Origin of the sequence: Variovorax paradoxus EPS (assembly GCF_000184745.1) — a bacterium.
Taxonomy (GTDB): Bacteria; Pseudomonadota; Gammaproteobacteria; order Burkholderiales; family Burkholderiaceae_C; genus Variovorax; species Variovorax paradoxus_C.
In genome coordinates, this window is record NC_014931.1 from 4,673,221 (window position 1) to 4,788,563 (window position 115,343).

General features: G+C 66.1%; 89 protein-coding genes and 10 tRNA genes (2 of these 99 only partly in view). 36 read left to right on the plus strand and 63 right to left on the minus strand.

What is annotated here, in order from left to right:
• The 7 genes from VARPA_RS21560 to VARPA_RS21590 all read right to left on the minus strand — a co-directional run.
• On the minus strand, positions 1-10,257 hold the 5' portion of the coding sequence (locus VARPA_RS21560; RefSeq protein ID WP_013542705.1) for a non-ribosomal peptide synthase/polyketide synthase. It extends 2,685 nt beyond the left edge of the window; only the first 10,257 of its 12,942 coding nucleotides appear in the window; it begins with the start codon at positions 10,255-10,257; the stop codon falls past the left edge of the window.
• Between the two features lie 7 nt (positions 10,258-10,264).
• Positions 10,265-14,893 carry a type I polyketide synthase gene (locus VARPA_RS21565; protein WP_013542706.1) on the minus strand — a complete coding sequence of 1,543 codons (4,629 nt, stop codon included), beginning with the start codon at positions 14,891-14,893 and terminating at the stop codon, positions 10,265-10,267.
• A complete protein-coding gene (locus tag VARPA_RS21570; RefSeq protein ID WP_013542707.1) occupies positions 14,893-20,193 on the minus strand; it encodes a non-ribosomal peptide synthetase in 5,301 nt (1,766 codons plus the stop codon). Before VARPA_RS21570 ends, VARPA_RS21565 begins: the two co-directional genes overlap by 1 nt.
• Positions 20,190-20,939 carry a thioesterase II family protein gene (locus VARPA_RS21575; protein WP_013542708.1) on the minus strand — a complete coding sequence of 250 codons (750 nt, stop codon included), beginning with the start codon at positions 20,937-20,939 and terminating at the stop codon, positions 20,190-20,192. The genes VARPA_RS21570 and VARPA_RS21575 overlap by 4 nt, the downstream gene beginning before the upstream one ends.
• The gene (locus VARPA_RS21580) at positions 20,939-21,193 is read right to left on the minus strand and encodes an MbtH family protein (RefSeq protein WP_013542709.1); all 255 of its coding nucleotides are present in this window, start codon (positions 21,191-21,193) and stop codon (positions 20,939-20,941) included. The genes VARPA_RS21575 and VARPA_RS21580 overlap by 1 nt, the downstream gene beginning before the upstream one ends.
• A 197-nt stretch (positions 21,194-21,390) precedes the next feature.
• Complete coding sequence (locus tag VARPA_RS21585) at positions 21,391-21,639, minus strand: FecR/PupR family sigma factor regulator (RefSeq protein WP_013542710.1); 249 nt, start codon at positions 21,637-21,639, stop codon at positions 21,391-21,393.
• A gap of 127 nt (positions 21,640-21,766) precedes the next feature.
• Positions 21,767-22,306, minus strand: a complete 540-nt coding sequence (locus VARPA_RS21590) for a sigma-70 family RNA polymerase sigma factor (RefSeq protein WP_013542711.1) — start codon at positions 22,304-22,306, stop codon at positions 21,767-21,769.
• 161 nt (positions 22,307-22,467) lie between these two features.
• Here VARPA_RS21590 and VARPA_RS21595 point away from each other — a divergent pair, with 161 nt between their 5' ends.
• Complete coding sequence (locus tag VARPA_RS21595) at positions 22,468-23,433, plus strand: 4'-phosphopantetheinyl transferase family protein (protein WP_013542712.1); 966 nt, start codon at positions 22,468-22,470, stop codon at positions 23,431-23,433.
• Positions 23,430-24,275: a hypothetical protein gene (locus VARPA_RS21600; RefSeq protein WP_013542713.1), complete on the plus strand. Its 846-nt coding sequence runs from the start codon at positions 23,430-23,432 to the stop codon at positions 24,273-24,275. The genes VARPA_RS21595 and VARPA_RS21600 overlap by 4 nt, the downstream gene beginning before the upstream one ends.
• 31 nt (positions 24,276-24,306) lie before the next feature.
• On the opposite strand, the gene VARPA_RS21605 is transcribed toward VARPA_RS21600, so the two are convergent.
• Positions 24,307-24,891, minus strand: coding sequence for a YSC84-related protein (locus tag VARPA_RS21605; RefSeq protein ID WP_013542714.1), 585 nt, complete (start codon positions 24,889-24,891; stop codon positions 24,307-24,309).
• Positions 24,892-25,178: 287 nt separating this feature from the next.
• Positions 25,179-26,843 carry a bifunctional metallophosphatase/5'-nucleotidase gene (locus VARPA_RS21610; RefSeq protein ID WP_234974806.1) on the minus strand — a complete coding sequence of 555 codons (1,665 nt, stop codon included), beginning with the start codon at positions 26,841-26,843 and terminating at the stop codon, positions 25,179-25,181.
• Between VARPA_RS21610 and VARPA_RS31715 the strand changes: the two genes are divergently transcribed.
• The 3 genes from VARPA_RS31715 (at position 26,833) to VARPA_RS21615 (ending at position 28,346) form a co-directional block, all read left to right on the plus strand.
• The gene (locus VARPA_RS31715) at positions 26,833-27,252 is read left to right on the plus strand and encodes a hypothetical protein (protein WP_234974807.1); all 420 of its coding nucleotides are present in this window, start codon (positions 26,833-26,835) and stop codon (positions 27,250-27,252) included. The two genes, VARPA_RS21610 and VARPA_RS31715, sit on opposite strands and share 11 nt — an antisense overlap.
• Positions 27,253-27,327: 75 nt before the next feature.
• Positions 27,328-27,450, plus strand: coding sequence for a hypothetical protein (locus tag VARPA_RS31855; protein WP_013542716.1), 123 nt, complete (start codon positions 27,328-27,330; stop codon positions 27,448-27,450).
• An 8-nt stretch (positions 27,451-27,458) separates the two neighbouring features.
• A complete protein-coding gene (locus tag VARPA_RS21615; protein ID WP_013542717.1) occupies positions 27,459-28,346 on the plus strand; it encodes a LysR family transcriptional regulator in 888 nt (295 codons plus the stop codon).
• 17 nt (positions 28,347-28,363) lie between these two features.
• Here VARPA_RS21615 and VARPA_RS21620 read toward each other — a convergent pair whose 3' ends face one another.
• The 22 genes from VARPA_RS21620 to folC form a co-directional block, all read right to left on the minus strand.
• Positions 28,364-29,263, minus strand: coding sequence for an NAD(P)-dependent oxidoreductase (locus VARPA_RS21620; RefSeq protein WP_013542718.1), 900 nt, complete (start codon positions 29,261-29,263; stop codon positions 28,364-28,366).
• A gap of 4 nt (positions 29,264-29,267) precedes the next feature.
• Complete coding sequence (locus VARPA_RS21625; protein ID WP_013542719.1) at positions 29,268-30,716, minus strand: aldehyde dehydrogenase family protein; 1,449 nt, start codon at positions 30,714-30,716, stop codon at positions 29,268-29,270.
• A 25-nt stretch (positions 30,717-30,741) separates the two neighbouring features.
• Positions 30,742-32,142, minus strand: a complete 1,401-nt coding sequence (locus tag VARPA_RS21630; protein WP_013542720.1) for an amidase — start codon at positions 32,140-32,142, stop codon at positions 30,742-30,744.
• A gap of 4 nt (positions 32,143-32,146) precedes the next feature.
• Positions 32,147-33,640 (minus strand): ABC transporter substrate-binding protein, encoded by a 1,494-nt coding sequence (locus tag VARPA_RS21635; RefSeq protein ID WP_013542721.1) that lies wholly within the window; start codon positions 33,638-33,640, stop codon positions 32,147-32,149.
• 39 nt (positions 33,641-33,679) lie between these two features.
• Positions 33,680-34,492 (minus strand): ATP-binding cassette domain-containing protein, encoded by an 813-nt coding sequence (locus VARPA_RS21640; RefSeq protein ID WP_013542722.1) that lies wholly within the window; start codon positions 34,490-34,492, stop codon positions 33,680-33,682.
• Positions 34,489-35,478, minus strand: coding sequence for an ABC transporter ATP-binding protein (locus tag VARPA_RS21645; RefSeq protein WP_013542723.1), 990 nt, complete (start codon positions 35,476-35,478; stop codon positions 34,489-34,491). Before VARPA_RS21645 ends, VARPA_RS21640 begins: the two co-directional genes overlap by 4 nt.
• Before the next feature lie 3 nt (positions 35,479-35,481).
• Entirely contained in the window at positions 35,482-36,366 is an 885-nt protein-coding gene (locus VARPA_RS21650) for an ABC transporter permease (protein WP_013542724.1), read from the minus strand.
• Positions 36,363-37,313 (minus strand): ABC transporter permease, encoded by a 951-nt coding sequence (locus tag VARPA_RS21655; protein WP_013542725.1) that lies wholly within the window; start codon positions 37,311-37,313, stop codon positions 36,363-36,365. The genes VARPA_RS21650 and VARPA_RS21655 overlap by 4 nt, the downstream gene beginning before the upstream one ends.
• 35 nt (positions 37,314-37,348) lie before the next feature.
• Positions 37,349-38,431 (minus strand): tartrate dehydrogenase, encoded by a 1,083-nt coding sequence (locus tag VARPA_RS21660; RefSeq protein ID WP_013542726.1) that lies wholly within the window; start codon positions 38,429-38,431, stop codon positions 37,349-37,351.
• 200 nt (positions 38,432-38,631) lie between these two features.
• The gene (locus VARPA_RS21665) at positions 38,632-39,627 is read right to left on the minus strand and encodes a tripartite tricarboxylate transporter substrate binding protein (protein ID WP_013542727.1); all 996 of its coding nucleotides are present in this window, start codon (positions 39,625-39,627) and stop codon (positions 38,632-38,634) included.
• Positions 39,628-39,677: 50 nt separating this feature from the next.
• Complete coding sequence (locus tag VARPA_RS21670) at positions 39,678-40,874, minus strand: acyl-CoA dehydrogenase family protein (protein WP_013542728.1); 1,197 nt, start codon at positions 40,872-40,874, stop codon at positions 39,678-39,680.
• Between the two features lie 14 nt (positions 40,875-40,888).
• Complete coding sequence (locus VARPA_RS21675) at positions 40,889-42,460, minus strand: AMP-binding protein (RefSeq protein WP_013542729.1); 1,572 nt, start codon at positions 42,458-42,460, stop codon at positions 40,889-40,891.
• 100 nt (positions 42,461-42,560) lie between these two features.
• Positions 42,561-43,562 carry a LysR family transcriptional regulator gene (locus VARPA_RS21680; RefSeq protein WP_013542730.1) on the minus strand — a complete coding sequence of 334 codons (1,002 nt, stop codon included), beginning with the start codon at positions 43,560-43,562 and terminating at the stop codon, positions 42,561-42,563.
• Positions 43,563-43,636: 74 nt separating this feature from the next.
• Positions 43,637-43,713: transfer RNA gene (locus VARPA_RS21685), tRNA-Asp, on the minus strand.
• 69 nt (positions 43,714-43,782) lie between these two features.
• Positions 43,783-43,858: transfer RNA gene (locus VARPA_RS21690), tRNA-Glu, on the minus strand.
• Between the two features lie 55 nt (positions 43,859-43,913).
• A tRNA-Ala gene (locus VARPA_RS21695) sits at positions 43,914-43,989 on the minus strand.
• Positions 43,990-44,062: 73 nt separating this feature from the next.
• On the minus strand, positions 44,063-45,451 hold the full coding sequence (gltX, locus tag VARPA_RS21700; protein ID WP_013542731.1) for a glutamate--tRNA ligase: 1,389 nt from the start codon (positions 45,449-45,451) through the stop codon (positions 44,063-44,065).
• Between the two features lie 10 nt (positions 45,452-45,461).
• A complete protein-coding gene (locus VARPA_RS21705) occupies positions 45,462-46,682 on the minus strand; it encodes an O-succinylhomoserine sulfhydrylase (RefSeq protein WP_013542732.1) in 1,221 nt (406 codons plus the stop codon).
• 8 nt (positions 46,683-46,690) lie between these two features.
• The gene (gene purF / locus VARPA_RS21710; RefSeq protein ID WP_013542733.1) at positions 46,691-48,196 is read right to left on the minus strand and encodes an amidophosphoribosyltransferase; all 1,506 of its coding nucleotides are present in this window, start codon (positions 48,194-48,196) and stop codon (positions 46,691-46,693) included.
• Between the two features lie 11 nt (positions 48,197-48,207).
• Positions 48,208-48,693 carry a CvpA family protein gene (locus tag VARPA_RS21715; protein WP_013542734.1) on the minus strand — a complete coding sequence of 162 codons (486 nt, stop codon included), beginning with the start codon at positions 48,691-48,693 and terminating at the stop codon, positions 48,208-48,210.
• A gap of 18 nt (positions 48,694-48,711) precedes the next feature.
• Positions 48,712-49,593, minus strand: coding sequence for an SPOR domain-containing protein (locus VARPA_RS21720; protein ID WP_013542735.1), 882 nt, complete (start codon positions 49,591-49,593; stop codon positions 48,712-48,714).
• Positions 49,594-49,653: 60 nt separating this feature from the next.
• The gene (gene folC / locus VARPA_RS21725; RefSeq protein ID WP_013542736.1) at positions 49,654-50,961 is read right to left on the minus strand and encodes a bifunctional tetrahydrofolate synthase/dihydrofolate synthase; all 1,308 of its coding nucleotides are present in this window, start codon (positions 50,959-50,961) and stop codon (positions 49,654-49,656) included.
• Between the two features lie 36 nt (positions 50,962-50,997).
• On the opposite strand from folC, the gene VARPA_RS21730 reads away from it, so the two are divergent.
• The 4 genes from VARPA_RS21730 to argG all read left to right on the plus strand — a co-directional run bounded on the left by VARPA_RS21730 (position 50,998) and on the right by argG (position 53,885).
• Positions 50,998-51,351, plus strand: a complete 354-nt coding sequence (locus VARPA_RS21730) for an ArsC family reductase (protein ID WP_041942991.1) — start codon at positions 50,998-51,000, stop codon at positions 51,349-51,351.
• Between the two features lie 57 nt (positions 51,352-51,408).
• A complete protein-coding gene (locus VARPA_RS21735) occupies positions 51,409-52,077 on the plus strand; it encodes a hypothetical protein (protein ID WP_013542738.1) in 669 nt (222 codons plus the stop codon).
• A gap of 124 nt (positions 52,078-52,201) precedes the next feature.
• Positions 52,202-52,528 (plus strand): pyrimidine/purine nucleoside phosphorylase, encoded by a 327-nt coding sequence (locus VARPA_RS21740; RefSeq protein ID WP_013542739.1) that lies wholly within the window; start codon positions 52,202-52,204, stop codon positions 52,526-52,528.
• A gap of 13 nt (positions 52,529-52,541) precedes the next feature.
• A complete protein-coding gene (argG, locus tag VARPA_RS21745; RefSeq protein ID WP_013542740.1) occupies positions 52,542-53,885 on the plus strand; it encodes an argininosuccinate synthase in 1,344 nt (447 codons plus the stop codon).
• Positions 53,886-53,949: 64 nt separating this feature from the next.
• On the opposite strand, the gene VARPA_RS21750 is transcribed toward argG, so the two are convergent.
• Positions 53,950-54,783, minus strand: a complete 834-nt coding sequence (locus tag VARPA_RS21750; protein WP_013542741.1) for a glycine-rich domain-containing protein — start codon at positions 54,781-54,783, stop codon at positions 53,950-53,952.
• An 11-nt stretch (positions 54,784-54,794) separates the two neighbouring features.
• Positions 54,795-55,847 carry a UDP-N-acetylmuramate dehydrogenase gene (gene murB, locus VARPA_RS21755; protein WP_013542742.1) on the minus strand — a complete coding sequence of 351 codons (1,053 nt, stop codon included), beginning with the start codon at positions 55,845-55,847 and terminating at the stop codon, positions 54,795-54,797.
• Between the two features lie 45 nt (positions 55,848-55,892).
• On the opposite strand from murB, the gene VARPA_RS21760 reads away from it, so the two are divergent.
• Positions 55,893-56,378, plus strand: coding sequence for a YajQ family cyclic di-GMP-binding protein (locus VARPA_RS21760; protein ID WP_013542743.1), 486 nt, complete (start codon positions 55,893-55,895; stop codon positions 56,376-56,378).
• 7 nt (positions 56,379-56,385) lie between these two features.
• Positions 56,386-57,036: a retropepsin-like aspartic protease family protein gene (locus VARPA_RS21765; protein WP_013542744.1), complete on the plus strand. Its 651-nt coding sequence runs from the start codon at positions 56,386-56,388 to the stop codon at positions 57,034-57,036.
• Between the two features lie 6 nt (positions 57,037-57,042).
• Here VARPA_RS21765 and VARPA_RS21770 read toward each other — a convergent pair whose 3' ends face one another.
• The 4 genes from VARPA_RS21770 to VARPA_RS21785 form a co-directional block, all read right to left on the minus strand.
• Positions 57,043-57,396 carry a RidA family protein gene (locus VARPA_RS21770; RefSeq protein ID WP_013542745.1) on the minus strand — a complete coding sequence of 118 codons (354 nt, stop codon included), beginning with the start codon at positions 57,394-57,396 and terminating at the stop codon, positions 57,043-57,045.
• Positions 57,397-57,404: 8 nt separating this feature from the next.
• The gene (gene plsY, locus VARPA_RS21775; RefSeq protein ID WP_013542746.1) at positions 57,405-58,040 is read right to left on the minus strand and encodes a glycerol-3-phosphate 1-O-acyltransferase PlsY; all 636 of its coding nucleotides are present in this window, start codon (positions 58,038-58,040) and stop codon (positions 57,405-57,407) included.
• 73 nt (positions 58,041-58,113) lie between these two features.
• On the minus strand, positions 58,114-58,617 hold the full coding sequence (locus VARPA_RS21780; protein ID WP_013542747.1) for an aminoacyl-tRNA deacylase: 504 nt from the start codon (positions 58,615-58,617) through the stop codon (positions 58,114-58,116).
• A complete protein-coding gene (locus VARPA_RS21785; RefSeq protein ID WP_013542748.1) occupies positions 58,614-59,675 on the minus strand; it encodes an aldo/keto reductase in 1,062 nt (353 codons plus the stop codon). The genes VARPA_RS21780 and VARPA_RS21785 overlap by 4 nt, the downstream gene beginning before the upstream one ends.
• Positions 59,676-59,810: 135 nt before the next feature.
• Here VARPA_RS21785 and VARPA_RS21790 point away from each other — a divergent pair, with 135 nt between their 5' ends.
• Positions 59,811-60,737 carry an alpha/beta fold hydrolase gene (locus tag VARPA_RS21790; RefSeq protein ID WP_013542749.1) on the plus strand — a complete coding sequence of 309 codons (927 nt, stop codon included), beginning with the start codon at positions 59,811-59,813 and terminating at the stop codon, positions 60,735-60,737.
• Here the strand turns inward: VARPA_RS21790 and VARPA_RS21795 are convergent.
• Positions 60,734-61,432 carry an aspartate/glutamate racemase family protein gene (locus VARPA_RS21795; RefSeq protein ID WP_013542750.1) on the minus strand — a complete coding sequence of 233 codons (699 nt, stop codon included), beginning with the start codon at positions 61,430-61,432 and terminating at the stop codon, positions 60,734-60,736. The genes VARPA_RS21790 and VARPA_RS21795 overlap by 4 nt on opposite strands.
• A gap of 152 nt (positions 61,433-61,584) precedes the next feature.
• Between VARPA_RS21795 and VARPA_RS31720 the strand changes: the two genes are divergently transcribed.
• Both VARPA_RS31720 and VARPA_RS21805 read left to right on the plus strand, forming a co-directional pair.
• Positions 61,585-61,788 carry a hypothetical protein gene (locus VARPA_RS31720; protein WP_041942992.1) on the plus strand — a complete coding sequence of 68 codons (204 nt, stop codon included), beginning with the start codon at positions 61,585-61,587 and terminating at the stop codon, positions 61,786-61,788.
• A complete protein-coding gene (locus VARPA_RS21805; protein WP_013542751.1) occupies positions 61,785-63,140 on the plus strand; it encodes an LLM class flavin-dependent oxidoreductase in 1,356 nt (451 codons plus the stop codon). Before VARPA_RS31720 ends, VARPA_RS21805 begins: the two co-directional genes overlap by 4 nt.
• 226 nt (positions 63,141-63,366) lie before the next feature.
• On the opposite strand, the gene VARPA_RS21810 is transcribed toward VARPA_RS21805, so the two are convergent.
• Genes VARPA_RS21810 through VARPA_RS21825 form a run of 4 tightly spaced genes read right to left on the minus strand, consistent with a single transcriptional unit; the run spans position 63,367 to position 66,137 of the window.
• Positions 63,367-63,720: a hypothetical protein gene (locus VARPA_RS21810; RefSeq protein ID WP_013542752.1), complete on the minus strand. Its 354-nt coding sequence runs from the start codon at positions 63,718-63,720 to the stop codon at positions 63,367-63,369.
• Positions 63,721-63,744: 24 nt separating this feature from the next.
• Entirely contained in the window at positions 63,745-64,566 is an 822-nt protein-coding gene (locus tag VARPA_RS21815) for a MetQ/NlpA family ABC transporter substrate-binding protein (RefSeq protein ID WP_013542753.1), read from the minus strand.
• A gap of 43 nt (positions 64,567-64,609) precedes the next feature.
• Positions 64,610-65,272 (minus strand): methionine ABC transporter permease, encoded by a 663-nt coding sequence (locus VARPA_RS21820; protein WP_013542754.1) that lies wholly within the window; start codon positions 65,270-65,272, stop codon positions 64,610-64,612.
• Positions 65,265-66,137 (minus strand): methionine ABC transporter ATP-binding protein, encoded by an 873-nt coding sequence (locus VARPA_RS21825; protein WP_013542755.1) that lies wholly within the window; start codon positions 66,135-66,137, stop codon positions 65,265-65,267. Before VARPA_RS21825 ends, VARPA_RS21820 begins: the two co-directional genes overlap by 8 nt.
• A gap of 236 nt (positions 66,138-66,373) precedes the next feature.
• Here VARPA_RS21825 and VARPA_RS21830 point away from each other — a divergent pair, with 236 nt between their 5' ends.
• The 6 genes from VARPA_RS21830 to VARPA_RS21855 all read left to right on the plus strand — a co-directional run bounded on the left by VARPA_RS21830 (position 66,374) and on the right by VARPA_RS21855 (position 73,290).
• Positions 66,374-67,189 (plus strand): MetQ/NlpA family ABC transporter substrate-binding protein, encoded by an 816-nt coding sequence (locus VARPA_RS21830; RefSeq protein ID WP_013542756.1) that lies wholly within the window; start codon positions 66,374-66,376, stop codon positions 67,187-67,189.
• A gap of 437 nt (positions 67,190-67,626) precedes the next feature.
• Positions 67,627-68,731, plus strand: a protein-coding gene (prfB, locus tag VARPA_RS21835) for a peptide chain release factor 2 (RefSeq protein ID WP_013542757.1) whose coding sequence is annotated in 2 segments (ribosomal slippage) — positions 67,627-67,707 and positions 67,709-68,731 — 1,104 coding nt in all. Because the reading frame shifts where the segments join, the coding sequence is not laid out codon by codon here.
• A gap of 5 nt (positions 68,732-68,736) precedes the next feature.
• Complete coding sequence (locus VARPA_RS21840; RefSeq protein ID WP_013542758.1) at positions 68,737-69,423, plus strand: HAD family hydrolase; 687 nt, start codon at positions 68,737-68,739, stop codon at positions 69,421-69,423.
• The gene (gene pepN, locus VARPA_RS21845) at positions 69,410-72,115 is read left to right on the plus strand and encodes an aminopeptidase N (protein WP_013542759.1); all 2,706 of its coding nucleotides are present in this window, start codon (positions 69,410-69,412) and stop codon (positions 72,113-72,115) included. Before VARPA_RS21840 ends, pepN begins: the two co-directional genes overlap by 14 nt.
• Before the next feature lie 54 nt (positions 72,116-72,169).
• A complete protein-coding gene (locus VARPA_RS21850; protein ID WP_013542760.1) occupies positions 72,170-73,189 on the plus strand; it encodes a class 1 fructose-bisphosphatase in 1,020 nt (339 codons plus the stop codon).
• 25 nt (positions 73,190-73,214) lie between these two features.
• Positions 73,215-73,290 (plus strand) — tRNA-Thr (locus VARPA_RS21855).
• Between the two features lie 84 nt (positions 73,291-73,374).
• On the opposite strand, the gene VARPA_RS30735 is transcribed toward VARPA_RS21855, so the two are convergent.
• From VARPA_RS30735 to VARPA_RS21860, 3 genes are all read right to left on the minus strand, one after another.
• Complete coding sequence (locus VARPA_RS30735) at positions 73,375-74,223, minus strand: HNH endonuclease (RefSeq protein ID WP_013542761.1); 849 nt, start codon at positions 74,221-74,223, stop codon at positions 73,375-73,377.
• Between the two features lie 394 nt (positions 74,224-74,617).
• Positions 74,618-76,195 (minus strand): hypothetical protein, encoded by a 1,578-nt coding sequence (locus VARPA_RS31180; RefSeq protein WP_144299020.1) that lies wholly within the window; start codon positions 76,193-76,195, stop codon positions 74,618-74,620.
• Between the two features lie 100 nt (positions 76,196-76,295).
• Entirely contained in the window at positions 76,296-76,547 is a 252-nt protein-coding gene (locus VARPA_RS21860; RefSeq protein ID WP_013542763.1) for a hypothetical protein, read from the minus strand.
• A gap of 294 nt (positions 76,548-76,841) precedes the next feature.
• On the opposite strand from VARPA_RS21860, the gene VARPA_RS21865 reads away from it, so the two are divergent.
• From VARPA_RS21865 to VARPA_RS21875, 3 genes are all read left to right on the plus strand, one after another.
• Entirely contained in the window at positions 76,842-77,417 is a 576-nt protein-coding gene (locus VARPA_RS21865; RefSeq protein WP_013542764.1) for a helix-turn-helix domain-containing protein, read from the plus strand.
• Between the two features lie 55 nt (positions 77,418-77,472).
• A complete protein-coding gene (locus VARPA_RS21870; protein WP_144299021.1) occupies positions 77,473-78,942 on the plus strand; it encodes an MFS transporter in 1,470 nt (489 codons plus the stop codon).
• A 99-nt stretch (positions 78,943-79,041) separates the two neighbouring features.
• Positions 79,042-80,028 (plus strand): bifunctional enoyl-CoA hydratase/phosphate acetyltransferase, encoded by a 987-nt coding sequence (locus VARPA_RS21875; protein WP_013542766.1) that lies wholly within the window; start codon positions 79,042-79,044, stop codon positions 80,026-80,028.
• On the opposite strand, the gene VARPA_RS21880 is transcribed toward VARPA_RS21875, so the two are convergent.
• The gene (locus VARPA_RS21880) at positions 80,012-80,197 is read right to left on the minus strand and encodes a hypothetical protein (RefSeq protein ID WP_013542767.1); all 186 of its coding nucleotides are present in this window, start codon (positions 80,195-80,197) and stop codon (positions 80,012-80,014) included. The two genes, VARPA_RS21875 and VARPA_RS21880, sit on opposite strands and share 17 nt — an antisense overlap.
• 114 nt (positions 80,198-80,311) lie before the next feature.
• Between VARPA_RS21880 and VARPA_RS21885 the strand changes: the two genes are divergently transcribed.
• Together VARPA_RS21885 and VARPA_RS21890 are read left to right on the plus strand one after the other, a co-directional pair.
• Positions 80,312-80,893, plus strand: a complete 582-nt coding sequence (locus VARPA_RS21885; RefSeq protein ID WP_013542768.1) for an HD domain-containing protein — start codon at positions 80,312-80,314, stop codon at positions 80,891-80,893.
• 272 nt (positions 80,894-81,165) lie between these two features.
• Positions 81,166-83,034 (plus strand): Ig-like domain-containing protein, encoded by a 1,869-nt coding sequence (locus tag VARPA_RS21890; protein WP_013542769.1) that lies wholly within the window; start codon positions 81,166-81,168, stop codon positions 83,032-83,034.
• Between the two features lie 25 nt (positions 83,035-83,059).
• Here VARPA_RS21890 and VARPA_RS21895 read toward each other — a convergent pair whose 3' ends face one another.
• From VARPA_RS21895 to VARPA_RS21955, 12 genes are all read right to left on the minus strand, one after another.
• Positions 83,060-84,049: a DUF6708 domain-containing protein gene (locus VARPA_RS21895; RefSeq protein WP_013542770.1), complete on the minus strand. Its 990-nt coding sequence runs from the start codon at positions 84,047-84,049 to the stop codon at positions 83,060-83,062.
• 24 nt (positions 84,050-84,073) lie between these two features.
• Positions 84,074-87,010 (minus strand): T6SS effector BTH_I2691 family protein, encoded by a 2,937-nt coding sequence (locus VARPA_RS21900; protein ID WP_013542771.1) that lies wholly within the window; start codon positions 87,008-87,010, stop codon positions 84,074-84,076.
• 33 nt (positions 87,011-87,043) lie between these two features.
• Positions 87,044-87,967, minus strand: coding sequence for a DUF4123 domain-containing protein (locus VARPA_RS21910; protein WP_013542772.1), 924 nt, complete (start codon positions 87,965-87,967; stop codon positions 87,044-87,046).
• Positions 87,967-90,810, minus strand: coding sequence for a type VI secretion system Vgr family protein (locus VARPA_RS21915; RefSeq protein WP_013542773.1), 2,844 nt, complete (start codon positions 90,808-90,810; stop codon positions 87,967-87,969). The genes VARPA_RS21910 and VARPA_RS21915 overlap by 1 nt, the downstream gene beginning before the upstream one ends.
• Positions 90,811-91,130: 320 nt before the next feature.
• Positions 91,131-91,204, minus strand: a tRNA-Cys gene (locus VARPA_RS21920).
• Positions 91,205-91,328: 124 nt separating this feature from the next.
• A tRNA-Asp gene (locus tag VARPA_RS21925) sits at positions 91,329-91,404 on the minus strand.
• A 97-nt stretch (positions 91,405-91,501) separates the two neighbouring features.
• Positions 91,502-91,577: transfer RNA gene (locus VARPA_RS21935), tRNA-Glu, on the minus strand.
• A 15-nt stretch (positions 91,578-91,592) separates the two neighbouring features.
• Positions 91,593-91,668 (minus strand) — tRNA-Trp (locus VARPA_RS21940).
• 17 nt (positions 91,669-91,685) lie between these two features.
• Positions 91,686-91,763, minus strand: a tRNA-Pro gene (locus VARPA_RS21945).
• A gap of 24 nt (positions 91,764-91,787) precedes the next feature.
• A tRNA-Leu gene (locus tag VARPA_RS21950) sits at positions 91,788-91,864 on the minus strand.
• Positions 91,865-92,039: 175 nt separating this feature from the next.
• Positions 92,040-92,243 (minus strand): hypothetical protein, encoded by a 204-nt coding sequence (locus VARPA_RS31185; protein ID WP_013542774.1) that lies wholly within the window; start codon positions 92,241-92,243, stop codon positions 92,040-92,042.
• A gap of 128 nt (positions 92,244-92,371) precedes the next feature.
• Positions 92,372-93,829, minus strand: a complete 1,458-nt coding sequence (locus tag VARPA_RS21955) for an esterase-like activity of phytase family protein (protein ID WP_013542775.1) — start codon at positions 93,827-93,829, stop codon at positions 92,372-92,374.
• A gap of 144 nt (positions 93,830-93,973) precedes the next feature.
• On the opposite strand from VARPA_RS21955, the gene VARPA_RS21960 reads away from it, so the two are divergent.
• The gene (locus VARPA_RS21960; protein WP_013542776.1) at positions 93,974-94,903 is read left to right on the plus strand and encodes an SMP-30/gluconolactonase/LRE family protein; all 930 of its coding nucleotides are present in this window, start codon (positions 93,974-93,976) and stop codon (positions 94,901-94,903) included.
• Here VARPA_RS21960 and VARPA_RS21965 read toward each other — a convergent pair.
• Genes VARPA_RS21965 through VARPA_RS21975 form a run of 3 tightly spaced genes read right to left on the minus strand, consistent with a single transcriptional unit; the run spans position 94,900 to position 99,603 of the window.
• On the minus strand, positions 94,900-95,832 hold the full coding sequence (locus tag VARPA_RS21965) for a dimethyl sulfoxide reductase anchor subunit family protein (protein ID WP_013542777.1): 933 nt from the start codon (positions 95,830-95,832) through the stop codon (positions 94,900-94,902). The genes VARPA_RS21960 and VARPA_RS21965 overlap by 4 nt on opposite strands.
• A 4-nt stretch (positions 95,833-95,836) precedes the next feature.
• Positions 95,837-96,667, minus strand: a complete 831-nt coding sequence (locus VARPA_RS21970) for a 4Fe-4S dicluster domain-containing protein (protein ID WP_013542778.1) — start codon at positions 96,665-96,667, stop codon at positions 95,837-95,839.
• Positions 96,664-99,603, minus strand: a complete 2,940-nt coding sequence (locus tag VARPA_RS21975) for a molybdopterin oxidoreductase family protein (RefSeq protein ID WP_013542779.1) — start codon at positions 99,601-99,603, stop codon at positions 96,664-96,666. Before VARPA_RS21975 ends, VARPA_RS21970 begins: the two co-directional genes overlap by 4 nt.
• Positions 99,604-99,685: 82 nt before the next feature.
• Here VARPA_RS21975 and VARPA_RS21980 point away from each other — a divergent pair, with 82 nt between their 5' ends.
• Entirely contained in the window at positions 99,686-100,618 is a 933-nt protein-coding gene (locus VARPA_RS21980) for a LysR family transcriptional regulator (RefSeq protein ID WP_041942996.1), read from the plus strand.
• A gap of 544 nt (positions 100,619-101,162) precedes the next feature.
• Here VARPA_RS21980 and VARPA_RS21985 read toward each other — a convergent pair.
• A complete protein-coding gene (locus VARPA_RS21985) occupies positions 101,163-102,362 on the minus strand; it encodes an acetate/propionate family kinase (RefSeq protein ID WP_013542781.1) in 1,200 nt (399 codons plus the stop codon).
• On the minus strand, positions 102,359-104,182 hold the full coding sequence (gene xsc / locus VARPA_RS21990; RefSeq protein ID WP_013542782.1) for a sulfoacetaldehyde acetyltransferase: 1,824 nt from the start codon (positions 104,180-104,182) through the stop codon (positions 102,359-102,361). Before xsc ends, VARPA_RS21985 begins: the two co-directional genes overlap by 4 nt.
• 170 nt (positions 104,183-104,352) lie before the next feature.
• Here xsc and VARPA_RS21995 point away from each other — a divergent pair, with 170 nt between their 5' ends.
• The 9 genes from VARPA_RS21995 to VARPA_RS22035 all read left to right on the plus strand — a co-directional run.
• On the plus strand, positions 104,353-105,195 hold the full coding sequence (locus VARPA_RS21995) for an IclR family transcriptional regulator (RefSeq protein ID WP_041942997.1): 843 nt from the start codon (positions 104,353-104,355) through the stop codon (positions 105,193-105,195).
• Between the two features lie 27 nt (positions 105,196-105,222).
• On the plus strand, positions 105,223-106,200 hold the full coding sequence (locus tag VARPA_RS22000; RefSeq protein ID WP_013542784.1) for an AAA family ATPase: 978 nt from the start codon (positions 105,223-105,225) through the stop codon (positions 106,198-106,200).
• A gap of 119 nt (positions 106,201-106,319) precedes the next feature.
• On the plus strand, positions 106,320-108,038 hold the full coding sequence (locus VARPA_RS22005) for a cobaltochelatase CobT-related protein (protein WP_013542785.1): 1,719 nt from the start codon (positions 106,320-106,322) through the stop codon (positions 108,036-108,038).
• Positions 108,039-108,150: 112 nt separating this feature from the next.
• Positions 108,151-108,945 (plus strand): IclR family transcriptional regulator, encoded by a 795-nt coding sequence (locus VARPA_RS22010; RefSeq protein ID WP_013542786.1) that lies wholly within the window; start codon positions 108,151-108,153, stop codon positions 108,943-108,945.
• Entirely contained in the window at positions 108,942-109,940 is a 999-nt protein-coding gene (locus VARPA_RS22015) for a tripartite tricarboxylate transporter substrate binding protein (RefSeq protein ID WP_013542787.1), read from the plus strand. The genes VARPA_RS22010 and VARPA_RS22015 overlap by 4 nt, the downstream gene beginning before the upstream one ends.
• A gap of 25 nt (positions 109,941-109,965) precedes the next feature.
• The gene (sauS, locus tag VARPA_RS22020) at positions 109,966-111,405 is read left to right on the plus strand and encodes an acylating sulfoacetaldehyde dehydrogenase (protein WP_013542788.1); all 1,440 of its coding nucleotides are present in this window, start codon (positions 109,966-109,968) and stop codon (positions 111,403-111,405) included.
• Complete coding sequence (locus VARPA_RS22025; protein ID WP_013542789.1) at positions 111,402-112,922, plus strand: AMP-binding protein; 1,521 nt, start codon at positions 111,402-111,404, stop codon at positions 112,920-112,922. Before sauS ends, VARPA_RS22025 begins: the two co-directional genes overlap by 4 nt.
• A complete protein-coding gene (locus tag VARPA_RS22030) occupies positions 112,919-113,716 on the plus strand; it encodes a sulfite exporter TauE/SafE family protein (RefSeq protein ID WP_013542790.1) in 798 nt (265 codons plus the stop codon). Before VARPA_RS22025 ends, VARPA_RS22030 begins: the two co-directional genes overlap by 4 nt.
• Before the next feature lie 387 nt (positions 113,717-114,103).
• Positions 114,104-115,343, plus strand: partial view of a carboxypeptidase-like regulatory domain-containing protein gene (locus VARPA_RS22035; RefSeq protein WP_013542791.1) — the 5' portion only. Its footprint extends 365 nt past the window's final position; only the first 1,240 of its 1,605 coding nucleotides appear in the window; its start codon is at positions 114,104-114,106; its stop codon lies off the right edge, out of view.

Here is a 115,343-nt window from a genome sequence, read left to right on the forward strand (position 1 = left end):
CTGGCGGCCCTGCTGGATCAGCGCGATCTCCTCGACCAGCAGCTCCAGCGTGGTGTGGTCCAGCACCATGTGGTGGTTGGGCAACTGCAGCAGCCAGCGCTGGCCCACGGGGTCGTGCGCCGCGATGGCGCGCACCATGGGCGCCTGGCGCACGTCGATTCGGTAGTGCGCCGGGTTCACGTGCGCGTTCAGCCGCTCTTCGACGCTGCCGGCCTCGTTGCTCCCCGCTTCGCTGTCGCTGCCGGCCTGCAACCACTGCAGCGGCAGCTTCGCCTGCCGGTGCACCACCTGCACGGCCGCCGCAAGGCCTTCCCACAGCACGGCGGTGCGCAGGATGTCATGGCGCGCGATCACCTGGTCGAAGCTGTCGATGAACTGCTCCAGCCGCTCGCGGCTGTCGAAGCTCAGCAACTGCGGCGTGACGTAGGCGTCGCCCGCGCTTTGCAGCAGGTGATGGAACAGCATGCCCTCCTGCAGCGGGGCCAGCGGGTAGATGTCCTGGATGTTCGCTGCGCCGCCGGGCACATCCGCTTCGATGCGCGCGATCTGCGCCGCATCGAGCTCGACCAGGGTCAGCATGGCCGGCTGGATCGCCTCGCAGCCCTCGGGGATCAGATTGGGCGGCACGACCACCTCCCGGTGGCCCTGCGCCTGCGCCTGCAGCAGCGCCTGGGCGAAGGCGCCCAGCTGCGGGTGCTGGAACAAGGTGCGCACCTGCACCGGCCAGCCCTGGCCGCGCACGCGCTCCAGCAGGCGCAGTGCGAGCAGCGAGTGCCCGCCGAGCTCGAAGAAGTTGTCGCCTCGCCCCACACGCGCCACGCCCAGCACCTCGGCCCAGATGGCCGCCAGCGCTTCTTCCACCGCCCCTTCGGGCGCCTCGTAGACCTGCTCGCTCGCAACCTGCGCATCCGGCAGCGCCTTGCGGTCGACCTTGCCGTTGGCATTCAGCGGCAGCCCTTGGAGCACCACCAGCGCCGAGGGCACCATGTAGTCCGGCAAGGTCTGCGCCAGCCGCTCGCGCAGCGCGCCCGTCTCGATGGACTGGCCTCCATGCACCGACACGTAGCCCACCAGGCGCGTGCCGCCGGGGCCCTCCCGGGCCAGCACGATCGCCTCCCTGAGTTCGGGCTGCGCCAGCAACTGCGCCTCGATCTCCCCCAGCTCGATGCGGAAGCCCCGCACCTTCACCTGGTGGTCGATGCGGCCCAGGTACTCCAGCTGGCCTTCGCCGCTCCAGCGCACCAGGTCGCCCGTGCGGTACAGCCGCTGCCCATGGTCCGTCGCCACGAAGCGCTCGGCCGTCAGCCCCGCGCGGTTCAGATAGCCGCGCGCCAGGCCTTCGCCCGACACATGCAGCTCCCCGGCCACACCGATCGGCACCCGGTTCAACTGCGCATCGAGCACGCACAGGCCCAGGTCCGGAATGGCCAAGCCCACCGGGCTGCGCTGCTGGCCAAGGTCGGCCACAGTGATCCGGCGATAGGTCACATGCACCGTCGTCTCGGTGATGCCGTACATGTTGATCAGCTGCGGCTTGTCGTCGCCAAAGCGTTCCATCCAGGTGCGAAGGCTGTTGGGCTCCAGGGCTTCTCCGCCGAAGATCACATGACGCAGCGCCAGGTCCTCGGTATCCGCCAAACCCGGCGTGTGGATCAGCTGGCCGAAGGCCGAGGGCGTCTGGTTGAGTACGGTCACTTGCTGCGCGCGCAGCAGCCCCAGGAAGTCCTCGGGCGAGCGGCTCACCCAGAACGGCACCACCACCAGCTTGCCGCCTGTGCACAGCGCGCCGAACATCTCCCACACGGAGAAGTCGAAGGCGTAGGAGTGGAACATCGTCCACACGTCCTCGGGTCCGAAGTGGAACCACGGCTCTGTCGCATCGAGCAGCCGCGTCACGTTGCGATGGCACAGCTGCGCGCCCTTGGGGCGGCCGGTGGAGCCGGAGGTGTAGATGACGTAGGCCAGGTTCTCGCCGCTCAACGCAACCTGCGGGTCGGCGTCGGACTCATGGCCGGTGTCCAGCGCATCGAGCGCCAGCACCTGCAGCGCTTGGGTGCCGGGCACGCTCAGGTGGCTTTGCGTCAGCACCAGGGCAACGCCACTGTCGGCCACCATGTAGGCCAGGCGCTCGGCCGGGTACGCCGGGTCCAGCGGCACGTACGCACCGCCGGCCTTCAGGATCGCAAGGATCCCCACCACCATCGCAATCGAACGCTCCACCGCGATCCCCACCTTGGCCTCGGGCTTCACGCCCAGCGCGATCAGGTGGTGCGCCAGCCGGTTGGCCCTCGCATTGAGCTCGCCGTAGCTCAGCGCCCGGTCCTCGTACACCAGCGCCGTCGCCTGCGGCTGCGCCTTGGCCTGATGCTCGATCAGGCCGTGCACTGTCTGCGCGCTCTCGAAATCCTGCTTGCGCTCGCCCCAAGACGCAAGCTGCGCGCGCTCGGCTTCGCCCAGCAGCACCACGTCGCCCACCGCCTGCTGCGGCGCATCCGCCAGTGCCTGCAGCACCGCGAGGTAGTGCCCCGCCATGCGCTCCATCGTCCGCGCGTCGAACAGCTCGGATGCGTAGTTGAAGCGTGCCTGCACCCGGCCGTTCGGCCCTTCGCTGGTGTCCAGCGTGAGTTCGAATTGCGCCGCCTGCTCGCCCAGTTCGTACTCCGTCAGCGCGAGGTCGGGCAGGCTTTGCAGCGAACGGAAGTCTGCGCGCTGGTGGTTGAACATCACCTGGAACAGCGGGCTCGTGCTCAGGCTGCGCTCAGGCTGCAGCGCCTCCACCAGTTGTTCGAACGGCAGGTCCTGGTGGTCTTGCGCGCCCGTTGCCGCATCGCGTGCCTGCGTCAGCATCTGCAACAGGTTCACACGGTCGTTCACCACGCCGCGCAGCACCTGCGTGTTGATGAAGAATCCGATCACGCCTTCGGTTTCCGCGCGATGGCGGTTGGCGATCGGCACACCCACGCGGATGTCCTGCTCGGCGGTGTAGCGATGAAGCAGCACCTGGAAGCCCGCGAGCAGCGCCATGAACAGCGTCGCGCCCTGGCCTTGGGCGCGCTTCTGCAAGCCCTTGACCAGTTCGACCGGCAATTCGAAGCCATGACGCGCCGCGCGATAACGGCCATCCGCGCGTCTCGCATGATCGACCGGCAATTGCAGCACCGGATGCTCGGTGCCGATCTGCTGTTTCCAATAGACCAGCTGGCGCTCCGCTTCACCGGCCTCCAGCCATTGGCGCTGCCATGCCGCGTAGTCGACGTACTGGAGCGGCAGGGGCTGCAGGCCCGGTGCCGCGCCCTGCATCCGTGCGCGGTACAGGGCCACGAACTCGTCCACCACGATCTGCATCGACCAGCCGTCGGACACGATGTGGTGCATCACGACCACCAGCACGTGCTCTTCGGCCGCGAGGCGGACCAGTCCCATGCGCAGCAACGGACCTTCGCTCAGGTCGAAGGGCACGTCGCTCAAGCGCGTTGCTGCGTCCTTCGCGCGGGTCTCGCGCTCATAGTCCGCGCTCACCGCACCGAGGTCGATCAGCGCCATCTCGGGCCCTCCGACCTCGCGGATCACCTGTTCGGCCAGGCCCTGTGCATCGGCGCGAAACACCGTGCGCAGCGATTCATGCCGCGCCACCAGCGCGCCGAAACTGGCCCGCACCGCATCCACATCGAGCGCGCCCACCAGGCGCAGCGCGCCACTGATGTGATAGGCCGTGCTCTTCGGGTCCAACTGCCACAGGAACCACTGGCGCATCTGCGCATGGGAAAGCGCCATGGCACCGGCACGCTGCGCGGTCGTCAGCACGGGAATCTTCCTGGCCTCGCGCACAACCTCGACCTCGATGGCGCTCGCAATCCTGGCCAGCACCTGGTGCTCGAAGATCTGGCGCGCGGTCACGTGGACATCGCTGCGGCGGGCACGGGCCGCCACCTTGAGACTGAGGATCGAGTCTCCGCCGAGCTCGAAGAAGTTGTCGCCTCGCCCCACACGCGCCACGCCCAGCACCTCGGCCCAGATGGCCGCCAGCGCTTCTTCCACCGCCCCTTCGGGCGCCTCGTAGACCTGCTCGCTCGCAACCTGCGCATCCGGCAGCGCCTTGCGGTCGACCTTGCCGTTGGCATTCAGCGGCAGCCCTTGGAGCACCACCAGCGCCGAGGGCACCATGTAGTCCGGCAAGGTCTGCGCCAGCCGCTCGCGCAGCGCGCCCGTCTCGATGGACTGGCCTCCATGCACCGACACGTAGCCCACCAGGCGCGTGCCGCCGGGGCCCTCCCGGGCCAGCACGATCGCCTCCCTGAGTTCGGGCTGCGCCAGCAACTGCGCCTCGATCTCCCCCAGCTCGATGCGGAAGCCCCGCACCTTCACCTGGTGGTCGATGCGGCCCAGGTACTCCAGCTGGCCTTCGCCGCTCCAGCGCACCAGGTCGCCCGTGCGGTACAGCCGCTGCCCATGGTCCGTCGCCACGAAGCGCTCGGCCGTCAGCCCCGCGCGGTTCAGATAGCCGCGCGCCAGGCCTTCGCCCGACACATGCAGCTCCCCGGCCACACCGATCGGCACCCGGTTCAACTGCGCATCGAGCACGCACAGGCCCAGGTCCGGAATGGCCAAGCCCACCGGGCTGCGCTGCTGGCCAAGGTCGGCCACAGTGATCCGGCGATAGGTCACATGCACCGTCGTCTCGGTGATGCCGTACATGTTGATCAGCTGCGGCTTGTCGTCGCCAAAGCGTTCCATCCAGGTGCGAAGGCTGTTGGGCTCCAGGGCTTCTCCGCCGAAGATCACATGACGCAGCGCCAGGTCCTCGGTATCCGCCAAACCCGGCGTGTGGATCAGCTGGCCGAAGGCCGAGGGCGTCTGGTTGAGTACGGTCACTTGCTGCGCGCGCAGCAGCCCCAGGAAGTCCTCGGGCGAGCGGCTCACCCAGAACGGCACCACCACCAGCTTGCCGCCTGTGCACAGCGCGCCGAACATCTCCCACACGGAGAAGTCGAAGGCGTAGGAGTGGAACATCGTCCACACGTCCTCGGGTCCGAAGTGGAACCACGGCTCTGTCGCATCGAGCAGCCGCGTCACGTTGCGATGGCACAGCTGCGCGCCCTTGGGGCGGCCGGTGGAGCCGGAGGTGTAGATGACGTAGGCCAGGTTCTCGCCGCTCAACGCAACCTGCGGGTCGGCGTCGGACTCATGGCCGGTGTCCAGCGCATCGAGCGCCAGCACCTGCAGCGCTTGGGTGCCGGGCACGCTCAGGTGGCTTTGCGTCAGCACCAGGGCAACGCCACTGTCGGCCACCATGTAGGCCAGGCGCTCGGCCGGGTACGCCGGGTCCAGCGGCACGTACGCACCGCCGGCCTTCAGGATCGCAAGGATCCCCACCACCATCGCAATCGAACGCTCCACCGCGATCCCCACCTTGGCCTCGGGCTTCACGCCCAGCGCGATCAGGTGGTGCGCCAGCCGGTTGGCCCTCGCATTGAGCTCGCCGTAGCTCAGCGCCCGGTCCTCGTACACCAGCGCCGTCGCCTGCGGCTGCGCCTTGGCCTGATGCTCGATCAGGCCGTGCACTGTCTGCGCGCTCTCGAAATCCTGCTTGCGCTCGCCCCAAGACGCAAGCTGCGCGCGCTCGGCTTCGCCCAGTAGCACCACGTCGCCCACCGCCTGCTGCGGCGCATCCGCCAGTGCCTGCAGCACCGCGAGGTAGTGCCCCGCCATGCGCTCCATCGTCCGCGCGTCGAACAGCTCGGACGCGTAGCGGAAACTCGCCTGCACCCGGCCGTCCATGTCCTCGCTGGTGTCCAGCGCCAGTTCGAACTGGGCCGCCTGCGCTTCCAGTTCGTAATCCGTCAGCGTGAGACCGGGCAGGCTCTGCAACGCGCGAAAGTCGCCTCGCTGGTGATTGAACATCACCTGGAACAGCGGGCTCGTGCTCAGGCTGCGCTCGGGTTGCAGCACTTCCACGAGTTGCTCGAACGGCAGGTCCTGATGCGCCTGCGCGCCCAGCGCCGTGTCGCGGGCCTGCACCAACACCTGCGACAGCGTCGAGCGGCCGTCCATCACGCCGCGCAGCACCTGTGTGTTGACGAAGAATCCGATGACGCCTTCGATCTCCGCCCGATGGCGGTTGGCCACCGGCACGCCCAGGCGGATGTCCTCCTGGCCCGTGTAGCGGCTGAGCAGCACCTGGAAGCCCGCGAGCAGCGCCATGAACAGCGTCGCGCCCTGGCCCTGCGCGCGCCGATGCAGGGCCTTGACGAGGCTGTCGGGCAATGCGAAGCCGTGGCGCACGGCGCTGTAGCGGCCATCCGCGCGCCGCGCATGGTCGGTGGGCAGTTGCAGCACGGGCTGCTCGGTGCCCACATGGGCCTTCCAGTAGGCGAGTTGCCGGTCCTTCTCGCCGGCTTCGAGCCAGGCACGCTGCCAGGCCGCGTAGTCCGCGTACTGGAGCGACAAGGGCTGCAGGTCCGGCGCATGGCCCAGGACGCGTGCGCGGTAGCGCGCCACGAATTCGTCCACGATGATCTGCATCGACCAGCCATCGGACACGATGTGGTGCATCACGACGACCAGCACATGCACCTCGGCCGCCAGGCGGATCAGGCCGACGCGCAGCAGCGGGCCCTGGCCCAGGTCGAAGGGCGTGTCGCTGAGGCGGCGGGCCTCCTGCCTGGCGCGGGCTTCGCGCATCCCGTCTTCGGCGACGTTGCCCAGATCGATCAGCGAGAAATCGATGCCACCGGTTTCGCGGACCACCTGCTCGGCCATGCCCGAGGCATCGGCACGGAACACCGTGCGCAGCGATTCGTGGCGCTGCACCAGTTCATTCAGGCTCGCGCGCACCGCGTCCGCGTCGAGCGCACCGGCGAGCCGCAGCGCGCCGCTGACGTGGTAGGCCGTGCTCTGCGGATCGAGTTGCCACAGGAACCACTGGCGCGTCTGCGCATGGGACAGCGCGAGACCGCCCGCGCGTTGCGACGTCGACAGCGCCGGGATCGCGGGCACGTCCGCCGCATCGTCGCCATGGATCGCATCGGCGATCAGCGCCAGGCCCTGGTGTTCGAACACCTGGCGCGGGCTCATCCGGATGCCCTGCCGGTGGGCGCGCGCGACCACCTTCAGGCTCAGGATCGAGTCGCCGCCGAGTTCGAAGAAATTGTCGCCTCGCCCCACACGCGCCACGCCCAGCACCTCGGCCCAGATGGCCGCCAGCGCCTGCTCCACCACGCCCTCGGGCGCCTCGTACGCCCGCTCGCTCGTGAACTCCGCACGCGGCAGCGCCTTGCGGTCCACCTTGCCGTTGGCATTCAGCGGCAGGCGCTCAAGCACCATCACCACGCCCGGCACCATGTAGTCGGGCAGCGCCCGACCCAGCCGGCCGCGCAGCACGGTCACGTCGATCGCTTGGCCCGCGTGCGCCGATACATAGCCAACAAGCCGCGCGCCCGATGGACCTTCGTCGGCCACCACAACCGCTTCACGCACCTCGGGCTGCGCCAGCAACTGCGCCTCGATCTCGCCCAGTTCGATGCGAAAACCGCGCACCTTCACCTGGTGGTCGATGCGGCCGAGATACTCGATCTGGCCTTCCGCATTCCAGCGCACGAGGTCGCCCGTGCGGTACAGCCGCTGGCCGTTGTTCGTGGCCACGAAGCGCTCGGACGTCAGGCCCGCGCGACGCAGATAGCCCCGTGCGAGGTTGATCCCGCCCAGGTACAGCTCACCCGCCACGCCCGCGGGCACTTCGTTGAGCTGCGCATCGAGCACGTACGCCTGCGTGTCGCTGATGGGCCGGCCGATCGGCACCTGGTTCAGCCCGTCGTCGCGACAGGTCCACTGCGTGACGTGGATGGTGGTCTCGGTCGGGCCGTACAGGTTCTGCAGCGAGGCGCCCTTCAGGCGCTGCAGGGCTTCGCGCTGCGTGGCCGCGGGCATGGCCTCGCCGCCGCAGATGATGTAGCGCAGCCGCGTGGTGGCCTCGATACCCTCGTGGGCCAGGAAGGCCTGCAGCATCGAGGGCACGAAGTTCAGGGTGGTGATCTGGTGCCTCTGGATCAGTTGCACCAGCCGCTCGGGGTCGCGGTGGTCGCCGGGGTTGGCAATCACCAGCCGCACGCCGGTGGTCAGCGGCCAGAACATCTCCCAGCACGAGACGTCGAAGCCGAACGGCGCCTTGTGCAGCACGGTGTCGGCCTCGGTGAGGCGGTAGGTCTCCTGCATCCAGGCCATGCAGCTGTACAGGGCGTCGTGGCGGATCGCCGCGCCCTTGGGCTTGCCGGTGGAGCCGGAGGTGTAGATGACGTAGGCCAGGTGCTCGCCGTGCAGTGCGACCTTCGGGTCGGTAGCGGATTCAGTGCTGACATCCAGGGTGTCGAGTTCGAGCACGCGGAGGGCTTCGCCTGCGGGCAACAGCGGCCGCAGATGCCGCTGGGTCAGCAGCAGCGCGATGCCGCTGTCTTCAACCATGTAGGCCAGGCGGTCGGCCGGGTACTCAGGGTCCAGCGGCACATAGGCGCCGCCGGCCTTCAGGATCGCGAGGATGCCCACCATCATTTCCACCGAGCGGTCGACCACGATGCCCACGAGGGCCTCGGGCTTCACGCCCAGCGCGATCAGGCGGTGGGCCAGACGGTTGGCCCGGGCGTTGAGCTCGCCGTAGCTCAGCGCTTCATCGCCGAACAGCAGCGCGGTCGCATCGGGCGTTTGTCGTGCGTGCTGCTCGATCTGCCGGTGCACCGGCTGCGCGCCTTCGTGCCTCCGCGTGTTCTCGCTCCACGACGCAAGCTGCGTGCGCTCGGTCTTGTCGAGCAGCGCGACATCGCTCACCGCCCGCTGCGGCTCATTTGCCAGCGCCTGCAGCACCGCCAGGTAGTGCCCGGCCATGCGCTCGATGGTCTGCACGTCGAACAACTCCGACGCATAGAGGATGGTCGCGTCGACCCGGCCGTCCTCGAGTTCGAGCGTCTGCAAGGTCAGCTCGAACTGCGCGCCCTCTTCCTCGAAGTCCAGCCGCTGCACGGCAACGCCGGGCCACTCGGCCAGCGAGCGATGGTCGCGGCGCAGGTGGTTGAACATCACCTGGAACAGCGGATTGGCGCTCAGGCTGCGCTCGGGCTGCAGCGCGCCGACCAGCTGCTCGAAAGGCAGGTCCTGGTGCGTTTGCGCGCCGATGGCGGCGTCGCGGGTCTGCACCAGAAGCTCGGCGAGCGTCATGCACGCATCGATTCGCGAGCGCAGCACCTGGGTGTTGACGAAGAAGCCGACGACGCCCGCCGTTTCGGCGCGGTTGCGGTTGGCGATGGGCACGCCGACGCGCACATCCGTCTGCGCCGTGTGGCGGAACAGCAGCGCGTTGAAGCCGGCGAGCAGCGCCATGAACAAGGTTGCGCCCTGCCCTTGCGCCTGCTGCCGCAACCGCTCGATGGTGTCAGCGGGCAGCGCGAAGGTGTGGTGCGCCGCGCGATAGCGGCCATCGGCCTTGCGCGGGTAATCGGTGTGCAGCGAAATCACCGGCTGCTCCGCGCCCAGGTGACCACGCCACCAGTCGAGCTGTCGCTCGCCCTCGCCCTCGGCCAGCCACCGGCTCTGCCAGCGGGCGTAGTCGGCGTACTGGATCGGCAGCCCGGCATGCACGGGCACCTGGCCCTGCACGCGCGCCGCGTACTGCACGGCCAGCTCGTCGAGGATGAGCTGGACCGACCAGCCGTCCGACACGATGTGGTGCATCACGACCAGCAGCCGGTGGCTTTGCGCGCCGGCGCGCAGCAACACGGCACGCATCAGCGGGCCGCGCGTGAGGTCGAAGGGATCGGTGCGGATGCGCTGCACCTCCTGGCGGATCGCGGCCTCGCGTGCCGGGCCGGCGAGCGCGCTCAGGTCGATGCAGGGCAACGCGATGTCGGCCGTGTCTTGAACGACCTGCTCAACCTCGCCGTCGTCGGCCTCGCGGAAGACAGTGCGAAGCGATTCGTGGCGATCGACCAGCGCTTGCACGCTGGCGCGCAGCGCCTGGGCGTCGAGGTGGCCATCGAGCACGAGGCCGCCGCTCAGGTGGTAGGCGGTGCCCGCCGGGTCCAGCTTCCAGAGAAACCACTGCCGCTGCTGCGCGAAGGACAAGGCGATGCGCTCGCCCGCCGGGCGCCGCGGAATCGACGACCGCTCGGCACGGTCGGCGCTGCCCGCGCCGCGCAGGCGCTGCGCCAGCTTCGCGCGTTGTTCCGCCGTCAGGTTGGCACGGCGCGTGGAAATGTCTTGGATGTCGGACATGGAATTCTCAGACGAATGCGGGCGAGCGATCGGGTTCGGCATCGGCCGGCGCATCGAGGGGTGCGGCGGCCTCGATTTCCTCGATCAGCCGGGTCTCGACCAGGATCGCAAGGTCGCGGAGGGTGGGTGCCTTGAAGAAGGCGGCCGGATGCAGTTCGACTTCGTAGGCCTTGCGGGCCCGCGCCAGGATCTGGATCGCGAGCAGCGAGTCGCCGCCCAGCTCGAACAGGTTGTCATCGATGCCGACGCTGGCAATGCCCAGCATGTCCTGCCAGATGCCCGCGAGCACGTTCTCCAGCTCGCCTTCCGGCGCGACGAAAGGTGTGGCCAGCGCGGGGCGCGGATGTTCGCGGCGCTTCTTCTTCGCGGCCGGGCCGGTCTCCAGCAGGTCGAGCATGCCGTTGTCCAGTTCGCCGAGCCGTTGGTTCAGGTCGGTGGTGGAGATCACGACCTGCGCGAACGCCGGGCCGTTGACGATGCGTTCCACCGCCCGCGCGCCCTCGGGTCCGTCCATGCCGATGCCGTCGGGCAGCACGCGGCCTGCGGCCATGCCGAGGTCGCGCCAGGCGTCCCAGTTGACCGAGATGACGGGGTACGTCGCACTGCGTTGCCACAGTGCGGCCAGCCCGTCGAGGTAGGCGTTCGCGGCGGCGTAGTCGCTCATGCCGAGGCCACCGGCCATGCTGGAGATCGACGAGCACAGCAGCACGAAATCGAGCGGCTCGTCGCGCAGTGCGTCGAGCAGAAAGCGCGTGCCTTGCAACTTGGGGGCGAAGACTTCGTCGATTGCGGCGCGGGTGCGGGTTGCGATCATTCCGCTGTTCGCGTGACCGGCCGCATGCACCACGCCCTGCACCATGCCGAAGCGGGCGCGGGCCTCTGCGACGGCGGCTTGCATCGAGGCCGCATCGGCCACGTCGGCAGCGACGACGAGCACTTCGCCGCCGAGATTTTCGAGTTCGATCAGTTGCGCGAGCCTGGTCCGCAGCGCCTGGGGTTGCGCTTCGTCGGCGACGAGAGCCTCCCACTCGCTCCGTTCGGGCAGCGGTGTGCGTCCCAGCAGCACCAGCCGCGCCTGCCATGACTCGGCCAGGTGCCGCGCGACCGCGAGCCCCACGCCGCCGAGACCGCCGGTGATCAGGTAGACGCCCTTGGAGCGCAGGCGCTGTTGCGGCGCGGAGCCGGACGGCAGCGGCGCATAGGTCTTGACCCAGCGATGCGGGCCGCGATAGGCCACGAGCGTTTCGTCGTGCGGCGCCTGCGCCGGCGCGGCGAGCTGCCGTGCCAGCCATGCTTCAGCAGCGCTGCCCGGCACGGGCAACACGATGTCCGTCACCCGGCAAGCGATGTGCGGATACTCCTGCGCGATCACCTTGCAGAGGCTGAACAGCGTCGCCTTCTCGGGGCACAGCGGCTCGAGGCCGGAGGCGTCTTCGATCTGGTTCGCGATGACTTCAATCGAGAGCTCGCGCGCACGTCCGCCAGAGGTGCTGTCGATGGCCTGAATCAGCGCCAGCAGGCTGAAGTAGCCGCGCTCGAGCACGTCCTCCGATTGCGGCAAAGACGACGAAGACGACGGCTGGCCGTCCACGCTCCACAGGTGATAGACCTTGGCGACCGGTCCGGATTCGGCCTGCACCTTGCGCAGGAGCTCTTCGTGATCCGCACGCTCGCCCGGGCGTACCGTGAACTGGTGCGCTCCCGTTTCGGCATAGCCGCTCCCCGGCGTCACGCGGAACACCGGGTGCGCGGGCGCTTCGGCCTGCAATTGGCGAATCAGGGCGTCGGTCAAGCCGCTCGTCTCCGCGAACACCAACGTGCAGCCGTCGGCCGGCGTAAGAGCCGTTGGCATACCCGCGGGCTCCGTACGTTGCCAGACCGGCACGTGGAATGGATCGCCCGGCTTCTGCACGGGCGAGGTCGCCGCTTCGCTGCCCGCCTCGGGCATGTCCGTCCAATAGGAGCGGCGCTGGAACGGATAGGTCGGCAGCGGCACGCGGCGTGCCTGCCGTCCCGGATGGCACGCAGCCCAATCGATATCGACACCCGCGCACCAGAGTTGGCCGATCACGCTCGCCATCTGGCGTTCGTTCTGTGCCTGCTTCTGCGGATGGGCCTGGCTCGACAGGATGGCCGCCGCCGAATCGGCCAGCGGGTGCTGGCGCGCGAGGCCGGCCAGCGTCTCGCCGGGACCGACTTCGAGCAGCACGCGGCCTTGGACGCGCAGCAGTTCCGCCATGCCGTCCGCGAAGCGCACCGTGCCGCGCAGGTGCTGGCCCCAGTAGGCCGGATCGACCGCCTGCTGCGCAGTGATGGGCTTGCCGGTGACGTTGGAGATGAAGGGAATGCGGGGCGCGGACCGCGGCACGGAAGCGACCACCTGCTGCAGCTCGGCCACGATGGACTCGGTCATCGCCGAATGGGAGGCGATCGAGACCAGCAGGCGGCGCGGCATCAGCCCGCGCGCGAACAGCTGCTGCTCGGCCGCCTCGATGGCCGCCATCGGCCCGGCGAGCACGCACAGTTGCTCGCCATTGATCGCCGCGATGTCGCAGCCGGTGGCCAGGAACGGCGCGAGTTCGGATTCCGACAGCGCGATGGCGGTCATCGCGCCCGGCGCCATCGACTGCATCAGCCGCCCGCGCGTGGCAACGATGCGCAGCGCATCTTCCAGGCTGAACACGCCGGCCAGACACGCGGCCACGTACTCGCCCAGGCTGTGGCCCAACATCACGGCCGGCTGCACGCCGCGCGACATCCACAGGCGCGCCATCGCGTACTCGACGATGAACAGCAGCGGCTGTGTGTATTCGATGCGACCGAGCTTCTCGTCGGCAGCAGCTTCGCCGCCGACGGCCGGGTAGAGCAGTTGCCGCAGGTCCATGCCCATCGCATCGCGCAGCGCGTCGCAGCAGCGATCGATCTCCTGGCGGAACGCCGGATGGTCGCGGTACAGCGCGAGCCCCATGTTCGCGTGCTGCGTGCCGCCGCCCGGGAACAGGAACGCGACCTCGGGCGCCGACGCGGGAATGCCGCTCGCCTGGTCGAAGTCGCTTTCGGGCGCACGCAGCGCCTCGACGGCGGTTGCCGATCCGTCGGCAACGACTGCGCCGCGAACCGCCAGCGCGCGCCGGCCGGTCTGCAGCGTCTGCGCGACATCGGCGAGCGATGTGCCGGAGCCTGCTTCTTCGAGATGACTGGCCAGCCGCTGCGCGGCTTGCTGCAGGGCGTCGGTGTTGCGGGCGGAGAGCGGCAAGATCTGCCAGGCTGGTGCCTTCGCTTGTGCAGACGGACGGGCCACCGGTGCCTCTTCGAGCACCACATGCACGTTGGTCCCGCCGATGCCGAACGAACTCACGCCCGCGCGGCGCGGCGTGCGGCCTTCGGGCCAGGGCTGGCGCTGCGCGTTCACATAGAACGGACTGCTCGCGAAATCGATCTGCGGGTTGGGCTTCGTGAAATGCAGGCTGGGCGGCAGCACGCCGTGCTTGAGCGCCATCGTGGCCTTGATGAGCCCCGCCACGCCGGCCGCCGCATCGAGGTGGCCGATGTTGGTCTTGACCGAACCGACCGCGCAGAAGCCGCGCCGCTCGGTGTCGGCGCGGAAGGCCTGCGTGAGCGCCGCGATCTCGATCGGGTCGCCCAGCGTGGTGCCGGTGCCGTGCGTCTCGATGTAGCCAATGGTGTCGGCCGAGACGCCCGCGATCAGTTGCGCCGCGCGGATGACCTCGGCCTGCCCGTCAATGCTGGGTGCGGTGAAGCCGACCTTGGCCGAGCCGTCGTTGTTGGCCGCGGTGCCCTTGATGACAGCATGGATGGTGTCGCCGTCGCGCAGCGCTTCGTCGAGGCGCTTGAGCGAGACGACGCCGGCGCCGCTGCCGATCACCGTGCCGGCCGCATCGGCATCGAAGGCGCGGCAATGGCCGTCGGGCGAGAGGATCGCGCCGGCCTGGTAGCGGTAGCCGCCCTCTTGCAGCAGGTTGAGCCACACGCCGCCGGCCAGGGCCATGTCGCAGTCGTGGCTCAGGAGCGCCTGGCAGGCGGTGTGCACTGCCGTGAGCGAGGTCGAGCAGGCGGTCTGAACGCTCACGGCCGGGCCGCGCAGGTTCAGTTTGTAGGCCACGCGCGTGCAGAGCGACCCGCCGGAGTTGCCGCTCATGAGGCCGAGCAGGTCGGCAATGCCGGTGTGCGCACCGAGGCCGAAGGACGGCAACAGGTTGCGGATCAGGTAGACGTTGGCGCCCTCGCCCGCATACACGCCGACCTTGCCCGGCCAGCGCTCGGGGTCGCAGCCGGCATGTTCGAGCGCTGCCGAGGCGCATTCGAGAAACACGCGCTGCTGCGGATCGAGGTTCTCGGCTTCGCGGGGCGTGTAGCCGAAGAAGCCGGCATCGAACTGGTCGAAGCCTTCGAACATCACGCCGGCCTTCACGTAGTCGGGATCGTCCAGCAGGCTTTGCGGCACGCCGCGTTCGCGCAGTTGCTCGTCGGTGAAGCGCGATACCGATTCCACGCCGCCCTCGATGTTGCGCCAGAAGGCGTCCACGTCGTCAGCACCGGGGAAGCGCCCCGACAGGCCGACGATGGCAATTTCCAGGCCGGTGGGTTCGACGGATTCGTTGAAGGCGGTGGTCATCAATTGACTCTCTCTGCCACTTTGCGGCGTTGAAGCATGGCCGCGCGCTGGCGCAGCGCGCGGTCGTCGGCGCTTGCCGCGGAAACGGCCGCGGCTTGCGCGCCGCCCTGCTCGATCCAGCGCGCGAGCGATTCGACGGTGGGGTACTTGAAGAGATTGACCAGCGGGAAGCTGCCCTGCAGCCGGTCTTCCAGCAGGCGGTGCGCGCGGATGAGCAGTAGCGAGTGCCCGCCGAGGTCGAAGAAGTTGTCGTGCAGGCCGACCTGCTCGACCTGCAGCACCTCCGACCAGATGGCCGCGAGCGTGCGCGCCACATGGCCCTGCGGTGCCTCGTAAGTGCTCGCGCGGCCAAGGCCTTCAGGCTCGGGCAGCGCCTTGCGGTCGACCTTGCCGTTGGCGTTCAGCGGCAGGGCTTCGAGCACCACCACGGCGCGCGGCACCATGTAGTCGGGCAGCACCTGGCCCAGTTGCTCGCGCAACGCGGCGGTGTCGACCGCTTGCTGCGCATGCGCGGCGATGTAGGCCACGAGCGAGGCGCCCGCCGCGCCTTCGCGCGCCACCACCACGGCCTCGCGCACGGCGGGCTGCGCGAGGATCTGCGCCTCGATCTCGCCGAGTTCGATGCGGAAGCCGCGGATCTTCACCTGATGGTCGATGCGGCCCAGGTACTCGATCTGGCCCTCGGTGTTCCAGCGCACGAGGTCACCGGTGCGATAGAGCCGGTCGCCTGCGCCGAAGGGATTGGCCACGAAGCGTTCGGCACTGAGGCCGGGCTTGTTGAGGTAGCCGCGCGCCAGGCTCACGCCGCCGAGGTACAGCTCGCCGGCCACGCCGCGCGGCACCTGGTTGAGCTCGGCATCGAGGATGTGGCACTGGGTGTCGCTGATCGGCTGGCCGATCGGCACCAGGCTCTGGCCATCGTCGCGGCAGGTCCAGTGCGTGACGTGAATCGTCGTTTCCGTCGGGCCGTAGAGGTTCTGCAGCGTGGCGCCGTGAAGGCGCTGCAGCGTCTCCTTCTGCGTCTCGGCGGGCATGGCCTCGCCGCCGCAGATGATGTGCTTGAGCCGCGTGCTCGATTCGATGTCCTTGTGCGCCAGGAAGGCCTGCAGCATCGAGGGCACGAAGTTGAGCGTCGTGATCTGGTGGCGCTGAATCAGCTCGACCAGACGTGCCGGGTCGCGGTGGTCGCCGGGGTTGGCCACCACCAGCCGCGCGCCCGCGGTCAGGGGCCAGAACATCTCCCACACCGACACGTCGAAGCCGAACGGCGCCTTGTGCAGCACGGTGTTGTCCCGACCCAGGCGGTAGGTGTCCTGCATCCAGGCAATGCAGCTGTGCAGCGCGGCGTGACGCACGGCCGCGCCCTTGGGCTTGCCGGTGGAGCCGGAGGTGTAGATGACATAGGCGAGGTTCTCGCCGTGCAGCGCGACGCCGGGGTCGGTGTCGGGCTCGTTCGAGAGATCGGTGCTGTCGACTTCCAGCCGCGCAAGGCCCGCGCACTCGGCGATGTGCTCGCGGGTGGCGCGGTGCGTCAGCAGCAGCGCGATGCCGCTGTCCTCCACCATGTAGGCCAGGCGCTGCAGCGGGTAGTCGGGGTCCAGCGGCAGGTAGGCGCCGCCGGCCTTGAGGATGGCGAGCAGCCCCACCACCATCTCGACCGAGCGCTCCATCACGATGCCCACGCGCATGTCGGGCTTCACGCCGAGCGCGACCAGGCGGTGCGCGAGATGGTTGGCGCGGCGGTCGAGCTCGGCGAAGCTCAGCGCTTCTTCGCCGAACAGCAGCGCGACGGCATCGGGCTGCTGCTTCGCATGCTGCGCGATGGTCTGGTGCACCGGTTGGGGTTGCGGCTCGCGGCGCGCGTTGATGCTCCAGCCTGCGAGTTGCGCGTTCTCCGCGGCATCGAGCAAGACGATGTCGCCCACCGCGCGGCCGGTGTCGGCACAGAGCACGCCGAGTACCGCCACGTAGTGCTGCGCCATGCGCGCTATGGTCTCGCGCTCGAACAGGTCGTCGGCATAGATCACGTCGAGCATCAGCCGGCCGTCGGGCCGCTCGCGGGCTTCCAGTACCCAGTCGAACTGGGTCTGCAGGTCGGGCAACGCGTGGTCCTGCACCTGGATGCCGTCCAGCCGCTGCAGTGCGCGGTGATCCTCGAACAGGTGGTTGAACATCACCTGGAACAGCGGGCTGTGGCTCATGCTGCGCTCGGGCTGCAGACGCTGCACCAGTTGCTCGAAGGGCAGGTCCTGGTGCGCCTGCGCGCCCAGCACGGCCTCGCGGGCTTGCGCGAGCGCACGCGACAACGACGTGCGGCCGTCGATCGGGTTGCGCAGTACCAGCGTGTTGACGAACAAGCCGATGACGTTCTCGAACTCGACCCGGTTGCGGTTGGCGATCGCGGCGCCGACGCGGATTTCTTCCTGCCCGGTGTAGCGGTGCAGCAGCACCTGCAGGCCGGCGAGCAGCACCATGAACAGCGTGCCGCCGTCGGCCTGTGCAACGCCGCGCAACTGGCTGAGCAAGGGCGTCGGCAATTCGAAGGTGTGGCGTGCGGCGCGGTAGCTGGCTTGTGGCTTGCGCGGGCGGTCGGTGCGCAGTTCGAGCACCGGGTGCTCGTCGCCGAGCTCCTTCTGCCACCAGGCGAGCTGACGTTCGGCCTCGCCGGCGGCCAGCCATTCGCGCTGCCAAACCGCGTAGTCGGCGTACTGCACGCGCGGCAAGGGCAGCGCCGCGGCACGGCCCTGCAGGCGCGCCGCGTATCCGGCGGCCAGCTCGTCGATCAGCACCTGCATCGAGGCGCCGTCGGACACGATGTGGTGCATCACCACGGCGAGCACCTGCGTGTCGTCCGCGAGGCGCAGCAGCGCGGCGCGCAACAGGCCGCCCTGGGTGAGATCGAAGGGCGCGCTCTTGATGCGGCGGGCCTCGCTCTCCAGGCGCGCGTCACGTTCATCGGCGGCCACGTCGCGCAGGTCGACCACTTCGAGCGGCAGCGTGCCGGTCGACTGGACCCACTGCGCGGCAACGCCGTCGCTGCCCGCGCGGAACACGGTGCGCAGCGACTCGTGGCGCACGACGAGATCGTCCAGCGCCGCGCGCAGCACATCGGCTTGCAAGGCACCGGTGAGGCGCAGCGCGCCGCTCATGTGGTACGCCGCGCTCGTCGGGTCGAGCTGCCAGAGGAACCACTGGCGCTCCTGCGCATGGGACAGCGGCAACGCGCGCAGCCGGCGCTCGGCCGGCAGCACCGCGATGGGCGCGGGCCGCGCACGCGCGCCTTCGGCCAGGCGCTGGCGCACGGCGGCGGCGCACTCGGAGAGCCGCGGGTGTTCGAACATCAGGCGCACCGGAAAGTCGATGTCCCAGTGATCCGACACGCGGGCCGCGACCTGGGTGGCGGTGAGCGAACTGCCACCGCGGGTGAAGAAATGGGAGTCGCGCGCGAAAGGCTTCGCGTCGGCGGGCCGGAGCACTTCGCGCCAGATCGCATCGACGGCATGCTCGGTCTCGTCCAGCACCGGCGCTTCGGCCTGCGCTTCCACAGAACCGCCCTTGACGAATGCGCCACGCTCATAGATCGCATACGCATCCGCGCTGCGATCGAGCCAGCCCGCGCGGCACGCGTTGCGCTGCAACTTGCCGCTGGTGGTCTTGGGCATGCCGCCCGGGTTGAGCAGCAGCACGGCCGACAGCGCTTCGCCGAACACCTCGCTCACCGCGGCGCTCAGCGCCTCGACCAGCACCTGCGGCGGCACCAGCTTCTGCATGCTGCGCGACACCTCGGCCGCGGCGCCGATGCCCTCGCCGTCGGGGCCGTTGGCCGCGAAGACCGCCACGCGGCCCTTGCGCACCGCATCGACCTCGGCCTCGATGACGCGCTCGATGTCCTGCGGATAGATGTTGTGGCCGCGGACGATGATCAGGTCCTTGATGCGGCCGGTCACGTAGAGCTCGCTATCGCAGACGAAGCCCAGGTCGCCGGTGCGCAGCCAACGGCGGCCCGCACGCTCGACGAAGGTCTCGGCGGATTCGCGCGGCTTGCCCCAGTAGCCCGCCCCGACGCTCGCGCCGCTCACCCAGATTTCGCCGATGCGTCCGGGCTCGGCCACCACCGACAGCGTGGCGGGATCGACGATCTCGACTACATGCTCGACCGCTACCGCGCCGCATCCGACGAGCAGCGTGCCGTCTTCGCTCGGCGTGCCCTTGCCGGATGCCAGGCCGTCGGCGCCGAAGCCGCGCGCGACCATGCCGGAGCCGCGCTTTCCGCCGGTCACGAACAGGGTCGCTTCGGCGAGGCCGTAGCAGGCATAGACCGCACCGGGATCGAAGCCCGCGGGGGCGAAGCGTTCGATGAAATCGAATTCGGTGTCGGCGCGCACCGGCTCGGCGCCGGTATAGGCCACGCGCCAGCTCGAGAGGTCGAGCTGCGCGAACTGCGCATCCTTCACCCGCTCTAAGCAGAGGCGGAACGAGAAGTCCGGACCGCCGCTGAGCGTGGCGCGGTGGCGCGAGATCAGCTCCAGCCAGCGCACCGGACGCTCGAGGAAATAGCGCGGCGAAGTCAGCACCAGCGGGATGCCGCTGTACAGCGGCTGCATCAGGCCGCCGATCAGGCCCATGTCGTGATAGAGCGGCGCCCACGAAACGAACTTGTCGTCGGGCCCGATGCCCATACCGACCTGGATCGCATGCTCGTTGGCCATCAGGTTGCCGTGCGTGACGATGACACCCTTGGGCGCCGAGGTCGAACCCGAGGTGTATTGCAGGAAGGCGACGTCGTCGTCGCTTGGCTCGAAGGGCTGCCAGGCGTCGGCGAGCGCGATGTCGATCGCATCGACGGCAACGATCTGCACATCGCCGAACTGGTTGTCGGCCGCCGACATCGCGGCGCTCAAGGCAGAAGACGTGAGCACGCAACGCGCCGATGAATCAGCCGCCACGCCGGTGAGCCGCGCCAGGTGCTGCGGTCGCGTCGATTCGGGCGGAAACACCGGCACCGCGATCACACCGCAGTAGAAGCAGGCCAGCATGCTCACCGCATAGTGGTCGCCGTTGTCGAGCATGACGAGCGCGCGGTCGCCCTTGGCGAACTGCTGCTGCAGGCGGGCCGCGAGCGCGCGCACGCGCTGCTCGAAGACGGCATAGGTGAAAGGCAGCTCGCTGTAGGCACCATCGACCTCGTCGACCACGGTGAGCCAGACATCGTGCGGACGCCCCTCGGCCAACGCGCGCAGGTGCGCCACGAAATTGCGCGGTTGCCGGCCGGCGGATGCCGTCGCGAGCAGTTCATTCATATCTGGCCTTGACGCGCTGGAAGAGGCGTTTGATGAAAGTGCGTCGGCAGACGCCGTGCAAGCGCCGCGAGAAATGCGGTCTCGTGGTGCCGGAGAAAGAAATGCCCACCGTCGAACCAGTCGAGCGTGCAGGTGCCACCGGTCTCTTCGGACCAGGCCGCCATCGCAGGCATCTCGATGTCGTCCTGGCGTCCCGCAAAGGCATGGATCGGCAGCGGAAGCGGCGGCCAGGCGGCGACATGGGCGTGGCTGCGGCAGACGCGGCGGTCGGCACGCAGCGTGTCGAGGGTGATGCGCATGAGCTCTTCGCTCGCGAAAACCTCTTCGGGCGTGCCGCCTTGCTTGCGCAGTTCTGCAGTCAGAGAGGCGTCGTCTTCGCCGCCATCGAAACGTTCAGGATCGCGCTGCGAGGGGGCTGCGCAGCCGGACACCAGCAGCGCGCGGGGCAACGGTCGATGCAAGGACTGAAGCCTGCGAGTCACGCCGTGTGCGAGCAAGGCGCCCATGCTGTGGCCGAAGACTGCGAAGTCGCCGCACATCGCGTCGGCCTGCTCGACGCAGAGGCGCGCGACCAGCGCATCGAAGTCTTCGACGAAGGCCTCGCCCATGCGCGCGCCGCGCCCCGGCAACTCCACCGGCACGATGCGAACCCACGACGGCACGAGACGCCGCCACCGCAGGTACATGGAGGCGCTCGCGCCTGCGCAGGGCAGGCACAGCAGCGCCAGGGGCGCCGGGGCGCTCATCAACCTGCCGCGGATTCCGTGGCCGGTGCTGCGTCCGCCTGTTGCGCCATCCAGTCGCGCAGCGACTTGGGACGCATGTCGGTCCAGTGGCTCTCGACGTAGGCGAGCACGGTCTTCTTGTCGCCCTGCACGCCCGCAACGGCGGTCCATCCGCCCGGGACGGCCTTCCAGTGCGGCCAGATGGAATACTGGTCTTCTTGATTGACCAGAACGATGAAGGTCTCGTCTTCGCGATCAAAACAGCTGGTCGACATCGGTGCATCCTTTTGTGATTGAACAGGGAAAGGAGCGCACCGCGTCCGGTCGCGGACCGGACGGAATCTCGGCGCCCCTGCCAAGAGGACGCTTCAGAGGTCGATCTGTTCATTTTTTGCGACGGGACGGCGAACGCCGCAGGCGCGCCGGTGCCGAAACGCGCACAGAGGCGCGCGTTCACGCTGGATGCGGTTTTTTACTTGCCGGCGCGAGGCTCGGCGTCGCCGTCCGGCAGGTCGTCGCCGAAGTCGTTGGCTGGCGGGACGAATCCTGCGAGGAGCCAGAGCCGTGCGGCCTTGTCATAGGCCCGGCGGTGTGCGGGCTCCGCGAGGAGCCAGGCTGTCATTTCGGCGCGCGCGGCTTCGTCGAAGCTCTCGCTGTCGTGTTCGCGCTGCACCCAGTCCCATGCGGTGTTCCAGATGGGATCGCCCGTTTCCTGTGTCATTCGTGAAGCCAGCTGTTCGCGTTGTCCGTCGAGGCCGGGTGCTGTCGTTGCTATTGAACGGACCCGGCCGGTCCAAACGCGCATTCTCGCGGGAAACGGGCGCGGCCCCGCTGCGTAGAAGCCGCAGCTAGTGCGCGTCGCTCTCCAGCAGCAGATGGCCACATGACTTGATCGCGTTGGCGGCCTCGGCGATCAGCCCGTTCACGAGACCCAGCGCGCAGCCCAGGCGCGCCGCAATCTCGCGCTGCGTGAGGCCCTCGAGACGGTAGAGCTCGAACACCAGCCGCGTGCGGGGCGAGAGGCCGGCCAGAACCTTGTCGATGGCGGTGATCACCTGGCGTTCGCACATCATGCGGTCGGGTGTCGAAGCGGTTGTCGGCATGTCGAGCAGTTCCACATCCACGTCGAAGGTGCGATAGCTGGCCTCGACGCGATGGCGGCGGCAGTAGTCCAGCGCCATGTTGCGCACCACCTGGCAGCAATAGCCGATGGGACGTTCGGCCTGGCGGACGCAGGGTCCGTCGGCGATCTTCAGGTAGGCGTCCTGCACAACGTCGTCGGCCAGGTCCGCCGTGTTGACGATCTTCCGGGCGACCCGCCAGAGCTGCGCGCGGTGGGCGATGAAAACCTCGGCGAGCGAAGGCTCGGATGAATGCGGCAACGGCATGTTCAACACCTCTTCCTCCAGTTCCAGTGAGCGAGCCGAGACGGGCCGCAGATCCGATTTACTACTTTCGATGCATAAATCGAAATAAGAATCATTGCTATTTATAGGCGGATTTTGAGGCATTTCCATGACCCTTCCGGATCGACACTCAAACAAACGACATGAGGAGCCCCGAGAAAATCCGCCGCGGCGAATCGGATGGCCGAGCGATCAACGAGAGAACGCGGAACCCGGCACAGGGGGTCGCGATAATAGCCGACTTGCGCTTCGTGCAAACATTTGCAAAGCAGGATTACGGCGAAGCGCCGCCGCCCACCATGCATCGCCCCGCCCCTCTTCTCCCTTTGCCCGCGGGCGACATCCATCTCTGGCTCTGCCCCCATGGCGACTCCGGCGATCCCGCGCTCGATGCAAGCTATCGCGCACTGTTGAGTCCGCATGAGCTGCAACAAAAAGATCGCTTCCACTTCCCGCGCGACCGGTACCGCTACCTGCTGACCCGAGTGCTGGTGCGCACGATCCTCTCGCGCTACGCGCCGATCGAGGCGCAGAACTGGCGCTTCGCCAACGGCCCCTTCGGCCGCCCCAGCATCGATGTCAGCCCGGACATCGAAGAAACACGCGGCCTGGACTTCAACCTGAGCCACACCGCCGGCCTCATCGTGCTGGCGATTGTCCGCAATATCGAACTCGGTGTCGATGTCGAGAACATCCGCCGCCCCGCCGTGCTCGAGGCCGTCGATCACTTCTTCGCACCAGCCGAGGCCAAGTCACTGGGTGCATTGCCAACCGCCTTGCAGCCACACCGCTTCTTCGAACTCTGGACCTTGAAGGAAAGCTACATCAAGGCACGCGGCATGGGGCTGCAGATACCACTCGACAGTTTCGCTTTTGCGCTCGACACCCCGGGTGACGTCGATTTCTCGCTCGCCGATCCGCATGGCAACGCCGCATGGCACTTCCAGCAACTGCAGCCGACGCCCGACCACATGGTGGCCCTCTGCACCTCGACTGCCGCGCGCATCGTTTGCCGCGAAACGTCGCCCCTGCAATGCGAGCGCGTGGTGCAAGTCCGCACGACGCGCGCATCTAGAATTTCGCCCCTTTCCCCGATCCCTCCCTCATGAACATCGTCGTCAACGAAGAACTCAAAGCCTATATCGATCCCATGTCGCCGGAGGAATACGCGGCGCTGGAACGCAGCATCCTCACCGAGGGCTGCCGCGACGCGCTGGTGCTGTGGGGCGACGTGCTGGTGGACGGCCACCACCGCTACGGCATCTGCCAGAAGCACGGCCTGCCGTTCCAGACGGTGCAGAACACGCACTTCAAGACCATGGAGGACGTGCACCTCTGGATGATCGACCAGCACCTCGGCCGGCGCAGCATCTCGGACTACCAGCGCGGTGTGCTGGCGCTGCGAAAGAAAGTCATCGTCGACGACCAACGCTCCCGCGCGCTGTCTGAAACGTCGTCATCGGACGATCCGCCTTTCGATGTCGACACGCCCGCCGGCGAATCCCCCGCCGACAACGCCAGCGCGCTGCCGCCGCCCGCGCCGCTGAGCAGCCGCGAATCGATCGCCAAGGCCGCGCGCCTGAGCAGCAGCCAGGTCGTGATGATCGAGAAGATCCAGAAGCAGGCCGCGCCCGAACTGGTTGCCGCGGTGAAGTCGGGGGTGATCTCGATCAACACGGCCGCGGCCGTGGCCAGTCTGCCCGCCGAAGAACAAGTCTCCGCAGCGAACGCGGGCAAGGACGAACTCAAGCAGGCCGCCAAGCGCGTGCGCGAGGCCAAGCGCAAGCCGCGCGAGGAATCCCCCGAGCCCGCATCGAACGATCAGTCCGCCAAGCCCGATGCGGTCGAAGCACTGGAGCATCGCGTGGCCGAACTCACGCGCGAGAACGACGCCCTGCGCAAGCAGGTTGCCGATCTGCAGGCACAACTGGCTGTGCAGTTGGCCGATTGACGACGGGGCGTGAGCCCCGCCATCGACTCTCTTACAGCTGGATCTCGGTGATCTTCGCGCCCGACAGCGAGACGCCGGCCTCCAGCCCCACATTGGTCAGCACGAAGCCCACCACCGGCTGCCGGATCGTGTTGGTGTCGACGCTGCCGTTGGCGCCGATGGTGGCAAGCGCCACCGTGGCATCGGCGCCGGCCGTCCAGCCCCTGCTGTTGCGGAACTTGTCGAGCGCCGCCTGCGTGGTGAAGAGATAGATCACGGCCTTCGACTGCGCGCCGGCCTGGAAGCCCACCGAGCCCGCGGTGGTGCTGTAGTACGACTGCGTGCGGCCGTTCACGCGCAATGCGCCGCGCCCATATTCGGCACCGACGCCCAGGCTCGCCCCGACCACCGCCGGGAACACCAGCACGCCGCTCGACTTGGCGACCAGTTCGCGCGATCCCTTCACCGTGTCGTACAGCTTGGACAGCGAGGCGTCGACCTGTGCATCGATCGATGTGCGCGAGCTTGCGCTGCTGCCCTGGTCCTGCGGGCGCGTCGTGGTGCATCCGACAAAGGCAAGGCTGCACGCTGCCACGACGGACGAGAGCGCGAGCGTGCGGAGGTTCATGGTGCGCATGATGAATTCCTTTGCAAAAGAAAGAACATGGATCGGCGGTAAAGCTCTCTGCCTGCAGCGGCAGATCGATCCATGCTACGGCGGCCAAAACACGAAAAATCCGACGTGGGAATCTCGCCTACGCGAAGTCAGGCCGCGTACCTGCGCAAGCACTTCCGGCGGGTGAAAAGGAGAGCTCTGGAACCCGGTTTTTGCACCGCAGCATCGATGCAAGAAACGCAATGTCGCGGCAATGCCGCGATCGCCGAGGCGCCTTCAACGAATCACCCGGCCAAGGCCGTCCCCGCTCAGGGAAGCACCGTGATGCGGTCGGTCGCCGGCGGCGCGAGCGGGCTGTTCGCCTTGATGTAGGCCTCCAGCGCATCCACGTCCTGGTCGCCGCCGAGCGTGTCGGTGCCCTGGTTGAACACGGTGAAGTTGTCGCCCCCGGTGGCCAGGAAGCTGTTCATCGTGACGCGGTAGTTCGCCGCCGGATCGATCGCCGTGCCGTTCAGTGCCAGGTTGCCGATGCGCGCGCCGCCGGGCGCCGAGGCGCTGTAGCTGTAGGTCAGGCCGCGCGAGGGCAGCAGCACCTTCGGCGCGGCCACCGTGTTGGAGCCGCTGTTGAACTGCTGCTCGAGCACCGCCTTGATCTGCGCGCCCGTCATCGTCTTCACCACCAGGCTGTTGCCGAAGGGCTGCACCGCGAAGATCTGCCCGTAGGTCACGCTGCCATCCTGTGCCGGTGCGAGGTCGGCGCGCACACCGCCCGGGTTCATGAAGGCGATCTGCGCCGCGCCCTTGCCGGCCGGGCTGGTCGCCGCCAATTGCGCATCGGCGATCAGGTTGCCCAGCGCGCTTTCCCTTGATGGCGACGGCGTGCGCGTGGCCGTGGCGGTGAGCGAACCCACCACGCGTTGCACCAGCGGCCCGGCGATCGCGAGGTACTGGCTGATGAGCGCTGCCACTTCCTGGTTCTTGCCGAACACGGGGTACTGGTCGGTGAGCGCGACAGTGTTCGCGCCGCTCGTGAAGGCCTCGCCTTGCACGATCACGTTGTCGGCCGCCTTGGCAGTCACCTTGCGGGTGCGGGTGTCGATGGTGAGGTTGATGTCGGTCAGCAGCGTGCCGTACTGGCCCGCGCTCGTCAGCAAGAAGGGCCTGGCCGGATTGGTCTTGCCGTAGTCGCAGACATACGAGCGGTGCGTGTGGCCCGAGATCACCACATCGACCGCCGCGTCCAGCTTGTTCAGGATCGGCAGGATGTCGCCGCTCAAACCGGCGCAGCTCTTGTCGTTGTAGCCGACGGTGGTGGTGCCCCCCTCGTGGATCACCACGACAATGGCGTCCGCGCCCTGCGCCTTCAGTTGCGGAATCAGCGCGTTGGCCGTGTCCGCCTCGTCCTTGAAGCTCAGGCCCGCAACGCCTGCGGGCGTCACGATGTTGGGCGTGCCCTTGAGCGTCATGCCGATGAAGGCGACCTTCACCGTGGCGCCGTCCTTGGTGAAGCTCTTCATGCCGGTGGCGGGGAACAGCGTCTTGCCGTCGGTCTTCACCGTGTTGGCCGCGAGAAAGCCGAAGTTCGCGCCCGGGAAGGCCTTGTTCACCCGGCACGGTTCGAGCGCGGTGTTCTTGGCGCAGCCGCCGTTCTTCATGCGCAGCAGCTCGGTCTGGCCCTTGTCGAACTCATGGTTGCCGACGGCGTTGAAATCGATCTTCATCGCGTTCACAGCCTCGATGGTCGACTCGTCGAGGAACAGCGCCGACACCAGCGGCGAGGCACCGATCATGTCGCCTGCGGACACCACCGCGTTGTTCTCGTTCTTCGCCTTGAGCGATGCCACGGCCGAAGCCAGGTAGGCCGCGCCGCCGGCGGGCACCGGCACGGTGCCGCCGCCGGCGGCCGGCGCGGTGATCGATAGCTTGGGCGGCTCGAGGTTGCCGTGCAGGTCGTTGAACGCGATGAGCTTCACGTCGATGCTGCCCGGCGTGGCCGGCGCAGGGGGAGGCGCGGGTGTGGGCGGCGGTGCCGACGGAAGAAAGGGAAAGAAATTGCTCGAACTGCCACTGCCGCCGCAAGCGGACAAGGTGGCCAGGACGACACCCGCCAGCGCGACATGTTTCAACGATGTCGAGCCAGTCCACCACCTGGTCGGCCTCGCCGCCGAGCCTTGCAGCCGCGCCCTCGGCCAGCGCCCGCTGCGTGGCCGCGTCTCTCACCTGGCCCTGCAGGATGATGCCGTTGCCGTGCCATCGGATCTCGAGCGGCGGGCCTGCCGCTCGCGAGGTTCTCGCGGTGAAGTGCCACGCAACGGCCAGCACGATCAGGCAGGCGACCGCCGATGCGATGAGGACGGGTCGCAGGTGAATGCGGCGTGGTGATTCCAAGGCCGCGAGGGTGCCATGCGCTGCGTGACACGGTTGTGACCGTCCCCTCGTCGCAGGTAGACTGATTCGATGCCCCCCGAAGCTCTGCTCGCCCACTACGACAAGGCCGCGCCATGGCCCGCCGACCGCCCTGTCCGCGGCCCTGCCGAGTTCGAGGCCCTCTTCCACTCGCTGGCTATCACCCTGCACTGAACGGACCGATGCGGCCCGACCTCGATTCCCTCGCGCTCTTTCTGAGCGCCCTCGAATCCGGCAGCCTCTCGAAAGCTGCCGAAGAGCATCACATGGTGCTGTCGGCCGCGAGCCGCCGCATCCGCATCCTCGAGACCGAGTTCGGCGTGCCGCTCTTCCAGCGCACCTCCAAGGGCGTGACGGTGACCGGTGCGGGCGAGTCGCTGGCCATCCATGCGCGGCTCATCCTGCGCGACGTCGATCGCATGCGCGCCGATCTTTCGGACTACGCACAGGGCGCGACCGGCCGCGTGCGGCTGCAGGCCAATGCATCGGCCATGGGCCAGTTCCTGCCCGACGACGTGGCGAGCTTTCGCCGCAGCTATCCCGAGATTCGCGTCGACGTGGAGGAGCACCGCAGCGTGTGGATCGTGCAGGCGATCCGCGACCGGCAGGCCGATGTCGGCGTGATCACCGGCGACACCGCGGACACGACGCTCAACTTCATTCCCTACCGCATGGACAGGCTGGTGGCCATCGTCCATCGCAAGCACCCGTACCGCAACCGCGAGGTGTCGTTCGCGGAACTGCTCGACTTCGATTTCGTCGGCCTGGAGAACGACTCGGCCATCGCCCGCACCATCGAGGATGCGGCGGTCGCCGCGCGCAAGGTGCTGCGCCTGCGCGTGAAGGTCAAGAGTTTCGAGGCGGTGTGCCGGATGATCGAAGCCGGCATGGGCGTGGGCATCCTGCCCGAGGGCGCGGCTGCCACGTATCGCAAGGAAATGGGCCTGCGCTTCTTGAATCTGTCCGACGCTTGGGCGTCGCGCCGCATGTACCTCTGCACACGGCAGGAGACGCTGACTTTCCCGCAGCGCCGGCTGGTCGATCACTTGCTCTCGCGCTACGTGCCGTAGCGCGAGGCGCGCTTTACTTACTTCTTCAGCGCTTCCACCAGGTCGAGCACCATGCGGTCCGGACCGAAGGTGTCGATGCCGTGCGTCAACAGCTTCTCGACAGCCTCGGCGATGCCGTGGCTGGCCGACGACTGCTGCGCCATGTCGTTGTAGTAGCCCAAGTCCTTCTTGGCATTGGCCATCGAGAACTTCAGCGAATCGGTGCTGCCGGTCAGGAGCTTGGGCTTGACGCGTTCCAGCGCCACACCGTTGCCGCCGCCCTTGGCGAGCACATCGACGAATACATCGGGCGCCACGCCAGCGCGCTCTGCACAGGCGGCCGCTTCGCACAGCAGCGCGACGGTGCCGAGCGACACGAAGTTGTGCAGCAGCTTCATCGCATGGCCCGCGCCGATGCCGCCCACGTGCGTGATGTTCTCGGCAAAGCAGCGCAGGAGCGGCAGGCACGAGGCCAGCACTTCGGCATCGCCGCCCACCAGCAGGTTGAGCCGGCCTTCGGCGGCTTCCTTGGCGGTGCGCGTCATCGGCGCATCGAGGAACTTGCCGCCCTTGGCCTGCACGGCTTGCGCGACCTTGGTGGTGGAGTCGGGCACGGCGGTCGAGCAGTCGATCACCACGGTGCCGGGGCGGAGACTTGCGAGCGCGCCCTTTTCACCCAACATCACCGCCTCGACTTGCGGCGTGCCGGTGACGCAGAGGATCAGCACGTCGACATCGGCAGCCAGTGCCATCACGTCCGACACCGCCGTGGCGCCGGCCGCGAGCAGCGCGCCAACGGGCTGGTTGCCTGGGTGATCGAGGATGGTCAGCTTGTGGCCGTGCTTGACGATGTTCTGCGCGATGCCGCTGCCCATCAGGCCGACGCCGACCAGGCCGACGCGGCGGGGTTCTTGTGCTTCTTGTGCGTTCGTGTTCATGGGTTCACCCGTGTTTGATGGCGATGGTCTTGAGGGTCGTGAAGCCTAGCAGGGCTTCGAAACCCTTCTCGCGTCCGAAGCCACTCGACTTGACGCCGCCGAACGGCAGCTCCACGCCGCCCGCCGCACCGTAGTTATTGATGAAGACCTGCCCGCAGTGCAGCTTGTTCGCTACGCGCAATTGCCGGCCACCGTCGCGCGTCCAGACGCCGGCCACCAGGCCAAAGTCGGTGCCGTTGGCAAGGCGGATTGCCTCGGCCTCGTCGGCGAAGGGCATCACGGCCAGCACGGGGCCAAAGACTTCGCGCTGTGCGAGTTCGCTGTCCGCGGGCACGTCGCGGAACAGCACGGCCTCCTGGTAGAAGCCATTTGCTGATGCGCTCGGCGCCACCGTACCGCGCGCCGCTACCTTCACGCCGTTCGCCTCGGCGGTCGCGACCATGTCCCGCACCTGGCGGAACTGCTTTTCGTTGATGAGCGGGCCCATGTCCAGATCGTCGGCAGGCGGGCCCGAACGCACGGCCGAGAAGCGCTCGGCCAGCCGCTTCACGACTTCTTCGTACACCGATTGCTCGACCAGCACGCGGCTGCCTGCCGAGCAGGTCTGGCCGGCGTTCTGGATGATCGCGTTGAGCAGCACGGGCACGGCCGCATCGAGGTCGGCATCGGCGAAGACGAGCTGCGGCGACTTGCCGCCCAGCTCCAGGGTGACGGGGCAATGGCGCTCAGCCGCCGCGAGACCGACGCTGCGGCCCGTGACGGTCGAGCCGGTGAACGAGATGTGGTCGATGCCCGGATGCGCGCACAGCGCGGCGCCCGCCTCACTGCCATAGCCCGTCACCACATTGAGCGCGCCCGCGGGAAAGCCCACCTCGGTCGCGATTTCCGCGAGGCGCAGCAGCGAGAGGCTCGCGTCCTCCGCCGGCTTGACCACGCAGGCGTTGCCGGCTGCGAGCGATGCGCCCACGCTGCGGCCCGCGATCTGCATCGGGTAGTTCCAGGGAATGATGTGCCCGGTCACGCCGTGCGGCATGCGCACCGTCAGCACCGTGTAGCCGCGCTCGTAAGGCAGCGTGTCGCCGTGCAGCTTGTCGCAGGCGCCGGCGTAGTACTCGAAGTAGCGCGCGAGCGCGGTGGCGTCGTTGCGCGCCACGCGCAGCGCCTTGCCGGTGTCGCGCGCTTCGAGCTGCGCGAGCTCCTCGTGGTGCTGCATCACCGCGGCGCCCAGCTTCGCGAGCAGGCGGCCGCGTTCCAGCGCGGTCATCGCGCCCCAGGGGCCGTCGAAGTTCTCGCCCATGGCCTTGCGTGCGGCGCGGACCGCGGCGTCGACGTCGGCTGCGTTGCCGCGTGCGATCTCGCCGAAGCGCTGGCCGTCGCTCGGGTCGATCACCGCGATGGTTTCGGTGCCGAGCGACGCCACGCGGCCGCCGTCGATGTAATGGGTTGCTGTCATTTCTTGTCTCCTCTTGGCAGGCGAATCACTGAAGTTCGGGCCAGGGCTTCTGCGCGTCGCGGATCAGCTCGAAGGCGCGGCTGAACTGCAGCACGCCCAGGTCGTCGAAGCGGCGGCCCGCCACCTGCAGCCCGATGGGCAGCCCCGCATCCGAATAGCCGCAGTTGACCGACGACGCCGGCTGCTCCGACATGTTGTAGGGCACGGTGAAGCCGATGTGCTCCAGCGAGCGCAACGGATCGTTCGTCGGCGAGGCGTGCTCCGCGGGCGCGGGCATGTTGGGCGACACCGGCGAGATCACGAAGTCGAAGCCCACGGTCGCCGCGATGGTGGCCGCGCGCGTGGCGACGAACTGGCTGTACGCGTCGAAGATGTGCGCGCCTGAAAAGCCGGCCGCGCTCTCGGCCCAGGCGTCGATGTAGGGCAGCATCTTCGCGCGGCGCTCGGGCGCCATGGCGCGCAGGTCGCCCAGCGAGCGCATGCGCCAGAAGTGGTCCATGCCCTGCAGCATCTTCGGCGTCATGAAGGGCTTCATTTCCTCGACGTGGGCGCCGGCCGCCTCGATCTTTTTCGCGGCAGCGAGCACCGCATCGCGAATCTGCGGATCGAGCGGCAGGCCGCAGCCGGCGTCCATCAGGAGGCCCACGCGCTTGCCCGCGAGGAAGGAAGCCTCGACATCGAAGGCCAGCCAGTCGATCGTGGGCGGCGGCAGCTCGGAGTAGTCGCGGCTGTCGGGCTGGGCGACGGACTGCATCATCAGCGCCGCGTCTTCCACCGTGCGCGTCATCGGCCCGGCGCAGCGGCCCATGTAGGGCGTGCTCAGCGGAATGCGACCGAAGCTGGGCTTGAGCGTGAAGATGCCGCACCAGCTCGCGGGCAGGCGCAGCGACCCGCCGATGTCGGTGCCCGCGTGCAGCGGACCGTAGCCCGCGGCAGCGGCCGCACCTGCCCCCGCACTGGAGCCGCCCGGCGTGCGCGACAGGTCCCACGGGTTGCGCGAGAGTTCATGAAAGGTCGAGAGGCCGGACGACAGCATGCCGACGTCGGGCATCGTCGTCTTGGCGACGAGCACCGTGCCGTCTTCCTTCAGGCGCGCGGCCGGCGGCGAATCCTCCGGCATCGGCACGAGGTCGTAGGCGGCGGTACCCAGTGGCATCGGATCGCCGGCGGTCGCAAGGTTGTCCTTGATGGTCACGGGCACGCCGTCGAGCGCGCCGCGCGGCGTGCCGGCCAGCCAACGCGCTTCGGAAGCTCGCGCCTGTTCGAGCGCGAACTCTGGGCGGAAGAGCCAGGTCGCGTGCAGCTTCGGCTCAAGCGCCGCAATGCGCTCGTTGACCGCGCGCACGACCTCGACCGGCGAGAGTTCCTTGCTGCGATAGGCCGTGCCGAGCTCGGCCGCGCTCAGGGCATACAGAGGTTTCGTCATGGCATCAGCTCCAGGAAATCGCGGCCAAGTCGTTCACCACGATCGGCATGCTCGCCCACAGGCCCTTGACCTCCTTGCGCGCGATGGTGGGAAACACCGCCTGGTAGAGAAAGCCGTTGACCGCGTCGGTCGCAAGTTGCCGCTGCGCGTCGGCCAGCAGGTCGGCGCGGCGCTTCTTGTTCTCCTCGTTCTGGATCGCGACGAATGTGTCGCGGAACTTCTTCGAGTCGTAGCCCCAGTAATAGTCGGGCTCGGTGTACTTCACCAGGTCGAAGGGTTCGACGTGCGCAACCATCGTCAAGTCGAAGTCGTGCGCGCCGCCGAAGGTGCCGCTCAGCCACTGCGCCCACTCGACGTTCTGGATCTTCACGTGGATGCCGATCTGCGCCAGTTGCGCCGCGATCATCTCGCCGCCCTGCCGTGCGTACGAAGGCGGCGGCAGCGTCAGGCGCAACTCGAGCGGCGTCTTCACGCCGGCTTCGGCCAGCAGGCGCTTGGCCTTCTCGATGTCGTAGGGGTTCATCGCAGTCGTGTCGATGAAGCCCGGCGCGCCCATCGCGTAATGGCTGCCGATGGGCTTGCCGAAGCCGTCGGCCGCGCCCTGGATGATGGTGTTGCGGTCCAGCGCCGCCAGGATCGCGCGGCGCACGCGCACGTCGTCCAGCGGCTTCTTGCGGTTGTTGATGGTCAGGATCACCTTGCCGCGCGTGCCGACCTCCAGCACCTGGAAGCGCGGGTTGCCCTTGAACTGCGCCACCGAGCGGGTGCCCGCGCGCGGGAAGATGTCGATGTCGTTGGCCATCAGTGCCGCGGTCTGCGCGGCCGTGTCGGACATGAAGCGGAAGACGAACTTCTCGACCTTCGCAAGGCCCGGGTCGCGGTACGTCGGCGACTTCGCCAGGGTGCACGAGGCGCCGCGCTGCCACGCGGCGAGCTTGTAGGGGCCGGTGCCGACGGGCGCGGTCGCATTCGTCTCGGCGCTCTTGGGCTCGACGATGCAGGCCGTGGACTGGCCCAGCATGAACGGGAGGTCGGGGTTCGACAGCGTGCTGTTCACGCCCACCGTGTACTCGTCGAGCACCACGGTGCCGATCTCGCTGAAGAAGCGCTTGTCCTTGTTCGTGCTCTTGGCGCCGCCTGCGCGGTCGAACGAGAACTTGACGGTGGCGGCGTTGAAGGGTTGCCCGTTCTCGAAGCGCACGCCCTTTCGCAGCTTGAAGACGAAGGTCTTCATGTCGGGCGACGACGACCAGCTCTCGGCCAGCATCGGCGTGACCGAGCCATCGGCGTTGACCTTGGTGAGCGTCTCGAAGATGTTGTATTGCGTGATCTCGGCGATGGCCGACGCGGCACCGGCGGTCGGGTCCAGGCCCGGCGGTTCCAGCGGCATGCCGATGTTCAACGTGTTCTTGCCCGTCTGCGCCTGTGCCAGCGGGAGAAAGGCGCCCGGGATTGCCGCGGCCATGGCGGTGCCCATCAGGGTGCGTCGCTTCAACATTCGATATCTCTCCAGAAGTAAGGGGATGACCCGAGCGGCTCAGGCCGCGGGCGTCTGCAAGACGGCGGACAGCAGCGTCCGCGTGTAGGGGTGCTGCGCGTGGCGGAACAGGTGGCCGGGCGCGCCCTGCTCCACGATCTGCCCCTTGAAGACGACGGCGACGTCATCGCACAGGTGGTTGACCACCGCGAGGTCGTGGCTGATCAGGAGGTAGCTGATGCCGAACTGCTGCTGCAGGTCCTGCATGAGGTTGAGCACCTGGGCCTGCACTGACACGTCGAGCGCGCTGACGGGTTCGTCGGCGACGATGAGCTTGGGGCGCGTGATCAAGGCGCGAGCGATCGCAATGCGTTGTCTTTGTCCGCCCGAGAACTCGTGCGGGTACTTGTCCATGTCGGTGGTGCGCAGGCCGACGGCAGCGAGCGATTCAGCCGCACGTTCGCGTTGTTCCTTGCGGGAAACCTCTGCCAGTGCTTCAAGCGGTTCGGCGACGATGCGCGCGACGGTCTGGCGCGGGTCGAGCGAGCCATATGGGTCTTGAAAGACCATCTGGAAATCGCGTCGCGCATTGCGCAGTTCGCTCTTCGGCAGCGTGTGCAGATCGCGCCCAAGCAGCTTCACGCTGCCCGAGGTCGGCGTGTCGAGCGCCATCACCAAGCGCGCGATGGTCGACTTGCCCGAACCCGATTCGCCGACGATGCCAAGGCTGCGACCGGCTTCGACCTTGAAGCTCACGCCGTTGAGCGCCTTGACTGTCGGCGGCGGTGCGAAGAGTTTTTCGCGCGGCAGGTCGTAGTGGCGCACGAGGTCGGTCACCTGCAGCAGCGGTTGGGTTGTGGCGGATCTGCTCATGCGGGAACAGCGCTTTGCGCCGCGATTTCTTCGAGACGGAGGCAGCGCACCGCATGGCCGCTCGGCTTCATGGCCAGCGGCGGCTTCGTCGTGTAGCACATGTCGGCCGTGAAGCTGCAACGCCCTGCGAACGCGCAGCCGCGCGGCAGGTCCACCAACTCAGGCACGCTGCCGCGGATGGTGGCCAGCCGGCCGGTTCGCGGCGCGCCGAGCACCGGCCGCGCCGCGAACAGGCCGCGCGTGTAGGGATGTGCGCGCTCGGCGAACACGGCCTGGGTCGGACCGCTCTCGACCATGCTGCCGCCATACATCACGAGCATGCGCTGCACGCTGTTGGCGATCACGCCGAGGTCGTGCGAAATCAGGATGAGCGCCATGCCCATCTCGGCGACCAGGCTCTGGATCAGGTCCAGTACCTGCTTCTGGATGGTCACGTCGAGCGCGGTAGTGGGCTCGTCGGCGATCAGCAAATCGGGACCGCAGGCGAGCGCCATCGCAATGCCGATGCGCTGGCGTTGCCCGCCCGAGAACTGGTGCGGATACGCATCGAGCCGCGAGGCCGCATCGGGAATTCCCACGCGCTCCAGCAGGCCCAGCGCTTCTTTGCGCGCCTCGGTCTTCGAAAGCCCGCGATGCAGCCGCAACGGCTCACCGACCTGGCGCGCGATGGTGTGCACCGGGTTCAGCGCCGTCATCGGCTCCTGGAAGATCATGCCGATGCGGTTGCCGCGAATCTGGCACATCGCCTTCTCTGGCAGCCCGACGAGCTCTTGCCCGTCGAGGCGAATGCTGCCGCCGACCTTCGCGGTCGAAGGCAGAAGGCCCATGAGCGACATCACGGTAATGGACTTGCCACAGCCCGATTCGCCCACGATGCCCAGCGTTTCGCCGCGCTCCAGGGAAAAGGAAATGCCGCGCACCGCTTCGGCGGGGCCGCGCTGCGTTTGCAGGCCGATGCGCAGGTCGTTGACTTCGAGAAGAGGCATGGTTCAGCGGGCCCGTGCAAGGCGCGGGTCGAGCAGGTCGCGCAGACCGTCGCCGAGCAGGTTGAGGCCCAGCACCGCCAGCGCGATCGCCATGCCAGGAAACACCGCCAGCAGCGGCTGTTGGAACATGAGCGTCTGCGCTTCGCTGAGCATGCGGCCCCACGACGGCTGCGGCGGTTGGGTGCCGAGGCCGAGGTACGAGAGCGCCGCCTCCGCGAGGATCGCGATGGCGAAGCGGATCGTGATCTGCACGATCAGCACAGCCGAGATGTTCGGCAGCACATGCTGCATCGTGATCGAGAACGAACCCTTGCCGCAGGCGCGTGCCGCAGCGATGTATTCGCGCGACCAGATAGCGTTCGCCGAGGCGCGTGTGATGCGCGCGAACGTCGGGATGTTGTAGATACCGATCGCGACGATGGCGTTGACGATGCCCGCGCCGAACACCGCCGTCATCATGATGGCCGAGAGGATCGCGGGGAACGCCAGCGAGAAATCGGCGAAACGCATGATCGCCTCCTCGACCCAGCCGCGCCGTGCGGCCGCCAGCAAACCGAGCGCGGTGCCGACCACGAGGCCGATGCCGACCGCGATCACGCCCACGAGGATCGACGCCCGCGCACCCACCAGCAGCAGTGAAGCCACGTCGCGCCCGAAGGCATCTGTGCCGAGCCAGTGCGCGGCCGAGGGCGCCTGCATCTTGTTGGCCATGTCCATCTCGTAGGGCGACCACGGCGTCCACACGAACGACACGAGCGCGGCCAGGAGCAGCAGCAGCGCGAGGACGGCACCGATGACGAAGCTGCGGTGGTGTCGCGCACGGCGCCAGAAGCCCGGCACGGTGAGCGCGGCTGCGCTGGGAACTGCAGGAGCGGCGATGGTGTTCATATGTCGCTCGCCTTGATGCGCGGGTCGATCACGGCATAGAGCACGTCGACCACGAAATTCACGATGACGACAAGCGCCGCGAGCAGCATCACGCAGTTGCGCACGACGACGAGGTCGCGGTTGCTGATGGCCTGGAAGATCAGCCGGCCGAGGCCCGGCAGGTAGAACACGTTCTCGATCACGATGGTGCCGGCGAGCAATTCGGAGAACTGCATGCCCATCACGGTGATGACGGGAATCATCGCGTTGCGCAGCACGTGCAGCCACAGCACGGCGCGCTGCGACACGCCCTTGGCTCGCGCGGTGCGCACGAAGTCTTCGCGCATCACTTCGAGCACGGCCGAACGCGTGATGCGAGCAAGGATCGCGGCCTGCACCACCGCGAGCGACAGCGCCGGCAGCAGCAGCGATTTCACGCCACCCAGCACGCCCTCGCCCCATCCGTCGAAGCCGCCTGCGGAGAACCACTGCAGCTTCACCGAGAACACCAGGATCAAGAGAATCGCAAACCAGAAATTCGGAATCGCGATGCCCACCTGCGTCATGCCCATGAGGCCCACGTCGCCCATCTTGTTGTGGCGCGCCGCGGCCGTCACGCCGACGACGAGCGCGAGCACGGTGGTGAGCGTCATCGCGAGCACGGCCAGCGGCACGGTGAGCGCGAGGCGTTCGAGGATCAGGTCGAGCACCGGTGAGCCGTAGGCGTAGCTGTCGCCGAGGTTGCCGGTGAGGATGCCGCCGATCCAGTGCCAATAGCGCGTCCACGCCGGCTGGTCGAGGCCCAGCTTGGTGGCGAGTGCGGCCACCGCATCGGGCGACGCGTCGGGGCCCATGAGCATCTGAGCGGCATTGCCGGGCAGGATCTCCAGGACGAGGAAGACGATGACCGACGCGCCGATCAGCGTGCCGACCAGCGTGGCTAGGCGCTTGAGCAGGAAGAGGCCCATCTATCGGTCTCGGTGCGTCGTGCGGAACCGGGCCGTCATCCGATGCAGCTGGCGATGGCGCGACCCACGTCGACCGTGTTCGCCGTGCCGCCCATGTCGCGCGTGCGCGGACCTTCGCTCAGCACGGTTTCGATGGCAGCGAGCACGGCCGCCGAGGCCTGCGCGTACACGGGGTCGCCGTTGCCCAGGTGGTCGAGCATCAGCGCGGCCGACCAGACCTGGCCGATCGGATTGGCGATGCCCTTGCCCGCGATGTCGGGCGCCGAACCGTGCACCGGTTCGAACAGCGACGGGAACGCGCGCTCGGGGTTCAGGTTCGCAGAAGGCGCGATGCCGATGGTGCCGGTGCATGCCGGGCCGAGGTCGGACAGGATGTCGCCGAAGAGGTTGGAGGCCACGACCACGTCGAACCAGTCGGGGTGCTGCACGAAGTGCGCGCAGAGGATGTCGATGTGGTACTTGCTCGTCGCGATGTCGGGATGGCGCTTGGCCATCTCGGCCAGGCGCTCGTCCCAGTACGGCATGGTGATCGAGATGCCGTTCGACTTGGTGGCCGCCACGAGGTTCTTGCGCGGGCGCTTGCTCGCGAGCTCGTAGGCGTACTTGAGGATGCGGTCGACGCCGTGGCGCGTGAACACGGCCTCCTGGATCGCCATTTCGCGCGGCGTGCCTTCGAAGAGGCGCCCGCCCACCGAGGTGTATTCGCCTTCGGTGTTTTCGCGCACCACGAGGAAGTCGATGTCGCCGGGCTTGCGATGCGCGAGCGGTCCGGGCACGCCGGGCATCAGGCGCACGGGGCGCAGGTTCACGTACTGGTCGAACTCGCGGCGGATCTTGATGAGAAGGCCCCACACGGCGATGTGGTCGGGCACCTTGTCGGGCGCACCGACGGCGCCGAAGTAGATCGCGTCGTGGCCCTTGATGCGCTCGTCCCAGTCGGCCGGCATCATGAGACCGTGCCGCACGTAGTGATCGGAGCCCCAGTCGAAGTGATCGAAGCTGAATTCGATGCCGAACTTGCGGCTCACCGCGTCGAGCACGCGAAGGCCCTCGGGCACCACTTCGATCCCGATGCCGTCACCCGGGATGACGGCGATTCTGTGTTTTCTTTGCTGCATCGAGTACCTGCTTGAAGACTGTTTCGCGAGCAAGTCTAGAAGCAGGAGTCGTGCCGCAGGATCGGGGTTGGCACGTACTTTGTATTGCCAATATCAGAAGGCGTTACGAGCGCATTGCAGAGACAATTGATAACTCTGCTTGGTCCTGAAATCGCTTTAGCCTTCTATTTTCAAGAAGGCTTTGAGGGTCCGATCGGACCTCACATCGGCGCGAGCTGCGCCTTCTTCATCATGGTTTCGGTCAGCGCGATCTCTTGCACGAAGCCCTTGGCGTACTCCTGCGAACTGGAGGGGCTGACGCTCCCGCCCGAGACCTCGATGATGGTGCGCACGGCCGGCTGGCGCAGCGCCTCTTCGAATGCCGCATGGATCTTCGCGACGATCGGATCGGGCGTGCGCGCCGGCACAGAGATGCCGCCCCACGACGTGAGCGACACGCCGGGCACGCCCGCCTCGGCCAGCGTGGGCAACTCGGGCAGCGCCGGGTTACGCTGGCTGCCGGCCACTGCCAGCGCCTTGAGCCTGCCGGCCTGAACGTGCGGATAGGCGACGCTGAAGATCGGCATCGCGAAGAGCACTTGCTTGCCGAGCACCGCATTGACCAGCTCCGAGGCGCCCTTGTAGGGCACATGCATCGCCTGCACACCGGCCGCGCTCAGGAACAGCTCCATGCCCAGGTGCGACGGCGTGCCCACGCCGCCGGACGCGTAGTCGAGCTTGCCCGGGTTGGCGCGCGTGCGCTCGATGAGATCGCGCACGGTGTCGATGCCCGACGAGGGATGGACGATCAGGAGGATGTCCGAGGTCGTCAATCGCATGATGTGGCGGAAGTCCTTGATCGCGTCGTAGCCGGGGTTCGCGTACATGCGCATGTTGGCCGCCATTGGTGCGGCCGAGTAGATCCAGGTGTAGCCATCGGCCGGCGCGCGCGCCACCAGCCGCGCGCCGATGTTGCCGGCGGCGCCGCCGCGGTTCTCGATGACCACCGGTTGCCCGAGCAGCGTGCCGACCGCCTCGGCCAGCGCACGCGCGGTGTTGTCGGGGCCCGTGCCCGCGAGATAGGGAAGCACCCATTTGATGGGGCGGCTGGGCCAATCGGCGTCCGCGGCGAACGCCGGCCATGCGGCGGGCAGCAGCGACGCGGCGAGTGCCTTGCACAGTTGTCGCCGGGTGGCGAGGTGATCCTGGTGATTCATGTCTGTCTTGTCTCTCGATCTGGTTCTTGTAGAAAGCGCGGCGCTTGCAATCAGGCGGCTGGATCGCCCAGCAGTTCGCGCGCGATGGTGTTGCGCTGGATCTCGCTGGTGCCGGTGAGCACGCGGTACATGCGCAGCATGCGGAACAGGAACTCCACGCGCCGGCCCTGCACGATGCCTTCGCCGCCGTGGATCTGCACGGCCGAGTCCGCGATGCGGAACGCGGCTTCGGAGCAGAAAAGCTTGGCCATGGAAGCCTCGGCGCGCGCCTCGCCGCCGGCATCGATCTGGCGCGCGGTGGCGATCATCAGCCCGCGCGCGGCGGCAAGGTCGGTCGCCATGTTCGCCAGCATGTGCTGCACGGCCTGGAACTGCGAGATCGCGCGGCCGAACTGGCGCCGGCCGCGTGCGTAGTCCAGCGCATCGTTCAACGCCACGCGCGCGAGCCCGACCATCGCGGGGCAATGAAGCAGCCGGTTCACCGTGATGCGCCCGAGTGCGAGTGCGAGGCCGCGCCCCGGCTCGCCGATCATGTTGCGCGCCGGCACGCGGCAGGCTTCCAGCACGATGTCCCCGGTGTGCGACTGGCCGGCCATGGTCTTGTAGCCCGATTCCACGCGCGCCCCGGGCTGGCCGAGGTCGACGAAAAAGGCCGAAATCTCGCGCTGGGCGGGATCGGTCGCGGTCGAGGCCATGACCAGCGCGAAGTCCGCGAACGGCGATCCGGAAATGAAGCGCTTGCGGCCGGTAAGCAGGTAGTCGTCGCCCTGCCGCTCGGCGCGCGTCTGGACGGCGCCGGCGTCGGAGCCGGCTTCGGCCTCGGTCAACGCGAAGCAGATGGCCTTGTCTGCATTCGCCACTGGTTGGATGAACGCTTCCAGCTGGTAGGGCGTGGCCTGCCGCGCCAGCGCGCCCACGCGGGGCGGTCCGCTGAGTTCGCCGAACACGTGTGGCGCGAGCGGCGAACCGCTGGCGTAGATGGCCTCCTTGATCAGCACGTGGTCGAGCACGGACAGGCCGAGGCCGCCCATCGCCTTGGGCAAGGTGATGCCGTAGAAGCCGAGTTCGTTCGAGCGCCGCCAGACACGCCGCAGCGTCTCGCGGTCGGGGCTGCGCTCATGGTTGATGCCGTGCTCGCGGACGATCGCGGCCAGTTCGCCGTGGATGAAATCGCCGATGCGCGCGGAGAGTTCGGCGGCCTCTGCCGAGCCTTCGAACGGGGCCGTTGCCGGGGTAGATGAAGTCATGGGTCCTCCGTTCTTCAATTGACGCGCCGCGCGCGGTCGGCCCAGTACGGGGCCTGGATGGTCTTGCGCGCCACTTTGCCGTTGGCGTTCTTGGGCAGCGCCGAAACGAACTCGATCATCCGAGGCCGCTTGAAGCCGCCGAGCCGGTCGGCACAGAAGGCGTCGAGCACGGCCGCATCGGGCGCCTCGCCGGGCTTGAGCACGATGTGCGCGGCGACGGCCTCGCCCCATTTGTCGTCTGGCACTGCGAACACGCAGGCATCGGCGACGGCGGAGTGCTGGTAAAGCACCGCCTCGACCTCCGACGGATAGACGTTGAAGCCGCCGGTGATCACCATGTCCTTCTTGCGGTCGACGATGTAGATGTAGCCGTCGTCGTCGGCACGCGCGAGGTCGCCGGTGTGATAGCCGCCGTTCTTCAGCACTTCGGCCGTGAGTTCGGGCGCGCGCCAGTAGCCGGCGAAGACGTCGGGGCCGCTGACCACGATCTCGCCGATCTCGCCGACTGCGACGGGCTGGCCTTCGTCATCGACGATGTCGACGCGTGACTCCAGGAACGGCCGGCCGCAGGACGCGAGCCGATCGGGCCGCGCGGCACGTGCGAACAGATGGTCTTCGACCGAGAGGCCGCACACGCCCGAAGTCGTCTCGCCCGCGCCGTAGCCCTGCGAAAGAACGGGGCCGAACACGTCCATCGCCTGCAGGATGCGCGCGGGCGCCATCGGCGCCGCGCCGTAGCCGAGCCGCTTCAGATCGGGCAGCGGGAGGTACTGGCCCTCGAGGTGCGCGAGCAGCATGTTGATCATCGTCGGCACCATGAACGTGTGGGCGACGCGGTCGGCGCGCATGTCCGCAAGAAAGCGCCCGGGCTCGAAGCCGTCGAACAGGCGGATGGTCGCGCCGCTGCAAAGCGCCGGCACGAGTTGCATGCCCGAGGCGTGCGTGATGGGACCGACGAGTCCGAGCAGTTCGCCGGGGCGCATGCCGTCGGCGCGCATCAGGAACTTGCGCAGTTGCGCGAGGCGGTTGCCGAAGGTCTGCATGGCCGCCTTCAGCACGCCGCTCGAACCGGAGGTGTAGTGCAGCACGGCCAGTTCGTCGGAGCGCACGCGCACGGCTTCGAACGCATCGCTTGCGGCGGCCAATGCAGCCTCGTAGCTGTTCGAAGCGCCTTCCGGTTGGTCGATCAGCAGAAGGCGCGGCGCCGAAGTTTTCAGCAAGGGAAGAAACGCCTCGGCCCGTGCGGCGGTGGTCACGATCAGTTCGGCCTCGCTGTTCGCGATGACCTCTGCCACTTCGACGGGCGAGAGCCGCGAATTGATCGGCGCTTTCACCAGTGCCGCCTTGTAGCAGGCGAGTTCGAGTTCGACCACCTCGATGCAGTTCGGCAGGTACACGCCAACCCGTGCGCCGCGTGCGAGTCCCTGCGCGAGCAGCGCATTGGCCAGGCGGTTGGAACGCCGCTCGAGTGCGTCGTAGGTGATCGATCGCGTCGGGCTCTTGATCGCGATCTGTTTCGAGAACGCGCGGGAGGCGCGAGAGACGAGGCCGCCGACGTTGGCGACCTCGAAGGATGTGGAATTCAAAGGCTATCTCCTGTGCGCCACCTCTGCATGCGGGTGGACTGCCGCCACTATCGCGGCACGGGCGCTCGAGGAGGAAATACCGTTTGCTGATGCGAAGGCATCAATCTTTCTGATGGCCGGGCGGGCGTTCGGCCTTCCAGATTCCTTCGCCGACCATGCGCTCGATCTCTTCGCGCAGCACATCGATCAGCGCCTGTGCGACCGGATCGACCGCACGGTTCGCGGGCGTCGCGAGCGTGTAGCTGCGCTTGAGTTCGGGCTCGGTCACGCGGGCGCAGATCCAGTGTTCGTTCGTCAATGCCGAGGCGTCGAGCGCGCATCCGGGCGTGAAAGTGAAGCCTGCGCCGGCCTGGTAGAGCGAGCGCAGCACGCGTGCCGAATCGTGTTCGTAGGCCACGTTGAGTTCGATGCCGAGGTTCGATGCAGCGCCTTCGACCTGCTGCCGGATATTGAAGCGCCGCGACTGCAGCACCAGCGGGAGCTGCGCCGCTTTTGCGAAGGCAATGTCACCGATGCCGCGCCGCGCGACCGCCTTGCCGGATGCGGACTTGCGCGGGCGCTTCACCAGCGGTGCTGCAATGCCGCCGACATCGAAACCGCAAAGAAAGATCGACTCTTCCGCCAACGGATCGCACGCCATGCCTTCGAGCACGGGCGTGTCCACCAGGATGCCGACATCGGCCCGGCGATCGAGCATGGCTTTCTTCACCATGAGGCTCAGATCGTCCAGCACGAAGACGCGCACGAGCGGATGCCGCTCTTTCAGCCGCATCAGCACAGGGCCGAGCAGCAAGGATGAAAGCAGCGAGGGAATTGCCAGCGTGACCGAACCTTCGAGACCGTTCGGCGGCCGCTGGAAGCGCTCCCGCAGCGCTGCCGCATCGGACAGCAGCCGGCGCGCGTCGTGATAAAGCTGCATGCCCGCGGTCGTCGGCGTGACGCCCGCATGCGAGCGTTCGAAGAGCTGGGTGCCGAGTTCGTTCTCGAGCTTTTTTATCTGCGCCGTGAGCGCAGGCTGGGCCACGTAGAGCGAAGCCGCGGCCCGGGAGAGGCTTCCCGCCTCGAGCACTGCGATGAAGTAGCGAAGCGCGCGAAGGTCCATGTGCATTGCCAGCGGTTGGGGCAGCCCACAAAGAGGAAACCCCTCGAAGCTCGAAAGCTGCGAGGGGTTTTATCTGGCGGAGTGGACGGGACTCGAACCCGCGACCCCCGGCGTGACAGGCCGGTATTCTAACCAACTGAACTACCACTCCTGGTAGACAACGTTCACTCCTTGCGGAGCCAAGTGCTGACGACTTGTGCCTGCTTCACTTGCATGAAACTGGCGACCCTACGGGGATTCGAACCCCGGTAGCCACCGTGAAAGGGTGGTGTCCTAGGCCTCTAGACGATAGGGTCAAAACCTTAGGAACCGTGCTGCGATCAGCACTTATCTTCTTCTCGACACTTTTGATGGTGGAGGTAAACGGGATCGAACCGATGACCTCTTGCATGCCATGCAAGCGCTCTCCCAGCTGAGCTATACCCCCAATTTGACTTTCGGGCTTTTCTTTTCAGAATTACCGTGTGTCGGTGTCGAGCCTCAAATTATAGACCGAAAAATCAGGCCCTTTTCAAACGCTCCACAACTTTTTCGCGAGAAAAGATGGCGAGCACCGAATCGAGGGATGGCGTCTGCGGTGTTCCCATCACGAGGACGCGAACCGGCATGGCCAACACGGGCATTTTCACAGAATGCGCGGCCAGAACTTCCTTGATGGCCGCGGCGATCGAAACTTTTTCCCACGTCACGTCCGCGAGCTTCTCGGCGAGTGCTGCGATGACAGGCTTCACCGCATCGGTGACGTGCTGCGCGAGATCGGCGTCGCTCGGCGTCACGTCCGCGTAGAACGCCGCGGCCCAGTCGGCCAGCGCGACGGTGGTTTCGCAGCGATCCTTGAAGAGCGCGCAGATGGCGACGAGCCGGTCGTCCGCCTCGATGCCGCGCTTCTTCAGTTGCGCGGCCACGAGCGGCGCGAGCTCCGCATCGGCCTTCGCCTTGATGTACTGCGCGTTCACCCACGCGAGCTTCGCCGCATCCCATTGCGCGGGGCTCTTGGAAAGGTGCGAACCGTCGAACCAGCTCACCATCTGCTCGCGCGTGAAGAGTTCGTCGTCGCCATGGCTCCAGCCCAGGCGCGCGAGGTAGTTCAGCATCGCTTCGGGCAGGTAGCCGTTCTCTTCATAGGCAGTGACGCTCACCGCGCCGCGGCGCTTCGAGAGCTTCTGCCCGTCGTCGCCCAGGATCACCGGCACGTGGCCGAACTGAGGAAGCGGTGCGCCCAGCGCGCGGAAGATGTTGATCTGCCACGGCGTGTTGTTGATGTGCTCGTCGCCGCGGAACACGTGCGTGATGTTCATGTCCCAGTCGTCGACCACCACCGCGAAGTTGTAGGTGGGCACACCGTCGGGCCGCAGGATGATGAGGTCGTCGATCTCGCGGTTGTTGATGGTGATCTCGCCCTTGACCAGGTCGTTCCAGGTCACGTCGCCTTCGGGCGGATTGCAGAAGCGCACCACCGGCGGCACGCCTTCGGGCACGGGCGGCAGCACCTTGCCCGGCTCGGGGCGCCAGCGGCGGTCGTACAGCGTCTTTTCGCCGCGCGCGCGTTGCGCCTCGCGCATCTCGTCGAGCTCGGCGGGCGTGCAGTAGCAGTGATAGGCCGTACCGGCCGCGAGCATCTGCGCGATGACTTCGCGGTAGCGCTCCAGCCGCTGCATCTGGTAGATCGGGCCTTCGTCGTAGTCGAGGCCGAGCCAGTGCATCGACGCAAGGATCTGGTCGGTCGAGTCCTGCGTGGAGCGGGCCACGTCGGTGTCCTCGATGCGCAGCACGAATTCGCCGCCGTGGTGGCGCGCGTAGGCCCACGAATAGAGCGCGGTGCGGGCCGTGCCCAGGTGAAGGAAGCCGGTGGGAGACGGAGCGATGCGGGTGCGAACTTTGCCGGTCATGAAACTCGATTCAGGAATTCAGGGTGCTCAGGCCGCGCGAAAGGTCGGCCGTGATGTCGTCGATGTATTCGAGGCCGACCGCAACGCGGATCAGGCCCTGGCTGATGCCAGCCGCCTGGCGTTGCACTTCGGTAAGGCGGCCGTGCGAGGTCGTGCCGGGGTGCGTGACGATGGTCTTGGTGTCGCCCAGGTTGGTGGCAATGCTCACCACGCGCGTGCTGTTGATCACATGGAAGGCATTGGCGCGCGCCGCTTCCGGCGTGTCGCCGACCACGTCGAACGACACCACCGCCCCGCCCTGCCCCGACTGCTGGCGCATCGCGAGCTCGTGCTGCCCATGCGAAGCGAGACCGGGGTAATAGACGCGCGCGACGCCCGGCTGTTGCTCTAGCCACTGCGCCACGGCCAATGCATTCGCGCACTGCGCCTTCATGCGGATGCCGAGCGTTTCAAGGCCCTTCAGCACGACCCATGCATTGAACGGCGACAGCGCCATGCCGGCGGTGCGCACGATCGGGCCGAACACATCGACGATGAGCTTCGACGGACCGCAGATCGCGCCCGCCATCACGCGGCCCTGCCCGTCGAGATACTTGGTGCCCGAATGAATGATGAGGTCGGCGCCGAGTTCGGCCGGCCGCTGCAGCACCGGCGTGCAGAAGCAGTTGTCGACCGCGAGCAGCGCGCCCGCGCCATGGGCCAGCTCGGCGAGTGTCTTGATGTCGCAGACTTCCGTCAGCGGATTGGTCGGCGTCTCGGCGAACAGCAGCTTGGTGTTCGGCTTGATCGCCGCACGCCACTCGGCCACGTCGGTCTGCGAGACGAAGGTGGTCTCGACGCCGAACTTCGCGAACTCCTTGCCGAACAGGTTCAGCGTCGAGCCGAACACCGAGCGCGAACAGATCACATGGTCACCGGCCTTCAGCAGGCCCATGCACATCATGAGGATCGCGCCCATGCCGGTGGACGCGCCGATGGCCGCTTCGGTGCCTTCGAGCGCGGCCAGGCGCTGCTCGAAACTGGTCACGGTCGGGTTGGAGGTGCGCGAGTAGGTAAAGCCCTGCTCGGTGCCGGCGAAGCGGCGTGCCGAGGTTTCGGCGTCGGGCTGCACGAAGCCGCTGGTCAGGAACAGCGCTTCGGAATGTTCGCCATGCTGGCTGGGCGCCAGCCCGGTGCGCAGCGCGAGCGTGTCGCGGTGCAGTCCGGGCGGCAGGGTTCGTTCGTCGGTCACTTCAGCTCTCACTCGCTGTGGTTGGGGAGCGCGAGGCGCGAAGAATCCTCTTCGGTCTCTTCGATGCGCGGGCGGTTGCCGTTCATGCGCGAGATGGCGTCGGTGTCGATGTCGCCCGTCACGTACACACCGTCGAAGCACGAGGCGTCGAAGCCGTCGAGCTTGGTGTTGAGCGAACCGATGGCGCGCTTCATGGCATCGACGTCCTGGTAGATCAGCGCGTCGCAGCCGATCAGTTCGCGGATTTCGTCGACGGTGCGGTCGTGCGCGACCAGCTCGTCCTTGGTCGGCATGTCGATGCCGTAGACGTTGGGGTAGCGCACCGGGGGCGCAGCGCTGGCCAGGTACACCTTGCGGGCACCGGCATCGCGCGCCATCTGGACGATTTCGCGGCTGGTGGTGCCGCGCACGATGGAGTCGTCGACCAGCAGCACGTTGCGGCCCTTGAACTCGCTCGCGATCACGTTGAGCTTCTGGCGCACCGACTTCTTGCGCACGCCCTGCCCCGGCATGATGAAAGTGCGGCCGACGTAGCGGTTCTTCACGAAGCCTTCGCGGTACGGCACACCCAGCAGATGCGCGAGTTGCGTGGCGCTCGGGCGGCTGGATTCGGGGATCGGGATGATCACGTCGATCTGGTTCGGCGGCACGGTCGAGACCACGCGCTTGGCCAGCGTCTCGCCCAGGTTCAGGCGCGCCTGGTAGACCGAGATGCCGTCGAGCACCGAGTCCGGACGCGCGAGATACACGAATTCGAAGATGCACGGGTTCAGCGTGGGCGCCTCGGCGCACTGCATCGAATGGACCTTGCCTTCCAGGTCGATGAACACCGCTTCGCCCGGGTTGATGTTGCGCTCGAACACATGACCCGAGCCTTCGAGCGCGACAGATTCACTGGCCACCATGACGGTGCCGTCTTTCTCGTTGCGGCCCATGCACAGCGGGCGAATGCCGTACGGATCGCGAAAGGCGAGCAGGCCGTGGCCGGCGATCAGCGAGACCACGGCGTACGAGCCGCGCAGGCGCTTGTGCATGTTCTTGACCGCGGCGAACACTTCTGCCGGATGCAGCGGCACGCCGCGCGACGAGCGCTCCAGTTCGTGCGCGAGCACGTTGAGCAGCACTTCGGAGTCGCTCTCGGTGTTGGTGTGGCGATGGTCGGTGGAGAACAGTTCCGAGCGCAGCGCGTGCGCGTTCGTGAGGTTGCCGTTGTGCACGAGCACGATGCCGAAGGGCGCGTTCACGTAGAAGGGCTGCGCCTCTTCCTCGCTGTAGGCATTTCCGGCGGTCGGGTAGCGGACCTGGCCCAGGCCTACATTGCCCGGCAGCCCGCGCATGTTGCGGGTGCGGAACACGTCGCGCACCATGCCCTTGGCCTTGTGCATGAAGAACTTGCGTTCCAGCAAGGTCACGATGCCGGCCGCGTCCTGGCCGCGATGCTGCAGGAGCAGCAGCGCGTCATAGAGCAACTGGTTGACGGGTGCGTTGCTGACAACGCCGACGATTCCACACATGAGCGATTCCTTCAGGGCAGGTAGCTTGCCAACTTTTCAGGCAGCGCGGGTTTCAGGCCCTGCAATGCCGCATCGAGAACACCGGCACTGAGCGAGTCGCGCCACCAGGCACTGTCGCTCAACACCAGCAAATGAACAATGACTGCCAGCACGAGCAGGGCCACTGCGCCCCGCGCCGCACCGAAGGCAGCTCCCAAAATCCGGTCCACGGGCCGAAGGCCCACCACGGTGATCAGCTTGCGCGTGAGGGCCGCAACGAGCCCCACACCGAACGCCACTCCCACGAACACCAGCACGAAGGCCAACGGATAACGCCACGTCGCCTGCGGCTCGCCGAACGGCAGCCACGCCGCCACATCGGAAGCCAGCCACTGGGCGGCGATGAATGCAGCCACCCAACCCGCCAGCGAAATCACTTCGAACACCAGCCCCCGCATGAGGCCGAACAGCATCGACACCACGATGAGCGTGACGGCGATCCAGTCGAGCAGGGCCACGGCAACAGGCGCCTGCGTTTACAACGTGAGGATCGCGGCCGGCAAAGACAAGCCCTTGACCTTTTCCGCGGCCTTGTCCGCTTCGGCACGCGACGCGAAGGGGCCGACACGCACACGCGTGCGCTCGCCATCGGCCGTCTTGGCAACGTGAACGTAGGTCTTGAGGCCGGCGCGCTCCAGCTTCTGCCGGACTTCGCGCGCCTTGTCGGCATCGGCGAAGGCGCCGACTTGCACGATGAAGCGGCCGGCAGCCTCGTCGGCGGCGGCAGGCTTGGGCGTGGCGCTGATGGGCTTGCCTTCGAGCAAGGCCCGGGCGCGTGCACCATCGTCCGCCGAGGCAGCGGGCTTGGGCTCCGGCTTCGGCTTGGCCTCGGGTTTCGGTTCAGGCTTTGGCTTGGGTTCCGGCTTGACTTCGGCCTTGGGTTCCGGCTTTGGCTTGACCTCCGGCTTCGGCTCGGGTTTTGGCTCGGGCTTGGGTTTGGTCTCGACGGCAGGCGGCGTGCTGGCCACCGGCTTGCCGGAGTCGATCACCGTGCCGTCGGCGGTCTCGGTGATCATGCCGCCGGCCGAGGAGGCGGCCGCCACGCGGGAACTGCTTTCGGGTGCGGTCGGTGCGCTGCTCGTCGCAGGAGGCGTTGCAGGTGCGGCGGGCACCGGCAGCGGCTTGATCTTGTTGCGGTCCGGAATCTCGATGGGGATGTCGACCGACACGGGGCGCGGCTGGGTGTCGAACAGCAGCGGGAATCCGATCACGCCCAGCAGCACCAGCACCGCGGCGCCGAGCAGCCGGTGGCGCGCGCGCCGACGCATGGTTTCGACACTTTCCGCAGGGACGGCCGCCGGGGCGCTGCGTCCTTCGTTGCCTTGTGGGCCGCGCGTGCGGAACTTGAAAAACGCCATGAAGTTCGATCCCTGAAGGAGTGCAGCGAGGTGATGCCAGATGGTGCGGAGACCTGTCGGTCAGCCGCCCGGCGACAGGTGTTTGGCTTGCAGCCGGGGGGTGCCGTTTTCGAGCACGCCACCCACGGTGAAGAACGATCCGAAGACCACGATTCTATCAGCGGGGTCTGCGTGCTCGATGGCCGCGCGCAACGCGTCCATGGGGCTTGCGTGCACGCTCGCGGAGGCGTCGGCGCGGGTGTTCTGCGCCTGCCAGGCGGCCTGCAGATCGGCACCCTTGGCGGCCCGTGCGGTCGGCAGGTCGGTGAAGTACCAGCGGTCGATCAGCGGGCCGATGCGCGCCAGGATCGGCGCGAGGTCCTTGTCGGCCATGATGCCGAACACGCCGTGCGTCGTGGGAAAGAAACCCATCGCATCGAGGTTCTCGGCGAGCGCCGCGACCGCGTGTGCGTTGTGCGCCACATCGAGCACCAGCGCGGGCTCGCCCGGCACGATCTGGAAGCGCCCCGGCAACTCGACCATCGCGAGACCGTTGCGCACCGCTTGCGCCGTGATCGGCAATTGCGGACGCAGCGCCTCGAGCGCCGCGAGCACGCCCGCGGCATTGATGAGCTGGTTGGCGCCACGCAGCGCCGGATAGGCCAGCCCGCTGTAGCGCCGCCCGCGGCCCGACCAGCCCCACTGCTGCTTGTCGCCCGACACGTTGAAGTCGGCCCCGAAGCGCCAGAGGTCGGCGCCGATGGCGTTCGCATGATCGATCACGCTCTGCGGCGGCATCGGATCGCTCACGATGGCCGGCTTGCCGGCGCGCAGGACGCCGGCCTTCTCGAAGCCGATGCTTTCGCGGTCGGGGCCGAGATAGTCCATGTGGTCCAGGTCGATGCTGGTGATGACCGCGCAGTCCGCATCGATGATGTTGACCGCGTCGAGCCGGCCGCCGAGGCCGACTTCGAGGATCGCCACATCGGGCTTTTCCTCGATCATCCGGTGCAGGATGCCGAGGGTGGTGAACTCGAAGTAGGTCAGCGCCATGTCGCCGCGCGCCTTTTCCACCACTTCGAAGCTTGCTATCAGTTTGGAAGCATCGACCGATTCGCCCTTCAGCCGCAGCCGCTCCTCGAAGTGCACAAGGTGCGGGGAGGTGAACACGGCGGTGCGGTAGCCCGCATGCGTGAGGATCGACTCGAGCATCGCGCAGGTCGAGCCCTTGCCGTTGGTGCCGGCCACCGTGATGACGGGGCAGCCGAATTTCAGGCCGAGGCGCCCGGCCATCTCCTTGGCGCGGTCGAGGCCCAGTTCGATGTTCTTGGGATGGAGTTGCTCGGCGCGCGCGAGCCAGTCGTTAAGGGTTTCCATGGAGGCCGGCATTGTCGCCGACCCGCCGGGCGCGGCATCATGGCGGCCATGACAACCCTATACGGCATCCCGAACTGCGACACCGTCAAGCGCGCCCGCGCCTGGCTCGACGAACACAACGTGGCCTACACCTTCCACGATTTCAAGAAACAGGGCGTGCCCGAGGCCGAGCTCGACCAGTGGCTGAAGAAGCCCGGCTGGGAGGCGCTGGTCAACCGCCGCGGCACCACCTGGCGCAAGCTGGACGAAGCCACCCAGAACAGCGTGGTCGATGCCGCCTCGGCCCGCGCCGTGCTGCTGGCCAACCCGAGCCTGATCAAGCGGCCGGTGGTCAACTGGGGCGCGAAAACCGGCGTTACGACGGGATTCGACGCCGCAAGCTGGGCTGTGAACGCCGTGTAAACCCCGGAACCCCGCCTCGCCGGCCGGCCTCCAAACCCGATCTGCAGGAGAGACACCATGAACAGACACGTTTTTCGCACCCTCGCGGGGCTTTCGGTGGTCGGGCTGTTGACCACGGGCGCAGGCATCGCGCAGGCCCAGCAAGTGGTCCAGGCCCGGGTCATTTCTGCCACGCCGATCCGCGAAACGACCGGCAGCGACGTCAGCTACAACGTCACCTACGAATACCAGGGTCGCCAGTACACGACCCGCACCACCAGCCGGCCGGGCGCGACCATTCCGGTCCAGGCCAGCGCCTACGGCGTGACCACTTCGGGTGCGACCACCGCGCCCGTGCAGCCGCAATCGCAGTTGCAGCCCTATCCGGTCGAGGCGAATAACAACAGCCAGCCATACCAGCAGCAGTATCAGTATCAGCAAGACCCGCAGTCGCAGCAGCAATACCAGGGCCAGGGCAGCGGTTCGCCCTGGGACAGCGTCGTGCCCGAACCCGGCGTGGTGGTGTCCAACGCGCCCGCGCCGGTCTACGTGCAGCCGGCGCCGGTGTATGCGCCGCCCGTGTACGTGCAGCCCGCCTACACCTACCCGTACGCACAGCCCTACGTGTACCCGCCGGTGGGCATCTCGCTGAACCTGGGCTATTCGCGCGGCTGGGGCGGCGGCTACTACGGGCGGGGCTACGGGTATCGCGGCTACGGCGGTTACCGCGGCGGCTGGCATCGCTGAGAAGGTGTGAGCGGCTGGGGCCTGGGCAAGCCCCTAAAATCGAGGACTTTTCCAACCCCTGAGGGGTGCGCCGCCTGCGCGGTGCGTCCTCGAATGCCGACCGCCCGCGCGCCGGCGCCACCCAATGACGACGACTACCGACACTCTGAACAGCGCCGCAGTGGCCACCAAGGCCAATGTGTACTTCGACGGCAAATGCGTGAGCCACAGCCTCACGCTCGCGGACGGCACCAAGAAATCGGTCGGCGTGATCCTGCCGTCCACCCTCACCTTCAACACCGGCGCGCCTGAAATCATGGAAGGCACTGCCGGCAGCTGCGAATACCTGCTCGCAGGCACCAGCGAATGGGTCGCCTCCGGTCCGGGCCAGAAGTTCAACGTGCCGGCCAATTCCAGCTTCCAGATCCGGGTGACCGGCGAGCCCTACAGCTACATCTGCCATTTCGGCTGAACCGGGACCTGACATGTCGACCATTCTCCAAAACGTTCCCGCCGGCCAGAAGGTCGGCATTGCCTTCTCCGGCGGCCTGGACACCAGCGCGGCGCTGCACTGGATGCGCAACAAGGGCGCGATTCCCTACGCCTACACCGCCAACCTCGGCCAGCCCGATGAGCCCGACTACGACGAGATCCCCCGCAAGGCGATGCTCTACGGCGCCGAGAACGCCCGCCTGATCGACTGCCGCGTGCAGCTGGCCAACGAAGGCATCGCCGCGCTGCAGGCCGGCGCCTTCCACGTCACCACCGCGGGCGTCACCTACTTCAACACCACACCGCTCGGCCGCGCGGTCACCGGCACCATGCTGGTGTCGGCCATGAAGGAAGACGACGTCAACATCTGGGGCGACGGCAGCACCTACAAGGGCAACGACATCGAGCGCTTCTATCGCTACGGCCTGCTCACCAATCCTGCGCTCAAGATCTACAAGCCCTGGCTCGACCAGGTCTTCATCGACGAACTCGGCGGCCGCAAGGAGATGTCGGAGTTCATGCAGAAGGCCGGCTTCGCCTACAAGATGTCGTCCGAGAAGGCCTACTCGACCGACTCGAACATGCTGGGCGCCACGCACGAGGCCAAAGACCTCGAGCACCTGAACAGCGGCATGCAGATCGTGCAGCCCATCATGGGCGTCGCGTTCTGGAAGGACGAAGTCGAGGTCAAGCGCGAAACCGTCTCGGTGCGCTTCGAAGAAGGCGTGCCGGTCGCGCTGAACGGCGTGGCCTACCCGAACATGGTCGAGCTGATCCTGGAAGCCAACCGCATCGGCGGACGCCACGGCCTGGGCATGAGCGACCAGATCGAGAACCGCATCATCGAAGCCAAGAGCCGCGGCATCTACGAGGCCCCGGGCCTCGCGCTGCTGTTCATCGCCTATGAACGCCTGGTCACCGGCATCCACAACGAAGACACGATCGAGCAGTACCGCGACCACGGCCGCAAGCTCGGCCGCCTGCTCTATCAGGGCCGTTGGTTCGATCCGCAGGCGATCATGCTGCGCGAGACGGCCCAGCGCTGGGTGGCGCGCGCCATCACCGGCGAAGTGACGGTCGAGCTGCGCCGCGGCAACGACTACTCGATCCTGAACACCGAGTCGCCCAACCTCACCTACAAGCCCGAGCGCCTGAGCATGGAAAAGGTCGAGGGCGCCTTTACGCCGCTGGACCGCATTGGCCAGCTGACGATGCGCAACCTGGACATCATCGACACGCGCGAGAAGCTGGCGATCTACACCCGCACCGGGCTGCTGTCGTCGAGCCAGGGCGCCTCGCTGCCGAAGCTGGCGAACGACGACGAGAGCACCAAGTAAGCCGAACGCGCTTCAATGACGAACGGGCCCGATGGGCCCGTTTCTCTTTGGCGTGTCGCGTCGGTCAGTCGCCGCCTCCGCCGCAGCCCCCTCCGCAACCGCCACCGCTGTCACCGCCGCCGGAGTCCCCGCTTCCCCCACCATCGCCGCTGCTGCTCGATTCGCTGCCGCCGAAACCACCGGCATCACCCGAGCTGCCGCCGTCCGACGAGGACTCGCCGAATTCGCTGCCGCACTGCGAGGTCGAGCCGTTGTGCCGGTCGACCGCCTTGCAATCGGGCACGTACTCGAAGCCGCCCGGAATCGCGAACTTGATGTCCAGCGCGAACAGAAGCGGCAGGCGCGCGGGCTTGCGCGGATCGATGCTTTCTTCCTTGCACGCCCAGTACCAGGTTCGGCGCAGGCCGTCGTTGCGCTTGGGGTCCTTGCCCAGCACCTCGGCCGGGCTGTGGTGCAGCATGCCGCCGAAGGCTGCCTTGCACCAGTTCTGGTAGCCCTGCGTGTGCAGGATGAACTCGTGCCAGGCGGTGTCGACCACCTTGGAGGGCATGGCGACGAACTTGCGGTCGCTGCGCAGGTGCGCCATGAAGAACTGGCGCAGGCCCCGCAGCACCAGTTCGGCGTCGCGGCGGCTCAGTTGCGGATGGGCTTCGCGTAGCTTGCCGATCAGGAAGGGCGGCAGTCGCGCTTCACGAATGAACTGGCGGCGCAAGCTCACTTCGATGCGGCTCAGGAGCGCCGCGAAACAGAAGGCTGCGATGAACAGCAGCGCCGATCCCCACCAACGCGCCGGCACTAGGAACACCGAGGCAATGCCAGCCACGATGACGATCCGCTGCGCCCACACCAGCGCGGCGATGCGCCGGCGGTAATTCAGGTGCAGGAAGTCGAGATCCATTGATTACTTTGTCAGACCACCACCGGCTCGGGCTCCAGCCGGATGCCGAAGCGCTCGTACACGCTGGTCTGGATCGCCTTGGCCAGCGTCATCACCTCGCCGCCGGTCACCGGGTTCTCGCTGCCGCCGCGGTTGACCAGCACCAGCGCCTGCCGCTCGTACACGCCGGCATTGCCGACCGACTTGCCCTTCCAGCCGCACGCGTCGATGAGCCAGCCGGCCGCCAGCTTGATGCTGCCGTCGGCCATCGGGTAGTGAACGATCTTGGGGTCGCGCGCAATGATGTCGGCGCACTGCTCGGGCGTGACGGTCGGGTTCTTGAAGAAGCTGCCGGCGTTGCCCAGCACGCGCCAGTCGGGCAGCTTGGCGCGGCGGATGGCGCAGACCCAATCGAAGATGTCGACGGCGCTCGGCGTAAAGTTGCCGGTTTCTTCCATCTTGCGTTCGAGGTCGAGGTAGCCGACCACTGCCTTCCAGGGCTTGGGCAGCCGGAAGCGCACGCGGGTGATGAGCGCGCGGCCCGCAAGGCCGAAGTCGTTGGGGCCGCTGCGCACATGCTTGAACACCGAATCGCGGTAGCCGAAGGCGCACTGGGCGGCATCGAGCGTGAAGCTGCGGCCGGTGTCCAGGTCGATGGCGTCTAGCGATTCGAAGCGGTCCTGCAACTCGACGCCGTAGGCGCCGATGTTTTGCACGGGAGCGCCGCCCACGGTGCCCGGGATCAGCGCCAGGTTTTCGAGGCCGGGATAGCCGTTGCGCACCATCCATTCGACCGCGTCATGCCAGATCTCGCCCGCGCCGGCTTCCACGATCCAGGCCCGCGGCGTCTCTTCGACCAGCCGCAGACCCTTGATTTCCACCTTGAGCACCAGCGGCTTGACGTCGCCGGTCAGCACGATGTTGCTGCCGCCGCCCAGCACGAAACGGGGGGCGCCCTGCCAGTCGGGGCCGGCCAGAAGCTCGGCGATATCGGCCTCGTCCGTGATGCGCGCCAGGCGCTGCGCGCGCGCGACGATGCCGAAACTGTTGTACGGCTGCAGGGGGACGTTGTGCTCCACGATCATGGGAGAATTGTCGCATTCAGCACCCGCAAGAATTCAGGAGAGCCCATGCCGTCTTTCGATACCGTCTGCGAGCCCAATTTGCCCGAAGTGAAGAACGCGGTCGAGAACACCGCCAAGGAAATCGCGACGCGCTTCGACTTCAAGGGCACCGCCGCCGCCGTCGACCTCAAGGACAAGGAAATCACCATGATCGGTGACGCCGAGTTCCAGCTCGTGCAGGTCGAGGACATCCTTCGCAGCAAGCTCACCAAGCGCAGCGTCGATGTACGCTTTCTCGACAAGGGCGACGTCCAGAAGATGGGCGGCGACAAGGTCAAGCAGGTCATCAAGGTCAAGAGCGGCATCGAAAGCGAGCAGGCCAAGAAGATCACCCGCATCGTCAAGGACAGCAAGCTCAAGGTGCAGGCCGCGATCCAGGGCGACGCCGTGCGCATCACCGGCGCCAAGCGCGACGACCTGCAGGCCGCCATGGCGCTGATCAAGAAGGACGTGCCGGACATGCCCCTGTCGTTCAACAACTTCCGCGACTGATCTCCTCATGAAACCCCTCGCCCTTGCGACGGCAGCGTGTCTTCTGGCTGCCGTTGCGGTGGCGCATGCTGCAAGCTCGGTGATGCTCACCGGCACCATCGGCAGCCGCGCGATCCTGATCGTGAACGGCGCACCGCCCAAGACCGTGGCGGTCGGCGAGAGTTTCCAGGGGGTCAAGCTCGTGTCGCTGCAGGCCGAGCAGGCGGTGGTCGAGCTCGAAGGCAAGCGCGTCAACCTGCGCATGGACACGCCGGTGAGCATCGGCGGCGGTGGCGGTTCAGGCGGTGGCGGCAACCGCATCGTGTTGTCGCCCGACAGCCGCGGCCACTACATGACACAGGGCGCCATCAACGGCCGCGCCGTCACGTTCATGCTCGACACGGGCGCCACCTCGATCGCGCTCTCGGCCGCCGATGCCGAGCGCATCGGCCTGGACTACAGCAAGGGCCAGCGCATCCAGATGAACACCGCCAACGGTGTGTCTCAGGGCTACAAACTGCGCGTGCAGTCGGTGCGTGTGGGCGATGTGGAGGTGTACGACATCGATGCTGTCGTCTCGCAGCAGCCGATGCCCTTCGTGCTGCTGGGCAACAGCTTCATCAACCGCTTCTCCATGCGCCGAGACGCGGACCAGATGGTCCTGGAAAAGCGGTACTGAATAACGTCAGGCCGCAGCAGCGGTAACGACGATCTCGATCTTGTAGGCCGCATTGGCCATCTTGGCCTGCACCGTCGCGCGCGGCGGCGTGTTGCCGGCCGGAATCCACGCATCCCACACCTCGTTCATCGCCGTGATGTCGGTGATGTCGGCCAGGAAGATCTGCGTCATGAGAATGCGCGACTTGTCGCTGCCGGCCTCGGCCAGCAGGCGGTCGACCATGGCGAGCACCTGCGCGGTCTGGCCGCGGATGTCCTGCGTGGTGTCGTCTGGCACCTGACCGGCGAGGTAGATGGTGCCGTTGTGCACGGCCGTCTCCGAGAGACGCGGGCCGACGTGAAAGCGGGTGATGTTTGCCATGGTGTTGTTCAAGCCTTTTTCTTCGAGCCGAGTTTCGACTCCGTGCCGGCCGCGAGCCGGCGGATGTTTTCGCGGTGCCGCCAGACCAGCAGCAGACTCATGATGATGATCGCGATCAGCACCGCGCGGTCGAGCGGCCATGCAATGTTGCCGCCCAGCAGGTAATAGGCCGGCGCAAAGAAGGCCGCCACCAGCGACGACAGCGACGAGTAACGGAAGAAGACCGCGATGATCAGCCAGGTCGCGCCGGTCGCGAGCCCCAGCCAGGGCGCGATGCCCACCAGCACGCCCGCCGCGGTCGCCACGCCCTTGCCGCCCTGGAAGCCGAAGAACACCGGGTACAGGTGGCCGAGGAAGGCCGCGAGGCCCGCCACGGCGGCCACGCCATCGCCCAGGCCCCACTGCGCGCCGTAGTGGCGGATCAAAAACACCGGCAGCCAGCCCTTGACCGCATCCAGCACCAGCGTGGCCAGCGCCGCGCCCTTGTTGCCCGAGCGCAGCACGTTCGTGGCGCCCGGGTTGCCACTGCCGTAGCTGCGCGGATCGGCCATGCCGAGCGACTTGCTCACGATGACCGCGAACGACAGCGAGCCGATCAGGTACGAAGCCACGATGGCAATGAGGGACGGCAGGTGAAAGCTCAAGGCAGCGCTCCGCGGGGAAATGGTTGTTCTTTTTTGTCGAAGGGCGCCATCGTGGGCCGACGCGCCGCGGCGGCTATTCTGCCAGCGCGCACTGCACCGGCTTGGCCCCCAGCAGCGCCACGCACACCTGCGGATCGATGCCGACGAGGTAGCCGCGCCGTCCGCCGTTGAGCACGATCTTCGGCAGTTCGAGGATGGTCGACTCGATGTACACCGGCATCTCGCGCCGCGTGCCAAAGGGCGAGGTGCCGCCTACCATGTAGCCGCTGTGGCGCTGCGCCACCTCGGGCTTGCAGGGCTCGACCGACTTGGCGCCGATCTGCCGCGCGAGGTTCTTGGTCGACACCGTGCGGTTGCCGTGCATCAGCACGATGAGCGGCCTGGCGTCCTGGTCCTGCATCACCAGCGTCTTGATGACCGTGAACGGATCGAGCCCCAGCATCTCGGCGCCGCGCTGCGCGCCGCCGTGCTCCATGTACTCGTACGGATGCTCGGTGAAGGCGACCTTGTTCGCCCGCAGCAGTTGCGTCGCGGGCGTTTCGGAAACGTGGACCTTCTTCACCTTCTGGTCTTTCACGCCGCCGGGTCCCGGATGTCCCAGCGGATCTTGTCGATCTCGGCCAGGATTTCCGGCGACAGCGTGGTGCCGTAGGCATCGATGTCCTCGTCGAGCTGCTCGAGCGTGCGCACGCCGATGATCGTGCTCGCCACCTGCCACTTGGTGTAGCAGAAGGCCAGCGCGAGCTGCGTGGGCGTCAGGCCGTTGTCGCGCGCGAGCTGGTTGTACAGGCGCGCGGCCTTCAGCGCATCGGGCCGGCCCCAGCGCAGCTTGCGCACCGACTCGTAGCGCGTGATGCGCGCTTCGGCGGGCGCGTCGGGCCCTGTGATGCCGCTCTGGTCGTACTTGCCGGTGAGGAGGCCATAGGCCAACGGCGAGTAGGCCAGCAGCGACACGCCCAGCCGGTGCATCGTTTCGTCCAGCCCGTTTTCCACGCCGCGGCTCGCGAGGTTGTAGACGTTCTGCACCGTCGCCACGCGCGGCAGGCCGTGCTGCTCGGCCAACCGAACGAACTCGTGCACGCCGTAGGGCGTTTCGTTCGACAGGCCGATCGCGCGGATCTTGCCGGCATTCACCAGCTTGCCGAAGGTCTCCAACTGCTCGTGGATCGGCGTCTGCGTGACTTCCTTGGCCGGGTCGTAGTAGATGTTGCCGAAGGCCGGCACGTGGCGCTCGGGCCAGTGGATCTGGTAGAGGTCGATCGTGTCGGTCTTCAGGCGCTTCAAGCTCGCATCGCACGAGGCCACGATGTCGGCGGCCGTCATGCCCACGCCTTCGCGCACCCAGGGCGTGTTGCGCAGCGGGCCCGCGACCTTGGTGGCCAGCACCAGCTTCTGGCGCGCGCCGGGGTTGGCGGCGAACCAGTTGCCGATGATGGTTTCGGTGACGCTGTAGGTTTCCTCGCGGGTGGGCACCGAGTACATCTCGGCGGTGTCGATGAAGTCGACGCCGCGTTCCAGAGAACGGCTCAGGATGGCGTGGGCGGTGGGTTCGTCCACCTGCTCGCCGAAAGTCATGGTGCCGAGGCAGATCGGGGTGACGTGCAGGTCGCTCTGACCGAGTTGGATCTTTTTCATGCGCGGGATGCTACCGCCCTCCCCCGCAACGCGCTGACCGCGCGGCCAAAGCCCGAGCGGCAGTTGCCCGCGGCCGTCCGCACCTGTCGTCTGCCGGACTGCCCGAAAGCGCCCCGCTCCTTATCATCGGCGCCCATGTACCAAGCCCTCCGTCCCTCGCGCAGCGAATTCGTGCCCGTGCGCAACCTCAGCTACCACGTGCGCCTCTGGGGCCAGCCCTCGGCCGAACGCCCGCCGCTGGTGCTGGTGCACGGATGGATGGACGTCGCCGCCTCGTGGCAGTTCGTCGTCGATGCGCTGGCCGAAGACCGCTTCATCATCGCCCCCGACTGGCGCGGATTCGGCCTCACCGACGGCGGCGGCGTCGACAACTACTGGCTCGCCGACTACCTCGCCGATCTCGAATGGCTGCTCGACCACTACGCAGGCGAAGGCGACGACGCCCGCCCGGTCGACCTCGTCGGCCACAGCATGGGCGGCAACGTCGCGATGCACTACGCGGGCGTGCGACCCGCGCGCATCCGCCGCCTCGTCAACCTCGAAGGTTTCGGCATGCCCGCGCGCAAGCCCGACGAAGCGCCCGCGCGCTACGGCCAATGGATCGACGAACTCAAGGGCCTGCACCGCGGCGAGAAGGCGCTCGCCGGCTACTCGGCCGTGGACGGCGTGGCCCGCCGCCTCATGAAGACCAACCCGCGCCTCTCTCAAGACAAGGCCGACTGGCTCGCCAGCCACTGGTCGGCCGGGCAGCTTCAGCCCGACGGCAACACGCGCTGGCAGATCCTCGGCGATGCGGCGCACAAGATCGTCAATGCGCACATCTTCCGCGTCGATGAAACCCTCGCGCTCTATGCACGCATCACCGCGCCGACGCTGATGGTCGAGGCCTCCGACGACAGCCTGCAGGGCTGGTGGAAGAACCGCTACACGCTCGATGAATTCCACGAGCGCCTGAAGTCCGTGCCCTCGGTGCGCATCGAGCGGCTCGACGACGCGGGCCACATGCTGCACCACGACCAGCCGCAGCGCGTGGCGCGGATGATCGAAGACTTCCTGGCCTAGTTTTTCTGCGCGGCCCGGCGCAATGCCGCACGCGCCAGCAGCCGCGTCGAATCCAGCGTCTGCAGCGGCGAATTCGCGTCGCTCATGATCAGCGGAATCTCGGTGCAGCCGAGCACCACGGCATCGCAGCCTTCCTCGTCCTTCATGCGCTGCATCACGCGCTGGAAGGTGGCCACGGCCTCGGGCTTGAAGACGCCGTAGACCAGCTCTTCCATGATGATCCGCGCGATCTCGTCGCGCTCCTCGATGGTGGGGCGAACGTATGCCAGGCCGCGGGCCGAGAGCTTCTCGGGATACACCTCGCTGTCGGTCAGCCAGCGCGTGCCCGTGATGCCGATGCGCCTGAAGCCGCGCTGCACCGCCTCTTCAGCGACGCACTCCGCAATATGCAGCCAGGGCAGCGGCGAGCGCCCTTCGATAAACGGCAGCGCCTGGTGAATGGTGTTGTCCGGGCAGACCAGGAAATCCGCGCCGATCTTCGCGAGCTTGTGCGCCGAGGCGAGCATCACTTCGCCCACGCCGTGCCAGTCGTCGCGGTAGATGTGTTCCATGTAGTCCGACAGGGAGGGCGTGTGCATCGAGACCTCGGGATGCGCATGCGGCCCGAGGAATTTCGCGCCCTCCACGCAGATCGTCTGGTAGCAAAGCGATGCGCCTTCGGCGGAGCAGCCGACGATTCCGATGTGCTGGGTCATGGCGGCATCCTACAAAAGGCGCGGATCGACGTCATCGCCCTCCCCTCCGATATCCGCCGGCCGGATATCCAAGCGCGCAAATCTTCGTTCGCGCGACAGGCACCGCCGCCTAGAGTGCGCGACTCCTGTTGCCGTCTCCCGGAGTTGTCGCCATGCCTTCCTTTTCGCGCGCGCCCTCGTGGCTGCGCCGCCTCGCGCCGCTGTCCGGCGGCCTCGCACTGAGCCTGCTTCTTCACATCTGCGCGAAGTTCGCGAAAGACATCGTGGCCGCCTACCAGTCGCCCGAGTTCCAGAAGTTCTTCAAGGCCAACCCGGTGTGGGCGGGCTACCGGATGCCGGATTACTTCAACCAATGAGCGACGACAACAAGGGCGCTCCGCGCAGGCAACTGCACCTCAACGTCAACATCCTGCATTCGGGATTCGTGCCCTCTGCCTGGCGCCTGCCGGAGAGCGACCCGTGGGCATTCGCCGACATCCAGCACTACATCCGAACCGCGCAGATCGCGGAAGCGGCCAAGCTCGATGCGATCTTTCTTGCGGACAACGCGGCGATCGTGGACCAGATCCACTTCCGCCCGATCACCGCGCTGGAGCCCACCATCCTGCTGGCCTGCGTGGCCGCGGCGACGACGCACATCGGCCTGATCGCCACCGCCTCCACCAGCTACAACGAGCCCTACAACATCGCGCGCCGTTTCTCCACGCTCGACCACGTGAGCAACGGCCGCGCGGGCTGGAACATGGTGACCACGGCCGACCTGCCCTCGGCCCGCAACTTCGGCCTGGACACCACGCCCGACCACACGAAGCGCTACGCCCGCGCCTCGGAGTTCGCCGGCATCGTGAAGGCGCTGTGGGACAGCTGGGAAGACGACGCCTTCGTCGGCGACAAGGCCAGTGGCAGCTTCATCGACCCAACCAAGGTGCATGCGATTGCGCACCGCGGCGAGCACTTCGCGGTGCAGGGGCCGCTGAACCTGCCACGTGCGCCGCAGGGGCATCCGGTGCTGGTGCAGGCCGGCGCTTCGGCCGATGGACGCGAACTTGCATCGCGCCACGCGGAAGCCGTGTTCTCGGCTTCGCAGTCCTTTGAAGAATCGCTGGCCTACGCACGCGCCCTCAAGACTCGCGCCGCCGAATTGGGCCGCGGCCCCGATGCGGTGAAAGTGCTCGCCGGCCTCACCACCATCGTGGGCGGCACCGAGGCCGAAGCGCGCCGACGCCGAGACGAACTGGTCGACCTGATCCCGTGGGACTACAGCCTCACGCGCTTGGCCGGCACGCTGGGCATCACGCCCGATCGCCTGAAGCTGGACGAGCGCCTGCCCGACAACCTGCCGCTCCCGGGCAATGGCAACGGCAACCACACGTTTTTCAACGCGGTGGTCGCGGCCGGACGCACGCATGGCTACACGGTGCGCCAGCTGATCCGCGAACTCGCGGGCGGCGGCGGGCATCGCGTGATCGTGGGCACGCCCGAGCAGATCGCCGACGACATCGAGCACTGGTTCAAGGGCGGTGCGGCGGACGGGTTCAACCTGATGCCCGATGCGCTGCCGCACGGGCTGCAGGACTTTGTCGATGGCGTGGTGCCGATCCTGCAGAAGCGCGGGCTCTTCCGAACCGAGTACGAAGGGCGCACGCTGCGCGATCACCTCGGGCTGGCGCGGCCTGGTGGGCGAGCGGCGCAGCGGCTGGCGGCCTGAAACGTGACCTTGGACAAGAACCGTTCGGGCTGAGCTTGTCGAAGCCTTGCGCCCACCGAGAACAGCCCTTCGACAGGCTCAGGGCGAGCGGTGTAAAGGATTGATTCGCGGCTTCACGATTCAAATCACCCCAACAACCGTTCGGGCTGAGCTTGTCGAAGCCTTGCGCGGCGCTTCGACAAGCTCAGCGTGAACGGTTCCTGGGAATGTTCGGCATGAGTTGGCATCAGTCTTCGTCGGTTGCGTTGCCGGTCAGGGACAGCACTTCCTCAACAAAGGCCTCGAACAGCGGCAGCGCAGCAGGCAGACCGTCGAGAGTTTCCGCCTCCCCAGCATCGAAGAAATGCAGCTGGTCGGAGGGAATGGAAACCCACTCGCCCCCTTCGAACAACAACCCCAGATACCCATCCGCAGTGGGCAGATAGAACAACCCCGCCCCTTCGAGCGCGCGCTGCCCCTTCTTCGCCTTGCCCCGCCCCCAACTCACGCCCTGCTTCGCAAGATGCTCGGTGATCCATCCGTCGCACACATGCGTGTCGCGCCAGTTGGCTTGGGCATCGAATACGGCGAGCACGGGCATGGGGCGTCCTTTGTCGAGGTTGGATTACTGCAGGAAGCTGGGCTTGGCGTAGCCCTGGAACTTGGTATCGACCACCGTCTTGAATTCCTTCGAGTGGTAAGCCTCGACGATGTCCTTGGCCCAGGCCGAGTTCTTGTCGCCGGTCTTCACCGCGACCACATTGAGGTAGTAGTCGGGCGTCTTCTCCAGCACCACGGCTTCGCTGAGCTTCAGGCCCGACGAGATCGCGAAGTTGCCGTTGACGATGGCGTACTCGGTGTCGCCCAGCGAACGCGGCAGTTGCGCGGCTTCGAGCGGAATGAACTTGAGCTTCTTCGGGTTCTCGGCCACGTCTTTTTCAGACGCACGGATCGGGTCCACGCCGGCCTTGATGGTGATGAGCTTGTTCTGCTCCAGCAGCACCAGCGCGCGCGCCAGGTTGCTCGGGTCGTTCGGGAGCGTCACGCGGTCGCCCTCTTTCACGTCGGCCAGCGTCTTGCGCTTGGTCGAGTACACACCCAGCGGCGCGATCGGGCCCTGCACCAGTTCGGCGAGGTCCAGCTTCTGGTCGGCCGAGAACTTCTTCAGGTAGACCTGATGCTGGAAGAAATTGGCGTCGAGCGAGCCCTGAGCGAGCGCGAGGTTGGGCTGCACGTAGTCGTTGAACTCGACCAGCTTCACCTTGTAGCCCTTCTTCTCGAGGATGGGGACGATGCCGACCTTCAGTTGGTCGATGTTCGAGCCGGCGGTGCCGCCGATCACGAGGTTCTTCTTGGCGTCTTGCGCCTGCGCGAGCGACAGGCCGCCGAACGACAGCGCGACGAGGGAAACGGCGAGGACGGAGCGGCGCAGCAATGCGGTTTTCATGGAATGAGCAACAGGAGAAAAGAGAAAGGGAGAACGAAGGAAATCAACGCTTGTCCAGCCTGCGTGCCGTGGTGTTCCCCACGAATTGCAGGATCTGTACCAGCACCACGAGCAGCGCCACGGTGAGCACCATCACGTCGGTCTGGAAGCGGTAGTAGCCGTAGCGGATCGCCAGGTCGCCGATGCCGCCGCCGCCCACCACGCCGGCAATCGCCGAGTACGAGAGAAAGCTCACCGCCAGCACCGTGAGCGCGAGCACCAGGCCCGAGCGCGCCTCGACCACCAGCACGCGCCAGACGATCTGCAGTTCCGAGGCGCCCATGGCATGCGCCGCCTCGATCACGCCGCGCGGCACTTCGCGCAGGCACTGGTCCACCAGGCGCGCGAAGTACGGAATGGCCGCGAACGACAGCGGCACCGCGGCCGCCAGCGGCCCGATGGAGGTGCCCGCGATGATTCGCGTGAACGGCACCAGCGCCACCAGCAGGATGATGAAAGGGAAGGAGCGGACGGTGTTCACGATCCAGTTGAGGATGAGGAACGCCGGCTTGTTCTCCAGCGACTGCCCCGGCCCCAGCAGGAACAGCAGGATGCCCAGCGGCCCGCCGATCAGCACAGCAGCCGAAAGGCCGATGGCCAGCATCATGAAAGTCTGGCCCGTGGCGGTCCAGAGCTCGGGAAGGATGGGAGTGATGTTTTCAAACATAGGCCACCTCCTCGGCATTGCGCGCGGCGGATGCGGAACGCGGCTCGACCGGCAGGCGTGCCTCGCGCTCGCGGCGGCGCACCAGTTCGTCGATCTCGCGGCCCAGCGCGGTCTTGCGCTCTTCGCTCGGCGCATCGACGGCGAACTGCTCGACCAGCCGGCCCTTTTCAAGGATCGCCACGTTGCGGCACAGCACCTCGACCACCGAGAGTTCGTGCGTGACGATCACGATGGTCACGCCGATCTTCTGGTTGATGTCGCGCAGCGTTTCGAGCAGCGAACGGGTTGTTTCGGTGTCGAGCGCCGAGGTGGGCTCGTCGCACAGCAGCACCTGCGGACGCGGTGCGAGGGCGCGGGCGATGGCCACGCGCTGCTTCTGGCCGCCGGAGAGCTGGGCCGGGTAGGTGTCGATCTTCTCGGCGAGGCCCACGAGGTCGAGGCATTCGCGCACCCGGGTGTTGATCTCGGCCTTGGAGTGGCGGCCGTGGATCTTCAGCGGGAAGGCCACGTTGTCGAACACCGTTGCGTTCTGCAGCAGGTTGAACTGCTGAAAGATCATGCCGATGTTCTGGCGCGTGTCGCGCAGCTCGCGGCGCGAGAGCGTGGTGAGGTCGCGCCCGCCGACGAGCACACGGCCCGCATCGGGCCGCTCCAGCAGGTTGATGAGGCGCAGCAGCGTCGACTTGCCGGCGCCGCTCTTGCCGATCAGGCCGAACACGTCGCCCTGGTGGATGTCGAGCGAGAGCGATTGCACGGCGTCGAACACCTCGCCGCTGGGCAAGGCAAAGGACTTCTGCACCGATTGAAGACGGATGACCGGCTGCTCCGCGTCGCCGCGGGCCGTATCAGGCGAATGGTTGGTCATGGAGAGGAGGCGCAGCCAGCGTGAAAGCCGGTCGCGGAGTTCGCAAAAAGGTGCCGAGTATGTAAACAACCGCCCCAAAAGGGAACGAACAAATCGGCGCTTGCTTATGCATGAAAACGCATAAGCATTTCAAAACGCCTGCCGCGAGCGCCATAACGATATGCGGATTGGTTCGTTCCCAAATCCGTGCGGCAGTGCCACATTCGCGCCTTCATTTTTGATTCGCGCACAACAACATGCACAGCACTTTCCGCCGCCGCACCCTGGCACTTGCCGCTTTGGCCACCGCTCTTTTCGCCGGCAGCACCGCCTTCGCGCAGGACAACAAGAACACGCTCAAGGTCGGCGTCTCCGTCGGCAACGGCGAGCAGATCTTCGAAGTGGTGAAAAAGGTCGCCGCCAGGGACGGCCTGAACATCCAGGTCGTGGTGTTCAACGACTACCAGCTGCCCAATGCGGCACTGGCCTCGGGTGATCTGGACGCCAACGCCTTCCAGCATCAGCCCTTTCTCGACAACCAGAACAAGGCGCGCGGCTTCGACATCGTGCCCGTGGGCCTGACCATCACCGCGCCGCTGGGCTTCTACTCGCGCAAGATCAAGTCCATCGACCAACTGCCGGACGGCGCTTCGGTCGGCATTCAGAACGATCCGTCGAACGGCAACCGCGCGTTGCTGCTGCTGCAACAGGCCGGCCTCATCACGCTGAAGCCCGAGGCGGTGAAGAACAACAACGCCACGCCGCTGGACGTTGTGACGAACCCCAAGAAGCTCAAGCTCGTGGCGCTCGATGCGGCGCAGCTGCCGCGCTCGCTCGATGACCTGACCATCGCCTCGATCAACAACGACTACGCGGAGAAGGCGGGCCTGTCGCTGAACAAGGATGCAGTGATCAAGGAAGCGCCAAAGAGCCCCTACGCCAACCTGATCGCCGTGCGCCGTGCGGACAAGGACAAGCCGTGGGCCAAGCGCCTGGTGGCGGCTTATCAGTCGCCGGAGGTGAAGAGCTTCATCGAGACGCAGTTCAAGGGGTCGCTGGTTCCGGCGTTCTGATCGACACGTAGATTCCCCAGCCCCCTGTGTGCGCGACGTGCCCAGGGGGCTTTTTGCTTTTTGGTGAATTCAGAGAGAACCGGAACCCGAACCGGAAAATCGGTGTGCGACCAGTCTCGATAACTCGTTGATCGGCAAAGCCTTTTGGCTTGGCGCAAGCGGAAACTCAACCGGAATTCAGACCGGTAGCTCGAAGGTGAAATGCGAAGAACGAGGATCGCGCTCTGCCTTTGACTTGCTCCCTCCCCTCCCGGGGGAGGGGAGGGGTGGGGGCACGCGGCCTCGAACACTGTCGCGGCATTGAAGCCGCCGGCCCCCATCCCCACCTTCCCCCAGAGGGGAAAGGCGCAATACCGGGCCTCTCCAAAGCCGGTTTCCCGAGCGTGAGAAAATGCCGGGTTCCCCCGAACACCAACCTCACACAGTCAGGACACCCCATGGACGCAGAACAGATCAACCAAATCGGCGCAATGCTCGCGGACCTGAGCGTCCGTACGGTCGATTTACGGAGGTATCTTTGACTACGATGCCAAAGCTGAACGACTGAGGACAGTCAACGCATCGCTCGAAGACCCGAACGTCTGGAACGACCCGAAGAAGGCCCAGGAACTGGGCCGGGAAAAGAAGTCGCTCGACGACGTGGTCGTCACGCTCGACCGGCTCACCAATGGCCTGTCGGACAACTCCGAGCTCTTCGAGATGTCGAAGGAAGAAGGCGACATGGATGGCCTCCAGTCCATCTCCGATGACGCCGCCACGCTCGAAGCCGACATCAAGCAGCTCGAATTCCGCCGGATGTTCAACAACCCGGCCGATCCGCTGAACGCCTTTGTCGACATCCAGGCCGGCGCCGGCGGCACCGAGGCTTGCGACTGGGCCAGCATGCTGCTGCGCCAGTACCTCAAGTACGCCGAGCGCAAGGGCTTCAAGACGCAGATCGAAGACGAAACACCCGGCGACACCGCCGGCATCAAGGGCGCGACCATCAAGGTCGAGGGCGACTACGCCTTCGGCTTGCTGCGCACCGAAACCGGCGTGCACCGCCTGGTGCGGAAGTCCCCGTTCGACTCCTCGGGCGGCCGCCACACCAGCTTCGCATCGATCTTCGTGTACCCGGAAATCGACGATTCGATCGAGATCGACATCAACCCTTCCGACGTGCGCACCGACACCTTCCGTGCCTCGGGCGCGGGCGGCCAGCACATCAACAAGACCGACTCGGCCGTGCGCCTGACGCACATTCCGACCGGCATCGTGGTGCAGTGCCAGGACGGCCGCAGCCAGCACAGCAACCGCGACGTGGCGTGGAAGCGCCTGCGTTCGCGCCTGTACGACCACGAGATGCGCAAGCGCCAGGAAGAGCAGCAAAAGCTGGAAGACAGCAAGACCGACGTGGGCTGGGGCCATCAGATCCGCAGCTACGTGCTGGACAACAGCCGCATCAAGGACCTGCGCACCAACGTCGAAGTCTCGGCCACGCAGAAGGTGCTCGATGGCGATCTCGATGTGTTCATCGAAGCCTCTTTGAAGCAAGGCGTGTAAACCCAATGAGCTTGACGCACGGGAAGGTCGAAGCCTTCATCTTCGACATGGACGGCACCATGATCGAGTCCATGCCCTGGCATGCGCGCTCGTGGGTGGAGTTCGTGGCGCGCCACGGGCTGAAGCTGGACGTGAGCGACATCCTCGCGCGCACCACGGGCCGCACCGGCGTGGAATGCATGCACGAGCTGTTCGAGCGCAAGCTCTCCGACGACGAAGCCCAGGCCATGGTGCACGAGAAGGAAGAGATCTACCGCGAGCTCTTCCATGACAAGTTCGAAGAGGTCGCGGGCTTCACCGCCTTCGCCAAGGCCGCCGTTGCGCGCGGCCTCAAGGTGGCGGTGGGCACGGCGGGCGACAAGCACAACATCGAGTTCGCGATGTCGCGCCTGAAGATGGACCCGCTGCCGCTCGCCATCGTCGGTGGCGACGAAGGCTTCAGCGGCAAGCCGACGCCTGCCATCTTCCTGGAAGCCGCGCGCCGCATCGGCGTAGCGCCCGAGCGCTGCATCGTCTTCGAAGACGCGCCCTTCGGCATCGAAGCCGCCCGCCGCGGCGGCATGCGTGCCGTGGCCGTGTGCAGCACCCATACCGCCGCCGAGTTGGCCGGCCCCCATGTGATTGCCGCGGTTCGTGACTACAACGAACTCGCCCATTCGAATTTTCTGGAGACACTCGATGATGCTGCGTGATGCCCAAGGGCAACCCATTGCCATTCGCCGCGAAGACTATGCGGCGCCCGGCTACTGGATCGACACCGTCGACCTCACCTTCGACCTCGACCCCGCCAAGACCCGCGTGCTCAACCGCATGCGCCTTCGCCGCAACCCCGATGCGCCGATCCAGCCGCTGCGCCTCGACGGCGACGAGCTCAACCTCGCGCGTGTGCTCGTCAACGGCCAGGGCGCCTCGTTCCGCATGGAGGGCGACCAGCTCGTCATCGACGGCCTGCCCTACGCGGAAGAAGGCGACTTCGAGCTCGAGATCTTCACCACCTGCTGCCCCATCAAGAACACCAAGCTGATGGGCCTGTTCGTGAGCGAAGACACCTTCTTCACGCAGTGCGAGGCCGAGGGCTTTCGCCGCATCACCTACTTTCTGGACCGCCCGGATGTGATGTCGACCTACACCGTCACGCTGCGCGCCGCCAAGGCCGCGTACCCGGTGCTGCTGTCGAACGGCAACCTCGTCGAGCAGGGCGACCTGCCCGAGGGCCGCCACTTCGCGAAATGGGTCGACCCGTTCCGCAAGCCCAGCTACCTCTTCGCGCTCGTGGCCGGCAAGCTGGTGGCGCGCGAGCAGCGCATTACCGCGCGCAACGGCAAGGAACATTTGCTGCAGGTGTACGTGCGCGCCGGCGACCTCGACAAGACCGAGCACGCGATGAATTCGCTCATCAACTCCGTGCTGTGGGACGAGGCTCGCTTCGGCCTGCCGCTGGACCTCGACCGCTTCATGATCGTTGCCACCAGCGACTTCAACATGGGCGCGATGGAGAACAAGGGCCTGAACATCTTCAACACGAAGTACGTTCTGGCCAACCAGGCCACCGCCACCGATGCGGACTACAGCAACATCGAAAGCGTGGTCGGCCACGAGTACTTTCACAACTGGAGCGGCGACCGCGTGACCTGCCGCGACTGGTTCCAGCTCTCGCTGAAGGAAGGCCTCACCGTCTTCCGCGACCAGGAGTTCAGCCAGGACCTGTGCGCCGATGCGTCGGCCCGCGCGGTGAAGCGCATCGAAGACGTGCGCGTTCTGCGCACCGCCCAGTTCCCCGAAGACGCCGGCCCCATGGCCCACCCGGTGCGGCCCGACAGCTACATCGAGATCAGCAACTTCTACACCGTCACCATTTACGAAAAGGGTGCCGAGGTCGTTCGCATGATGCAGACGCTGGTCGGCCGCAAGGGCTTCGAGGCGGGTATCACCCTCTACTTCGAACGCCACGACGGCCACGCCGTGACCTGCGACGACTTCGCGCAGGCCATTGCCGATGCCAACCCCGAATCGGAACTCGCGCGCCTGTTGCCCCAGTTCAAGCGCTGGTACAGCCAGGCCGGCACGCCCCGCCTTGCGGCACACGGCGTGTACGACGCGCAGAACCGCAGCTACACGCTGAGCGTGGTGCAAAGCTGCCCGCCCACGCCGGGCCAGCCGACGAAGGAGCCCTTCGTCATTCCGCTGAACATCGGCCTGCTCGATGCCAACGGGCGCGAACTGCCGATCCAGCTCGAAGGCGAAAGCGATGTGACGCGCGGCACCCGCACCGTCGTGCTCTCGCGCGCCGGCGAGCAGCTCACCTTCGTGGGCCTCGATGCCGAGCCCGTGCCGTCGATCCTGCGTGGCTTCAGCGCGCCGGTGATCCTCGACTTCGACTACACCGACGCCCAGCTGCTCACCCTGCTGGCCAACGACCCCGACCCGTTCAACCGCTGGGAAGCCGGCCAGCGCCTGGGCCTGCGCGCCGCGCTGCAGGGCATTGCGGCCCTGGCGACCGACACCACCCCGGTGCTGAACGACGCCTACATCGACGCCATGCGCAGCGTGCTGCGCAACCCGCAACTCGACGCCGCCTTCAAGGAGCTGGTGCTCACGCTGCCGTCGGAAACCTACATCGCCGAGCAGCTCGACGTGGTCGATCCGCAGCGCGTGCACCTCGTGCGCGAAGCCATGCGCGCCCAGCTCGCCACCGCCCTCTTCGCCGACTGGGAGCAGGTGTACGAAGAGAACCACGACACCGGCGCCTACACGCCCGACCCGACCTCCTCGGGCCGCCGTGCGCTGGCCGGCATGGCGCTCAACTTCCTGTGCCTGGCGGCGCGCGCCTCGGGCGACACCGTGTGGCCCGGCAAGACGCTGCAGCGCTTCAAGGACGCGGGCAACATGACCGACCGCTTCAACGCGCTCAACGCGCTCGTGTCGTCGGGCCACACGCTCGCGGCGCAGGCGCTCGCGCGGTTCCACGCCATCTTCAAGGACGAGGCGCTGGTCATCGACAAGTGGTTCTCGCTGCAGGCTGGCGCCAGCGACCGCGGCGGCGACATCCTGCCGCTGGTCAAGCAGTTGATGAAGCACCCGGACTTCTCGCTCAAGAACCCGAACCGCGCGCGCAGCGTGATCTTCAGCTACTGCAGCGCGAACCCCGGCGCCTTCCACCGCCCCGACGCGGCCGGCTATGTGTTCTGGAGCGACCGCGTGATCGAGCTGGACGCCATCAACCCGCAGGTGGCCGCACGCCTGGCGCGCTCGCTCGACCGCTGGAGCAAGCTGGCCGAGCCGTACCGCAGCGCCGCGCGCGAAGCGATTGCGCGCGTGGCCGCGAAGCCGGACCTGAGCAAGGACACCCACGAAGTCGTTACCCGCGCGCTCGCCGGTAACTGATCAAGCACCAAGCTAGCCAACCAGCAAGCAGACAAGCAAGGAACACAGAAGCACATGGCTCAACAACAGCAGAAGATCTCCCTCACCCGCTACCTCGTCGAACAACAGCGCGCCGACGGCCTCATTCCCGGCCAGTTGCGCCTGCTGCTCGAAGTGGTGGCCCGTGCGTGCAAGAGCATCAGCCAGGCCGTCAACAAGGGCGCGCTGGGCGGTGTGCTCGGCACGGCCGAGAGCGAGAACGTGCAGGGCGAGATCCAGAAGAAGCTGGACATCATCGCCAACGAAGTGCTCATCGAGGCCAACGAATGGGGCGGCCACCTCGCGGCCATGGCCAGCGAGGAAATGGACAGCATCTACGTGGTGCCCAACCGCTACCCGCAGGGCGAATACCTGTTGATGTTCGACCCGCTGGACGGCAGCAGCAACATCGACGTGAACGTGAGCATCGGCACCATCTTCAGCGTGCTCAAGAAGCCCGACGACACCCCCGGCGTGCAGGAGGCCGACTTTCTGCAGGCCGGCACGCAACAGGTGGCCGCGGGCTACTGCATCTACGGCCCGCAGACCACGCTGGTGCTCACCGTGGGCAACGGCGTGGACATGTTCACGCTCGACCGCGAGCAAGGCAGCTTCGTGCTGACGCAGCAAGACATCCAGATTCCGGCGGATACAAAAGAATTCGCGATCAACATGAGCAACATGCGCCACTGGGACGAGCCCATGAAGCGCTACATCGACGAGTGCCTGGCCGGCAAGGAAGGCCCGCGCGGCAAGGACTTCAACATGCGCTGGATTGCCAGCATGGTGGCCGACGTGCACCGCATCCTGATGCGCGGCGGCGTGTTCATGTACCCGTGGGACAAGCGCGAGCCCGAGAAGGCCGGCAAGCTGCGGCTGATGTACGAGGCCAACCCGATGAGCTGGCTGGTCGAACAGGCCGGCGGCGCGGCCACCAACGGCAAGCAGCGCATCCTGGACCTGAAGCCCACCAAGCTGCACGAGCGGGTGAGCGTGATGTTGGGTTCGCGTAACGAAGTTGAGCGTTTGACCCAGTACCACGCCGAAAAGGCCTGATGAGGTGGCTATAATCTGAGGCTTCGCCGGTGTAGCTCAGTCGGTAGAGCAGCTCATTCGTAATGAGAAGGTCGGGTGTTCGATTCATCTCTCCGGCACCAAATAGAAAGCCCCGCTATTGAAAAATAGCGGGGCTTTTTTCATTACCTCAGATATCTGAACTAACGAATTCGGTCGATTTCTATTTATCGATTTTCTTTTGGCTCAATTATCAAAAGCCTCTCGATAAGCTCTTTATTTCTTGTTTGCGCATATTCGCCATAATGAACTTCACGGTGACAGGCGGGACAGAGAGCCGCGACAAATTGGGGATGATCTGGCCCACCGTCTGAAACACGGGTCGTGTGATGGGGCTCTAAATATGCACTCCCCCCCGTTCGGCGAAACGGAGCAGACTTCTCGCAAAGCTCGCATATTCCCGAAGCACGGCGCAACACATAGTCGCGAACAATGCGGCTTCGCTCGTAGATCGTTCGACGACCGTGCCTAGTATCCTTTGAGGCATCGACTTTTGCTGCGGCAATTGCACGTCGCCTTGCCTCGTCAAGCGTCAAATCGATCAGCGGTTCACTAATTCCCGTTAACTCGTCTTGCTCAAGTCGCGCTACCGGCACAAGCCGAAAGACAATCGCCTTTCGCATCTTTTTATCCACATCAAGCGCATCAATCCATTCGTGGTCTTGGTAGACAAACTCGCCAAGATATTTTTGCCCTTTGCCTTTTCCGATTGTACGGAATAAATGCAGCGCCTTACCTCGCGAGGAATGATCGCGAATAGCGAGATTGCCTCGCTTAAATAACATGTCTCCCCGCTGTCCTTCTCCGGTAAAAAAGAAAGTTCCATCTTCGTCAAACCGGTCACTGTACCCGTAGCGCTCTCCGCTATCGCCAGTGAATAAAAAAACAACGAGAAAACGCGCAGATTCGGAAATTCCGCTTTGCCTGCTTCCGCCAAATGGCTCGTGCAACTCCGATTTGCGCCGATAAACCTTACTCAGGACAAAAGATGGTGCAGCTAAATTTAAATCTGGCACAGGTTCGTCCCTCCAAGGTGGCGGCTCTTAATCAGCGTTTAGTTTACTATTGGTAATATACCTTAACTTGTGTCTCTTGCAAATGGGGAAAAATCTGACGCGCGCATGTTGCACCGCTCACTCACGGCGATAGCAGAGCCCGCCGAAGCCGCCCGCTTAGCTTTTACATAGTCGACTGGATATTCACACGACAGCGCTCGTTTTGCAAAGGAGCTGGCGGACTGACCAAAGTCCGCTGAAATGGCGTGAAAGATGCACCACCTTGCGGTGTGCTGATCTAGAGATTTTCCCGAAAGCGCTATCGCTCTCAGAAAGAGAAATTCAGTGACCTCATATTCGAGGCTCAAAATTCATTAAGTTAATGTTTTTTTGAGCGGCGAAAAACTTAAACTTACTACGATGATTCGCCTCTAAAAAGAGCGTCCCAGACCTTGCGCCACAAGGGAGGACCGTCGGGGAATTCACTAATTGAAGTCGCGTGCCACTTCATTGAATCAGACTGCCACATTCCTTGATCTTTTAGAAGCTGTTGAATAATTTCCACCGACTCGGCTACAAGGTTTTCGTCACGAACAACCATGAGGAGAAAATCCACGGAAATCGTTTTTGTCGAATATGGCTCCATTGCGATGCCAAGAACCTCTTTCAATTGTTGGTTTTTTAACTTGCACCCTTCACAATAAATCATAAGTTGATGCTGGCGATGCTCACGATAAGCCGCATAAGACATATCAGGCGGTTTCGCTAAAGTCATGACCACATACGCCCTTGCACTATCGCGGCGTCCGAAAATTGTTGATGTGAATCGCGCACCTTTCTTCTTCACTTTGCGCGCTCGATCGACAGCCGCCCCAAGGGTTCGCCGAATGACTCGAGGCTCTTCCGCCATTTTTCGGAGAATCGCTTCTTGCTGCGCTGAGGCTATAAGACCGTCCATCAAATTCGATGAGCCAAGAAAACCTGACGAGCCAGCCAATATGTGTGAAGTTTGAAATTCGATAAGTTCATCCCATAAATAGCTCACGCGATTTGCTTGTTTACGGCTTCGATATTGCTTGCTACCTCTTATCTCTTTCCACTCGCCCTCCCCCAGAAGAAAGCTCGCTTCAGCGGGTACATCAGGGAATTTTGGACCGACAGACCCGTATACCAATGACGAAAGATAACAGGCAAGAAGATCTTCCTCGCCGGGAATAATAGCGACGCTCGGCTCCATTCTTAAAAAATCTTCTTTTTTTCTTAGATATAGAATGAAATCAGGGAGTGTGTCTAATTCGCCTAAAACTATGTCCAGTGTTTCCTCATCGAACACGTGAACCATGTGCGCCCTGCCAAGCGGCCAGCCCACCTGAAAAGGCGTAGTTTTATGTTCCGCTCCTTCTATATTGGTGCGGATCATCAAACTTCCTGAACTGGGTCCGGATTTGCTCTCGAAAAGCTCGCCCACCTCAGCTAGCTCTCTCGCCTTTTCCTGCCAATATTTGGCGGCGTGCTCAGCGGCACCTTTTGCAACAGCGATTAAATGAATTCGACTGTTTTTTAATTCCGGCAGCGATATCGGAAGTCTATACTCACATTGACGATCGAGATAAATCCGATTTGAATAGCGAATAATCCAAGATTTCGCGCCGGCCAATTGATTGGCCGATTTCTCTATTGCACGCTTGTACCAGCGCGCCCAAGCCACGTTAATGTCGGCGCATGGTTTGAATTCGCACTGCTTATCCGAAAAAATTAGGATGTCGTTGCCAAAGACGACCAATAGATCGCAAAGCTCCTTGCCGTCGCCTTTGCCCTTGCTTCTCCCTTCGTCCGTAAACACATTTGGATAGCTCCAAAGCGTCAGGAAGGCCCTCCGCGCTAGGGCCGTCAGATAGCGTTCAGAGCTCGTTTGAGAATCACCGATCAGGGCTTTGTGCCACGCACTCAATGGAGTTTCCGGCGGCAGGTCGGCGAATGGCAGTGATCTCATTCGGCGAATCGTAGCCTTCAGCCGCGTCAAAGTGGCTGAAGGCCGATGAAGGCGTTTCCGATCGAAAGATCGCTCGGCCAATCAATCTCTGCGGACGCCGCTAGGCGTTTTTCAATTCCACTCGAGGCAGCAGTCGCTCAACGTCCTCTGCAAGGTCCGCGGCAATCCACATGATGTTGCCCCGATGCTCCGCCCCAATCGCCTCAAACAGTTCCTGCTCTTCCCCATAGCAGCAGTGCAGCAGCGACCTCAGCTGGGTCAACTTGTTCTCAAGAATGTCTTTCGCGTCCTGCGCTGAGGTTGTGTCGGCGGAGGTGGGCGTGTTCTGCCCGGCGATAATTTGATCAGCCATTGATGTGCTCGCTTTCCAAAGTTAGTGCACGTTGATTGGTCAGACGGCCATGGTGTTAGCGCACCTTGGCCGTCGCCTTTTCTGCCTCACATCGACATCGCTGCGGTGTGCATTTCGATGTCCCGCCGTGAGGCGCGGCGGTCGACAAATATACGAACAGAAGCGCTTCAACGGAGCGCTTGTGCGGCGAGCAAATCGCGCATCGCGCCAACTTTGCCCACATCGGCAAACCAAAACAAAATGCCCTCTGTCTCGGCATGGGTCGCGGCAATAAATCGGCAATGAATCGACGACATGCAAGACCCCGTCATCACCATCACCACCCCCGCCACTCAACCTCAATTGGGCGCGGCGCTGAAGCGTTGGCGCCTGCTGCATCGCGTGAAGCAATCGCACGCGGCCGAGCTCTTCAACGTCAATCAATCGACCATCTCGCGCTGGGAGTCCGGCACGCAGGCGATGGAGCCCGCCGAGCGCGCACGTGCCGAGGCGCTGTTGTCGGCGCGGCTCGATGCGGCCGCCGACCATGCGCTGGCCAGGCTGGTCAACGAGAGCCCGCGGCCGGTGCATCTGGTGTGCGACATCACGCATCGCCTGCTGGCCTCGTCCGCGCGCAGGGCCGCCGAGTTCGGCGCGCCGCTCTCGCTGCTCTTGGGCCGCTCGCTCTGGCGCTATGCCACGCCGGAGATCGCGGGCAAGGAGGCGATGCTCGACGGCATCGGCTGGCGCGATGCGCTCGCGCCGCCCTCGCTGGAGTTCGCGACGGGCACCAACAGTTCGCAGCTCGTGCCCATTGCGCAGAGCCGTTGCCGGTGGACGCGGCTCACGCTGTCCGATGGGACATCGGCGCGGTTGGTCGAAACGCTTTAGGCATGCGCGGGGGTTCCTCTGCGACTGGCGCTGCGTCGCTATGCTCGCCAAGCCCATGACCTCTGCTCCCCCCGATCCAACTGCGCCGGCCGCTCCCGCCGCGCTGGCCGCCGACCCGCCGCGCAGCCGGCGCGTCGCCTTCCTCGTCGCTGCCGCGTTCTTCATGGAGAACCTCGACGCCACCATCATCACCACCGCCGTGCCGGCCATGGCGCAGAGCTTCGGCGTGGCGCCGGTGGCGCTGTCGATCGGCATCAGCGCCTATCTGCTGGCGCTGGCCGTGTTCATTCCGGTGAGCGGCTGGGTGGCCGACCGCTTCGGTCCGCGCCAGGTGTTCGCGAGCGCCGTCCTCCTCTTCACGCTGGCCTCGGTGGCCTGCGGCCTCGCGCAGAGCCTGCCGGTGTTCGTGGCGGCGCGCATCCTGCAGGGCATCGGCGGCGCGCTGATGGTGCCGGTGGGTCGGCTGGTGGTGTTGCGCAGCACGCCCAAGAGCGGGCTGGTGAAAGCCATTGCCACGATCACCTGGCCCGGGCTGGTCGCGCCGATCCTGGGCCCGCCGCTGGGCGGCTGGATCGCCAGCGCATGGACCTGGCACTGGATCTTCTTTCTCAACGTGCCGCTGGGCGCCGTGGCCCTGGTGCTGGCGCTGCGCTGGATCGACGGCGCACCGGGGGAGCGGCGGCCATTCGACTGGCCCGGCTTCTTTGCGAGCGGCGCGGGTCTTGCCGCGCTGATGTACGGGCTCGACCTGTTGAGCCACACCGCGATCGACTGGCCGCAGGCGCTGGCCTTCGTGGCGGGTGGCGCGTGTTCGCTCGCGTGGGCGCTGTGGCACCTGCGGCGCACGAGCCATCCGCTGGTCGAGCTGTCGGCCTTCGGCGTGCAGACGTTCCGGGTGTCGGTGTTCGGCGGGTCGCTGTTTCGGGTGGCGATCAGCACGGCGCCGTTTCTGCTGCCGCTGATGTTCCAGCTGGCCTTCGGCTTCAGCATGGTCGCCTCGGGCTTCATGATGCTGGCGCTGTTTGCGGGCAACCTGGGCATGAAGCCGGCCACGGGCTGGGTGATGCGGCGCCTTGGCTTTCGCGGCACGCTGATGGTCAACGGCGTGCTGGTGGCGCTGGGGTTCGTGGCCTGCGCGGCGCTGTCGCCGGACACGCCGCTCGCGGTGATGGCCGCGGTGATGGTGGTGGGCGGCATGTGCCGCTCGATGCAGTTCACGGCCTTCAACACGCTGGCCTTTTGCGACACCACGCCCGCGCAGACGAGCAGCGCGACGACGCTGTTCAGCATGTTCCAGCAACTGAGCGCGGGCATCGGCATCGCGTTCGGCGCGATCGCGCTGAGCGTGGCCCAACGCTTCACGGGGCACGCGGGCCATCCGGGCGTGGCGGACTTTCGGATCGCGCTGGGGTTGGTGGCGGCGCTGGCGTTGCTGGCGCTGATCGACGCAGCGAGCTTGCCGCGCAACGCGGGGGCGCGTGTGAGCGGGCACGGCGACGCTGCTGCGCCGCAGGCTTCGCGCTGAACGGCTGATGGCGCCCGGCCCTTGGCAACAACGGTGCTTGCTGCAAACTCCGCTGACTGCATCTGCCCGTCCGCCCCTCACCCATCTTTCGGAGCTCGCATGGCGTCTTCTTCTCCTTCTTCTTCGTCTTCTTCAACTCTTCACTCCGCCGCGCCGCACCCGCACTACGACCGCCTGATCGCCGCCGCCCGCGCCCTCCCCCCGCTGCGGGTCGCGGTGGTCCACCCGGTGAACGCGGTGTCGCTCGAAGCGGCGCTCGCCTCCGCCGCGCTGGGCCTCATCGCGCCGACGCTGGTCGGCCCGCGCGCAAAGATCGAAGCCGCGGCGCGCGAGGCCGGTGCCGACATCTCGCACCTCACCATCGTCGATGCGCCGCACAGCCACGCCGCGGCCGACGCTGCCGTGGCGATGGCCTTGCGCGGCGAGGTCGATGCGTTGATGAAGGGCAGCCTGCACACCGACGAGCTGATGGGCGCGGTGGTGCGGCGCGAAGGGGGCCTGCGCACCTCGCGGCGCATCAGCCACTGCTTCGTGATGGACATTCCGGGCCACGCGCAGCCGCTGGTCATTTCCGACGCGGCGATCAACATCGCGCCCACGCTCGAAGAGAAAGTCGACATCGTGCAGAACGCCATCGACCTCGCGCATGCGCTGCACATGCCCGCGGTGCGGGTGGCGATTCTCTCGGCCACCGAAACGGTGAACGCCAAGGTGCCCTCCACGCTCGACGCCGCCGTGCTCTGCAAGATGGCCGACCGCGGCCAGATCACCGGCGCGCAGCTCGACGGCCCGCTCGCCATGGACAACGCCATCGACGCCGAGGCCGCACGCATCAAGGGCATCGTTTCGCCGGTGGCCGGCCGCGCCAACGTGCTGATCGTGCCCGACCTTGACGCGGGCAACATGCTCGCCAAGAGCCTCACATTTTTGGGCGGCGCCTATGCGGCGGGCATCGTGCTGGGCACGAAGGTGCCGGTGATCCTGACGAGCCGGGCGGATTCGGAATCGGCGCGGCTGGCGTCTTGTGCGGTGGCTTCGATGTTGGTGAAGGCGGGGCGGGATCGGTTGATCAAGGCGGTCGGGTGATGGGCGCTTGATCTTTTCGGCCTACGTCCGAGGGGCCGCATGACGCGGCATCTTGTGGAAAGGTCGCCGCTCCCATTTCGCGCACTGACTGCACAAGCAATGCCTCGAAGTCCTGGCTGGCTTCGAAGGCGGCCAACTCTGCATCGCTCATCGTTTTTTTCTGCGTCATCGCGTAACTCCTTCAATGTTTCACCGGGGATCGACCGGCGAAGCTAACCCCGCAAGCTGCCACGCATATCTCATGCGTGGACGTCGCCCCATCGCCTGCCTACGATCCCCGCCGATGAACATCGAGCAACTCAAAGGCAAGCTCGCCTTCCTGCGAGAGGCGGAAAAACTCAAGGACGTGCTGCGCAGCGGCCACACCTCCTCCGGCCGCGCGGAGAGCACGGCCGAGCACAGCTGGCGCCTCAGCCTCATGGCGATGGCGTTCGAAGAAGAGCTGGCCGGGCTCGACCTGCTGCGGGTGCTGAAGCTATGCGTGGTGCATGACCTGGGCGAGGCGATTCATGGCGACATTCCGGCGATCAGCCAAGACGCGCACCCCGACAAGAGCGAGCGCGAGCGCAACGATCTGCTGACGCTGATGGCGCCGCTCGATGCCAAGCTGCGTTGCGAGCTGCTCGCGCTGTGGGATGAGTACGAAGCCGCCGCCTCGCCCGAGGCCAAGGCGGTGAAGGCGCTCGACAAGCTCGAGACGATCCTGCAGCACAGCCAGGGTGCGAACCCGGACGACTTCGACTACGCGTTCAACCTTGGATATGGGCGCAAGCACACGGGGACCGCGCCGCTTTTCAGCACGCTGCGCGAACTGCTCGACGACGCCACGCGGCGCAGGATGTCGGCGGCGCCGGTCCACCGGTAGCGCAGGGAGAGCGAGGTTCTGCCTCGCGGTGCGATCACACGCGGCCCGCAGTGACCAAGAGCGTCACTGACGACGCTCTACCGCCCCGGCCTGCACTTTGATCACCTGAGTTCCGCCCCGCCGGCTGCTGCCGGCGTCGGTCGCGACTCGGGCTCTCATCTACCGCAAGTTGCATAAAACACACAAAAAGTGTTTCTGTAATGTAAGTAACAAATGCTTGTGACACTTTTCACACACTAAACTTACATTTTTGAAACAACTTCACGTGTTCGATGCGCACTTCTTTTTCGCTGATTGCAGGTGCGCGTCGCCTCGGTGTGGTGCTTGGCTGTTGCGCCGTGTTCTTCGGCCCGGCGGTCGCCTGGGCCGGGTTGAACGAAGTCGGCAAGGCCACGCCTAGCGTCCATCGGCTGAAGCTTTTCGTCGATCCCGTGCTGGCCGACGGCATCGGCGCCGCGGAAGCCGGCCGGCGCCTGGCGCAGTACGTGGCCGACGTCAACACGGTGTTCACGCGCGAGACGGTGCGCAGCTTCGTCTTCGATCCGGTCAACGACCTGCAGCTGATCGCCCCGGCCGATGCGTCGGCATGCAGCCACAACGGCCTGGTGAACGGGGAGATTGCGGTGTGCATCTCCAAGTCGGCCCGGGGCTACAGCCATGGCGGCCTTGCCGCGAGCTGGACCTTTCCGCAGAAGGGCGTGACCTGGAACCTGAACTGGATCGCGATTCACGATCCGCTGCGCCTGTCGCGCGACATCACCAAGGCCGCGCCCGAGTCCACAGAAAAAGACTACCTGGGCCGCCAACTCAAGACGCTGCTGCACGAGCTGGAGCATGTGTTCGGCGCCGGCGCGGGCGAGTACTACAACGCCTCGGCGGTGAAAGACACCACCGGCACCGCACCCCAGGCCGACCTGGCGCTGATGAGCGACACCGACCGCTACTGGTGGACGCGCCAGAGCTGGCGGCTCGACCCGCTGCTGGGCACGGTGTTCGAGCAGCGGCGCGACCCGGCGACGAACCGCGTCATCACGCTCAACATGATTCGCTTCACCGCGGGCACCAAGGCGAACATCAACACCGACTGGAGCGACTGGCCGAAGTACGGCACGTCGAAATTCATGGCGGGCACGACGGCGACGCAGGTGCGTATCACCGATCGCGGAACGGGCGCCGCATTGCCGGGCGCACAGGTGTCGGTGTGGCGCAATGCGGGCACATCGACGGAGCAGCCGATGGTGTTGCTGGCTCAGGGCGTGGTCGATGAGGCGGGGCGTTTTTCTTTCGATTGGGCTTGCGGCTTCACCTGCTTCAACAGCGCGAAGTCGACGCTGCTGGTGAAGGCATCGGCGCCAGGGCGTTCGCCGACGGCGAGCTGGTTCACGATTTTTGATGCGTTCGAGCAGAAGGCGGTGAAGGGACAATCGACCTTCACCATCGACATGTCGCTGGGCGGCGTGGACAACGTGCCGCCGACGGTGTCGGTCTCGGCGCCCGCGATGGCCACGCTGGGCCAGCCGGTCACCATTGCGCCGGCCGTGGTGGACAACGTGGGCGTGTGGGGCGTGAAGGTGGCGGGGGCCGATGGCATTCCGATCTGCACTTTCGAAGCACCGCCCTTCACCTGCACCTGGACGCCGATGACCCCGGGCATGCAGACGATCCGCGTGATCGGCGTGGATGCGGCGGGCAACTCGGCGATGGCGACTGCGAATGTGATGGTGAATACGCCTGCGGATGTGGCGCCGCCGGTGGTGTCGGTGGCGGTGCCCGCGGCGACGGGGGTCAGCAAGACGACGACGCTGTCAGCTGCGGCGCAAGCCAACTCGGGCATTGCGGAGCTTCAGTTCATCGTGGATGGGAAGACGCTGTGCACGGTGAAGGCGGCGCCGTATACGTGCAACTGGACGCCGGGTGCGGCGGGTTACGCGAGCATCGAGGCGCGGGCGGTGGATGCGATGGGGAACATCGCTAGCGTGTCGGCGAACATGCAGGTGAATGCGCAGATCACGCCGTACCGGGCGCTGGCTTTGAAGGATGGGGAGAAGGATGTGGCGGAGCAGTTGATGACGCAGGCTGCTGCGCCGGCGGCGCCAAAGGTCCGGACGGCGGTGGCTTCGCGGGATCGCAGTAGGCTTTGATGGCTGAGAGATAGAGGGACAGTGATCAGATGCTGTCCTTCGCACGTCCGCTCTCAGGCCGTAGCCTGTGCGTCGGATCGGCCTTCAAGTCTTCCTCGGTGATCGCCGTACCTAGCGCATCCACTACCTCTTGCGGCCAACTCACCTTCTGCGCAGTCAACACCACAAAGCGATTGACGATGAAGAACACGGCGAACAGCGGCAAGGCCAGGTGTTGCCACAGCTGGGTCCATGGAAACTCCCTCCAGTCCTGCCAGTAGTTCTTCTTGCGTTGCTTCAACGCTTCGACCATGTCGAAGATCGCACCTTTGTAAGGCGGCGCCTCGCCGGCAATCAGAGGAGCCGCGTCGCGCTCCATGTAGCGGCGGATGTACTCCCACAAGGCACTGGGGAAGTCGACGGGTCCGATAGGGTAGGCATCGACGATGGTGGGATCGGTTGTGCTCTTGCGCATGAGAAACACCAGGTAGTGATCCCGCGAAACGCTGGCCGTGCTGGCACGGGCCTTTGTGTGATGCTCGGCATCGACCAGCGACCAATCGATGACACGGGCTTCGACCGTCGAGGCGCCGAACAGAATGAAGCGCCTGCGCCCGGAGCGATGCACGTAGTAGACCTTGCGACGGGCGCGATCGAAGTAGATCGGCGATTCACTTGGGCCAAACATCTCGAAATAGATACCGATGAAGAAAACGCAAAATGGAACGAGCAGGCCCAACAGAGTAAGAGGGTAGTAGCCCATCTCGAACGTTTCGTAGATGGAATGCCTCAGAAAGTACACACCTACCAGGCCGCAGATCAATCCATAAGCCGTAGTGAATCCCCCGGCTGCAATCAGCGATCCACCATTGATTTCGATCGCGTTGCGGTAAACCCCCGACAGACGCCCTTGGTGTCCGGCTTTCCCGCCTGCCGCCCGCTTCTTGTCGTAGCGCTTGACCAGGCCGAAGACCCTGTCGTCCGCTCGCGCCTCGTCCGTACTCTCCCCGCTGGTGTCGAATCCGATCAGCTTCACGATTTAATGCCTTGTGTTAGCAACTCAGCCATAGTTTGCCGCTTCCGTTGCGAGGTCACGCTCTAGCAGCGCAGCCCCCTTCACCTCATCAACCACAGCAACGCCCAACGCCTTGGCAAGTTCAGTGTCCTCTTCGGCCGCCGTCTTGAACTTGGGCTTGTCATCTTCCCCGTTGCCGAAATAACTGCGGGCGGCCCAGCGTTGGAGTTCTGTGCGGGTGGACACAATGGCGAACACGGTGGCGCCGATGCCAACGATCAGCAGGACAAGCCCTACACCGGAAACAAAGGCTGCTACGCCGGCCGCAGACGCGGCCAGCACGTCGGTCGCCACCACGCCTGCAGCACGCAGCAGGACGCGGCGAGCGATAAGGCGGCTTACCGCACCGCTGCTTGCGGCATCAGCAGCGGCAAAACCACTGGTGAAAGAAGTCCCGACGAACATTGCTTCAGCAGTCGTGTAACCCACATAAGCCAGCATGTCCCCCTCTTCCTTCGCTCCCTGCGCCTTGTATGCCGACATCACCGCATTCAACGCCCCACCCGCCACCCCCGCCAAACCCGCCACCGTCTTGAGCACTGCCAGCTTCGTACTCATTTGGATCAATTGCTTGCCCGCCGCCTGATTCATCAACGCGGCCTTGTGCGCTCCGGCCAACGTGTCAGCAGTCGCACCAGTGAACCCGCTCACGCCATCGGCCACGCTCAGCGCCGCGTCACGCAGCTTTTCCCCACCGGGACCATTGATCTCCTTGAACAGAGCAGGCAGCGCCTGATACAGCCCGATGGCCTGCACGATCATTCCGCCGATGCCCAGCCGCTGGTCGATTCGCCCTTCGGCCACGAGGTTGGCGGCTTCGATCTTTCTGTATTGCTGCACCCGCTCGATGGCCGATTCGGTGGTCACGACGGCATTCAATGACTTGGCTCGCTCCTTCACGGCCTCGAAAGCCTTGGTGCTGGGCGCCCCTTTCGCATAACCCCGCATTCGTGGTGCCTCGCCCGGCCGCAATGTCACTGCGCCGCTTTCGGTGTTCACATCCGAGAGCTCCAGCACCAGCACTCTTTTTTCGTTCTGATTGAAGGCGGTGCGGTCTCGCTGGGAATACTGACCCTGGGGTGCCGCGGCCACTCGGTTGACGGCCTGCGCTGCGGTCACCCGGCGCTCCACCAGAATCGCCATGTTCGGCTCGCCCCCATTGACCGCCGTTTCGATGGCCATCAGCAAGGTGTTGTGCACCACGGCCAACTTTGGCAACTTCTGCAGATAGGTGGCCGCTTGCGCCGGGTTGCCGCGCAAGAGCAGAAATGCCGCGGCACCCAAAGCGGTTTGGTGGCCGCCGGCAAAGGCAGCCACGGCATCGGTCATCCAGGAGTATTTTTTTCCGCCCTCCAACGTAAACAGGCCCTTGAGCATGTCGTACGTCTTGTCGCGCATGTTGTCGCTGTTGCCGCGGTCGGCATCGCCCGCGAGCAGCCCGTTGACCTGTTCGATCACCACTTTTTGATTGCCGAACATGGCGCGCAGCGCGATGGCCTGCTTGTCGGTGATGGGCTTGTCGAGCAGATGCTCCAGATATTCCTTGTAATGGCGCTGGCTGCTCAACGGCTGCGGCAAGTGCACCAGGCTGCTTTCGCTGCAATAGATTTCGCCCGGACTGACTGGCGCGATGACCCTGTTGGGCTCGTCTTCATCGAAATGGCATTCGAAGTACTTCAGCGTCGAGATCGATTTCATGGCTTTGAGCCAATCTGCTTCATACGGCTCGAGTTTCCTGCCGTCTTCCTCGACTCTGTTTCTGGCTCTTGTCACGAGCTGATTGCGACGCGCTTCGTCGAGTTGGCTGCCGATCTTGGCCCAGTCGCTTTCACCGAGTTTCTTGCCACGCGCCGCAATGGCTCTTTCGCGACGGGCATCAGGAGGCCCGATGATCTGTCCGTTGGCGCTGCCGTCCGCTGCCTTGCTGCCGTCAGATGAAGGCTCCCAGCGGTAGCCGCCTTCCGTGACGTAGCGCGAGTCCTTTATCTTGTTCCATGCACTCTCCGAAGTGCTGCCATTGGCTTCGTTCTGCGCGCGCACGGCCGCCACCGCGCGGATCGCCTCCTCCAGGCCACGCAATGCGGCATCGCTGGCCAATGCACGCGCATCTGTCGAGTTGGCCAGTGCTTCCTTCAGCGCCTTGTCCTTCGCGATCCGGATGCCATTGAGGTCCGCCGCCAACCCCGCCGGATCGGGGATCGCCAGCACCAGCTCCTTGTCTTTCGTGGAGGGGCTTGCCTCGGCCTGCTTGCGCATGACCATTGCCAGGCTGACTGCGGCGGCTTCGCCCGCCTTTGCAGGATAGAACGGCGTTGCGCTCTCGACGTTGGCGTGCGTGAAATCGCACAGGGCGTAATCGGCCACGTGTTGTCCAATGAGCGCGGCGTCGGCCTTGAAGCCGCTTGGTTGCGTGGCCGAGCCGAGGTCGACCTTGACCATCCCGGCAGCTCCTGGATCCTTGGCGACCGTTGCCTTGATCTTGTCGCTCCACCAGTTCATGCTGAAGCCTATCCATACAGTCCCCACCTGCTCGGGTTCCTCGATACAAATGGTGCGAAGGTCGTGGGGATGCGTGGACTTACGGCTGCAGGCCGCCTCCGTCTTGTCGAAGACAAACTCCCCCTCAGGCAGCATCGCACCCTGCGCGGAGACTCGATAGGCCTCCCAGCTTTTTCTCAACTTCTGCGGTCTGCCGATCGGATAGTAGACATACACGTAGCCGCCTTGGCGCAGGAGCCGCAGCACATAGCGCGATTGCTCGATTCGAGGCAACCCGAGAGACTGGATGACGGCGTCATGAGTGAGTAACTTGCTGGCGCCCGCGGATGCAAACGCATCGTCTTTCGCGATGGCGGTCGGACGCACCAGCAAGATCGACAAGCCGTTCTTGTCGCAGCGTCTGCATTGAGAGGAGCTTGCCATGGCGCGTTCAGAAAGATAAAAAATCGGAGCGCTTCAGATCGATCGATCGACCCAATTCGCGCGCTGCTCTGCAAGCATGTCTTGCACGCGACCGCCAAACCGTCGCAACGAAATCAATTGATCGTCAAGGCCCTGCCAGCTTTCGAATGCCTCATGGCACAGCGCCTCGGCCGAATAGGCCGCCTGATCCTGCGGATCGACGATACCGCGGCGCTGCGCGTTCGCCACCTTGCGCAACACCTGCACCGTGGCGTCAGCCGGCAACGGATAGCGCTGCTGCTGCCACGCCATCAGCGTGCGGTTGATGGCTTCGGCCTGCAGTGGTAGCGCCCAATGCCGCTCCTTCAAATTGAGCGGAAGAATTCGCAGCTCGCCTGGCGCACCCTGCAGGCTTTGCAGCTTGAAGTTCATGTCGAGATAGATCCATTCGGTCACGCCCTTGAGCACTTCGGGCCAATCGATGGCCGGCATCGGTGATTGGTTCTCCAAATGAGGCATCTGATGCAACAGCGCAAGCATTCGTCGATCTGCGAGCCGCAGGTAGCGCTTTGCATTCGGTGCCCCTCGCGCCCTGAACAAATGGCTCAATTGCCTTGCCAGCAATGCGCCGCTGCTGTGGTCCGTCTGCAGCCAGGCACCGATCCGGAACGCGCCGCTTCCCACCGTGCACGCGACCAGATGCTCGCGCACGGCGATGGCCAGGCTCGCGTCCAGCAAGGGGTCGTGTCTGTCCTCGAGTTCGATCAAATAGGGTGATCGATCCGGCGGGACATCGAAAGATTTGCCATCGATCGGATACTTGGCGCGGTGGTCGTCCAGGCCCTTCTCATCGCCCAGGAAAGGATCGATCAGGAGATAGATGGGACGACCAGGCGCAAAGCGAGACATCAGTTGCGCGGACAGCGATTCGACCAGCGCAGCGGGTACGTCGTCCCAAGGCCAATCCGGCAAGCGCATCAGATCAGTCCTCCGCCACCAACTGCAGTTGTTTCGGCCGCGGGAGCGCACCCCTTGAAGTCGCCGCTTGGCAAGTCATTGCTCGCACTGTCCCCCTGCGGTCCGACGAAGTTGTGCATTCCCCTGAACGTCACCTTCCCCGGTGCATGGATCTTGATGCTCGAGCCTTCCAGCTTGATGTACGCCCCGGCGCTTGTCAGCAGCACGTGTTTGGGCGCCTCGACGTCGACGTTCTTCGTCGTGCTGGCGATCGTCACCTTCTTGTCGGCCGCGATCTTGGTCGCGCCCTTCTGGCTTTGCAGCGTCACGCTGCCGCTGGCTGCGTGCAGCGCGATGCCGCGCTCCTGGTTGGGTTCTGCCCCCTCACCCGCCTTGGCACCGACGGTGTACAAGCTCACCCCCTTGGCTACGCTCACCGCGATCTGCCCCTGCGCGGGCAAGTCGATGTCCTGGTTGGCGACGATGGCGGTGTGCTTGCCGCTGACGGCAATCACCTCCTTCGGCGTGACGAAGCCGATTCCCTTGGGCGCGCTGAACTGCAGGTGCGGCTCGCTATAGGCAGTAACGCTGCCCTGACCGCCTTCGGTGGCTTTGATGTCGCCGCCGCTGCCGTTTACTCCGCTTGCTGACGCGCCCTCCTGCGTCGCCCCGAGCACCTCGGCCACGTGCTTCAGTGCCTCGATGGCCGGCAGCTTGTCCGGCGCCTCTTCGCCCTTGATCTGCGCCTTCTGCGTCTGCGCACTGTTGGCCAGCGAGGTCGCAAGTTCTTCGGCCTGCTTCGTCTGCTGCTGCGCTTCGCGACTGGCCATGAACGCACCCTTGGCGTTCTGTTGCGCATGTGCGCTCACGAGCAACCCTGACCCCGTGCGGATGGCACCCTGCGCGGTCGTTGCGAGTTCAGCCCCATGCCCCCGCGCCTTGCCGCGCGCGTTGTCGTCCTGCTGCTTGTGGTGCCCCAGGTGCAGCCGGCTCATGGCCTGCGTGGTCGCGAGGCTCGTGCTGCCCTGCCCCGGCGTGTCGTCGAAGACCAGCTGGTTGTAGCCGCCATCGCCGCTCTGGCTGGCGCTCAACTCCTGGGTCTTGATGCCCGAGAAGACGGCGTTGTGCGCGTGCTCCTTGGCTTCCTTGCCTTCACCCGCGAACCAGGCGGGGGCGTTGCCTGTGGACTGGGCCGCGCCCGCGGACTTCTCGTTGTGCTGGGCGTCGGCCTGGCCAGCACCGTTGTAGAGGGCTGCAACGACGACGGGGCGGTCGATGTCGCCATGGTGGAATTCGACCAGCACTTCCTGTCCCACACGCGGCAGGGTGACCTGGCCCCAGTTGTCGCCAGCAGCGCTGGCGGCCACGCGCACCCAGGCGCCCAATCGATCCGCGGCCGGCGCATTGTCCTGGCCGTCGGGGCGGGGCTGTCTTGCGCTGGAGCCGCTGCCGCGCTGCCAGTGGAACTGCACCTTGACGCGGTGGTCGCGGTCGGTGTGCACGGGAGCGTTCTCACCCACGCCGATCACGATGGCGCTCTGGCTGCCGTGCACGCTGGGCTTTGGGTGGATGCGCTGGCCGTGGCCGTCCACGCTCAGCGGGCGGTAGGGAGTGGCCGCGCGCACTGTCGTGAAGTCATTGCGGTAGTGGGTGACGGTGTCGGGCTTGGCTGCGGCATTGCCGCTGTCACTGTCACTGTCCTCCGATGCATCGAACACGGTGGCGATGTCGGGCAGTCCGAGGCGTTCACCGACACCGGCCTTCAAGGCTTCGTCGAAGTTGTTGCGCGCGATGTGGCGCACGGCCAGCACAGCGAAGCGGCGGTCCTCTTCGCTGTCCTTGTCGTGCTGCTCGTGGCCGCTCAGCGTGAAGGTGGTGGCGGGTGCCAGCGTGCGCACGGCGCTCTGGCCTTCGAAGCGCTTGTTGCGAAGCTCCAAGGCTTGCAAGGCGTTGGACAGGAGGCGTTCGCCTTGGGCCGAGGTCTCCCAGCCGTAGGCACCAGGGTCGTCGCTCCACTGCAGAGTGCGGTGGCCTGCGCCACGGCTTTGCTGCTGCACGGGCCTCGCACTCACGCTCTTGTAGTCCCAGCTCTGCTGCGCGAGGCTGTTGGTCTGCAGCTGGCGGCTGCCGCGCCATTGCTGGATGGTGTCTTCGCGCTCGCTCGCGTCGGCGCGGTGAAAGCGGATGGTGGCTTGCGTGTTCGCGCGGAAGGCGCCGTTGTGGTCGGCGATGACGAGAGTGTGGCTGCCCAGGTCGCCGTCCTTGCCGGTGGCGTGTTCGAACCAGTAGCACAGGCCTTCTTCGGCGAGCAGCCGCGCAACGAAATCGAAGTCGCTCTCGTGGTACTGCGTGGTGATGCCGCGCACGGGATAGATGTCCCGCTGGGCAATCTCCCAGCGCCATTGCACGGCCAGCTTGCCCTGGCTTTGGTACCGCGCGAACACGGCGTCGACGATGTCGAACACGCTCTGGTGCTGAAAGAGGCAACTGTCCTGGCGGTGACGCAGGAATGCGAGCCAGGGTTCGATGACGATGCGGTAGCGCGCCATGCCGCCGTTGCTCGAGACGCACTCGGCCTCGGTCACGTGGCCGTGGAAGGGGCGGAGGTCAGTGCGGCTCTGTGCGGTCTGCAGATCGAGGCGCACGCCTTGGCCCATGAGGGTCTTGAGTTCGATGTTCGCGTCGTCGCTCAGCGCTGTGAGTTCGAAGCGGAAGCCGCCGTCGTCAAGAGACTCCACGCCTTCGATACGTTCGGCCAGCAGCTTGTTGGCACCCAGTGGTGTGTGCAGCACCAGCAGGCGATCGCGCTGCGTCGTGCCCGCACGCAGCATTGCGCCCAACGACGCAGAGTTGAAGTTCGACATGTTTTTTTCTCTCCCCGAGACTCTCGATCCGCATTCGCGTTCAGCGGCGCCCCGGTTGATCCTGCAACGCTACTCATCGCTCTTGCTGCAGTCGGCTTTGATGGATGAAGCTCGAGCCGATCGGCTCTACCTGTCGCACGAATGCGCAGTGCGCAACCACCAGCCGCAGGGCTTGTACAAATGATATCCCGCACGTTCTGCCCAATGAAGACGAAGTCACGTGCCAGTGCTACTTTCAGGCTACTAGAAACAGCGCCCAGTGAAAAATAACAGGAGGGCCGCGGCATACAAAAGTACAAGTGCACAGACCAACACCCAAATGGAGGCGCGGCCCGGAGTCGAACCGGGCTGGACGGATTTGCAATCCGTTGCATGGCCACTTTGCTACCGCGCCGAAGATTCAATGCATGAGTGAGTGGTGGATCGTCTTCGAGTCGAACGAAGTATTCCGAAGAGGCGGGGTTACAGCCCGCTGCAGTCGCCAGTGCTGCTCACGATCCAGATGAAAGTTGTATGTGTGGCGTTCCGCAGGGGAGTCGAACCCCTGGCTTCCTCCGAGACAGGGAGGCACTCTGGCCACTGAGTTAGCGGAACGAAGAGAAAAAAATGGCAGGCCCTCAAGGGTTCGAGTCTTGGATGCCGGGATCAAAACCCGGTGCCTTGGGCCTCTAGGCGAAGGGCCATCAAATGCTGGAGCCTCGTGTGGGATTCGAACCCACGATCTTCGGGATGAAAACCCGATGTCCTGGCCGCTAGACGAACGAGACGATGAAAGAAAAAGATGGCGCGCCCGGAAGGATTCGAACCTTCAACCGCTGGGTTTGGAGTCCAGTGCTCTGCCAGTTGAGCTACACACGCGTGAATGAAAAAAAGAATGGTCTGAGTGGCAGGATTTGAACCTGCAGCCTCCTGCTTCCAAGGCAGGCCGTCTACCAGATTGACACTACACCCAGAGAAAAATCAAACACTAAAAAGGTTGGTGCCCCAGGGGAGATTCGAACTCCCAGAATTCCGCTTCTAAGGCGGACACGTATGCCGGTTCCGTCACCGGGGCGGTGGATAAATGAATGGATGTGCCGCGAACTTTTAATGAGCATCCACCGATTCGAAGCGCGGTGTCATGCAGTGCGATCACTGCGTGTGTGTTGAACGTTGAACAACAAAACAAAAAAGGCCCGGAACCTTTCGGTGTCCGGGCCTCTGTGCAAGAGAGCTTGGGAGTTACACGCCTAAGCGCTTCCTCCACCCGGTGTCACCCGATCCTCATCAGCGCAATCCCACAGGTTGGCCTGCAGCGCTTGAATGGAATCCGGGTATTGATTGAGCAGCCGCTGCTGCGGCAACACGCCGACGCCATCGCACAGCGCGACGCACACGAGCGAACGGCCCGATGCGGGTCGAATGCTGTGGATGCGGATGGCTGCGGTCTTCACGATGGTTCCTGGTCGATGCTGCTGTGCGTGTTTGCTGAAAATATTTGCGGCCTGAACCGCGAGTGGGTTGGACTGTAAATAGTCTTTACCCGATCGTCAACAAGTTAGTCGATTATTTTCAACACGAACTACGGCGCCTTGCGATCGAACAACGCCTGGTCGAAACGCAGCGTGATCACTTCCGTGTCGTCCGGGTTGCCCGGCACGCGTCCGTCCTCGGTCGGGAAGTTCGAGTCGATGGCCACTGCCAGCGTGTGCTCGTCCACCACCTCGACGCTCTCGATCGAATCGAAAGGCATGCTGAACTTGCCATCGGCCACGCCGGCCAGCGGTCCGCCGATGTCCTTCGGATCGGAGATGTTCAGCAAGTCCACCAACAGCGTCTTCTTGAGCGCGCCATCGGCGTCCTTCACGTTCAGGTCGATCATGTACAGGCGCTTGACCACCGCCTTCGCACCGAACAGGCTGTCGCGCTCGATCAGCACGAAGCGGCTGCCGCCCACATGCGTCATGTCGCCGATCACGATCTGGTTGTCCTTGGCTGGACCGTCCTTCTTGTAGACCAGGTTCTTGCCGGTGTAGAGCATCGCGGCCGGATCGAACTCGAAGATATTCAGATAGCGCTCGTCATCAGCTACGGGCCGAAGCGAGGCCAGCGAGGGCGCGGCTTCGGGCACCGCATAGAGCCGGCTGCGGTCGCCGTTGAACGCGAGGCTCTCGAAGCCGCGGCTCGCGAGCGAAGTGACGCTCGCGCCGTTGTTCATCACCTCGGGATTCGAAGGGCTGCGCAGGAACGGATGCGGCACGGGGTCGCTCATGAGCGTGCCATCCTTGTCGAAGTGCAGGATGTAAGGGCCGAACTCCTCGCCCACGAAGTAGGTGCCGTCGCTCGCGTGTGCAATCGATTCGACGTCGAGGTCGAAGCCCGTGAGCAGCCGTCCGCTGCGGATGCGCGCATCCACCGGCTTGCCGCTGTCGACCAGGTTGTTGCCCGAAACGGTCTGGTAGTTGGCGAAGTCGGCGGTGATCTTCAGGTCGACGCCCTTGCCGTCTTTCAGGAAGCCCTTGGCATCGTTGAAGTCGACGCGGCTGTTCAGCTTGATCGCGCCCGGCACGCTGGTGCCGTTCGACGCCGTACGGAAGTCGATGCCGATGTTGTAGATGCCGATCACGAAGTCGGCCGAATTGCCCTTGCTGCCGTAGCCGTTGTCGGCCATGGCGGTCCAGGTGCCGTCGTCGTTCTTCAGCAGCGCGGAGAAGCCGGGAATCGGCTGGCCGTCGATGAAGGGCGGCGTGACGCCGAGCGCGGCGGTGATGAACTGCCCAGTCGTCGGGCCGGGCCAGCGCGCGGTGTCCGAGAGCGAAGCCCAGCCGGTCAGTTGGTGCGGCAACCCGGCGCCTTCTTGCGCAGGAGGCGGAGCCGGTGGTGCCGGGGCGGGAGCGGGCGCGGGTGCCGGCGGCGGTACCACGAATGGAAAACCACCACCTCCTCCGTCGCCGCCGCCGCCACATGCGGCGATCACGGTGCAGGCGGCAACAGCCACCAGGCGGCGCTGCCAGATCGAATCGATGAATCCTCGGGTCATGAATGCCCTCCTCGTTGTGTTGAAGCGAAGGCGGCAATCTATAAAGGCGCGGTGACGCATTCATGACGTCTCGATGAAACGTGCAAAGCGCGGCGGGAAGCCGCAAACTCGCAACCCCGCACACGCCAGCGCATGGAGACCCCGATGCACATCCGCGAACTCGCCACCGGCCTGCAATTCCCCGAAGGCCCGATCGCCATGGACGATGGCTCGGTGCTGCTGGTCGAAATCGCACGCGGCACGCTCTCGCGCGTGCGGCACGACGGACTGGTGCAGGTGGTGGCCGACCTCGGCGGTGGCCCGAACGGCGCGGCCATCGGGCCGGACGGCGCGGTCTACGTCTGCAACAACGGCGGCTTCAAATGGCACACCGAGGCTGACGGCTGCCATCGCCCCGTGGGGCAGGCCGCGGACTATTCGGGCGGCCGCATCGAGCGCGTGAACCTGGCCACCGGCCGCGCCGAGCGCCTGTTCGACACGGTCGAAGGCGGCGCGCTCTGCGGTCCCAACGACATCGTGTTCGATGCGCACGGCGGCTTCTACTTCACCGACCTCGGCAAGACCCGCGAGCGCGACATGGACCGGGGCGGCCTCTTCTACGGCCACGCCGACGGCCGCGAAGCCCGCGTGATCGCGCGGCCGGTGATGACGCCCAACGGCATCGCGCTCTCACCCGATGGCGACACGCTCTACTACGCCGAGACCGAGGGCGCGCGCGTCTGGGCTTTCGACATCACCGCGCAGGGCCGCGTGCGCAAGGACGGCTGGCCTTCGCCGCATGGCGGCCGCATGCTCTGCGCCTCGCCGGGCGGTCACTACCAGCGCTTCGATTCGATGGCGGTCGATGCGCTGGGCAACCTGTGCGTGGCGACGCTGCTGCACGGCGGCATCAGCATCGTCGCGCCCGATGGCGGCTCGGTCGAGCACGTGCCGCTGCCCGACCGCTACACCACCAACATCTGCTTCGGCGGGCGCGACCGGCGCACGGCCTACATCACGCTCTCGGGCAGCGGAAGGCTGATTGCCATCGACGACTGGCCGACGCCCGGGCTTGCGCTGAACTACGAGGCCTAGGAAACGACCTGGTAATACAGGTTCTGCGGGTGCTTGGCCTGTGCAAAGAAGAACCAGCGCTCGGCCAGCAGGCCCGGCGCCTGCACCAGCACCGCGAGCAGCCACGGCAACACGGCCGCGCTCGCGAGGCCCCACGCCAGCAGCAGCGCAGGCAGCACGAAGGCAAACAGCAGGAAGCCGAGCTTGATGTTCTTCAGCGCGGCCAGCGATGCGCCATGAAAGAACTCCCGCGTATTGAACGACCCGGCCGACATGCCCATCGACTTCTGCACCAGCTTTTCCGTGCGGATGCCGGTGGCCGATTGCAGCGTCGACTTGTGGCGAATGCCCGCGTTACGCCGCAATGCCTGTCCGCGCGCGGCCCACGCCGCCAGCGTGGCGCCGAGCGCGTACGGTCCGAAGACCTGCACGAAGCGCGCCTCGCCGGCGACGGCCGCCATCGCGCAGGCCAGCACCAGCCCCGACGACAACCCGATCAGCGTGAAATTGACGATGGTGAGCGGATGCGCCCATTCCTCGATGAAGCGCAGGCACGCATAAATCATCGCGGTGCAGTACCAGAGCGCGACAGCACCGAACAGCACCAGCACGGGCAGCAGCCACGACCACGGCGCGCCCACGCCGAAGCGCAGCGACAGCCACCACAGCGCCACCAGCGCGATGAAGGCCGGCAGCACGATGACCTCGCGCGACATCCACGAGGTGCGCCACATCAGCACCGCGCGCCATGCGCGCGTCTTGCGGCCCAGGTGCATGAACGAGGCGGCGAGCCCCGCCACAAGCAACACCTCGGCCAAGCCCAATGCGATCGTCAGAAAGCCCGGCGCCATCTCCAGACCGAACAGCGCACCGAGCGCCAGCGTGAACACAAGCCCCTGCGCCGCGCCGGCCAGCGTGGTGAAGAAAAGGATCGAGAACGCGGGATGCATGCCGTTACCCCTGCGCGTCCGTCGATTGCGTGATGCGGCGCGGAAGGTACTGGTTGGCCGGGTTGGTCTCCCACTCCGGCATCAGTTGGTAGCCGCCGCGTTCGCGGATCGCCTTCGACACCTCGGAGTCCGGGTCCTTCACATCACCGAAGAGGCGCGCGCCCGTGGGGCAGGCCTTCACGCAGGCGGGCTTGCGGTCTTCCTTGGGCAGCAGCTCGTCGTAGATGCGGTCCACGCAGAGCGTGCACTTGGTCATGACCTGGCGTTCTTCATCGAGCTCGCGCGCGCCGTAGGGACAGGCCCATGCGCAGTACTTGCAGCCGATGCACTTGTCGTAGTCGACGAGCACGATGCCGTCTTCCTTGCGCTTGTAGCTCGCGCCGGTCGGACACACGGGCACACAGGGCGGGTCTTCGCAGTGCAGGCAGCTCTTGGGCAGGTGCACCGTCTCGGTCGCCGGAAAGGCGCCGGCCTCGTAGGTCTGCACGCGGTTGAAGAAGGTGCCGGTCGGGTTGGCGGCGTAAGGTCGCTCGTCGGCAAGCGGGCCGGCGCTGCCGGAGGTGTTCCATTGCTTGCACGAGGTCACGCAGGCGTGGCAGCCGACGCAGACGTTCAGGTCGATGACGAGGGCGAGTTGCTTGGCGAGCGTTTCGCCGGGCTCCGCGCGTTTGGAGGTATTGCTCCCTCCCCTTCCGGGGGAGGGTTGGGGTGGGGGCAGCGGCGCTTCTACTGGATGCCGCGCTTCGATGAAGGCCGCCGTGCCCCCACCCCAGCCCTCCCCCGGAAGGGGAGGGAGCGAAACCGGGGCCATCAGGTCCTTGAGCCACTGCATCATTTCTTGCCCCTCCCCGCAAAGTACGTCAACACACTCGCCGCCTTGCCCAGCACCCCAGGCACGCTCGGCATGCTCGCGATCTGCGGATAGCTCTCTTCCGGTTCGCCCGGTTCCGCCGGCCGTATGCGCACCCGCACGTCGTACCAGCCCGCCTGCCCGGTGATCGGATCGGAATTGCTGATGCGCCCGCTCGCCGTGCCCTCGCATGGCAATTCCTCGCTGATCAGGTGATTGAGAAGGAAGCCCTTGCGCGCCTCATCCGAACCGGGTGCGAGCTGCCATGCGCCATCGGCCTTGCCGATCGCATTCCATGTCCACACCGTGCCGGGCTCCACCGCCTCGCTGTAGCGCAGCATGCAGCGCACCTTGCCCCACTGGCTCTCGACCCAGCACCAGCCGCCATCCGCAATACCCGCGGCCTGCGCGGTCAGTGGATTCACATGCAGGTAGTTGTGGCTGTGGATCTGCCGCAGCCACGCGTTCTGCGAATCCCACGAGTGGTACATCGCCATCGGCCGTTGCGTGAGTGCGTTGAGTGGATAGGCTTCCAGGTCGGTCGCGGCCTCCTCGAGCGGCGGATACCAGAACGGCAGCGGATCGAAGTAGGTGTCGATGCGCTCACGCAGTGCATCGGGCGGCTGCCGCCCCGGGCTTTTGCCCTGCGCGGCGAGGCGAAAGCTCTGCAGCGTGTCGGAGTACAGCGCCAGCTGCACCGGGTCGTTGCGCTGGCGCCAACCCTTGTCCTTCGCGAAATCGAGGTACTCCCGGTTCCAGTTGCGCATGTAGTGCATGGTCTCGGGCATGTGGTACTGGAACACGCAGTTGTTCGCTGCATAGGCCTCCCACTGCTTCGGATTCGGCGCGCCGCGCAGATGCTCGGTACCGTCCTTGCCGCGCCAGCCCATCAGAAAACCGATGCCCGGTTGCGGCTCGAAGTTGACGACGAAGTCCGGATAGCCCGTGTACTTGCGCCCGCCCTCCGGCGTGGTGAACGCCGGAAACTTCAGCCGCGACGCCAGCTCGATCAGCACCTCCTGGAAGGGCTTGCACTCGCCGGTCGGCGGCACCACGGGCACGCGCACCGAATCGACCGGCCCGTCGAACTCCGAGATCGGCCGATCGAGCATGCCCATCACGTCGTGCCGCTCCAGGTACGTGGTGTCGGGCAGCACGAGGTCGGAAAAAGCCACGGTCTCGCTCTGGAAGGCATCGCACACCACGAGGAAGGGAATCATGTGCTCGCCCTTCTCGTCCTTGCGGTTGAGCATCTCGCGCACGCCCATGGTGTTCATGCTCGAATTCCACGCCATGTTGGCCATGAAAATCAGCAGCGTGTCGATACGGTAGGGGTCGCCCTTCACCGCGTTGGTGATCACGTTGTGCATGAGCCCGTGCGCCGACAGCGGGTGCTCCCACGAGAAGGCATGGTCGATGCGAATCGGCGAGCCGTCGGGGTTGATCGCCAGCTCTTCCGGGTTCGCCGGAAAGCCCAGCGGCGCGGCGTTGAGCGGCGTGTTCGGCTGGATCATTCCGGGGTCGTTGAACGCGCGGTAGTTCGGCACGATGTGGCGCGGATACGGCGCCTTGTGCCGAAAGCCGCCGGGCGCATCGATGGTGCCGAGCACGCTCATCAGCACCGCGAGCGCGCGCACGGTCTGGAAGCCATTGGAGTGCGCCGCCAAGCCGCGCATCGCATGGAAGGCCACGGGCCGCGCCTGCGTGGTCGGGTGCTTCTTTCCCCACGCATCGGTCCACGGAATCGGCAGCTCGAAGGCCTGCTGCAGCGCGGTCTCGCCCATCTCGCGCGCGAGCTTGCGGATGCGCGCCGCATCGATGCCGGTGATGCCCTCTGCCCATTCGGGCGTGCAGAGCGCCACGCGCTCGCGCAGCAACTGGAACGACGGCGCGACGCGCGTGCCGTCGGCCAGCGTGTAGTGGCCTTCGAGCGCTGGGTCGCAGCCATCGGCGATGCCTTCGGGGTAGGCCGGCTTCACGCTGCCGCTGGCCTTGTCCCACACCAGCTTGTTGTGCGGGTTGCGCCCGTCGCCGGGCACACCACGCTCGGGGTCAAAAGCGAACAGCCCTTCGCGCTCGCAGTCGTCCAGCACCACGAGCTGCGGTGCATTGGTAAAGCGCTTGAGGAACGCATGGTCCACCAGCTCGTCGCCGATGAGCTCGTGCAGCAGCGCCATGAACAGCGCGCCGTCGGTGCCGGGCTTGATCGGAATCCACTCGTCCGCAATCGCCGAGTAGCCGGTGCGCACCGGGTTGATCGAGATGAAACGCCCACCCGCACGCTTGAACTTGCTGATCGCGATCTTCATCGGATTGCTGTGGTGGTCTTCGGCCGTGCCGATCATCACGAACAGCTTGGCGCGCTCCAGGTCGGGCCCGCCGAATTCCCAGAAGCTGCCGCCGATGGTGTAGATCATTCCCGCGGCCATGTTGACCGAGCAGAAGCCGCCGTGCGCCGCGTAGTTGGGTGTGCCGAACTGGCGTGCGAAGAGGCCTGTGAGTGCCTGCATCTGGTCGCGCCCGGTGAAGAGCGCGAACTTCTTCGGATCGGTCGCGCGGATCTTGCCGAGCCGCTCGGTCAGCATGTCGTAGGCGCGCTCCCAGCTGATGGGCTCGAACTCCCCCGCCCCGCGTTCGCTGCCGGCCTTGCGCAGCAGCGGCTGCGTGATGCGCGCAGGCGACACCTGCTTCATGATTCCCGAGGAGCCCTTGGCGCAGATCACGCCCTGGTTCAGCGGGTGGTCCGGGTTGCCATCGATGTAGCGAACCTCGGGGCCCTTCTCGCCTTCGCGCAGGTGCACGCGGATGCCGCAGCGGCAGGCGCACATGTAGCAGGTGGTGGTCTTGACCTCGGTGTCCGCCGTGGGCGTCGGCGCTTTGAGCGGATCGTGGACGGGCTCTTTGGACAGGAAACTGAACACTGGCGGTCCTTTGTTTTCAAGCGGGGCAGCGCCGATGTTAGGGAGCCGCGATCAATCGGAAAAGCGGAGAATATCGCTCACCATGACCGGAAAATCAGATCAACAGCTTCCTCAGCGCCTGCGCCTGAACCTGCGCCAGCTCGAGGTGTTCGTGGCCACGGCGCGCGGCGGCAGCACCCGCGCGGCCGCCGATCGCGTGGCCCGTTCGCAGTCCGCTGCGAGCAGCGCGCTGGCCGATCTGGAGTCGTCCGTCGGCGTGCTGCTGTTCGACCGCATCGGCCGCCGGCTGGTGCTCAACGAAAACGGCCGCGCGCTGCTGCCCAAGGCGCAGGCGCTGCTCGACCAGGCGGGCGAGGTGCAGGCGCTCTTCAGCGGCGAGCATGCGGCGCCGCTGCGCGTGGCGGCCAGCTTCACCATCGGCGAATACCTGCTGCCCGAGCGCGTGTCGCAATGGACCGCGCTGCATCCGCAGAGCCAGGTGCACCTGCACATCGCAAACACGCGCGACGTGATCGAAGCGGTGGCCGGTTTCGAGGTGGACGTGGGCTTCATCGAAGGCCCGCAGACGCACCCCGATCTCGTGGTGCGCGCATGGCGCGAAGACGAGTTGGTCATCGTCGCCGCGCCGGGCCATGCGCTTGCGAACCGCATCGCCACGCACCGCCAGCTCTCGCAGGCCACCTGGGTTCTGAGAGAGCTGGGCTCGGGCACGCGGCAGGTCACCGATGCGTGGCTGATCCAGAACCTGGAGCAGGTGCAGGTGGGCTTCGAACTCGGCAGCACCGAAGCCATCAAGCGCGTGGTGGCCTCGGGCACGGCCCTGGCCTGCCTCTCGCGCTACACGGTGGCGCAAGCACTGGAAGACGGGCATCTCGTCGAGTTGCGCACGCGGCTGCCCGCAGGCATGCGGCGGCTCGCGACGGTGATGCACCGCGACAAATTGCTGGGGCGTGCGACGGCCGATTTCCTTCGGCACTGCGGCGCGACCGTGCCTCGTGCTTCTGCAGGACGCTGATTCCATTTCCAATCACCCCCAGCCCGTTCACGCTGAGCTTGTCGAAGCGCCGCGCAAGGCTTCGACAAGCTCAGCCCGAACGGTTTCTGATTCTTGGTCGATGGACCTCCAGCGCTAATACCCCAACCCGTTCACGCTGAGCTTGTCGAAGCGCCGCGCAAGGCTTCGACAGGCTCAGCCCGAACGGTTTCTGATTCTTGGTCTATGGACCTCCAACGCTGATACCCCCAACCCGTTCACGCTGAGCTTGTCGAAGCGCCGCGCAAGGCTTCGACAGGCTCAGCCCGAACGGTTTCTGATTCTTTGTCGATGGACCTCCAGCGCTGATACCCCCAACCCGTTCACGCTGAGCTTGTCGAAGCGCTACGCAAGGCTTCGACAGGCTCGGCCCGAACGGTTTCTGATTCTTGGTCGATGGACCTCCAGCGCTGATACCCCCAGCCCGTTCACGCTGAGCTTGTCGAAGCGCCGCGCAAGGCTTCGACAGGCTCAGCCCGAACGGTTGGACTGGTTGGGCAGGGCTGGGTTCTTGTCAGGGCCTGAATCAGCCGCCCGTGCGCAGCACTTGCGCGGTGTGCCGCGCGATGACCGCCTCTTCGTCGGTGCGCAGCATCCAGGCGCTCACGGGACTCTCGGGCGTCGTGAGCCGCGCATGGCCCGCGCCGTTGGCGGCCGCATCGACGTGCACGCCGAGCCAGTCGCACTCCTCGAGGATGCGCTCGCGCAACGCACTCGCGTTCTCGCCGATGCCACCCGTGAAGATCACCGCATCGACACCGCGCAGCGCCGCAGCAAGACTGCCCATGTTCTGCACGACTTGCTCGATGAAATGCGCGATCGCCTCGGCGGCTTCGGGTGCGGCGGAGGCCTCGAGCTCACGCATGTCGCTCGAGACACCCGACAGGCCGAGCAACCCCGATTCGCGGAACAGCAGCGTCTCGACCTGCTCGGCCGACATGCCGTGCGAGCGCATCAGGTACAGCACGACGGCCGCGTCGAGGTGCCCGCAGCGCGTGCCCATCGTCAAGCCGTCGAGTGGCGAAAAGCTCATCGTCGTCGCGACCGAGCGCCCTTGCGCCATCGCGCACATCGAGGCGCCGTTGCCCAGGTGCGCAACGATCACGCGCTTGCCAGCCAGTCCGGGCGCAAGCCGCGTGAACTGCGCAACGATCGATTCGTACGAAAGCCCGTGGAATCCGTAGCGCCTGACGCCCGCATCGTGCAAGGCGCGAGGCAACGCGAAGCGGCGGTTGACCTCGGTCTGCGTCGAATGAAAAGCCGTGTCGAAGCACGCCACCTGCGGCACGCCATCGAAAGCCTTCATGGCGGCGCGAACGCCCGCGAGGTTGTGCGGCTGGTGCAGCGGCGCAAGCGGTTCGAGCGCGGCCAGCTCGGCAAGCACCGCATCGTCGATGCGCACCGGCGCCACGAAGTTCACGCCGCCATGCACGATGCGATGGCCGACCGCGGCGATGCGGTCGCCACCGCCTTGCTGCGCATGCCATTCGAGCAGCGCCGCAAGTGCGCCCTGGTGCGAGCGCCGGTCGCCATCGAGCGCCGCGTCGTGCAGCGTGCGACCTGCCGCATCGCGCACGCGCAGCCGCGCCTTCAAGCCGGTGCCGAGCCCATCGGCCTGCCCCGACCAGCGCGCAGCCGGCAGCGCATCGCCGTCGCCGCCCGCCGCGAACAGCGCGACCTTGATCGACGACGACCCGGCGTTCAGCGTGAGCAGCGATTCGGTCAGACGTAGTCCTTGTACTTGTCCAGGAAGCGCACCGGCTTGGAGAGCGCGTCGCGGCGGAACGGGTCGCCCAGCTCGCGGGTGCACATGATCTCGATCACGCAGGTCTTGCCTTCGTTCATCTGCATGTCGATGGCCTTCTTGAGCGCGGGGCCCACGTCTTCGAGCTTGTCGACCACGATGCCCTCGGCGCCCATCGCCTTGGCGATGCCCGCGAAGCTCTCGCTTTCGAGCTCGCCCGCAACGAAGCGGCGATTGTAAAAGTCGACCTGGTTCTTCTTCTCCGCGCCCCACTGGCGGTTGTGGAAGACCACGGCGGTCACCGGAATGTCGTGGCGCACGGCCGTCATGATTTCCACCATGCTCATGCCCCAGGCGCCGTCACCGGCGTAGGCCACGGCCGGACGGTCGGGCGCGGCGCACTTGGCGCCGATCATGGTGGGCAGCGAGTAGCCGCAGTTGCCGAAGCTCATCGGCGCGAAGAAGCTGCGCGGCTCTTCGAAGCGCAGGTAGCTGTTGGCAATGGCGTTGATGTTGCCGATGTCGGTGGAGACCATCACGCGCGGCGGCATGGCCTTCTCCAGTTCGCGCAGCACCTGGCGCGGATGCAGGTAGGTGCCGCCGGTGGGCGTCTTCTCGCCCTTGGCTTCCTCGATCGCGTCGAGGCTGAACTGGTCGCGCTCGTGGGTCCACTCGTCGAGCTCTTTTTCCCACGCGGCTTTTTCGGCCTTGATCTTGTCGGCGCGCTCGGCCTTGGTGGCGTCGCAGGCAAGCGTCTTGCCCTGCAGGCGCTTGAGCAGTTCCTTGGCGGTGGCTTTCGCATCGCCGTGGATGCCCACGGTGATCTTCTTCACCAGCCCGAGGTTGGTGTGGTCGGCCTCGACCTGGATGATCTTCGCGTCCTTCGGCCAGTAGTCCATGCCGTGCTGCGGCAGCGTACCGAACGGGCCCATGCGCGAGCCGAGCGCGAGCACCACGTCGGCCTGCGCGATGAGCTTCATCGCGGCCTTGGAGCCCTGGTAGCCGAGCGGGCCGGCCCACAGCGGATGGCTCGCGGGGAAGGAGTCGTTGCGCAGGTAGCCGTTCGCGACCGGCGCACCCAGGCGTTCGGCGAGCGCCTGGCATTCGGCCACGGCGTCGCCCATCACCACGCCGCCGCCCGAGAGGATCACCGGGAACTTGGCCGAGGCCAGCAGTTCGACCGCGGCGTTCAGGCTGTTTTCGCCGCCCGCGCCGCGCTCCACGCGCATCGGCTTCGGGATCTCGACCGTGATCTCGCCGTAGAAGTAATCGCGCGGAATGTTGAGCTGCGTCGGGCCCATCTCGGAGATGGCGCGGTCGAAGCAGCGCGCCGTGTACTCGGCCATGCGCTTGGGGTTGTTCACGTGGCCCTGGTACTTGGTGAACTCCTGGAACATCGGCAGCTGGTTGGCCTCCTGGAAGCCGCCGAGGCCCATGCCCATGGTGCCGGTCTCGGGCGTGATCATCACGACCGGGCTGTGCGCCCAGTAGGCGGCCGCAATCGCGGTCACGCAATTGCTGATGCCGGGGCCGTTCTGGCCGATCACGAGGCCGTGGCGGCCGGAGACGCGCGCATAGCCGTCGGCCATGTGGGCGCCACCCTGCTCGTGCACCACCGGAATCAGGCGGATGCCGGCGGGCGCGAAGATGTCCATCGCGTCCATGAAGGCCGAGCCCATGATGCCGAAGATGTCGGTCACGCCGTTGGCGACCATGGTCTCGACGAAGGCCTCGGAGGGCGTCATCTTCTGCACGCCGGTGACGGCTTCGCGGGCGGGTGCTGCTGGTTTCTTCTGGCTCATGGAAGGCGTCTCCTGATGGGAATGGGGCGGGGTCGGGCGGGATGCCGAAGCTCGAAAGTCGGAACCACTTGTTCCGAATTTCTTTCCGGCGGAATATAGGACGGCAATGCCTTGGCGTCAAACAATTTACAAAAATCGGTACGCCTCGTCTTGTTTTTTGTAAAACAACTATGATCCGCCGCATGAAGATCGTCAAAGGCCTTTCCTCCGAAGCGCGTCCGGAAGCGTCCGAACCGGCGGGCGACACGCCCACCATGCGCCTCTTCGGGCTGCTCGAAGTCATGGCCGCCAAGGATCAGCGCTACTCGCTGCAGGGCCTCGTCGAAGAGACCGGCCTGCCCAAGCCCACGTTGCACCGCATGCTGCAGCAGCTCGAAGGCGCGGGGTTGTTGCAGCGCGAAGGCGACGGGCGCCACTACGGCATCGGCACGCGGCTGCGGCGGCTGTCGGAGAACCTGCTCTTCAACGACAGCCTGCACGGCGCGCGCCACACGGTGCTTCGCCAGTTGGTCGAGGAGATCGGCGAGAGCTGCAACCTCACTTCGCTCTCGGGCAGCGAGGTCGTGTACCTGGACCGCGTGGAGACCGCCGCGCCGCTGCGCTTCTACCTGCACCCGGGCTCGCGCGTGCCGGTGCACTGCTCGGCCAGCGGCAAGATCTTTCTCTCGCAGATGAGCGCGGCGCAGCGGCGCCGGCTGCTCTCCAACGCATCGCTCGAAACGTACACGCCCAAGACGCTGACCGATCCCGAAGCGCTCGAGAAGGAAGTGCAGCGCGTGCGCAAGGACGGCTTTGCGATCGACAACGAAGAGTTCCTGCCCGGCCTCTTGTGCATCGCCGCGCTGGTGCCTTCAGGCGACGAGGCGCCCTCGAACCTCTGCATCGCGGTGCAGGCGCCGATCATGCGGCTCGACGCGGCCAAGGCGAAGACGCTGCTGCCCGCGCTGCAACGCGCCGCGCTCGCATTGAGCCGCATCGATACCGACGCGGGCACCGACCGTGCCACGGCCTGACCCCCACGTTTTTTCGAAAGCCCCACCGTGACCGATACCGCAGACCTGCGACCCGACCGGATGCTCAGCGTGCGCGAGGTGTTCGGCATCGACACCGACCTGCAGGTGCCCGCCTTCAGCGAGCGGGATGATCACGTGCCCGAGGTCGATGCGGTCTACCGCTTCAACCCCGACGTGACGCTCGCCATCCTCGCGGGCTTCACGCGCGACCGGCGCGTGATGGTGCAGGGCCTGCATGGCACCGGCAAGTCGACGCACATCGAGCAGGTGGCCGCACGCCTGAACTGGCCCTGCGTGCGCCTGAACCTCGATGGCCACATCAGCCGCCTCGACCTCGTGGGCAAGGATGCGGTGGTGCTGCGCGAGGGAAAACAGGTCACCGAGTTCCAGGAAGGCATCGTGCCGTGGTCGCTGCAGCGCCCCGTGGCATTGATCTTCGATGAGTACGACGCGGGCCGGCCCGATGTGATGTTCGTCATCCAGCGCATCCTGGAGCGCGACGGCAAGTTCACGCTGATGGACCAGAACAAGGTGCTGAGGCCGCATCCGTTCTTTCGCCTGTTCGCCACCGCCAACACGGTGGGCCTGGGCAACCTCAACGGCCTATACCACGGCGCGCAGCGGCTCAACCATGCGCAGATCGACCGGTGGAACATCGTCGCCTCGCTCAACTACCTGCCGGCCGAGGAAGAAATCGCGATCGTGCAGGCGCGCGTGCCCTCGCTGGCCGACGATGCGGGCCGCAAGCTCGTCGCGGCGATGGTGGCCGTGGCCGATCTCACGCGCAAGGGCTTCGCGGCGGGCGACCTCTCCACGCTGATGTCGCCGCGCACCGTCATCACCTGGGCCGAGAACGTCGAGATCTTCAAGGACCCGGCGCTCGCGTTCCGGCTCTCGTTCGTCAACAAGTGCGACGACGCCGAGCGGCCCTTGGTCGCGGAATATTTCCAGCGCTGCTTCGACCAGGAGCTTGCGGAGTCGCACCAGTTCGGCCGTCCAGGATGATGCGGACTTGCTGTCGATCGACAAGAACCGTTCGGGCTGAGCTTGTCGAAGCCTTGCGCGGCGCTTCGACAAGCTCAGCGTGAACGGCTTGGGTTTCATCTTTCTAAACACCCACTGATATGAGCGATGCCCAGCGCCGCGCGCGGCAGGAAGAGCAGGTCGCCGAACTCTGCGCGGGCGTGGTGCGGGCCTTCAGCGGCGAGCGCGACCTGCACTTTCGCGGCAAGCGCCTGCACCGCGGGCGCGTGGCGCTGCCGTGGTTCGCGCCGCATCTGCATCCCTCGGCCGACACCGACGACTTCGCCTCGTTCCGCGGCGTGGCCGATGGGCTCGCACTGCGGCTCACCGTGTCCGATGCGGCGCTGCATGAAAGCCTTCGGCCCGAAGAGCCGGTCGAACGCATGCTGTTCGAAATGCTCGAGCAGTTCCGCGTCGAAGCGCTCGCGCCCGAGGTCATGGCCGGCATGCGCCACAACCTCCGGCACCGCCACGAGCAGTGGTCGCTCGCCTTTCACCATTCGGGGCTGACCGACACCGCGCGCGGTTTGCTGCTCTATGCAGTCGCGCAGATCTGCAGAGCACGCGTGAGCGGACAGCAGGTGGTGGAAGAAACCGAAGACATGCTCGAAGCCACGCGCTTTCACCTCGCGCCACTGATCGGCCATGCACTCGCGGGCCTGCGCCGCGACCGCGGCAACCAGGCCGCCTACGCCGTGCATGCGCTCGCCATCGCGCGCACCGTCGCCGCGATGCTGCACGAGGCTGGCGAGGAAAGCCCCGACGCGCGCGACCCGCATGTGGATGACAAGCGCAGCGTGTTCATGCTCGTCGCCGACATGGACCGCGAGATCATCGAGCGCTTCACCACCGCCGAGTCGGGCCGCAGCGCGGTGATGGAAGAAGCCGGCGGCGCCTACCGCGTCTTCACCACCGCCTACGACCGCGAGCACGACGCCGCCGCGCTCGCGCGCAAGGAAGTGCTCGCCGACCACCGCGAAAAACTCGACCGCCGCATCGCCGCGCAGGGCGTGAACATCGCCCGCCTCGCAAGAGAACTGCGCGCGCTGCTCGCCGACCCCACGCGCGACGGCTGGGACGGCGGGCAGGAAGAAGGGCTCATCGACGGCCGCCGCCTCGCGCAGCTCGTCGCCTCGCCGACCGAGCGACGCCTGTTCCGCACCGAGCGCATGGAGCCGGTCGCCGACTGCATGGTGAGCTTTCTCATCGACTGCTCAGGCTCGATGAAGGAGCACGCCGAATCGGTCGCGATGATGGTCGATGTGTTCGCGCGTGCGCTCGAACAGGCCGGCGTGACCAGCGAAGTGCTGGGCTTCACCACCGGCGCTTGGACCGGTGGACGCCCGCAGCGCGAGTGGGTTCGCGCCGGCAGGCCTTCCCATCCCGGCCGCCTCAACGAGCGCAGCCACCTCGTCTTCAAGGCCGCGGCCACGCCATGGCGCCGCGCCCGCCCGGCGATGGCCGCGCTGCTCAAAGCCGACCTGTTCCGCGAAGGCATCGACGGCGAGGCGGTCGACTGGGCCTGCCAGCGCCTGCGCCAACGCCCCGAGGCACGCAAGCTGCTGCTCGTGATTTCCGACGGCTCGCCGATGGACAGCGCCACCCATCTCGCAAACGACGCGCACTACCTCGACCACCACCTGCGCGACGTGGTCGCGCGCCAGGAGCAGCGCGGCGACATCGAGATCGCGGGCATCGGCGTCGGGCTCGACCTGAGCCCGTACTACAGCCGCAGCCATGTGCTCGACCTGGCCACGTCCACGGGCAACACGATCTTTCGCGAAGTGATCGATTTGATGGCAGGCCGCCACCGGCGCTGAGGCTTTTCGGATTACATCCAAGTCCCGATTGACAAAGGGCACCCATGGTTCTTACATTGGGTTTCATATCCGGGAACAGCGTTCCGATATTTGGAACACATCTGAAAGCCTCATGGATTCCACGCTCGCCAAAGGTCTTGCCGCCATCGAATGGATGACCCGCCAGCAACGCCCCTGCCGTGTCACCGATCTGGCGCAAGCTTTCGGCATGGCGCGCAGCAATGCGCACCGCACGCTGCAGACGCTTGTCGATTGCGGCTGGGCCGTGCAGGACCCGGACACCAGCGCCTACCGCCCGAGCCTGCGCCTCTTCGAATTGGGCGCGCTGGTCGGCGATGCGGCCGATGTTGGCGCGCTGCTGCGGCCGCACCTGGCGGCGCTCGCGCAGCAAACGGGCGAAACCATTCACTTCGCCGTGCTCGACGGCGCGGAGATCGTCTACCTCGACAAGTTCGACAGCCCGTTGCCGGTGGCCGCCTACTCGCGCATCGGCGGCCGGGCACCGGCCTACTGCGTGGCATCGGGTAAGGCGTTGCTGGCCGCAGTGGCGCCCAATGCGCCCGCGCTGCACGAGCGCTTCGGCACGCTGGCCGCCCACACGAAGAACAGCATCACCGACTTCGATGCACTCCTTCTCGAACTCGAACGCACGCGCACGCGCGGCTACGCGGAGAACCGCGAGGAATGGCGCCTGGGCGTCTGCGGCCTCGGCGTTCCGGTGTTCAACGCACGCGGCGAAGCGGTCGCAGCCGTCGGCATGAGCGTGCCCTCGATCCGCTTCGCGCGCACGCAGGCGCGGGGCCTGGCCGACCGCCTCATGGCCTGCGCGCGCGATGCGAGCGTGACGCTGGGCTACCGCGCGAGCGCGCCGCCGACATCCACCACAAAGAGAAGGAGATCCGAATGAACCTGTTCCCCGCCCCCTGGCTGCGCGCGGGCCTGTTGGCCGCTGCAACTTTGACAGCCTTGGCAGCACCTTTCGCCACACAGGCGCAAAGCGGCAGCGACTACCCGGTCAAGCCGATCCGCCTGGTCGTGCCCTACCCGCCCGGCGGCGGCACCGACGTGATCGCGCGTATCGTGCAGGAGCGCTTCTCGACCTTGCTCGGGCAGCAGGTGCTGATCGACAACCGCGGCGGTGCGGCCGGCTCCATCGGCACCGAGATCGTCGCCAAGTCCGCGGCCGACGGCTACACGGTGCTGTTCACGCTCTCTTCGCACACCATCAATCCGGCCATCTACACCAAGCTGAGCTTCGACACCGCAAAAGACTTCGCGCCGGTCGGCTTGGTTGCCTCGCTACCGCAGATCCTGGTGGCGAACAACCAGTTCGCGCCCAACACCGTGGCCGAACTCGTGGCGCTGGCCAAGGCCAAGCCCGACGGCGTCTCCTTCGCCTCGGTGGGCAACGGCTCGCCCGGGCACCTCGCGGGTGAACTCCTCAAGCTGCGCACCGGCACGCACATGACCCACATTCCCTATCGCGGCGGCGGCCCGGCCGTGACCGACGTGATGGGCGGGCAGGTGCCGCTGCTGTGGGTGTCGATTCCCGCGGCCGCGCAGTTCGTGAAGGCCGGCAAGCTCAAGGCGCTCGCGGTCTCCACCACCAAGCGCAGCGCGGCCTTTCCCGATGTGCCGACGATGCAGGAGGCCGGCATTGCCGACTTCGACGTCGATTCCTGGTACGCCGTCTTCGTGCCCGCCAAGACGCCGCAGCCCGTCATCGACAAGCTCAACCGCGTGATCAACACGGTGGTGAAGGAGCCCGAGATCCGCGAGAAGCTGCTGGCGCAAGGCAGCGAAGGCGTCGGCGGCACACCCGAGCAACTGGGCAAGGTCGTGACGACCGAACTCGTGCGCTGGCAGAAGCTCGCCAAGGAAGCCCAGATCAAGGTCGATTGACCGACACAGACAGACAGACAGACTCATGGACAACGCAGCCCCCTCCTCTTCCCCCATCGCCGAGCTCGTGGCGCGCGCACGCGCCGCGCAGCGCATCTACGAAACCTGGTCGCAGGAACAAGTCGACACCGCCGTGGTCGCGGCCGGCTGGGCCATCATCGAACCGGCGCGCAACCGCGCGCTGGCCGAGCTGGCCGTGGCCGACACCGGCGTGGGCAACGTCGAGGACAAGGTCCGCAAGAACTACAGAAAGACCTTCGGCCTGCTGCGCGACCTGCACGGCGCGCGCTCGGTCGGCGTGATCGGCGAAGACCCGGCACGCGGCATCGTGGAAATCGCGCGGCCCGTGGGCGTGGTCTGCGCGGTCACGCCCTCGACCAACCCGGGCGCGACGCCGGCCAACAAGATCATCAATGCGCTCAAGGGCCGCAACGCGGTCATCGTCGCGCCCTCGCCCAAGGGCTGGTCGACGGCGGCGCGGCTCATCGAATTCATTCATGCGGAGTTCGATCGCATCGGTGCACCTCGCGACCTCGTGCAGCTGCTGCCGATGCCCATCAACAAGCAGGCGACGGCCGAGCTGATGCGCCTGTGCGACCTCGTGGTGGCGACCGGCTCGCAGGCCAACGTGCGCGCCGCGTATGCGAGCGGCACGCCGGCCTTCGGCGTGGGCGCGGGCAACGTGGCGGGCATCGTCGACGAAACGGCCGACGTGAACGCGGCGGCCGAACGCATCGTGCGCTCCAAGACCTTCGACAACGCGACGAGCTGCTCGTCGGAGAACAGCCTGGTGATCGTCGATGCGGTGCGCGCCTCGATGCTCGCTGCGCTCAAGGACCGCGGCGCTGTCATGCTCGCGGCCGCACAGAAGGCCACGCTGCAATCGCTGATGTGGCCCGAGGGCAAGCTCTCGGCCGCCGTCATCGGCCAATCGGCGCGCACGATCGCACAGCGCGCTGCGGAAGTCGACGGCGCGAATCGCGAAGGCTGGCTCGCCATTGCGGCCACCGACCCGCGCATCCTCATGGTGGCCGAAGACGGCGTGGGCCACGACCATCCGTTCTCGGGCGAGAAGCTGAGCCCCGTGCTCGCCGTCTACGGCGCACGCGATTTCGAAGAAGCAGCGGCCACGGTCGAGCGCATCTACGCCTACGAAGGCGCGGGCCACTCGGTCGGCCTGCACAGCGCCGTGCCCGAGCGCGCGACGGCGCTGGGCCTCACGCTGCCGGTGTCACGCGTGATCGTCGACCAGGCGCACTGCATCGCCACCGGCGGCAGCTTCGACAACGGCCTGCCCTTCTCGCTCTCGATGGGTTGCGGCACCTGGGGCAAGAACAATTTCTCCGACAACATGAACTACCGGCACTACCTGAACATCACGCGCGTGTCGCGGCCGATTCCGGAGAAGGTGCCGAGCGAGGACGAGATCTTCGGCGCGTACTTCGCCAAGCACGGAGCGAAATGAACGGCGCCGCAGCCTCCACGACAGTCCATGCGCTGATCGAGCGCCAGGCGGCGCGCCAGCCGCATGCGGTGTATGCGCGCGCCACCGAGAGCGACCGCCACATCACCTATGGCGAACTCGCACGCGGCTGCCGTCGCGCGGCGGGTGTGCTGGCCCGGCATGCCAAGCCCGGGGAGACGATCTCGGTCGTCATGCCCAACGGCCTGCAGACGCTGCGCCTGCTGCTGGGTGCGATGCACGCGGGCTACTGCGTGAACCCGGTCAACCTGCTCTCGCAGCCCGAGCAGATGCGCTATGTGCTCGCGCACTCCGACTGCCGCGTGGTCTGCGTGGCGCCCGAATGGGAAGCGCGCGTGCGCGACATCGTGCAGGCCTTCGACCGGCCGGTGATGCTGATCGTGGTCGATCCGGAAGCCGAGGCGTTGCCGGGCGAAACCGATGCAGCAGCCGATGCGCCACCGCCCTCCCCCGATGCCGTCGCGCTGCTGATGTACACCTCCGGCACCACCGGCCTGCCCAAGGGCGTGCTGCTCTCGCAGCGCAACCTGGCGGCCAATGCGCATGCCATCAGCGCCGAGCATGCGCTGCAGCCCGCGGACCGCGTGCTCGCGGTGCTGCCGCTCTATCACATCAACGCGTTCGCCGTGACCATGCTCGCGCCGCTCGCACACGGCGGCAGCCTCGCGATGCCGCCGAAGTTCTCGGCCGGCCGCTTCTGGGAACAGGCGACGCAAACGCAGTGCAGCTGGATCAACGTGGTGCCGACCATGATCTCGTACCTGCTCGAAGGCCCGAAGCCGCCGCTCGCGCAGACGCTGGCCATCCGCTTCTGCCGCTCGGCCTCGGCGGCGCTGCCGCCCGAGCACCACCGCGCGTTCGAGCAGATGTTCGGTATCGGCATCGTCGAGACCATGGGCCTCACCGAGACCGCGGCGCCTTCGTTCTCCAACCCGATGGACCCGGCCGCGCGCAAGCTCGGTTCGGTTGGCCGCGCCTCGGGCTGCATGGCCGGCGTGGTCGATGCAGAACTCGCGGCCGTGCCCGACGGCACGACGGGCGAGCTCGTGATCCGCGGGCCGAACGTGATGCTCGGCTACTACAAGAACGAAGAGGCCACGCGCGCGAGCTTCACGCCCGACGGTTGGCTGCGCACCGGCGACCTCGGCCACCGCGACGAGGACGGCTTTTTCTTCGTCACCGGCCGCATCAAGGAACTCATCATCAAGGGCGGCGAGAACATCGCGCCGCGCGAGATCGACGAGGCGCTGCTGCGGCACCCCGCCGTGCTCGAAGCCGCGGCCGTGGGCGTTCCCGACCGCCACTACGGCCAGGAGATCGGCGTGTGCATCGTGCTGCGCGAAGGCTGCGCCTGCACCGAGGACGAGCTGCGCGCCTTCAGCGCCACCGCGCTCGGCCGCTACAAGACGCCGGGCCACTACCGCTTCGTCGCCGACCTGCCGCGCGGGCCTTCGGGCAAGGTGCAGCGCCTGAAGCTGCTGCCGCTCTTCGAGGGATGACGGCGGCCGAACTGCTGGTTCCGCCGCTCGCGCCGGCGCTGCTCGCCTACAGCCTCTGCGTGGTGTTCGCGGCCGGCATCGTGCGCGGCTTCGCGGGCTTCGGCTTCTCTGCCATCACTGTGGCGGGCATGTCGCTGGTGGTGTCACCCGCGCTCGTGGTGCCGGCCATCTTCATGCTGGAGATCCTCGCGAGCCTGAGCCAGTTGCGCGGCATCGCGCGCGATGTCGACATGCCCTGGCTCAGCTGGCTGATGGTGGGCAACCTCATCTGCATCCCGCTTGGCGTGGCGCTGCTCGCATGGCTGCCCGAGACGCCGCTGCGCCTCCTGATCGGCGCGCTGCTGATGGCCGCGGCGCTGCTGCTGCGCGGCGGTGCGCACGTCACGCTCGTGCCCACGCGCGGCGTGCGGCTCGCGGCGGGGCTGGCCTCGGGTTTCATCAACGGTGTGGCGGCCATCGGCGGCATCGCCATCGCGGTGCTGTTGAGCACCGCGAAGATGGCGCCCGCCGCGCTGCGCGCCACGTTGATCGCGCTGCTGCTCTTCAGCGACGTGGTGTCGCTGATTGCCGCCGCGCTCATGCCCTCATCCGCGCATGCGTCGGGCAGCCTGCTCGGGCCCGACACGCTCAAGTGGGCGCTGTGGCTCGCACCCGCGATGCTCGCGGGCATCTGGTGGGGGCAGCGCTCGTTCAAGGGCGTGTCGCCCGAGCAGTTCAGAAAGCACGTGCTGAACCTGCTGATCGCACTCGCCACGGTGAGCGTGCTGCGCTCGCTCTTCAGCCTGCTGGCCTGAAACGAAATTGCGTTCGATCTCCCAAAGGCGTTCGGGCTGAACCAAAGCCGCTCGGACTGAACCAAAGCCGTTCGGGCTGAACCAAAACCGCTCGGGCTGAGCTTGTCGAAGCCTCGCGCAGCGCTTCGACAAGCTCAGCGTGAACGGCTCTGTTTTTTCGAACGCCGCCCGGTATGAAGCATCGTTCCATCGGCCTGTCTTTACGGGCCACAGATCTCCTCTCCTCTCCTCTTTCCGAGTGACTTTCGACACGTGCCTTTCGGCACGTGCCCTTCGGCACTGGCATGACGCCCCCGTGTTCCGCACCATCGGGCAGCCCTGCCGGCTGGCGATTCGAGCCCGCGACATGGCTCAACAAATCGTTTTCAAAGAGAAGAGGGGATCACCATGAAATTCAAACTACTGCTGGCGGCTGCATTCGTCGCCCTGGCTACTGTTGCCTGCGGAGGCGGCGACGGCGGATCGAATCCGTTCTGGTATCAGGTTCCGCCCCCGCCGCCACCGCCGGAGGAGCCGCCGCCCCCACCGCCGGTAGAAAAAGCCAAGGTCACCGGCCGCGTCACCAACGCACTCGGCGGCCAGGGCGTGGGCCAGGTCACGGTCAGCACCGGCTCCTCGTCCACCCTCACCGCCGACGACGGCAGCTACACCCTCAACGAGATCGCGCCCGCCGCTTCGGTGCTGCTGAGCTTCACCAAAGCCGGCATGGTGCCGCAGAGCCGCGCCACCGCCGCGCTGTCGGCCTCGGGTTCCTCGACGGTCATCAACATCCCGATGCTGCCGGTGGCGGTCACGGTGAACTTCGATCCGCAGGCCGCGTACGACGTCGTCGTGCCCGGCTCCACCGCCATGGTGCGGCTGCGCGCGAACTCGCTGCGCCGCGCCGACGGCGGCGCGCCCACCGGCCCTGCGACCGCACGCGTCACGCCCATCGCACCCGCGAGCGACGTCAACGTGATGCCCGGCAACTACCTCGCCGGCACGGACGGTGGCGCCGCACCGATCGAGAGCTTCGGCGCGCTGGACGCCAGCTTCGTCGATGCGGACGGTGCACCGCTGAACCTCGCGGCCGGCATGGACGCCACGCTGCGCATCGCGCCCTCGTCGCGCGCCACGGTGCTGCCGCCGAGCGTGCCGCTCTTCCACTACAACACCACCACGGGCCTCTGGGTGCAGGAAGGCACGGCCACGCTGCAGGGCACGGCACCCTCGCAGTACTACGAAGGCACGGTCACGCACTTCACGACCTGGAACGCGGACCAGATCTACAACACCGTGCGCATCAACGGCTGCGTACAGAACGCGGCCGGCGAGCGGGTCGGCGGCGCCTTGGTCGCAAGCGAGGGCAAGACGTACACCGGCCTGGCCACCGCACTGACCAACGCGAACGGTGAGTTCTCGGTGGCGGTGAAACGCGCGAGCGAGGCCTACGTCATCGCCAACACCGCGACCGAAATCTCCAACGCACCCACGGTGTCTGCCGGCGAAGAAGACGTCTCGCTGGGCGCCTGCCTGACGCTCACGCGCTCGGCGGTGTCGGTCAAGCTGACCTGGGGCTCGCGCCCGCTGGACCTGGATTCGTACACCTTCGGTGCGAACGCCAACGAGCTGGTGTATTTCGAGAACA

Bases quoted from the DNA above. Each gene is read 5' to 3' on its own strand.
- VARPA_RS21595 (WP_013542712.1), top strand. From the start codon at position 22,468: ATGAGGAGCCCCGAGAAAATCCGCCGCGGCGAATCGGATGGCCGAGCG.
- VARPA_RS21585 (WP_013542710.1), bottom strand. From the start codon at position 21,639: ATGACACAGGAAACGGGCGATCCCATCTGGAACACCGCATGGGACTGG.
- VARPA_RS21840 (WP_013542758.1), top strand. From the start codon at position 68,737: ATGAGCTTGACGCACGGGAAGGTCGAAGCCTTCATCTTCGACATGGAC.
- VARPA_RS21830 (WP_013542756.1), top strand. From the start codon at position 66,374: ATGCACAGCACTTTCCGCCGCCGCACCCTGGCACTTGCCGCTTTGGCC.
- VARPA_RS21765 (WP_013542744.1), top strand. From the start codon at position 56,386: ATGAAACCCCTCGCCCTTGCGACGGCAGCGTGTCTTCTGGCTGCCGTT.
- VARPA_RS21900 (WP_013542771.1), bottom strand. From the start codon at position 87,010: ATGGCAAGCTCCTCTCAATGCAGACGCTGCGACAAGAACGGCTTGTCG.
- VARPA_RS21620 (WP_013542718.1), bottom strand. From the start codon at position 29,263: ATGAACACGAACGCACAAGAAGCACAAGAACCCCGCCGCGTCGGCCTG.
- VARPA_RS21870 (WP_144299021.1), top strand. From the start codon at position 77,473: ATGACCTCTGCTCCCCCCGATCCAACTGCGCCGGCCGCTCCCGCCGCG.
- VARPA_RS21820 (WP_013542754.1), bottom strand. From the start codon at position 65,272: ATGTTTGAAAACATCACTCCCATCCTTCCCGAGCTCTGGACCGCCACG.
- VARPA_RS21570 (WP_013542707.1), bottom strand. From the start codon at position 20,193: ATGAATGAACTGCTCGCGACGGCATCCGCCGGCCGGCAACCGCGCAAT.
- VARPA_RS21590 (WP_013542711.1), bottom strand. From the start codon at position 22,306: ATGCCGTTGCCGCATTCATCCGAGCCTTCGCTCGCCGAGGTTTTCATC.
- VARPA_RS21810 (WP_013542752.1), bottom strand. From the start codon at position 63,720: ATGCCCGTGCTCGCCGTATTCGATGCCCAAGCCAACTGGCGCGACACG.
- VARPA_RS21915 (WP_013542773.1), bottom strand. From the start codon at position 90,810: ATGTCGAACTTCAACTCTGCGTCGTTGGGCGCAATGCTGCGTGCGGGC.
- gltX (WP_013542731.1), bottom strand. From the start codon at position 45,451: ATGACCGGCAAAGTTCGCACCCGCATCGCTCCGTCTCCCACCGGCTTC.
- VARPA_RS21615 (WP_013542717.1), top strand. From the start codon at position 27,459: ATGCGGCCCGACCTCGATTCCCTCGCGCTCTTTCTGAGCGCCCTCGAA.
- VARPA_RS21735 (WP_013542738.1), top strand. From the start codon at position 51,409: ATGAACAGACACGTTTTTCGCACCCTCGCGGGGCTTTCGGTGGTCGGG.
- VARPA_RS21850 (WP_013542760.1), top strand. From the start codon at position 72,170: ATGGCTCAACAACAGCAGAAGATCTCCCTCACCCGCTACCTCGTCGAA.
- purF (WP_013542733.1), bottom strand. From the start codon at position 48,196: ATGTGTGGAATCGTCGGCGTTGTCAGCAACGCACCCGTCAACCAGTTG.
- VARPA_RS21630 (WP_013542720.1), bottom strand. From the start codon at position 32,142: ATGACGAAACCTCTGTATGCCCTGAGCGCGGCCGAGCTCGGCACGGCC.
- VARPA_RS21655 (WP_013542725.1), bottom strand. From the start codon at position 37,313: ATGGGCCTCTTCCTGCTCAAGCGCCTAGCCACGCTGGTCGGCACGCTG.
- VARPA_RS22030 (WP_013542790.1), top strand. From the start codon at position 112,919: ATGACGGCGGCCGAACTGCTGGTTCCGCCGCTCGCGCCGGCGCTGCTC.
- pepN (WP_013542759.1), top strand. From the start codon at position 69,410: ATGATGCTGCGTGATGCCCAAGGGCAACCCATTGCCATTCGCCGCGAA.
- VARPA_RS21805 (WP_013542751.1), top strand. From the start codon at position 61,785: ATGAGCGACGACAACAAGGGCGCTCCGCGCAGGCAACTGCACCTCAAC.
- VARPA_RS21730 (WP_041942991.1), top strand. From the start codon at position 50,998: ATGACAACCCTATACGGCATCCCGAACTGCGACACCGTCAAGCGCGCC.
- VARPA_RS21965 (WP_013542777.1), bottom strand. From the start codon at position 95,832: ATGCATCCCGCGTTCTCGATCCTTTTCTTCACCACGCTGGCCGGCGCG.
- VARPA_RS21635 (WP_013542721.1), bottom strand. From the start codon at position 33,640: ATGTTGAAGCGACGCACCCTGATGGGCACCGCCATGGCCGCGGCAATC.
- VARPA_RS31855 (WP_013542716.1), top strand. From the start codon at position 27,328: ATGCCCCCCGAAGCTCTGCTCGCCCACTACGACAAGGCCGCGCCATGG.
- VARPA_RS21865 (WP_013542764.1), top strand. From the start codon at position 76,842: ATGCAAGACCCCGTCATCACCATCACCACCCCCGCCACTCAACCTCAA.
- VARPA_RS21650 (WP_013542724.1), bottom strand. From the start codon at position 36,366: ATGAACACCATCGCCGCTCCTGCAGTTCCCAGCGCAGCCGCGCTCACC.
- VARPA_RS21890 (WP_013542769.1), top strand. From the start codon at position 81,166: ATGCGCACTTCTTTTTCGCTGATTGCAGGTGCGCGTCGCCTCGGTGTG.
- VARPA_RS21600 (WP_013542713.1), top strand. From the start codon at position 23,430: ATGAACATCGTCGTCAACGAAGAACTCAAAGCCTATATCGATCCCATG.
- VARPA_RS22005 (WP_013542785.1), top strand. From the start codon at position 106,320: ATGAGCGATGCCCAGCGCCGCGCGCGGCAGGAAGAGCAGGTCGCCGAA.
- VARPA_RS21880 (WP_013542767.1), bottom strand. From the start codon at position 80,197: ATGACGCAGAAAAAAACGATGAGCGATGCAGAGTTGGCCGCCTTCGAA.
- VARPA_RS21605 (WP_013542714.1), bottom strand. From the start codon at position 24,891: ATGCGCACCATGAACCTCCGCACGCTCGCGCTCTCGTCCGTCGTGGCA.
- VARPA_RS22025 (WP_013542789.1), top strand. From the start codon at position 111,402: ATGAACGGCGCCGCAGCCTCCACGACAGTCCATGCGCTGATCGAGCGC.
- folC (WP_013542736.1), bottom strand. From the start codon at position 50,961: ATGCCGGCCTCCATGGAAACCCTTAACGACTGGCTCGCGCGCGCCGAG.
- VARPA_RS21750 (WP_013542741.1), bottom strand. From the start codon at position 54,783: ATGGATCTCGACTTCCTGCACCTGAATTACCGCCGGCGCATCGCCGCG.
- VARPA_RS21740 (WP_013542739.1), top strand. From the start codon at position 52,202: ATGACGACGACTACCGACACTCTGAACAGCGCCGCAGTGGCCACCAAG.
- VARPA_RS21815 (WP_013542753.1), bottom strand. From the start codon at position 64,566: ATGAAAACCGCATTGCTGCGCCGCTCCGTCCTCGCCGTTTCCCTCGTC.
- VARPA_RS21680 (WP_013542730.1), bottom strand. From the start codon at position 43,562: ATGGACCTTCGCGCGCTTCGCTACTTCATCGCAGTGCTCGAGGCGGGA.
- VARPA_RS21885 (WP_013542768.1), top strand. From the start codon at position 80,312: ATGAACATCGAGCAACTCAAAGGCAAGCTCGCCTTCCTGCGAGAGGCG.
- VARPA_RS31720 (WP_041942992.1), top strand. From the start codon at position 61,585: ATGCCTTCCTTTTCGCGCGCGCCCTCGTGGCTGCGCCGCCTCGCGCCG.
- VARPA_RS21875 (WP_013542766.1), top strand. From the start codon at position 79,042: ATGGCGTCTTCTTCTCCTTCTTCTTCGTCTTCTTCAACTCTTCACTCC.
- VARPA_RS21825 (WP_013542755.1), bottom strand. From the start codon at position 66,137: ATGACCAACCATTCGCCTGATACGGCCCGCGGCGACGCGGAGCAGCCG.
- VARPA_RS21760 (WP_013542743.1), top strand. From the start codon at position 55,893: ATGCCGTCTTTCGATACCGTCTGCGAGCCCAATTTGCCCGAAGTGAAG.
- VARPA_RS21795 (WP_013542750.1), bottom strand. From the start codon at position 61,432: ATGACCCAGCACATCGGAATCGTCGGCTGCTCCGCCGAAGGCGCATCG.
- VARPA_RS21665 (WP_013542727.1), bottom strand. From the start codon at position 39,627: ATGAATCACCAGGATCACCTCGCCACCCGGCGACAACTGTGCAAGGCA.
- VARPA_RS31180 (WP_144299020.1), bottom strand. From the start codon at position 76,195: ATGAGATCACTGCCATTCGCCGACCTGCCGCCGGAAACTCCATTGAGT.
- murB (WP_013542742.1), bottom strand. From the start codon at position 55,847: ATGATCGTGGAGCACAACGTCCCCCTGCAGCCGTACAACAGTTTCGGC.
- VARPA_RS21565 (WP_013542706.1), bottom strand. From the start codon at position 14,893: ATGACCACCGCCTTCAACGAATCCGTCGAACCCACCGGCCTGGAAATT.
- VARPA_RS21670 (WP_013542728.1), bottom strand. From the start codon at position 40,874: ATGACTTCATCTACCCCGGCAACGGCCCCGTTCGAAGGCTCGGCAGAG.
- VARPA_RS21970 (WP_013542778.1), bottom strand. From the start codon at position 96,667: ATGATGCAGTGGCTCAAGGACCTGATGGCCCCGGTTTCGCTCCCTCCC.
- xsc (WP_013542782.1), bottom strand. From the start codon at position 104,182: ATGAGCCAGAAGAAACCAGCAGCACCCGCCCGCGAAGCCGTCACCGGC.
- VARPA_RS21645 (WP_013542723.1), bottom strand. From the start codon at position 35,478: ATGCCTCTTCTCGAAGTCAACGACCTGCGCATCGGCCTGCAAACGCAG.
- VARPA_RS22010 (WP_013542786.1), top strand. From the start codon at position 108,151: ATGGATTCCACGCTCGCCAAAGGTCTTGCCGCCATCGAATGGATGACC.
- VARPA_RS21960 (WP_013542776.1), top strand. From the start codon at position 93,974: ATGCACATCCGCGAACTCGCCACCGGCCTGCAATTCCCCGAAGGCCCG.
- sauS (WP_013542788.1), top strand. From the start codon at position 109,966: ATGGACAACGCAGCCCCCTCCTCTTCCCCCATCGCCGAGCTCGTGGCG.
- VARPA_RS21660 (WP_013542726.1), bottom strand. From the start codon at position 38,431: ATGCAGCAAAGAAAACACAGAATCGCCGTCATCCCGGGTGACGGCATC.
- VARPA_RS21625 (WP_013542719.1), bottom strand. From the start codon at position 30,716: ATGACAGCAACCCATTACATCGACGGCGGCCGCGTGGCGTCGCTCGGC.
- VARPA_RS21860 (WP_013542763.1), bottom strand. From the start codon at position 76,547: ATGGCTGATCAAATTATCGCCGGGCAGAACACGCCCACCTCCGCCGAC.
- VARPA_RS31715 (WP_234974807.1), top strand. From the start codon at position 26,833: ATGAGCTTCACGTCGATGCTGCCCGGCGTGGCCGGCGCAGGGGGAGGC.
- argG (WP_013542740.1), top strand. From the start codon at position 52,542: ATGTCGACCATTCTCCAAAACGTTCCCGCCGGCCAGAAGGTCGGCATT.
- VARPA_RS21785 (WP_013542748.1), bottom strand. From the start codon at position 59,675: ATGAAAAAGATCCAACTCGGTCAGAGCGACCTGCACGTCACCCCGATC.
- VARPA_RS21770 (WP_013542745.1), bottom strand. From the start codon at position 57,396: ATGGCAAACATCACCCGCTTTCACGTCGGCCCGCGTCTCTCGGAGACG.
- VARPA_RS21640 (WP_013542722.1), bottom strand. From the start codon at position 34,492: ATGAGCAGATCCGCCACAACCCAACCGCTGCTGCAGGTGACCGACCTC.
- VARPA_RS21580 (WP_013542709.1), bottom strand. From the start codon at position 21,193: ATGTCGACCAGCTGTTTTGATCGCGAAGACGAGACCTTCATCGTTCTG.
- VARPA_RS21980 (WP_041942996.1), top strand. From the start codon at position 99,686: ATGACCGGAAAATCAGATCAACAGCTTCCTCAGCGCCTGCGCCTGAAC.
- VARPA_RS21720 (WP_013542735.1), bottom strand. From the start codon at position 49,593: ATGGCGTTTTTCAAGTTCCGCACGCGCGGCCCACAAGGCAACGAAGGA.
- VARPA_RS21790 (WP_013542749.1), top strand. From the start codon at position 59,811: ATGTACCAAGCCCTCCGTCCCTCGCGCAGCGAATTCGTGCCCGTGCGC.
- VARPA_RS21995 (WP_041942997.1), top strand. From the start codon at position 104,353: ATGATCCGCCGCATGAAGATCGTCAAAGGCCTTTCCTCCGAAGCGCGT.
- VARPA_RS21910 (WP_013542772.1), bottom strand. From the start codon at position 87,967: ATGCGCTTGCCGGATTGGCCTTGGGACGACGTACCCGCTGCGCTGGTC.
- VARPA_RS21575 (WP_013542708.1), bottom strand. From the start codon at position 20,939: ATGAGCGCCCCGGCGCCCCTGGCGCTGCTGTGCCTGCCCTGCGCAGGC.
- VARPA_RS21955 (WP_013542775.1), bottom strand. From the start codon at position 93,829: ATGACCCGAGGATTCATCGATTCGATCTGGCAGCGCCGCCTGGTGGCT.
- VARPA_RS22015 (WP_013542787.1), top strand. From the start codon at position 108,942: ATGAACCTGTTCCCCGCCCCCTGGCTGCGCGCGGGCCTGTTGGCCGCT.